This is a genomic window from Streptomyces sp. NPDC096339, from assembly GCF_044762985.1.
Classification (GTDB): Bacteria; Actinomycetota; Actinomycetes; order Streptomycetales; family Streptomycetaceae; genus Streptomyces.
Map to the genome: position 1 here is coordinate 1 of NZ_JBIWFI010000011.1, position 113644 is coordinate 113644.

Annotated in this window: 103 protein-coding genes, 1 tRNA gene and 2 pseudogenes (1 of these 106 cut by a window edge); 66 read left to right on the top strand and 40 right to left on the bottom strand. The window is 71.3% G+C overall.

The window, feature by feature from the left end; all coding sequences use genetic code 11:
- Window positions 1-140 precede the first annotated feature (140 nt).
- Window positions 141-914, bottom strand: coding sequence for a hypothetical protein (locus ACIQ5Y_RS16655; RefSeq protein WP_403880336.1), 774 nt, complete (start codon window positions 912-914; stop codon window positions 141-143).
- 378 nt (window positions 915-1292) lie between these two features.
- Here ACIQ5Y_RS16655 and ACIQ5Y_RS16660 point away from each other — a divergent pair, with 378 nt between their 5' ends.
- From ACIQ5Y_RS16660 to ACIQ5Y_RS16680, 5 genes are read left to right on the top strand one after another with little or no spacing between them, the layout of a single operon-like run.
- Complete coding sequence (locus ACIQ5Y_RS16660; protein WP_403880338.1) at window positions 1293-4547, top strand: nitrate- and nitrite sensing domain-containing protein; 3255 nt, start codon at window positions 1293-1295, stop codon at window positions 4545-4547.
- A complete protein-coding gene (locus ACIQ5Y_RS16665; protein ID WP_403880340.1) occupies window positions 4544-5035 on the top strand; it encodes a roadblock/LC7 domain-containing protein in 492 nt (163 codons plus the stop codon). The genes ACIQ5Y_RS16660 and ACIQ5Y_RS16665 overlap by 4 nt, the downstream gene beginning before the upstream one ends.
- A complete protein-coding gene (locus ACIQ5Y_RS16670; RefSeq protein ID WP_384592907.1) occupies window positions 5032-5421 on the top strand; it encodes a DUF742 domain-containing protein in 390 nt (129 codons plus the stop codon). The genes ACIQ5Y_RS16665 and ACIQ5Y_RS16670 overlap by 4 nt, the downstream gene beginning before the upstream one ends.
- Entirely contained in the window at window positions 5402-6040 is a 639-nt protein-coding gene (locus ACIQ5Y_RS16675) for a GTP-binding protein (protein WP_403880342.1), read from the top strand. The genes ACIQ5Y_RS16670 and ACIQ5Y_RS16675 overlap by 20 nt, the downstream gene beginning before the upstream one ends.
- A gap of 12 nt (window positions 6041-6052) precedes the next feature.
- On the top strand, window positions 6053-7363 hold the full coding sequence (locus ACIQ5Y_RS16680) for a styrene monooxygenase/indole monooxygenase family protein (protein ID WP_403880344.1): 1311 nt from the start codon (window positions 6053-6055) through the stop codon (window positions 7361-7363).
- On the opposite strand, the gene ACIQ5Y_RS16685 is transcribed toward ACIQ5Y_RS16680, so the two are convergent.
- The 4 genes from ACIQ5Y_RS16685 to ACIQ5Y_RS16700 all read right to left on the bottom strand — a co-directional run bounded on the left by ACIQ5Y_RS16685 (window position 7264) and on the right by ACIQ5Y_RS16700 (window position 11031).
- Window positions 7264-8517, bottom strand: a complete 1254-nt coding sequence (locus tag ACIQ5Y_RS16685; protein ID WP_403880346.1) for a C40 family peptidase — start codon at window positions 8515-8517, stop codon at window positions 7264-7266. The two genes, ACIQ5Y_RS16680 and ACIQ5Y_RS16685, sit on opposite strands and share 100 nt — an antisense overlap.
- A 975-nt stretch (window positions 8518-9492) precedes the next feature.
- Window positions 9493-9990, bottom strand: a complete 498-nt coding sequence (locus ACIQ5Y_RS16690) for a pyridoxamine 5'-phosphate oxidase family protein (RefSeq protein ID WP_403880348.1) — start codon at window positions 9988-9990, stop codon at window positions 9493-9495.
- A gap of 85 nt (window positions 9991-10075) precedes the next feature.
- Window positions 10076-10528 carry an iron chaperone gene (locus ACIQ5Y_RS16695; RefSeq protein WP_403880350.1) on the bottom strand — a complete coding sequence of 151 codons (453 nt, stop codon included), beginning with the start codon at window positions 10526-10528 and terminating at the stop codon, window positions 10076-10078.
- A 47-nt stretch (window positions 10529-10575) separates the two neighbouring features.
- Complete coding sequence (locus ACIQ5Y_RS16700; RefSeq protein ID WP_403880351.1) at window positions 10576-11031, bottom strand: carboxymuconolactone decarboxylase family protein; 456 nt, start codon at window positions 11029-11031, stop codon at window positions 10576-10578.
- A gap of 165 nt (window positions 11032-11196) precedes the next feature.
- On the opposite strand from ACIQ5Y_RS16700, the gene ACIQ5Y_RS16705 reads away from it, so the two are divergent.
- Window positions 11197-13575, top strand: coding sequence for a tetratricopeptide repeat protein (locus ACIQ5Y_RS16705; protein ID WP_403880353.1), 2379 nt, complete (start codon window positions 11197-11199; stop codon window positions 13573-13575).
- Between the two features lie 95 nt (window positions 13576-13670).
- Here the strand turns inward: ACIQ5Y_RS16705 and ACIQ5Y_RS16710 are convergent, their stop codons facing one another.
- Together ACIQ5Y_RS16710 and ACIQ5Y_RS16715 are read right to left on the bottom strand one after the other, a co-directional pair.
- Window positions 13671-14072, bottom strand: a complete 402-nt coding sequence (locus ACIQ5Y_RS16710) for a hypothetical protein (protein ID WP_403880354.1) — start codon at window positions 14070-14072, stop codon at window positions 13671-13673.
- Window positions 14072-14479 (bottom strand): DUF6325 family protein, encoded by a 408-nt coding sequence (locus ACIQ5Y_RS16715; RefSeq protein WP_403880356.1) that lies wholly within the window; start codon window positions 14477-14479, stop codon window positions 14072-14074. Before ACIQ5Y_RS16715 ends, ACIQ5Y_RS16710 begins: the two co-directional genes overlap by 1 nt.
- 114 nt (window positions 14480-14593) lie before the next feature.
- Here ACIQ5Y_RS16715 and ACIQ5Y_RS16720 point away from each other — a divergent pair, with 114 nt between their 5' ends.
- The 3 genes from ACIQ5Y_RS16720 to nadE all read left to right on the top strand — a co-directional run bounded on the left by ACIQ5Y_RS16720 (window position 14594) and on the right by nadE (window position 18434).
- Window positions 14594-16000: an FtsW/RodA/SpoVE family cell cycle protein gene (locus ACIQ5Y_RS16720; protein WP_403880358.1), complete on the top strand. Its 1407-nt coding sequence runs from the start codon at window positions 14594-14596 to the stop codon at window positions 15998-16000.
- Window positions 15997-17454 carry a penicillin-binding transpeptidase domain-containing protein gene (locus ACIQ5Y_RS16725; RefSeq protein ID WP_403880360.1) on the top strand — a complete coding sequence of 486 codons (1458 nt, stop codon included), beginning with the start codon at window positions 15997-15999 and terminating at the stop codon, window positions 17452-17454. Before ACIQ5Y_RS16720 ends, ACIQ5Y_RS16725 begins: the two co-directional genes overlap by 4 nt.
- 149 nt (window positions 17455-17603) lie before the next feature.
- On the top strand, window positions 17604-18434 hold the full coding sequence (nadE, locus tag ACIQ5Y_RS16730) for an ammonia-dependent NAD(+) synthetase (protein ID WP_403880362.1): 831 nt from the start codon (window positions 17604-17606) through the stop codon (window positions 18432-18434).
- Between the two features lie 594 nt (window positions 18435-19028).
- Here the strand turns inward: nadE and ACIQ5Y_RS16735 are convergent.
- On the bottom strand, window positions 19029-20138 hold the full coding sequence (locus ACIQ5Y_RS16735) for a ferritin-like domain-containing protein (protein WP_403880364.1): 1110 nt from the start codon (window positions 20136-20138) through the stop codon (window positions 19029-19031).
- 185 nt (window positions 20139-20323) lie between these two features.
- On the opposite strand from ACIQ5Y_RS16735, the gene ACIQ5Y_RS16740 reads away from it, so the two are divergent.
- From ACIQ5Y_RS16740 to ACIQ5Y_RS16750, 3 genes are read left to right on the top strand one after another with little or no spacing between them, the layout of a single operon-like run.
- Window positions 20324-21253 (top strand): diiron oxygenase, encoded by a 930-nt coding sequence (locus ACIQ5Y_RS16740; protein WP_403880366.1) that lies wholly within the window; start codon window positions 20324-20326, stop codon window positions 21251-21253.
- A gap of 40 nt (window positions 21254-21293) precedes the next feature.
- Window positions 21294-22010 carry a TetR/AcrR family transcriptional regulator gene (locus ACIQ5Y_RS16745; RefSeq protein WP_403880368.1) on the top strand — a complete coding sequence of 239 codons (717 nt, stop codon included), beginning with the start codon at window positions 21294-21296 and terminating at the stop codon, window positions 22008-22010.
- Window positions 22011-22020: 10 nt separating this feature from the next.
- Window positions 22021-22278: a hypothetical protein gene (locus ACIQ5Y_RS16750; RefSeq protein ID WP_403880370.1), complete on the top strand. Its 258-nt coding sequence runs from the start codon at window positions 22021-22023 to the stop codon at window positions 22276-22278.
- A 449-nt stretch (window positions 22279-22727) separates the two neighbouring features.
- On the opposite strand, the gene ACIQ5Y_RS16755 is transcribed toward ACIQ5Y_RS16750, so the two are convergent.
- The 3 genes from ACIQ5Y_RS16755 to ACIQ5Y_RS16765 form a co-directional block, all read right to left on the bottom strand.
- Window positions 22728-23993, bottom strand: coding sequence for a histidine kinase dimerization/phospho-acceptor domain-containing protein (locus tag ACIQ5Y_RS16755; protein WP_403880372.1), 1266 nt, complete (start codon window positions 23991-23993; stop codon window positions 22728-22730).
- Window positions 23990-24865 (bottom strand): hypothetical protein, encoded by an 876-nt coding sequence (locus ACIQ5Y_RS16760; protein WP_403880374.1) that lies wholly within the window; start codon window positions 24863-24865, stop codon window positions 23990-23992. The genes ACIQ5Y_RS16755 and ACIQ5Y_RS16760 overlap by 4 nt, the downstream gene beginning before the upstream one ends.
- 168 nt (window positions 24866-25033) lie before the next feature.
- Window positions 25034-25612 (bottom strand): hypothetical protein, encoded by a 579-nt coding sequence (locus ACIQ5Y_RS16765; protein WP_403880376.1) that lies wholly within the window; start codon window positions 25610-25612, stop codon window positions 25034-25036.
- Between the two features lie 186 nt (window positions 25613-25798).
- Here ACIQ5Y_RS16765 and ACIQ5Y_RS16770 point away from each other — a divergent pair, with 186 nt between their 5' ends.
- Complete coding sequence (locus ACIQ5Y_RS16770) at window positions 25799-26608, top strand: nuclease-related domain-containing protein (RefSeq protein WP_403880378.1); 810 nt, start codon at window positions 25799-25801, stop codon at window positions 26606-26608.
- Between the two features lie 349 nt (window positions 26609-26957).
- On the opposite strand, the gene ACIQ5Y_RS16775 is transcribed toward ACIQ5Y_RS16770, so the two are convergent.
- Complete coding sequence (locus tag ACIQ5Y_RS16775) at window positions 26958-28046, bottom strand: Ku protein (protein WP_403880380.1); 1089 nt, start codon at window positions 28044-28046, stop codon at window positions 26958-26960.
- A gap of 40 nt (window positions 28047-28086) precedes the next feature.
- Here ACIQ5Y_RS16775 and ligD point away from each other — a divergent pair, with 40 nt between their 5' ends.
- Together ligD and ACIQ5Y_RS16785 are read left to right on the top strand one after the other, a co-directional pair.
- On the top strand, window positions 28087-28971 hold the full coding sequence (gene ligD / locus ACIQ5Y_RS16780) for a non-homologous end-joining DNA ligase (RefSeq protein ID WP_403880382.1): 885 nt from the start codon (window positions 28087-28089) through the stop codon (window positions 28969-28971).
- The gene (locus ACIQ5Y_RS16785; protein WP_403880632.1) at window positions 28971-29867 is read left to right on the top strand and encodes an ATP-dependent DNA ligase; all 897 of its coding nucleotides are present in this window, start codon (window positions 28971-28973) and stop codon (window positions 29865-29867) included. The genes ligD and ACIQ5Y_RS16785 overlap by 1 nt, the downstream gene beginning before the upstream one ends.
- Before the next feature lie 37 nt (window positions 29868-29904).
- On the opposite strand, the gene ACIQ5Y_RS16790 is transcribed toward ACIQ5Y_RS16785, so the two are convergent.
- Window positions 29905-30300, bottom strand: coding sequence for a DUF6479 family protein (locus ACIQ5Y_RS16790; RefSeq protein WP_403880384.1), 396 nt, complete (start codon window positions 30298-30300; stop codon window positions 29905-29907).
- Window positions 30301-30356: 56 nt separating this feature from the next.
- Window positions 30357-31343, bottom strand: a complete 987-nt coding sequence (locus ACIQ5Y_RS16795) for an XdhC family protein (RefSeq protein ID WP_403880386.1) — start codon at window positions 31341-31343, stop codon at window positions 30357-30359.
- A 311-nt stretch (window positions 31344-31654) separates the two neighbouring features.
- Here ACIQ5Y_RS16795 and ACIQ5Y_RS16800 point away from each other — a divergent pair, with 311 nt between their 5' ends.
- The 5 genes from ACIQ5Y_RS16800 (at window position 31655) to ACIQ5Y_RS16820 (ending at window position 37337) form a co-directional block, all read left to right on the top strand.
- Complete coding sequence (locus ACIQ5Y_RS16800) at window positions 31655-32089, top strand: hypothetical protein (protein WP_403880388.1); 435 nt, start codon at window positions 31655-31657, stop codon at window positions 32087-32089.
- Between the two features lie 113 nt (window positions 32090-32202).
- On the top strand, window positions 32203-32958 hold the full coding sequence (locus tag ACIQ5Y_RS16805) for an ABC transporter ATP-binding protein (RefSeq protein WP_403880390.1): 756 nt from the start codon (window positions 32203-32205) through the stop codon (window positions 32956-32958).
- Between the two features lie 67 nt (window positions 32959-33025).
- On the top strand, window positions 33026-34255 hold the full coding sequence (locus ACIQ5Y_RS16810; protein WP_403880392.1) for a hypothetical protein: 1230 nt from the start codon (window positions 33026-33028) through the stop codon (window positions 34253-34255).
- A gap of 139 nt (window positions 34256-34394) precedes the next feature.
- Window positions 34395-34823 carry a hypothetical protein gene (locus ACIQ5Y_RS16815; protein ID WP_403880394.1) on the top strand — a complete coding sequence of 143 codons (429 nt, stop codon included), beginning with the start codon at window positions 34395-34397 and terminating at the stop codon, window positions 34821-34823.
- Window positions 34824-34874: 51 nt separating this feature from the next.
- Window positions 34875-37337 (top strand): helicase-associated domain-containing protein, encoded by a 2463-nt coding sequence (locus tag ACIQ5Y_RS16820; protein ID WP_403880396.1) that lies wholly within the window; start codon window positions 34875-34877, stop codon window positions 37335-37337.
- A 90-nt stretch (window positions 37338-37427) separates the two neighbouring features.
- Here ACIQ5Y_RS16820 and ACIQ5Y_RS16825 read toward each other — a convergent pair.
- Window positions 37428-39562, bottom strand: a pseudogene (locus ACIQ5Y_RS16825) (DEAD/DEAH box helicase).
- Between the two features lie 206 nt (window positions 39563-39768).
- On the opposite strand from ACIQ5Y_RS16825, the gene ACIQ5Y_RS16830 reads away from it, so the two are divergent.
- Window positions 39769-41262 carry an HNH endonuclease gene (locus tag ACIQ5Y_RS16830; protein ID WP_403880398.1) on the top strand — a complete coding sequence of 498 codons (1494 nt, stop codon included), beginning with the start codon at window positions 39769-39771 and terminating at the stop codon, window positions 41260-41262.
- A gap of 312 nt (window positions 41263-41574) precedes the next feature.
- Window positions 41575-41784, top strand: a pseudogene (locus ACIQ5Y_RS16835) (site-specific integrase); the annotation flags it as partial.
- A 163-nt stretch (window positions 41785-41947) separates the two neighbouring features.
- Here ACIQ5Y_RS16835 and ACIQ5Y_RS16840 read toward each other — a convergent pair.
- Window positions 41948-42466: a hypothetical protein gene (locus ACIQ5Y_RS16840; protein WP_403880400.1), complete on the bottom strand. Its 519-nt coding sequence runs from the start codon at window positions 42464-42466 to the stop codon at window positions 41948-41950.
- A 344-nt stretch (window positions 42467-42810) separates the two neighbouring features.
- A tRNA-Arg gene (locus ACIQ5Y_RS16845) sits at window positions 42811-42882 on the bottom strand.
- Window positions 42883-42966: 84 nt separating this feature from the next.
- Between ACIQ5Y_RS16845 and ACIQ5Y_RS16850 the strand changes: the two genes are divergently transcribed.
- From ACIQ5Y_RS16850 to ACIQ5Y_RS16970, 25 genes are all read left to right on the top strand, one after another.
- Window positions 42967-43464: a response regulator gene (locus ACIQ5Y_RS16850; RefSeq protein ID WP_403880402.1), complete on the top strand. Its 498-nt coding sequence runs from the start codon at window positions 42967-42969 to the stop codon at window positions 43462-43464.
- A gap of 71 nt (window positions 43465-43535) precedes the next feature.
- A complete protein-coding gene (nrtL, locus tag ACIQ5Y_RS16855) occupies window positions 43536-44537 on the top strand; it encodes an ArgS-related anticodon-binding protein NrtL (RefSeq protein ID WP_403880404.1) in 1002 nt (333 codons plus the stop codon).
- 19 nt (window positions 44538-44556) lie between these two features.
- Entirely contained in the window at window positions 44557-45948 is a 1392-nt protein-coding gene (lysA, locus tag ACIQ5Y_RS16860) for a diaminopimelate decarboxylase (protein ID WP_403880406.1), read from the top strand.
- A gap of 191 nt (window positions 45949-46139) precedes the next feature.
- The gene (locus tag ACIQ5Y_RS16865) at window positions 46140-47432 is read left to right on the top strand and encodes a homoserine dehydrogenase (RefSeq protein ID WP_403880408.1); all 1293 of its coding nucleotides are present in this window, start codon (window positions 46140-46142) and stop codon (window positions 47430-47432) included.
- A gap of 6 nt (window positions 47433-47438) precedes the next feature.
- Window positions 47439-48509, top strand: coding sequence for a threonine synthase (gene thrC, locus ACIQ5Y_RS16870; protein ID WP_384586217.1), 1071 nt, complete (start codon window positions 47439-47441; stop codon window positions 48507-48509).
- 317 nt (window positions 48510-48826) lie between these two features.
- Window positions 48827-49753, top strand: a complete 927-nt coding sequence (gene thrB / locus ACIQ5Y_RS16875) for a homoserine kinase (RefSeq protein WP_069921954.1) — start codon at window positions 48827-48829, stop codon at window positions 49751-49753.
- Window positions 49754-50175: 422 nt separating this feature from the next.
- Window positions 50176-52266 carry a transcription termination factor Rho gene (gene rho, locus ACIQ5Y_RS16880; RefSeq protein ID WP_403880411.1) on the top strand — a complete coding sequence of 697 codons (2091 nt, stop codon included), beginning with the start codon at window positions 50176-50178 and terminating at the stop codon, window positions 52264-52266.
- 279 nt (window positions 52267-52545) lie between these two features.
- Window positions 52546-53661, top strand: a complete 1116-nt coding sequence (locus ACIQ5Y_RS16885) for an LCP family protein (RefSeq protein ID WP_403880413.1) — start codon at window positions 52546-52548, stop codon at window positions 53659-53661.
- A gap of 218 nt (window positions 53662-53879) precedes the next feature.
- Window positions 53880-54098, top strand: a complete 219-nt coding sequence (gene rpmE, locus ACIQ5Y_RS16890) for a 50S ribosomal protein L31 (RefSeq protein ID WP_007266580.1) — start codon at window positions 53880-53882, stop codon at window positions 54096-54098.
- A gap of 127 nt (window positions 54099-54225) precedes the next feature.
- On the top strand, window positions 54226-55305 hold the full coding sequence (gene prfA, locus ACIQ5Y_RS16895; RefSeq protein ID WP_384746981.1) for a peptide chain release factor 1: 1080 nt from the start codon (window positions 54226-54228) through the stop codon (window positions 55303-55305).
- A 67-nt stretch (window positions 55306-55372) separates the two neighbouring features.
- A complete protein-coding gene (gene prmC / locus ACIQ5Y_RS16900; protein WP_403880416.1) occupies window positions 55373-56218 on the top strand; it encodes a peptide chain release factor N(5)-glutamine methyltransferase in 846 nt (281 codons plus the stop codon).
- A 49-nt stretch (window positions 56219-56267) separates the two neighbouring features.
- A complete protein-coding gene (locus tag ACIQ5Y_RS16905) occupies window positions 56268-56915 on the top strand; it encodes an L-threonylcarbamoyladenylate synthase (RefSeq protein WP_403880418.1) in 648 nt (215 codons plus the stop codon).
- Window positions 56912-57541 carry a protein-tyrosine-phosphatase gene (locus ACIQ5Y_RS16910; RefSeq protein WP_384586231.1) on the top strand — a complete coding sequence of 210 codons (630 nt, stop codon included), beginning with the start codon at window positions 56912-56914 and terminating at the stop codon, window positions 57539-57541. Before ACIQ5Y_RS16905 ends, ACIQ5Y_RS16910 begins: the two co-directional genes overlap by 4 nt.
- A 218-nt stretch (window positions 57542-57759) precedes the next feature.
- Window positions 57760-58989 (top strand): serine hydroxymethyltransferase, encoded by a 1230-nt coding sequence (gene glyA, locus ACIQ5Y_RS16915; protein ID WP_403880420.1) that lies wholly within the window; start codon window positions 57760-57762, stop codon window positions 58987-58989.
- A 116-nt stretch (window positions 58990-59105) separates the two neighbouring features.
- Complete coding sequence (locus ACIQ5Y_RS16920) at window positions 59106-60440, top strand: MraY family glycosyltransferase (RefSeq protein ID WP_403880422.1); 1335 nt, start codon at window positions 59106-59108, stop codon at window positions 60438-60440.
- A 275-nt stretch (window positions 60441-60715) separates the two neighbouring features.
- On the top strand, window positions 60716-61153 hold the full coding sequence (locus ACIQ5Y_RS16925; protein ID WP_403880424.1) for a hypothetical protein: 438 nt from the start codon (window positions 60716-60718) through the stop codon (window positions 61151-61153).
- A 210-nt stretch (window positions 61154-61363) separates the two neighbouring features.
- Window positions 61364-62203: a F0F1 ATP synthase subunit A gene (gene atpB, locus ACIQ5Y_RS16930; RefSeq protein ID WP_403880634.1), complete on the top strand. Its 840-nt coding sequence runs from the start codon at window positions 61364-61366 to the stop codon at window positions 62201-62203.
- Between the two features lie 76 nt (window positions 62204-62279).
- Entirely contained in the window at window positions 62280-62513 is a 234-nt protein-coding gene (gene atpE / locus ACIQ5Y_RS16935) for an ATP synthase F0 subunit C (RefSeq protein ID WP_030857147.1), read from the top strand.
- A 43-nt stretch (window positions 62514-62556) separates the two neighbouring features.
- On the top strand, window positions 62557-63096 hold the full coding sequence (locus ACIQ5Y_RS16940) for a F0F1 ATP synthase subunit B (protein WP_403880426.1): 540 nt from the start codon (window positions 62557-62559) through the stop codon (window positions 63094-63096).
- Complete coding sequence (locus tag ACIQ5Y_RS16945) at window positions 63093-63908, top strand: F0F1 ATP synthase subunit delta (protein WP_403880428.1); 816 nt, start codon at window positions 63093-63095, stop codon at window positions 63906-63908. The genes ACIQ5Y_RS16940 and ACIQ5Y_RS16945 overlap by 4 nt, the downstream gene beginning before the upstream one ends.
- A gap of 130 nt (window positions 63909-64038) precedes the next feature.
- Entirely contained in the window at window positions 64039-65634 is a 1596-nt protein-coding gene (gene atpA, locus ACIQ5Y_RS16950; protein ID WP_403880429.1) for a F0F1 ATP synthase subunit alpha, read from the top strand.
- 20 nt (window positions 65635-65654) lie between these two features.
- On the top strand, window positions 65655-66572 hold the full coding sequence (locus ACIQ5Y_RS16955; protein WP_403880431.1) for a F0F1 ATP synthase subunit gamma: 918 nt from the start codon (window positions 65655-65657) through the stop codon (window positions 66570-66572).
- Window positions 66572-68014, top strand: coding sequence for a F0F1 ATP synthase subunit beta (gene atpD / locus ACIQ5Y_RS16960; protein ID WP_054224704.1), 1443 nt, complete (start codon window positions 66572-66574; stop codon window positions 68012-68014). Before ACIQ5Y_RS16955 ends, atpD begins: the two co-directional genes overlap by 1 nt.
- Window positions 68015-68155: 141 nt before the next feature.
- Window positions 68156-68530 carry a F0F1 ATP synthase subunit epsilon gene (locus ACIQ5Y_RS16965; protein ID WP_329379191.1) on the top strand — a complete coding sequence of 125 codons (375 nt, stop codon included), beginning with the start codon at window positions 68156-68158 and terminating at the stop codon, window positions 68528-68530.
- A gap of 123 nt (window positions 68531-68653) precedes the next feature.
- Entirely contained in the window at window positions 68654-69100 is a 447-nt protein-coding gene (locus tag ACIQ5Y_RS16970; protein WP_365165849.1) for a DUF2550 domain-containing protein, read from the top strand.
- A 132-nt stretch (window positions 69101-69232) separates the two neighbouring features.
- Here ACIQ5Y_RS16970 and ACIQ5Y_RS16975 read toward each other — a convergent pair whose 3' ends face one another.
- The 3 genes from ACIQ5Y_RS16975 to ACIQ5Y_RS16985 form a co-directional block, all read right to left on the bottom strand.
- Window positions 69233-71137: a glycosyl hydrolase family 18 protein gene (locus ACIQ5Y_RS16975; RefSeq protein ID WP_403880434.1), complete on the bottom strand. Its 1905-nt coding sequence runs from the start codon at window positions 71135-71137 to the stop codon at window positions 69233-69235.
- Between the two features lie 125 nt (window positions 71138-71262).
- Window positions 71263-71907 carry a response regulator gene (locus tag ACIQ5Y_RS16980; RefSeq protein ID WP_403880436.1) on the bottom strand — a complete coding sequence of 215 codons (645 nt, stop codon included), beginning with the start codon at window positions 71905-71907 and terminating at the stop codon, window positions 71263-71265.
- Complete coding sequence (locus ACIQ5Y_RS16985) at window positions 71904-73088, bottom strand: sensor histidine kinase (protein ID WP_403880438.1); 1185 nt, start codon at window positions 73086-73088, stop codon at window positions 71904-71906. The genes ACIQ5Y_RS16980 and ACIQ5Y_RS16985 overlap by 4 nt, the downstream gene beginning before the upstream one ends.
- A 162-nt stretch (window positions 73089-73250) precedes the next feature.
- Between ACIQ5Y_RS16985 and ACIQ5Y_RS16990 the strand changes: the two genes are divergently transcribed.
- The gene (locus tag ACIQ5Y_RS16990) at window positions 73251-73826 is read left to right on the top strand and encodes a hypothetical protein (RefSeq protein WP_403880440.1); all 576 of its coding nucleotides are present in this window, start codon (window positions 73251-73253) and stop codon (window positions 73824-73826) included.
- Between the two features lie 12 nt (window positions 73827-73838).
- Here ACIQ5Y_RS16990 and ACIQ5Y_RS16995 read toward each other — a convergent pair whose 3' ends face one another.
- A complete protein-coding gene (locus ACIQ5Y_RS16995; RefSeq protein WP_384747005.1) occupies window positions 73839-74411 on the bottom strand; it encodes a cob(I)yrinic acid a,c-diamide adenosyltransferase in 573 nt (190 codons plus the stop codon).
- 327 nt (window positions 74412-74738) lie between these two features.
- Between ACIQ5Y_RS16995 and ACIQ5Y_RS17000 the strand changes: the two genes are divergently transcribed.
- From ACIQ5Y_RS17000 to ACIQ5Y_RS17010, 3 genes are all read left to right on the top strand, one after another.
- On the top strand, window positions 74739-75587 hold the full coding sequence (locus ACIQ5Y_RS17000) for a 3-hydroxyacyl-CoA dehydrogenase family protein (RefSeq protein WP_384588930.1): 849 nt from the start codon (window positions 74739-74741) through the stop codon (window positions 75585-75587).
- 195 nt (window positions 75588-75782) lie between these two features.
- Complete coding sequence (locus ACIQ5Y_RS17005) at window positions 75783-76106, top strand: STAS domain-containing protein (protein WP_030153791.1); 324 nt, start codon at window positions 75783-75785, stop codon at window positions 76104-76106.
- 210 nt (window positions 76107-76316) lie between these two features.
- On the top strand, window positions 76317-79247 hold the full coding sequence (locus tag ACIQ5Y_RS17010) for an ATP-binding protein (RefSeq protein WP_403880443.1): 2931 nt from the start codon (window positions 76317-76319) through the stop codon (window positions 79245-79247).
- Between the two features lie 122 nt (window positions 79248-79369).
- Here the strand turns inward: ACIQ5Y_RS17010 and nucS are convergent, their stop codons facing one another.
- A complete protein-coding gene (gene nucS, locus ACIQ5Y_RS17015) occupies window positions 79370-80041 on the bottom strand; it encodes an endonuclease NucS (RefSeq protein ID WP_403880445.1) in 672 nt (223 codons plus the stop codon).
- Window positions 80042-80261: 220 nt separating this feature from the next.
- Between nucS and ACIQ5Y_RS17020 the strand changes: the two genes are divergently transcribed.
- A complete protein-coding gene (locus ACIQ5Y_RS17020; RefSeq protein ID WP_226724241.1) occupies window positions 80262-80654 on the top strand; it encodes an SCO5389 family protein in 393 nt (130 codons plus the stop codon).
- A 35-nt stretch (window positions 80655-80689) separates the two neighbouring features.
- Here the strand turns inward: ACIQ5Y_RS17020 and ACIQ5Y_RS17025 are convergent, their stop codons facing one another.
- Complete coding sequence (locus tag ACIQ5Y_RS17025; protein WP_403880447.1) at window positions 80690-81721, bottom strand: LLM class flavin-dependent oxidoreductase; 1032 nt, start codon at window positions 81719-81721, stop codon at window positions 80690-80692.
- A gap of 229 nt (window positions 81722-81950) precedes the next feature.
- Here ACIQ5Y_RS17025 and ACIQ5Y_RS17030 point away from each other — a divergent pair, with 229 nt between their 5' ends.
- Window positions 81951-82277 carry an ATP/GTP-binding protein gene (locus tag ACIQ5Y_RS17030; protein ID WP_384747016.1) on the top strand — a complete coding sequence of 109 codons (327 nt, stop codon included), beginning with the start codon at window positions 81951-81953 and terminating at the stop codon, window positions 82275-82277.
- A 6-nt stretch (window positions 82278-82283) separates the two neighbouring features.
- On the opposite strand, the gene ACIQ5Y_RS17035 is transcribed toward ACIQ5Y_RS17030, so the two are convergent.
- The 7 genes from ACIQ5Y_RS17035 to mce all read right to left on the bottom strand — a co-directional run bounded on the left by ACIQ5Y_RS17035 (window position 82284) and on the right by mce (window position 92827).
- Complete coding sequence (locus tag ACIQ5Y_RS17035) at window positions 82284-83099, bottom strand: ABC transporter permease (protein WP_403880449.1); 816 nt, start codon at window positions 83097-83099, stop codon at window positions 82284-82286.
- Window positions 83096-84211, bottom strand: a complete 1116-nt coding sequence (locus tag ACIQ5Y_RS17040; protein WP_403880451.1) for an ABC transporter ATP-binding protein — start codon at window positions 84209-84211, stop codon at window positions 83096-83098. The genes ACIQ5Y_RS17035 and ACIQ5Y_RS17040 overlap by 4 nt, the downstream gene beginning before the upstream one ends.
- Window positions 84212-84364: 153 nt before the next feature.
- Window positions 84365-85147: an ABC transporter permease gene (locus ACIQ5Y_RS17045; protein ID WP_403880453.1), complete on the bottom strand. Its 783-nt coding sequence runs from the start codon at window positions 85145-85147 to the stop codon at window positions 84365-84367.
- A complete protein-coding gene (locus tag ACIQ5Y_RS17050; RefSeq protein ID WP_403880455.1) occupies window positions 85144-86166 on the bottom strand; it encodes an ABC transporter ATP-binding protein in 1023 nt (340 codons plus the stop codon). Before ACIQ5Y_RS17050 ends, ACIQ5Y_RS17045 begins: the two co-directional genes overlap by 4 nt.
- A gap of 138 nt (window positions 86167-86304) precedes the next feature.
- Window positions 86305-87243: a cellulose-binding protein gene (locus ACIQ5Y_RS17055; protein WP_376658837.1), complete on the bottom strand. Its 939-nt coding sequence runs from the start codon at window positions 87241-87243 to the stop codon at window positions 86305-86307.
- Window positions 87244-87436: 193 nt separating this feature from the next.
- On the bottom strand, window positions 87437-91993 hold the full coding sequence (scy, locus tag ACIQ5Y_RS17060; RefSeq protein ID WP_403880457.1) for a polarized growth protein Scy: 4557 nt from the start codon (window positions 91991-91993) through the stop codon (window positions 87437-87439).
- A 390-nt stretch (window positions 91994-92383) separates the two neighbouring features.
- Window positions 92384-92827, bottom strand: coding sequence for a methylmalonyl-CoA epimerase (mce, locus tag ACIQ5Y_RS17065; RefSeq protein WP_376658839.1), 444 nt, complete (start codon window positions 92825-92827; stop codon window positions 92384-92386).
- Window positions 92828-92964: 137 nt separating this feature from the next.
- On the opposite strand from mce, the gene ACIQ5Y_RS17070 reads away from it, so the two are divergent.
- The gene (locus tag ACIQ5Y_RS17070) at window positions 92965-94167 is read left to right on the top strand and encodes an acetyl-CoA C-acetyltransferase (protein WP_403880459.1); all 1203 of its coding nucleotides are present in this window, start codon (window positions 92965-92967) and stop codon (window positions 94165-94167) included.
- 55 nt (window positions 94168-94222) lie between these two features.
- Entirely contained in the window at window positions 94223-95185 is a 963-nt protein-coding gene (gene meaB, locus ACIQ5Y_RS17075; RefSeq protein ID WP_365165893.1) for a methylmalonyl Co-A mutase-associated GTPase MeaB, read from the top strand.
- Window positions 95186-95359: 174 nt separating this feature from the next.
- Here the strand turns inward: meaB and ACIQ5Y_RS17080 are convergent, their stop codons facing one another.
- The 5 genes from ACIQ5Y_RS17080 to ACIQ5Y_RS17100 all read right to left on the bottom strand — a co-directional run bounded on the left by ACIQ5Y_RS17080 (window position 95360) and on the right by ACIQ5Y_RS17100 (window position 98728).
- Window positions 95360-95905, bottom strand: coding sequence for a PepSY domain-containing protein (locus ACIQ5Y_RS17080; protein WP_403880462.1), 546 nt, complete (start codon window positions 95903-95905; stop codon window positions 95360-95362).
- Window positions 95906-96017: 112 nt separating this feature from the next.
- Complete coding sequence (locus ACIQ5Y_RS17085; RefSeq protein WP_403880636.1) at window positions 96018-96494, bottom strand: MarR family winged helix-turn-helix transcriptional regulator; 477 nt, start codon at window positions 96492-96494, stop codon at window positions 96018-96020.
- Between the two features lie 70 nt (window positions 96495-96564).
- The gene (locus ACIQ5Y_RS17090) at window positions 96565-97323 is read right to left on the bottom strand and encodes an AIM24 family protein (RefSeq protein WP_403880638.1); all 759 of its coding nucleotides are present in this window, start codon (window positions 97321-97323) and stop codon (window positions 96565-96567) included.
- A gap of 116 nt (window positions 97324-97439) precedes the next feature.
- Window positions 97440-98090: an AIM24 family protein gene (locus ACIQ5Y_RS17095; protein ID WP_403880463.1), complete on the bottom strand. Its 651-nt coding sequence runs from the start codon at window positions 98088-98090 to the stop codon at window positions 97440-97442.
- On the bottom strand, window positions 98090-98728 hold the full coding sequence (locus tag ACIQ5Y_RS17100) for an AIM24 family protein (RefSeq protein WP_403880465.1): 639 nt from the start codon (window positions 98726-98728) through the stop codon (window positions 98090-98092). Before ACIQ5Y_RS17100 ends, ACIQ5Y_RS17095 begins: the two co-directional genes overlap by 1 nt.
- A 180-nt stretch (window positions 98729-98908) precedes the next feature.
- Here ACIQ5Y_RS17100 and ACIQ5Y_RS17105 point away from each other — a divergent pair, with 180 nt between their 5' ends.
- Together ACIQ5Y_RS17105 and ACIQ5Y_RS17110 are read left to right on the top strand one after the other, a co-directional pair.
- Window positions 98909-99253: a DUF3817 domain-containing protein gene (locus tag ACIQ5Y_RS17105; protein ID WP_403880467.1), complete on the top strand. Its 345-nt coding sequence runs from the start codon at window positions 98909-98911 to the stop codon at window positions 99251-99253.
- Window positions 99250-99546 (top strand): MTH1187 family thiamine-binding protein, encoded by a 297-nt coding sequence (locus tag ACIQ5Y_RS17110; protein ID WP_403880469.1) that lies wholly within the window; start codon window positions 99250-99252, stop codon window positions 99544-99546. Before ACIQ5Y_RS17105 ends, ACIQ5Y_RS17110 begins: the two co-directional genes overlap by 4 nt.
- A gap of 116 nt (window positions 99547-99662) precedes the next feature.
- Here ACIQ5Y_RS17110 and ACIQ5Y_RS17115 read toward each other — a convergent pair whose 3' ends face one another.
- Window positions 99663-100673, bottom strand: coding sequence for a glycoside hydrolase family 6 protein (locus ACIQ5Y_RS17115; protein ID WP_403880471.1), 1011 nt, complete (start codon window positions 100671-100673; stop codon window positions 99663-99665).
- 65 nt (window positions 100674-100738) lie between these two features.
- Window positions 100739-101740 (bottom strand): DUF5937 family protein, encoded by a 1002-nt coding sequence (locus ACIQ5Y_RS17120; protein ID WP_403880473.1) that lies wholly within the window; start codon window positions 101738-101740, stop codon window positions 100739-100741.
- Between the two features lie 593 nt (window positions 101741-102333).
- Between ACIQ5Y_RS17120 and ACIQ5Y_RS17125 the strand changes: the two genes are divergently transcribed.
- The 5 genes from ACIQ5Y_RS17125 to ACIQ5Y_RS17145 all read left to right on the top strand — a co-directional run bounded on the left by ACIQ5Y_RS17125 (window position 102334) and on the right by ACIQ5Y_RS17145 (window position 106815).
- Window positions 102334-103578: an MFS transporter gene (locus ACIQ5Y_RS17125; RefSeq protein ID WP_403880475.1), complete on the top strand. Its 1245-nt coding sequence runs from the start codon at window positions 102334-102336 to the stop codon at window positions 103576-103578.
- A gap of 21 nt (window positions 103579-103599) precedes the next feature.
- Window positions 103600-104109, top strand: a complete 510-nt coding sequence (locus ACIQ5Y_RS17130) for a MarR family winged helix-turn-helix transcriptional regulator (protein WP_403880477.1) — start codon at window positions 103600-103602, stop codon at window positions 104107-104109.
- 43 nt (window positions 104110-104152) lie between these two features.
- Window positions 104153-104482: a DUF3817 domain-containing protein gene (locus ACIQ5Y_RS17135; RefSeq protein WP_403880479.1), complete on the top strand. Its 330-nt coding sequence runs from the start codon at window positions 104153-104155 to the stop codon at window positions 104480-104482.
- Window positions 104483-104580: 98 nt separating this feature from the next.
- Complete coding sequence (locus ACIQ5Y_RS17140; protein ID WP_403880481.1) at window positions 104581-106281, top strand: methylmalonyl-CoA mutase; 1701 nt, start codon at window positions 104581-104583, stop codon at window positions 106279-106281.
- Window positions 106282-106344: 63 nt separating this feature from the next.
- The gene (locus ACIQ5Y_RS17145; RefSeq protein WP_403880483.1) at window positions 106345-106815 is read left to right on the top strand and encodes a hypothetical protein; all 471 of its coding nucleotides are present in this window, start codon (window positions 106345-106347) and stop codon (window positions 106813-106815) included.
- A gap of 19 nt (window positions 106816-106834) precedes the next feature.
- Here ACIQ5Y_RS17145 and ACIQ5Y_RS17150 read toward each other — a convergent pair whose 3' ends face one another.
- A complete protein-coding gene (locus ACIQ5Y_RS17150; protein WP_403880485.1) occupies window positions 106835-107449 on the bottom strand; it encodes a TetR/AcrR family transcriptional regulator in 615 nt (204 codons plus the stop codon).
- Between the two features lie 259 nt (window positions 107450-107708).
- On the opposite strand from ACIQ5Y_RS17150, the gene ACIQ5Y_RS17155 reads away from it, so the two are divergent.
- The 4 genes from ACIQ5Y_RS17155 (at window position 107709) to ACIQ5Y_RS17170 (ending at window position 111904) form a co-directional block, all read left to right on the top strand.
- On the top strand, window positions 107709-108716 hold the full coding sequence (locus tag ACIQ5Y_RS17155) for a tetratricopeptide repeat protein (RefSeq protein ID WP_403880487.1): 1008 nt from the start codon (window positions 107709-107711) through the stop codon (window positions 108714-108716).
- Between the two features lie 593 nt (window positions 108717-109309).
- On the top strand, window positions 109310-109948 hold the full coding sequence (locus ACIQ5Y_RS17160) for a DUF6230 family protein (protein ID WP_403880489.1): 639 nt from the start codon (window positions 109310-109312) through the stop codon (window positions 109946-109948).
- 113 nt (window positions 109949-110061) lie between these two features.
- Window positions 110062-110637 carry a DUF6114 domain-containing protein gene (locus ACIQ5Y_RS17165; RefSeq protein ID WP_403880491.1) on the top strand — a complete coding sequence of 192 codons (576 nt, stop codon included), beginning with the start codon at window positions 110062-110064 and terminating at the stop codon, window positions 110635-110637.
- Complete coding sequence (locus tag ACIQ5Y_RS17170) at window positions 110627-111904, top strand: hypothetical protein (protein WP_403880493.1); 1278 nt, start codon at window positions 110627-110629, stop codon at window positions 111902-111904. The genes ACIQ5Y_RS17165 and ACIQ5Y_RS17170 overlap by 11 nt, the downstream gene beginning before the upstream one ends.
- Window positions 111905-112014: 110 nt before the next feature.
- Here the strand turns inward: ACIQ5Y_RS17170 and pyk are convergent, their stop codons facing one another.
- Window positions 112015-113445, bottom strand: a complete 1431-nt coding sequence (pyk, locus tag ACIQ5Y_RS17175; protein ID WP_376659541.1) for a pyruvate kinase — start codon at window positions 113443-113445, stop codon at window positions 112015-112017.
- Between the two features lie 62 nt (window positions 113446-113507).
- Window positions 113508-113644, bottom strand: the 3' portion of a protein-coding gene (locus ACIQ5Y_RS17180; RefSeq protein WP_403880495.1) for an acetate/propionate family kinase. 1078 nt of this gene lie beyond the right edge of the window; the window shows 137 of its 1215 coding nt (coding positions 1079-1215); the start codon falls outside the window, past its right edge — the gene reads right to left on this strand; its stop codon occupies window positions 113508-113510.

Below are 113644 nucleotides of genomic sequence, written 5' to 3' on the forward strand. Positions count from 1 at the left end.
CCGTTCCCCGGGGCTCCGCCCCGGACCCCGCGCCTCAAACGCCGGCGAGGCTGGAATTGCCCGGACCCCGCGCCTCAAACGCCGGCGAGGCTGGAATTGCCCGGACCCGCGCCTCGAACGGCGGCGGGGCTGGAGGGGGGCTACAGCTCCGCGTAGGCCGCCGACGCGTCGTCGTGTCGTTTGCCGCGCGGCACCGCACGGGCCGGGTCCGATTCGATCGCGCGGACCCGCCCGATCAGGGCCTCCGCACCCTCCTCGCGGAGCACGCCCAGGCACTCCGCCCAGTCGCCCTCCCCGAACGTGTCCGTCCACCGGCTCGCCCCGTCCGTCAGCGCGGCCACCGCCCGCACCCGGTCGCGCGGGGTCCGCCCCGTCACCGCCCGACCCGCCACCGCGGGATCCGCGGCCGCCGTGAAGAAGCCGCCCTCCGCGTTGCGCAGGGCGTCCGTCGCGGCCACCGACCGCAGTACCTCCCGCGGCACCCGGTCCAGCCGGTCGTCGCGTACCGCCGTCACCTCGCCCCCGGGAGCCTGGAGGAGCAGTACGGAGTCCGAGAGCACGAGGTGCTCCACGCACTCCTCGTCCCAGCGGACCATCACCACCGTCGCCTGCGGCGTGCGGACGTGAGAAAGGTCACACGTCCCCCGATGGGCATCGGCGGTACCGCGGATGGCCTCCGCCAGGATCCGGTCCAGCGGCATGTCCCGCCGCGATCCGGACAGTTCGGTCAATCGGCCGCCGAGTCGCGCCGCGAACCACGGCACCCCGTGCCCGCACCCGTCCTCGCCGGCCGGCGGAGTGACCCCGTCCAGGGCGACCAGGACCCCGCCGCCCGAGGCGGGGATCACCGCCGACACCCAGTCCTCATTGGGGCGTTCCGGTCTGCCGGGGGCGGAAGCGAGGTCGATGCGCATGCGGACATACTGCCCCGCGGACCCCGCCGCACACGGGCAGGTCCGTACCAAGTCGCGTGCCGAGTTCCGTACCAAAGGGGCAATGGGTGAACGGCGCCCCGTGCCGGTGTGGGCGGGCATATTGCCAAAGCCCCCATCGATCTTTCAACCGCCCGTCCATGGCGGCGCTCTGGAGCCACCTGTCCGAGTTGGAAGCCAACTCATCCGTGATGTTCACTCGTTCGAGTGGCCGGGTGGGCGATGTGCGGCTCTCTCCCCAACACGCTGCAAAGGTCTGAAGCGGTACGAGGGAGCAGGGGGCGTTTACTTGTTGACCGGCCGTTACCTCGGCCACACGAGTAGACGAGCAAGAGCACACGTACAGGATTGCGAGCACCGGTGCAGAAGAAGCGGTCTCGGAAGAACGGCACCGCCATCGACGGCCCGGCCCCCGCAGGACGACGCGTCCGCGTGCGCCGCAGGCTGGTCGTCGGAGTGGCGGTCACCGGCCTCACCGTCCTCGCGGCGGGCGCACCCGCCGTCGTCTCCGCCACGAGGGAACTGAACGACTCCCAGCACCTCGTCACCCTCGCGGAGCAGGCCGGGCAGGCACTCACCCTCGCCCACCTCCTCGGCGACGAGCGCGACGCCGTCGTCGAGTACGCCGCCAAGGGCCGCCCCGGCAACGCCAAGGGCGCCGTCCAGGAGCGCGTCGCCCGCACCGACCGGCAGCTCTCCGAGGTCCAGGCCGACGCCGACGAGGCGACCGCCCGCTCCCTCGCCCGGATCCGGGCCGTCCGCACCGAGGCCGTCGAAGGCAAGGGCAGCGCCCTCGCCGCCCACCAGGCCTACGCGGGCGTCATCGCCGAACTCCTCGCCCCCGGCGACCGCCTCGCCGAACTGACCCCGCCGCGCGCCACCACCGCCCTCGCCACCACCCGCCCCCTGGCCCCGCTCGGCCAGGCCGTGGACCAGGCCTCCGCCACGCGTGGACTGCTGCTCGCCGCACTGGCCGTCCCCCGAGGTGAGCAGCCCCCCAACTCGGCCGTGGTCGACGAACTCACCACCGCCGCGCAGCGGGCGCGCGTACGCGAGCAGGCCGCCCTGGACGACTTCGCACGGGCCGCGCGTCCCGACGTACGGCAGACCCTCGCCGCCACCGTCACCGGCCCCGAGGTCAAGGCGGCCGACGACTTCCTCAAGAAGCTCACCGACCGGCCCACCCTGAACCCCGCCGACCGCAAGACCGACGCCGGCGCGGTCGGCTCCGCCCTCACCGCCCGCCTCGACCGCATGCGGTCCGTTGAGTCGACGCTCGCCGGCCAGCGCTCCTCCGCGCTCGCCGCCCAGCGCGACGACGACGTGACCCGGCTCGAACTGGTCATCGCGGCGATGGGCGTGCTCTTCCTCTTCGCCGTCGGCTTCGCGACCGCCGTGGCGCGCTCGCTCACCCGGCCGCTGTCCGTCCTGCGCCGAGGCGCGGAGCGGCTGGCGACGCCGGAGGGCTCGGTGGAGCCGGTCCGGTTCACCGGCCGCAACGACGAGTTCGCCGAGGTCGTACGCCACCTGAACGCCGTCCGCGAGCAGACCGTCTCCCTGCACACCAAGATCGCCGGACTCGACGCCGACAAGCGCCGGATCAACGGCCGCAACGAGGCGCTGACGGCAGGCCGGGAGGTGCTGGAGGAGGAGCTCACGAAGCTGCGTGCGGGCCTGGAGGAACACCGCCGCATCATGTCGACGACCTCCGTCTCGCTGTCGCTGCGGACCCTGGGCCTGGTGGAACGCCAGCTCGCCGTCATCGAGGAGCTGGAGTCCAAGGAGCAGGACCCGGACCGCCTCGCGACCCTGTTCAAGCTGGACCACCTGGCGACGGTGATGCGCCGCCACAACGAGAACCTGCTGGTCCTCGCCGGCCAGGAACACGGCCACGCGCAGGGCCTGCCGGTCCCGCTCGTCGACGTCATGCGGGCCGCCGTCAGCGAGATCGAGCGCTACGAGCGGGTCGACCTCGCGGTGCTGCCCGCGTACACCCAGGTCGCGGGGCACGCTGCCGACGACATCTCGCACGTACTGGCCGAGCTGCTGGAGAACGCGACGACGTTCTCGCCGCCGGACGCCAAGGTGAAGGTGTCCGGGTGGCTGCTGGACTCCGGTGACGTGGTGCTGTCCGTCGTGGACGAGGGCATCGGCGTCACCGAGGACCGCCTGGAGTCGCTGAACGCCCGCCTGTCCGCCCCCGACGCGTACGACGAGGAGCCCGAGGAGGAACACGGCCTCGGCCTCGGCCTGTACGTGGCCGGCCGGCTCGCGGCCCGGCACGGCGTGACGGCGGAGCTCCGCGCCCCCCGGCACGGCGGCACCGAGGCCCTGGTCGTCGTCCCGGTCTCCCTCCTCCCGACCACCCCGCCGGCCTCCCCGATCCACACCCTGTCCACCCCGGGCGCGCCCGCGCTGCACCTGCCGGGCGTGATAGCGGAGGCGAACGAGAACACCCTCCTGGCCCGCCCCCGAGGCGCGGACGCGGTATCCGTTCACACGGAGCCGACGGAGCCGACGGAGCCGACCCGGGACGCCGCCTTCGGTGCGGCGGACGACGTGGACGCCGCCTTCGGCGTGGCCGCCGGAGCGGAGCCCGGCCTTGGCGCGGGCGCTGACGTGGACGCCGTCTTCGGAGCGGCCGCCGACGCGGAGACCTCGCGTGGCGCGGCGGACGACGTGGACGCCGCCTTCGGCGTGACCGCCGACGCGGAGCCTGTCCGTGGCGCGGCCGCTGAGGTGGATGCCGCCTTCGACGTGGCCGCAGACTCGGGCGCCGACTCGGGCGCCGACCTTGGCGTGGACGCCAGCCCTGAGCCCGTTCCCGGTGCGGACGTCGCCACCGGTGAGGACTTGACGGCCGGCCCGGACCTCGCCGCCCCGGCGGAGCCGCGCCCGGACGGTGTCCTCGGCGTGGGCGCCGACGCGGCTGCCGACCTGCCGGGTGAGACCCGAGCGGGCGCTCCTGACCTCGCCGCCCCGGCGGCCCCGGCCGGGCTGCCCCCGGCCGACCAGGTGTTCACCGTCTCCGCCCCGGCGGGAGTCGGCTCCGAGCGGGACGGTGACCAGGCCCCCGCGGGGGAGGCGCAGCCGCCGTCGGCCGACGAGGTGTTCACCGCGCCCGGCCCGGAGGACGCCGGGCTGCCCCCGGCGGACCAGGTGTTCACGGCCGGGGCCGCTCCCGACGCGGTCGCCGCCGCCGTGCGGGACCCCGAGCCGGGGGACCCGGCCGCCGCGGACGACGCCGACCGGGGGGCCGGCGTACCGCGGAACCCGGCGGAGCCGGACCCGCACAGCCACACCCCCGCCGAGGGGAACTGGCTGCCCCGCCAGGGCAGTCACCCCGACGGGGAGGACGTCACCGACAAGGGCCTGCCCAAGCGCACCCCGCGCTCCGTGGCGGCACCGGCCGTCGGCCGCGCCCACGACGTACGACCCGCCCCGCCCCGGCGCGTCGACGCCGACGAACTGCGGCGCCGGCTGGGCGGTTTCTACCAGGGGGCCCAGGACGGGCGCAGGGTCTTCGCCGCCGAGGTGGCGGAGGCGGCCGGAGCGCAGGGACAGGGCGAGGGGCACACCGACCAGGGGGACACCGCACAGGAGGCACGCACATGACCGCGCCCAGTACGTACGGACTGAGCACCCAGGCCCGCAACCTGCAATGGCTGCTGACCGACCTGGTCGAGGAGGTACCCGGCGTCAATTCCGTAGCCGTGGTCTCCTCGGACGGGTTCCTGCTCCTGTCCTCCGACCCGGGTGCGGGCGAGACGCAGGCCCAGAACGCGGGCGCCGGCAGGAGCAAGGGCCCGCGCGGCGCCTCCGCCGACCTCGCCACCATCGTGTCGGGGCTCGGCAGCCTCACCACCGGCGCCGCCGCCCTCATGGACTGCGGATCCGTCAAGCAGACCATGGTGGCCATGGAGCACGGCTCCGTGTTCGTCATGGCCATCAGCGACGGCTCGCTGCTGGGCGTGCACGCCACCCCCGACTGCGACATGAGCGTCGTCGCCTACCACATGGCCCTGTTCGTCGGCCGCGCCGGCCACGTCCTGACCCCCGAAGTCCGCAGTGAGCTGCGCCAGTCGATGGAGAAAACCCCGTGAGGAGTCCGGCCTCCGACCGGCTGCCGATACGCGGCGCCGACCGCCGCCCCGCCCGAGTCCGCCCGTACTCCCTCACGGGCGGCCGGACCCGGTTCACGCAGGTACTGCTCGTCGAGACCTTCGTCGCCGCCCTGGAGACGAAGGCCTCGCAGCCGCAGAAGCCCGACCGCATGCCCGAGATGCGCGCCATCGTCGAGGTGACCCGACGCATGCGCACGATCGCCGAGATCGCCGCGCTGCTGAAGCTGCCGCTCGGCGTGGTCCGCGTGCTCGTCAGCGACCTCGCCGACCAAGGACGGATCCGCGTCTACGGGACGGGCCACGGCACGGGCCGTCCCGACCGCGCGCTGCTGGAAAGGGTGCTCAGTGGTCTTCGCCGTCTCTGACGAACCGGTGTCCCCGCCGGAGTCGGACGACGAGCCCGTCCAGCCCTGGCAGTACGACCGCTCCCGCGCCCCCGTCGCCGTGAAGGTGCTGGTCGCGGGCGGCTTCGGCGTGGGTAAGACCACGTTCGTCTCCTCCGTCTCCGAGATCACCCCGCTGCGCACCGAGGCGGTGATGACCCAGGCCGGCGCCCCGACGGACGACCTGTCCGGCACCCCGGACAAGAACACCACCACCGTCGCCATGGACTTCGGCCGGACCACCCTCGATGATGATCTTGTTCTGTACGTGTACGGGACCCCGGGCCAGGAGCGCTTCTGGTTCATGTGGGACGACCTCGCGCGCGGTGCCATCGGCGGCATCGTGCTGGCCGACACCCGACGGCTGCGCGACTGCTTCCCCGCGCTCGACTACTTCGAGAGCTGCGGGCTGCCGTACGCCGTCGCCGTGAACCACTTCGAGGGCTCCGACTCCTACGAGCCCGAGGACGTGCGCGAGGCGCTGACCGTGCCGCCGCACGTACCCGTCGTGATCATGGACGCGAGGAACCGCCCTTCGGTCGTCGAATCCCTGCTGACGCTGGTCGGGCACGCCCTCGACACCACTCCCGATTCCGAATAGAGAACGTGAGAGATGCGCAAGATACTCGTCGTGGGAGCCGGCCAGGCCGGTCTCCAGCTGGCTCTCGGACTCCAGGCGAAGGGGTACGACGTCACCCTCATGTCCAACCGGACGGCGGACGAGATCCGCACCGGGCGGGTCATGTCGACGCAGTGCATGTTCGACACGGCGCTCCAGCACGAGCGTGATCTCCAGATCAACTTCTGGGAGCAGCAGGCGCCGAAGATCGAGGGCCTGGGAGTCTCGGTCGCCGGCCCCGACACCGGCCGCGCCGTCGACTGGATGGGCAGGCTCAAGGGGTACGCGCAGTCCGTCGACCAGCGCGTGAAGATGGCCGGCTGGCTGGACACCTTCACGCAGCGCGGCGGGCAGTTGGTCATCCACGGCGCGTCCGTCGCCGACCTGGACTACTTCTCGCGTGCGTACGACCTGGTGCTGGTCGCCGCCGGCAAGGGCGAGCTGGTGTCGATGTTCGAGCGGAACGCGGTGCGTTCCCCGTACGACGCCCCGCAGCGCGCACTGGCCGTCTCCTACGTCCACGGGCTCGGCCCGCGCCCGGAGCACCCGGAGACCGAGGCGGTCCGCTGCAACCTGGTGCCGGGCGTCGGCGAACTGTTCGTCATGCCGACCCTGACGACTTCGGGGCGCGCGGACATCCTGTTCTGGGAGGGCATCCCGGGCGGCCCGCTGGACGTCTTCAACGGCGTGCGGGACCCGAAGGACCACCTGGCGCTCACGCTGGAGCTGATGGAGAAGTTCACGCCCTGGGAGCACGCGCGGGCGACGAAGGTGGAGCTGACGGACGCGGGCGCCACGCTGGCGGGCCGTTACGCGCCGGTGGTCCGCAACCCCGTCGGGCGGCTGCCGGGCGGCGGGCTGGTGCTGGGCGTGGCGGACGTGGTCGTGGCGAACGACCCGATCACGGGTCAGGGCTCGAACTCGGCCGCCAAGTGCGCGGCCTCGTACCTGTCGTCCATCCTGATGCACGGCGACAAGCCGTTCGACGAGTCGTGGATGAAGGGCACCTTCGACAAGTACTGGTTCACCACCGGCAAGCCGGTGACCCAGTGGACGAACGCCATGCTGGGAGTCCCGCCGGAGCACGTACTGAACCTGATCGGCGCGGCCGGGCAGCTGCAGCCGGTGGCGAATCGATTCGCCAATGGCTTCGACAACCCGGCCGACTTCGACGCGTACTTCTACGACCCGGAGGACGCGGCGGATTACCTGGCGGAGGTCTCGGCGGCTGTTTCTGCTGCTTCTGATGGGTCTGATGCCTCTGATGCTCCTGATGCCTCTGTGGGGGACTCCTCCGAGGAGTAGCCCGTGTCGTCCCCCTCCGCCGTGGCCGAATCGGGCAGCGGCGGAGGGGTGAACTCCGGCAGCGGAGCACCGTCCGGGTCCGGCCGCACCGCCCCGAGCAGCGGGTTCGCGGCGATCGGGGAGACCTTGACGCGGGTGCCCGGGCGCGGGGCCTGGATCACCTTGCCACCGCCGATGTACAGGCCCACGTGCGTGGCCTTGGGGAAGTACACCACCAGGTCCCCGGGCCGCAGCCGGTCCAACGGCACCTTCGGCAGCTGGGCCCACTGCTCCTGACTGGTCCGCGGGATGGTGCGCCCTGCGTGCGCCCAGGCCTGCGAGGTCAGCCCCGAGCAGTCGAACGAAGCCGGGCCCTCGGCCCCCCACACGTACGGCTTGCCGATCTGCGCCGCCGCGTACCTGAGGGCCGCGCCGCCCGCTGCGGTGGGCGTTCCGGTACGGGCGGGGAGCCGGCCGGAGTCCAGCAGCTTCCGCTGGGCCGCGTCGGTGTTCTCGGTCTCCCGCGCGCCGAGCTGGGTGAGTTGCTCCGGGGTCAGGGCGGCCAGCATCCGCTCGACCTCCTTCAGCTGCGCCCCGACCGCCTCCTTCTGGGTCTGCTGCCGGGCCGCCAGGGTCTGCTGGGTCTCCAGGGCCTTCCGGGCCCGGGCGGCGAGCGCGTCGGCCGCGGTCTTGTTCCGGGTGAGCTTGTCCAGTACGCCGGCCCGCCGGGCCCCCTCGCGGGCGGCGAGCCGCCGCTCGTCGAGGGCGGCCTGCGGGTCCTTGGCCAGCAGCATCCGGGCGTACGGGGAGAGCGAGCTGCGGGTGCCCTGGTACTGCTCCCGCGCCATTCGCCCGGCGAGGGCCTTCTCGGCGTCGAGGGCGCTGCGGGCCTTTCCGAGCTCGTCGGTCCGCAACCGCTCCTCCTCCTGACCGGCCTTGAGGGCCACCTCGGTGGCGTTGTACGCCTCGGTGGCCTCCTCCGCCTTCTGGTACAGGCCCTGGAGGCGGGCGAGCAGTGCGGGGACGGACTCGGCGGGGGCCGCGGGGGCCGCGGGGGCCGGGGCCGGGGCCGGGGCGGCGGGGTTGGCGGGCTCGGCGCCGGCCTGCGGGACGGGGCCCGCGACGAGGAAGGCTGCGGCTACGCAGCAGGCAGCACGAAGCGGCCGCTGTGACATGGGATCACCTCCGAGGCGCCCGATGCTGCCACGCCCGGTATGACAAATCGCCCAGGCGAGTCGGCGGGGTGAGGCGGCGTCACCCGGTTGGGCCTGTTGCGGGGGCTTTCCCCCTCGGGCCGGGCTCCGTGTCCGTGGCTGGAAGCCCCCCCGCCCCTTGGGCGAGGGGGCTTCCTCTTTCTCGGGTGCCTGGTGAGAGGGCGTGCTTCCCGCCTCGGGCCCGGCCCTGGGGCGGTGCCCCGGATTTCAGCCCGTCCGGCGTTTGAGGACCGGGGTCCGGGGCGGGGTCCCGAGCGGGGTCCGGGGCGGAGTCCCGAGCGGGGTCCGGGGCGGAGTCCCGGGAAACGGAGAAAGGGTGGGGCGGGGACCGGCTCCGCGCAGCGGCAGCCCCCCGGCAGCGACGGCCCCGGCCCGGTGGGGCCTCGGCCGGTCGGGGGCGGAGAGGGCTTGGGGGGTTCCCGGCTGCCCCATCGTCCTTCCGTGTCGGGCCGGCCTGTCAAGGGCGCTCCTCCTTCGTCGTCGCGTCGCTGCGCGATCGCCTTCGGCGACCCTTGACAGACCGTCCCGCCACGGAAAGACAAAGGACAGCCGGGAACCCCCCAAAAGGACGGGCCGGCTCGGGGCTCCAAGGGCGGGCCGGGCGGCGATGTCAGACCCCGTTGAGGTGGGGCACACCCTGCCTCGGCCCCTCCAGAGCACCGCCCGGGCCGGGCAGGCGGCCACCCTCCCCGAAACCCCCACCACAAGCCCCTCGGCGGGAGGAAGGACGCCCCAGATCGCTACGCGCTCCTCACGTCTCGGCGTCTGCGACCCGTCCGGGGCTGGTCACGCCCCAGATCGCTACGCGCTCCTCGACAACGGCGTCCGCGGCCCGTCTGGGGTTGGTCTACCGCGCCGCAGATCGCTGCGCGCTTCTCGTCGACGGCGTCCGCGAGCCGTCTCGGGAGGATCCGGACGGATCGAAGCGCCGCGGGGTCAGGAGGGTTCGCGGGACTCCCGCTCCCGGAGCAGTTCCTCGACCGCGCTGGGGAGGGTGGTCTCGAAGTCGATCAGCTTCGCCCAGGTCGGGGTCACGACGATCCGCACCATCTCGCGGTAGAGCGAGCGGACCTCGGCTTCCCATTCGGCCCGCTGCTCGGGAGTCATCACGTACGTCGAGTTCGCCTGGAGGTACTCGTCCGGGATGCCCTCGACGACGTCGAGCTCGGCCCGGCCGCGGACGAGCAGGATCCGTGGCGGGTGCACCTCGGTGTCGATGGTCAGGGCGACCGCGGGGTTGTGGCGCAGGGCCGTCAGCTTCGGGGCGTTCGGCGGTGTGCACATGACGATCTGTGAGCCGTTCCAGACGAAGGCGATCGGGATGGCCCGGGGTGTGCCGTCCTTGGCCACGTAGGCCAGGCGGGCCACGTCGCGGGCCAGGAGTTCCCGGCTGAGCGGGCGGTTCAGGATCTCGGTGATCTCGCTCGGCTGCACGGTCCGATCCTCCCGGATCGGGGGCCGGAGCGCAGGTCGAGGGGCGGGGCGGTCCCCCCGGAGGGGGACCCGACCCCGATTCCGGTCAGCTCGCGGACTGCTTCACGAGGGCGGCGATGGCGGCCTCGGTGGCGGGGGTGATCTCCGCCAGGGCGTAGCAGGTCGGCCACATGGTGCCCTCGTCGAGGTTCGCCTGGTCGCTGAAGCCGAGGGTCGCGTACCGGGCCTTGAACTTCTCCGCGCTCTGGAAGTAACAGACGATCTTGCCGTTCAGCGCGTAGGAGGGCATCCCGTACCAGAGCTTCGGTGCGAGCCCCGGGGCGACGGTCTTGACCATCGCGTGGACGCGCTCGGCCATGACGCGGTCGGAGTCCTGCATTTCGGCGATCTTCGCGACCACGGCGGCTTCGTCCTCCGCCGCCTTGTCGGCCTTCGTGCCGCGGCGCGCGGTCGCCTTCAGCTCCTTGGCGCGCTCCTTCATCGCGCTCCGCTCCTCGTCGGTGAAGGCGTCGGCCGTGGTGTCGGTGGTCTTGTTCATCGCTGGATTCCTCCTGTTGTGTGATGTTCGGGTGGTGGGGGCGGCTGTCAGCCCCAGGCGCCGGCGATCTGACGGGTCGTGGCGTTCAGGCGGTTGAACATGTTGGTCACGCCGATCATCAGGATGATCGCGGCGAGCTGCTTCTCGTCGAAGTACGTGGCGGCGGTGTCCCAGACCTCGTCGCTCACCGCATCGGGACGGTCGGCCAGCCGGGTCGCCGCCTCGGCGAGCGAGAGGGCGGCGCGCTCCTCGTCGGTGAAGTACGGGGTCTCCCGCCACACGGCGACCGTGGCGAGGCGCTCGTCGCTCACTCCGGCCTTGCGGGCCGTCTTGGCGCCGCCGTCGACGCAGGCGCTGCAACCGTTGATCTGGCTGACCCGCAGGTGGACCAGCTCCAGGATCTGGCCGTCCACCCCACCGGAGTGCACGGCCTTGAAGATGTCCTGGATGGGCTGCATCGCGCCGGAGAGGACCATGGCCGGGTTCTGCATACGAGACTGCATTTCTTCTCCTTGTTGTCGTCGCTTGCGGTGTGACTCCATGACAGCCGTTCCGGGCCGATCGGGGCAGGGCGATGGGACGGCGTGGGACAGGCGGAACAGCCTTGACCAGCGCGGATTCGGGCCGAAATACTGCTGGCCGGGCGGGACAACGGACGAGGGGGAACCGTGGAACAGGACGAGCTGGCCGGTCGGTTGCGCGCACTGCAGGAGCTGTCCGGATTAGGCGTACGGGCCCTCGCGCGGGACACCGGTCTCAGCTCTTCGTCGCTCTCGCGCTACCTCAGCGGCCAGACCGTGCCGCCCTGGCCCGCGGTGGTGGCCCTGTGCCGCCTGGTCAAGCGCGACCCCCGGCCGCTGCGCCCCCTGTGGGAGCGGTCCTCGAACCCGCTGCCGGCGCCCCCGAAGGCCAGTCGCCAGGTCCAGCCGAGGCCCCGCAACGATCTGCCGCGCGACGTACCGGACTTCACCGGGCGAGAGGACCGACTCGCCGATCTGTTCGCGGCGGTGGAAAGCCATCGGGTGGTCGCGGTCGACGGCATGGCCGGTGTCGGCAAGACCTGCCTGACCGTGCACGCCGCGCACCGGCTCGCCGCCGACTACCCGGACGCCCAGCTCTACGCGGACCTGCACGGATTCACCGAGGGCCGGGAGCCGATGAGCCCCGACTCCGTACTGCGCATGCTGCTCGGCGCGCTCGACGTCCCCTCCGAGCGGGTCCCGCAGGAAGGTCTGGAGCAGCTGTCCGCCTGCTGGCGCGCGGAACTGGCCGGCCGCAGGGCCGTCGTGGTCCTCGACAACGCCGCAGACGCCGAGCAGGTACGCCCGCTGCTGCCCGGAGCCGGTCCCTCCGTCGTCCTGATCACGAGCCGCAACCGGTTGCTGGGCCTGGACGAGGTCCCCCCGGTGTCACTGGACGTACTGAGTGCCCAGGAGAGCGCGGAGCTGCTGACCCGGGCCAGTGGCGCCGACGCCCGGCTCTCCAAGGACCCGGACTCCGCCGCCGAGGTGCTCCGCCTGTGCGGCCACCTCCCGCTCGCCCTGCGCCTGGCCGCGGCCCGGCTGCGGCACCGGCCGGGCTGGACCGTGGGCATCCTCGCCGAGCGGCTCTCGCAGGGCACGGGCGAGTTCGACGCCGCCTTCGCCATGTCCGTCAGACAGCTGGACCGCTCCCAGGCCCGCCTGTTCCGACTGCTGGGCCTGCTGCCCGGCGGAACCTTCGACGAGTACGTCGTGGCGGCCCTCGCGGACCTCCCGCTGGGCAGCGCCCGCGTGATGCTGGAGGACCTCCTCGACGCCCACCTGGTCCAGCAGCCGACGGCGGGCCGCTACCGACTGCACGACCTGGTGCACCAGCACGCGCGCCGGGCCTGCGCGGAAGAGGACTCGCAGACCGACCGCGAGCGCGCGCTTTCGCGCTTCCTCGACTACTACGTCCACGCCGCGGCCGCAGCCGACGCCGCGATGCCCGTTCTGGCACCGGGCCGGTCCGCTTCCGCCGGCCGCCCGCCGGCCGAGCTCCCGCGGTTCGCCGACAAGAACCACGCCATCGGCTGGCTGACCGCGGAGTACGAGAACATGATCGCCGCCTTCGAGACGGCGGACGCCGTCGGCGCCGACCTCCACGTGTGCGAGCTGCCGCGCTTCCTGCGTGCGTACTTCGCCCGCCGGTGCGGCACCACGCACCTCAACTACCTCTTCGAACGCTCGCTCGCCGCCGCCCAGCGCCTCGGTGACCCGCTCCAGCTGGCCGAGGCCCACAGCGACCTGGGCTTCGCCCGCTACAACGCGGGCCGGATGGCGGAGGCCGCCGCCGCGTACGAGGCGGCCGAACTCCACGGCGACACGGCCGAGCTGGCCATGCGCCGCGGCTACCTCAGCTGGGACGAGGGCCACGCCGAAGAGCCGCTCGAACTCTTCCGGCTGGCCGCGAAGCTCTACGAGGAAGCGGACTGTCCCGCCGGCGCGGCCCACGCCGCCGCCTCCGAGGCCTGGTCACTCCTCCAACTGGGCCACCGCGACCAGGCCGCCCGGCGCGCCCGAGAGGTCCTGGACACGCCCCACCCGGACCCCGCATGGCCCCCCACCCTGACGGCCCGGATCACGCTCGGGGTGGCCATCGCCTCAGAAGCCCCCGACGAGTCCATGGAACACCTGCACCGTGCCCTCGCACTGGCCCGCGAGGACGGACACATGAACAACGAGGCCTGGTGCCTCAACTGCCAGGGCGTCGCCCTGCGCGAAATGGGCCGGTACGAAGAGGCGCTGGCCAGCCACCGAGAGGCCTTCGCCCTCCTGGACGAGCTCTTCGAGGACCACTGGAAGATCCGTTTCCTCAACGCCTACGCCGAGACCTGCCGCCTCGCCGGCCTCCCCGACGAGGCCCTCCGCCTGCACCGCCAGGCACTGGAGCTGGCCCCGAAACTGGGATACCGCCACGAGGAAGCACTGGCCCACGAGGGCATCGCGACCCTCCTCCACGACGCCGATCCGACCACCGCCGCCCAACACCGCACGGTGGCCGAATCCCTGCTCGTGCGGGTCTGACCGGCCCGGCTGCCCCGTCGCCCTTCCGGGCCGTCCCGCCCGAAGGGCGATGGGGGAGTCGGGACCCCCAAGACCTCTTTGGCTCCGCCCAGCCGTCACTCCCGCAGCAAGCGCCCCTTGGCCGTCGTGAATTCCTGCGGGGTCAGCAGCCCCTCCCGGGCCAGGTCGGCCAGCTGTGTCAGCTCCGCCACGAGCGAGCCCACCGGGCCGGCCTCGGTGTGGCCGCCGGGCTCCGGCTCCGGTTCCAGCTCCCGTTCCCGTTCCCGTTCCGACTCCGGTCCGACGGCCTCCGGTTCCGCCACCTCCGCGGCTTCCTCCACCTCCACCGGCTCCGGCTCGATCGGCCCGGTGGTCGTCCTCCACCGCACCCCCTGACGCGGCCCGTCCACATCCACCGACCCCGTCCCCGTGGCCTGCGCCAGCAGCCCCCGCAGCAGCGGATGCCCCGAGGGCCGGTCCGCCGATCGCACCGTCACTCCCACCGGACGGATGAACATCAGGAAACCTCCACCTGGGGGTCGGACGCCACCCGGTCCGCCGGAATCCGCACCGAGCCCGCGATCCGCCCGCCCGCAGCCCGCACGGCGATGGCGGCGTCCTGCGCCCACACGTGCTCGACCAGCAGCAGCAACGCACAGCTCCCGCGTTCGAGCAGCTCAGCCGCCTCCCGCACGTCCTCCGGGCCGATCAGCCGGGCGGCCTCCCGCCCCGTCAGCAGGCCCCGCAGCTCGACGAACTCGTCGAACTCCGCCGCGAGCACTTCGCCCGCGGCCGTCCTCGTGGCCACCAGCCCGTCGATCAGCCGGACCACACCCGTCTTGCGCAGCCCCATGACGGCCTCGACCGCAGGCACCCGCAGCTGTTCTTCCGGGAACGCGAGAACGATGAATTCCACAGGTCCCATGAGCTACCCCGCCTCCCGCTCCCACCGACAACAGACCTGACCGTTTCTGACGACTCTTCGGCACACTATGACATAAGCGGACATAGCATCCATCTGCTTGCTACGTTTCGCTGTATGACCGCTCTGACGGCACAGGTGGCGGAGCCCGCCCCGCCCCCGCCCCCCGACGCCCACGCCCCCAAGCGTCGCGGCGTCGAGCTGGCGCTCCTCGCCGGAGCCGTCCTGATCTCCGTGCTCGGTTACCTCTACGTCGGCCTCGCGACCACCGGACGGATCCCCGGCCCGGCCGCCCGGTACGCCGGCGGCCTCGCCGCGGCCGCCCTCCTGGCGCACCTCGCCGTCCGCCTGGGAGCCCCGTACGCCGATCCCCTCGTGCTCCCCATCGCCGTACTCCTCAACGGCCTCGGCCTCGTCCTCATCCAGCGGCTCGACGCGACCACCCCCGCCCACCTCACCGCCGGGGACCAACTCCTCTGGTCCGCCCTCGGGATGGTGCTCTTCATCCTCGTCGTCTCGCTGCTCCGCGATCACCGCGTGCTCCAGCGCTACGCGTACCTCTCGGTCGCGGCGGCCCTCGTCCTCATGCTCGTCCCGGTCTTCTTCCCGGCCGTCAACGGCGCCCACATCTGGATCCGCTTCGCCGGACTCTCCTTCCAGCCGGGGGAGTTCGCCAAGATCCTGCTCGCCGTCTTCTTCGCCGCCTACCTCGCCGCGAACCGCACCGCCCTCGCCCTCACCGGCCGCCGCCTCTTCTGGAAGCTGCGCCTGCTCCCCGGTCGAGTCCTCGGCCCCATCCTCGCGATCTGGCTGCTCAGCGTCGCCGTACTCGTCCTGGAACGCGACCTCGGCACCTCCCTCCTCTTCTTCGGCCTCTTCGTGATCATGCTGTTCACCGCCACCGGCCGGATCGGATGGATCGCGATCGGCCTGCTCCTCGCGGGACTCGGCGCGTACGCCGTCGGGACCTTGGAGCCGCACGTGCACAGTCGCGTCGACGACTGGCTGAATCCTTTCGCCTCCATCGACCGGGGCGAGGGCCCCGGCCAGCTCGCCCAATCCCTCTTCGCCTTCGGAGCCGGCGGCCTCCTCGGGGCGGGCCTCGGCCACGGGCAGTCCTTCCTCATCGGCTTCGCCGCCAAATCGGACTTCGTCCTCGCCACCGCCGGCGAGGAACTCGGCCTCGTCGGCCTCGCCGCGATCCTGCTCCTCTACGGACTCCTCGTCGCCCGCGGCTTCCGCGCCGGGCTCGCGCTGCGCGACCCCTTCGGCCGACTGCTCGCCACCGGCCTCTCCTCCATCGTCGCGCTCCAGGTGTTCGTCATCGCGGGCGGCGTCACCGGACTCATCCCGCTGACCGGCATGGCCATGCCCTTCCTGGCCCAAGGCGGCTCTTCGGTGGTCACCAACTGGATCATCGTGGCGCTCCTGATCCGCCTGAGCGACAGCGCGCGCCGCCCCCGCCCCACGGCGACCGCACCCCCGACGGCAATCGAAACGGCGACCCAGGAGCCCGACGCGTGATCCGCTACATCCGCTGGTGCGCCTACTTCTGCGCGGCCCTCCTCGTCGCCCTGCTGGTCAACGTCACCAGGGTCCAGGTCTGGGAATCCGCCGCCTACGGTGCGAACCCGGCGAACAAGCGCCCCGTCATCGAGCGCTACGCCGAACCCCGCGGCGACATCCTCGTCGACGGCCGCCCGGTCACCGGCTCCCGCGACAGCGGACAGCTCCTCCGCTACGAGCGCACGTACAAGAACGGCCCGCTCTACGCCCCCGTCACCGGCTTCTCCTCCCAGACGTACGGGACGAGCTTCGTGGAGCGCGCCGAGGACGGCATCCTCTCGGGCAGCGACCCCGGCCTCTCCGCCTTCCCGCTCTGGTACGAGCTCTCGCGCGGCCGACCCGCCGGCGGGAACGCGGTCACCACCATCCGCGCCGCCGTGCAGCAGGCCGCGTACAAGGGGCTCGCGGGCAAGCGCGGCGCGGTCGCGGCGGTCGAGCCGGCCACCGGGAGGATCCTCGCGCTGGTCAGCAGTCCCTCGTACGACCCCGCCCTGCTCTCCGGTACGGGTACGCGCGTCAAGGAGGCCTGGACGCGGCTGAACGCGGACCCGGCCAAGCCGATGCTCAACCGGGCGCTGCGCGAGACTTACCCTCCCGGCTCCACCTTCAAGATCGTGACGGCGGCCGCCGCCCTCGACGCGGGCGTTGTCACCGACGTGGACGCCCCGACGGAGACCCCCGACCCGTACCCGCTGCCCGGAACGAGCACCCTCCTGCCGAACGCGGGCGCGGGCTGCCAGGACGCCTCGATGGCGGATGCCGTGCAGTGGTCGTGCAACACGGTGATGGCGAAGATCGGCGTACAGGTGGGCTTGCGCGGGATGGTGGAAGCGGCCGGGCGGTTCGGCTTCAACGACGACGGGCTGCGCGTGCCGTCCTGGGTCTCGCGCTCGAACTTCGACACCGACATGAGCCAGGACCAGCTGGCCCTCTCCTCCATCGGGCAGTTCAACACCAAGGCCACGCCGCTGCAGATGGCGATGGTGGCCGCGGCGGTCGCGAACGGCGGCGAGCTGTACTCGCCCTACCTGGTGGAACGCACCACCCAGAACGACGGGGACCAGGTCCGCCGCGGGAACCAGCGCAGCATGGGCCGGGCCATGAACCCGGCGACGGCGCTGCGGCTGCAGCAGCTGATGGTCAAGGTGGTGGAGAACGGGACGGGCCGGAACGCGGCGATCCCGGGTGCGGTCGTCGGCGGCAAGACCGGTACGGCGCAGCACGGCGTCGGCAACGTGGGAACGCCGTACGCGTGGTTCATCTCCTGGGCCAAGGCGGAGGGCGCGCCGATGCCTGCGGTCGCGGTGGCGGTGGTGGTCGAGGACGCGTCGGCGGACCGCGGCGAGGTCAGCGGAAACCTGGCGGCCGCCCCGATCGCACGGGCGGTCATGGAGGCGGCCCTCAAACACTGACCGGCCCGCCTCCGCCGCACGGTGGGCGGCGGGTCCGCCGCCCCGGGGCGTCGACTAGGGTTTCGGAGCCAGAACAGCGTGGCCACGTACGACCGGGTACGGCCGGGTACGACCACGCACGACCGCACGCACGACCCCGAGGAGCAGCCGTGAGCGAGCCCGCGTCCACCGCCCTGCAGCAGGAGATCGCCCGCGACCTCCTGGTGAGCGAGACCTTCGACGCGGAGCGCGAGATCGAGCGCCGGGTGGCCTTCCTCACCGAGCGGCTCACCTCGACCGGCCTGCGCTCCCTGGTCCTCGGCATCAGCGGTGGCGTCGACTCCACCACCGCCGGGCGCCTGTGCCAGCTCGCCGTGGAGCGGGCCCGCGCCGCCGGGCACGAGGCCGCCTTCTACGCCATGCGCCTGCCCTACGGGGTCCAGGCCGACGAGAAGGACGCCCAGCTCGCCCTCTCGTTCATCCGCGCCGACCAGGTCCTCACCGTCGACGTGAAGCCGGCCAGCGACGCCGCCCTCGCGGCCTCGCTCGCCGCCGGGGTCTCCTTCCGCGACGCCCACCACCAGGACTTCGTCCAGGGCAACATCAAGGCCCGCCAGCGCATGATCGCGCAGTACGCGGTCGCCGGCGCGCACGACGGTCTGGTCGTCGGCACCGACCACGCCGCCGAGGCGGTCTCCGGCTTCTTCACCAAGTTCGGCGACGGCGCCGCCGACCTCGTCCCGCTGACCGGCCTGACCAAGCGCCGGGTGCGCGCCGTCGCGGACGCCCTGGGCGCCCCCGCCGAGCTGGTGTGGAAGGTTCCGACGGCCGACCTGGAGACGCTCGACCCGGGCAAGGCCGACGAGGACGCGCTGGGCGTCACGTACGACGACATCGACGACTTCCTGGAGGGCAAGCCGGTGGACGAGCGCGCCTTCGAGATCATCGCCCGCCGCTACCGGCTCACGGAGCACAAGCGGCAGCTCCCGATCGCGCCGTAACGCTCGCCGCTGGGCCGGCCGGGACGGGGCGCCGTCGCGCCGACGGGCTCCGCCGCACCGTTCGGCCCGTCCCGGCGCCCGTAGCCTCGCCGGCATTTGAGTCCCGGGTCCCCTCCAGCCTCCCCGGCGTTCGAGGCCCGGGTCCGGGCAATTCCAGCCTCACCGGCGTCCGAGGCCCGGGGTCCGGGGCGGAGTCCCCGGGTCTTTCAGCCCGTCCGGCGTTTGAGCCCCGGGCACATCCAGCCTCGCCGGCGTTTGAGGCGCGGGTCCGGGGCGGAGTCCCGGGGAACGGTGGAAGGGCGGGTAGGGGACTGCTCCGCGCAGCGGTACCCCGGGGGCGGCCCGCGCGCGAGGGGCCGTCGGGGCCGGGCGCGCGCCGGGGCACCTCCTCGGGCGTCGAACCTTTCCAGGCAGCGGACATGTGTGGCGTGGTTGCGTTCGACGCCCTGCGGGGGCGCCCCACCGCACACCCGACCCCGACGGCGCGGGGTTATGCGAGCGGGCCCGACCCCGCCGGCGCGGGAGTGCGGGGGTTGCCGGGGACACCCCGGCGGGACGGCATGGGGCCGAGGGGACACCCGGGCCCGGCGGAGCCTAGCCGGCGTCGGCCCCCTCCGAGACGGCCGCCCGTACCTCCGCCACCCGCTCCGCCTCCTCCGCCGCGAACCGTTCGCGGTCGAGGGCCTCGGCGATCTCCTCGTCCTGGCTCATCAGCAGGTCGAGGTTCGAGTCGCCCATCTCGAAGACGCCCATGTCCAGGTACGCCTTCTGCAGCCGCTCGCCCCACAGACCGATGTCCTTCACGCACGGCACGATCCGGCTGAAGAGCAGCTTCCGGAACAGGTGCAGGAACTCCGACTGCTCGCTGTACTCCTCCGCCTCCCGCCGCGGGACGCCGAAGTTCTCCAGCACCTCCACACCGCGCAGCCGGTCCCGCATCAGGTGGCAGCCCTCGATCACGAACTCCTCGCGCTCCTTCAGTTCCGCGTCCGTCAGCTGCCGGTAGTAGTCCCGCAGCGCCATCCGCCCGAAGGCGACGTGCCGGGCCTCGTCCTGCATCACGTACGCCAGGATCTGCTTGGGCAGCGGCTTGTCCGTCGTGTCGCGGATCATGCCGAAGGCGGCCAGCGCCAGCCCCTCGATCAGCACCTGCATCCCCAGGTACGGCATGTCCCAGCGGGAGTCGCGCAGGGTGTCGCCGAGCAGCTCCTGAAGGCTGTCGTTGATCGGGTAGAGCATCCCGACCTTGTCGTGGAGGAACCGTCCGAAGATCTCCGCGTGCCGGGCCTCGTCCATGGTCTGGGTGGCGGAGTAGAACTTCGCGTCCAGGTCCGGCACCGACTCCACGATCCGTGCCGCGCACACCATCGCGCCCTGCTCGCCGTGCAGGAACTGGCTGAACTGCCAGGCGCTGTAGTGCCGGCGCAGCTCGCCCTTGTCCTTCTCGGTGAGCTTGGCCCAGTGCCGGGTCCCGTACAGCGTCAGCACCTCGTCCGGGGTGCCCAGCGGATCGTACGGGTCCACCTCGATGCCCCAGTCGATGCGCTTGGCGCCGTCCCACTGCTTGTCCTTGCCCTTCTGGTACAGGGCCAGCAGCCGTTCGCGGCCCTCGTCGTACTCCCAGTTGAAGCGGGCCGAGCCGGTGGAGGGGATCTGCCAGACGCCCTCGCCCGGGTCCTTGGTGTAGAGCTCGTGCGTCGACACTGACGCCCCCTTGTCACGCGATCCACGCGTAGCCGCGTACTGCCGTGCAGGACTGGACAGTTGGCAGCGTCACACGTTGGTAGACGCGCGGTCAACAAGTCGTGCGCGAGGGATTGACGACCTTGCTGACAAGCAGTCTCATAAGCAGTGACCGCCGGTAACCCAACCACGAGGTGTCCGAAGCCATGACGACGGTGACCGACCGAGCCGAGCTGAGGGACGCCCTCGGCCTGCTCAAGGACCGCGAACAGATCGCCGAGCGGCTGCTCGAATCCTCGGCGAAGCACTCCTTCGACCCCGACAAGGAACTCGACTGGGACACCCCGCCCATCGACGGCAAGTACTACTGGCCGCCCGAGCTGCTCTCCCTCTACGACACCCCGCTGTGGAGGAAGATGGGGGAGGAGCAGCGCATCGACCTCTCCCGCCACGAGGCGGCGGCGCTCGGCTCGCTCGGCATCTGGTTCGAGATCATCCTGATGCAGCTGCTGGTCCGGCACATCTACGACAAGTCCCTGACCAGCAACCACGTCCGCTACGCGCTCACCGAGATCGCCGACGAGTGCCGCCACTCGATGATGTTCGCCCGCCTGATCAAGCAGTCCGGCGCCCCCGACTACCCGGTCTCCCGCCTCAACCACAACCTCGCCCGGATCCTGAAGACCGTCTCCACCACCCCCGGCTCCTTCGCCTGCACCCTCCTCGGCGAGGAGATCCTCGACTGGATGCAGCGCCTCACCTTCCCGGACGAGCGCGTCCAGCCCCTCGTCCGCGGAGTGACCCGGATCCACGTCATCGAGGAAGCCCGGCACGTCCGTTACGCCCGCGAGGAACTGCGCCGCCAGATGCTCACCGCCCCGCGCTGGGAGCAGGAACTCACCCGGATCAGCTGCGGCGAGGCCGCCCGCGTCTTCTCGGTCGCCTTCGTCAACCCGGCCGTCTACGACAACATCGGCCTCGACCGCCGCGAAGCCGTGGCCCAGGTCAAGGCGAGCGGCCACCGCCGCGAGGTCATGCAGACCGGCGCCAAGCGGCTCACCGACTTCCTCGACGACATCGGCGTCCTGCGCGGCCCCGGCCGCCGCCTCTGGAAGAGCTCGGGCCTCCTCGCGTAAGCGCGGACGACGCGCGACGACGGTCGTCTACCCTGCGGACATGAGAGCCGTACGCGCCTACCGCAGGCTGAGCGTCGAGGAGCGGCGAGCCCAACTCCTCGACGCCGCCCTCTCGCTGTTCGCGCACCGCGCGCCGGAGGAGGTCTCGCTCGACGACGTCGCCGAGGCCGCCGGGGTCTCGCGCCCGCTCGTCTACCGCTACTTCCCGGGCGGCAAGCAGCAGCTCTACGAAGCCGCACTGCGCTCCGCCGCGGACATCCTCGAACTCTGCTTCGCCGAACCCCAGCAGGGCCCCCTCACCCAGCGGCTGAGCCGCGCCCTGGACCGCTACCTCGCCTTCGTCGACGAACACGACGCCGGCTTCGCGGCGCTCCTCCAGGGCGGCAGCGTCGTCTCCACCTCCCGTACGACGGCCACGGTGGACGGCATCCGCCGCGCCGCGGCCGACCAGATCCTCGTCCACCTCGCCGTCCCCGCCCCCGGGCCGCGCCTGCGCATGATGGTCCGTACGTGGATCACGGCGGTCGAGGCGGCCTCCCTCATCTGGATCGACGAGGGCAAGCAGCCCGAGGTCGAATCCCTCCGGGACTGGCTCGTGGACCAGTTCGTCGCCCTCCTGACGGCCACGGCGGCCACCGACCCCGAAACGGCGGCCGCCGCCCGCGCGGCCCTGGCCCTCGAATCCGCGGACGGCCCGGTCGGCGTCCTGGCCCGGCGGGTCATCCCGGTGGTCTCCGAGGCCGCCCACCTCCTGTGACACTGGTGGCGTGAGAAGCCAACCCACCCCCTTCGAGGGCGGCCCGATGGACGGCCGCGTCCTCCCGATCCTGCTGGGCCCGACCGGCCACCCGCCGAAGTGGTACGAGATCCCGGTCCCGACACCGGACGGCCCGCCGACGGTACTGCTGTACGAGCGCGTCCCGGCCGGCTACTCCAAGCGGCTGGGGCTCCAGAAGGGCTGGAAGTACCAGCACCGCCCGGGCGGCGTGAAGCCGAAGCCCCGCTGGCCGTGGACCAAGCCGTAGCGCGAGCCCTGCCGATGGCTCCGCCGTAAGCCCAGCCCCGCCGGCGTTTGAGGCCCCGGATCTTTCAGCCTCGCCGGCGTTTGAGGCGCGGGGTCCGGGGCGGAGCCCCGGGGAACGGTGGAAGGGCGGGTAGGGGACCGGCTCCGCGCAGCGGCACCCGCCCACGGGGCGGCCCGCACGCGAGGGGCCGTCGGGGCTGGGCGCGCGGCGGGGCACCTCCTCGGGCGTCGAACGTGACGGGGCAGCGGACATGTACGGCGTGGTTGTGTTCGACGCCCTGCGGGGGCGCCCCACCGCACACCCGGCCCCGACGGCGCGGGGGTGTCACTCGGCGGGCCCGCAGCGCACCCGCGTTCGACGCCCTGCGGGGGCGCCCCACCGCACGCTCGGCCCCGACGGCGCGGGGGTGGCACCGGGGCCGGTTCGACGTCCGGAGGCCCGGCAGTCGGCTACGCCGGAGGGGGTGCCTGCGGCGGGGACTCCGGGAGGTTCAGGACCGCCAGCCCCCCGCCCCCCTCCGCCCGCCGGAACGACAGCTCCGCGCCGATCGCCTCCGCCTGCCCCACCGCGATCGTCAGCCCCAGCCCGTGCCCCTTGCCCCCGCCGCTGCGGAACCGCTGCGGCCCGTGCTCCATCAGGTAGTCGGGGAACCCGTCCCCGTGGTCCCGTACGGTCACCACCGGCCCGTCCACCGTCAGCACCACCGGTGGCCGCCCGTGCTTGTGGGCGTTGGCCACCAGATTCCCCAGCACCCGCTCCAGTCGTCGCCGGTCCGTCTCCACGTGCGCGTCCCGGACCACCACCAGCTCCGTGTGCGTGTCCGTCCCCGACGCCCGCACCACCCGCCCGGCCAGCCTCCCCAACTGGTGCAGGTCGGTCTCCACCACCTCGCTGCCCGAATCCAGCCGCGAGATCTCCAGCAGGTCCTCCGTCAGCTGCCGCATCGTGCGCACGCGCTCCCGCACCAGCTCCGTCGGCCGGCCCTCCGGCAGCAGCTCGCTCGCCGCCTGCAGTCCCGTCAGCGGAGTCCGCAGCTCGTGCGCCACGTCCGCGGTGAACCGTCGCTCGCTCTCCAGCTTCGTCTGCAGACTCCCCGCCATCGTGTCCAGCGCCCCGGCGACCGTCGACACCTCGTCCTGGTGCCGCGAGGGATCCTTGGTACGCGGGTCGCCCACCCGGGCATCGAGGTCGCCCTGGGTGATCCGCCGCGCCACGGACGCCGTCTGGTGCAGCCGCCGCGTCACGCGGGTCACCGCGAAGGCGCCCACCAGCAGCGTCCCGCCGATCGCGAGCACCGACGACCCGATGATCGCGTTGTCCAGCCCGTTGATGGTGCGCGCGCTCTGCTCGTAGTCGATGGCGGTGGCCAGCGCCCGCCCGTCCGCCGGAGCCGCCGCCCACATCATCGGGCGGCCGTCGAGGTCCGCCACCATCGTGCCCCGGTGCCCTCCGACGGCCAGCGCCCGCAGCTTCACCGGCAGCCCCACGGGGTCCAGCCCCGAACCGGGCGGCAGGGCCTCGCCCGCCTCGTAGGCGCGCGAGACCTCGTGCAGTCTGCCGAGCGCCTTGTCCCGTGCCGTGGCCACGGTCTGCCGGGTCACCTCCACGTGCACGAGCGCACCCAGCAGCGCCGCCAGGGTGCAGCACATCACCACGATGAAACACGCCGACTTCCAGGTCAGCGTGGCCGTCCAGGCGGGCAGCCGGACCTTCACGGCGACCCGGTCCCGATGCCGGGGCGGAGCCCGCCCCCGTTGCCGCCGCCGCCCCCGTTTCCGCGCCCGCTGCCCGTACCGGGCCCTCCGCCGGGAGCCCTGGTGTGCGAGGGAGGCCTGGTGCCCGAGGGCTTCGCCGGTGCCTGCGGATTCGCGGGCACCCGTACGATCTGCTCGCGCGTCGGCAGCATGGTGAGCTGCTTCTCGTCCCAGGACCAGGCGGTGATCAACTCGTAGCCGTTGTTGCCGCTGGGCGCCCGCAGGATCACGTCCTGTCCGGCCACTTCCACGGTGATCACGCTCTGCGTGGTCGCCATGATCCGGTTGAGCCGCCCGTCGGGGTCCGCCGTGTACACCCGTACGGACATCTCCTTCTCGGGGACGTCCGGGCCGGTGCCGAACTCGATGCCGATGATCAGCTCGTCCTTGCCGTTGCCGGTGAGGTCCCGGTAGTACGGCTTCAGGACCGGGCACCCCGCCCCGCCCGAGGAGTCCTCCGCGTCCTCGCCCTCCGCCGGGCACGCGAGGATCGCGGCGGCGGTCTTCGGCGGCATCCCGTCGGGGCCGACGTCCGTGTCCGGGTGGGCGCGCAGCTCCGCCTGGACCAGCGCCACCGGGTCGACGGCGTGCACGTCCTGGTCCTTGACGGGCGGGATCCCCTTGACGTACTCGGGCGGAGCCCCGCCGGGATCGGCGGGTGGCACGGTCGCACCCTTCCGCTCCGGCCACAGGTGTACGGGCCCGCGCGCGGTCGGCGTGGCACCGGCACCGGCCAGCCCGCCCGTGTCGCCGCAGCCGGTCAGCAGCGGGAGCAGCGCGACGGAGCCCACGACGAGGACGGCGGCGGCCGCACGCAACGGAAACCTGCTCACAGAACTCCGCGCCCTCCTGCCCGCGCCACGACAGCCGGTCGCGTCAACCTTATGCGGAGCTCAACCCTGTTTGCCCACGCGGTTGACGCGCGTCAATGATCCGTAGCCCGTCCGTATCCACTCCGTATCCGGTCCGCGCCCGCCGGGCCGGACACCGCAGGCCGGTCCTCAGCCGTTGGTCCGGCCGCGCCGCAGCATGGCGAAGCCGAGCCCGGCCGCGCCGACGGCCGCGATGCCGCCACCCGCGGCGAGCAGCAGCACGCCCTCGCCCGGTCCGTCGGCCAGGTTGACGATCCGGTACACGGTGCCCGCCCTCCCGGACGACGCCACGGGGACGGCGTGCCCGCTGCGGGTGCCCGTCTTGTGGCCGTCGCCCGTGAGGACGTGGCCGCCCCGCGGGTCGGCGACGTCCCCGGTCCAGGAGGTGAGCCGGCCGTCGGAGGCCAGCGCGGCGTGGAGCGCCCCGGTACCGCCGGTGGCGCCGTCATCACTGGTCAGGGTGGCGGTGCGGTGCCCGTCGGCGCCCAGGATCTCGGCCTGGTAGACGCCCTTCGAGACCCGGTAGACGTGCGCCGTGGACACCCCGTCCGCGAGGGCGAGCGTCTTGACCAGGGTCCGCTGCGGGGCGGCGGAGGCCGCCGGCACCCCCTCGGCGAGCGCGGCGGCGGTGGGCAGGGCCAGCAGACTTCCGGCGCAGGCGGTCACGGCGGCGGCGCGAACGAGGGTGCGGCGGCGGACGGTGCTCACGGGGAGTCCTCCGGTGCTGGTCAGGGCCTGGCGGGTCCAGGTGGGACAAACCTAGGGGCCCGCCGTTGCGGCCGAGCCCCGTTCGTGTAACAGCGGAGCCGCAACGTCCCGTCGGAGTCGTTACACATCCGGGGGATTGCCGTGCGGGGCCGGGGCTGCTCCCATGGACGGTGGGGGGTGAGCTCGATGTCGGCTCTCAAAGTACTGCCGTCGGCCGGTCGCGCCGGCCGTGGCCGGTTGTACGTCAACCGGCCGGACGGTCAGGCGGTGGCCTGGTACGACCGCCAGGCAAACCGCATCAGCGTCCTGGCGGACGACCACCGGGAAGCGATCCTCGCGGCCCTCCGCCCCTATCTGAGCGGGACGGTCTCCATAGGCCCGCCCCCGGTCCCCACGGCCGCCGACCTACGACGCCTGGCCCTCCCGCCGGACGCGGACCTGGCGCCGAACCGGCCGGGGGAGACCCTGCTCGGCGAACTGGAACACGGCCCGGCGGGCACCCGGGCCCGCCACCGCCTGCGCCAGGACCTGGCGGCCCAGCAGCGGATGGGCGACGTACTCGACGCCTTGGAGCCGGACGGCTGGCACACCCTGCACTGCGTCCCTCTCCCGGGCCTGGGCCGCATAGACCACCTGCTCATCGGCCCGGCGGGGATCTTCTGCGTCCGCGCGGCCCCGGGCCGCCGCCAGCGCGCCGCCGTCGGCGACCTCCTGCTCACGGTGGGCCGCGCGGCACCCACCCCGGACCCCCGCCGGCTCCGCCGCGCGGCCGCCCGGGCGAGCCGAGTCCTGGAGGCCGAGGTCACCCCGGCCCTGGCGGTGGTGGACGCCTCCCGGCTGGAGGTGGCCCCCACGGTCCGCGACATCCGCGTCCTCCAACCCCTGACCGCCCTCGCCACCCTCACGACGGCCCCGACGACCCTCAAACCCGCCGACGTGGAGGCCCTGTTCGCCCTGTCCCGAGACACGAGAACCTGGCTACCCACCCACCCCTGACAGGGCCTCCCCCCTGACACGGCCCACCCACCCCTGACACGGCCCGGCCACGCCTGACACGGCCCGGCCACGCCTGACACGGCCCGGCCGCCGGTGGCGCGGCCCGCCCGCCTGTGCTCGGCCCGTTCGCTCGTGGCTCGGCCTGCCTGCCCGTTGCGGCTTCCCCGCCCCAGCTGCGGCCCGCCCGCAGCGCGTGCGGCAAAACCCAGCCCCTCCGGCGTTTGAGGAGCGGGGTCCGGGGCGGAGCCCCCCACGCGGCGGAGCCGCACATCGGCACTGCGGGAAGGGGCGGGGTGGGGAAAGCGCCGCAGGCCAACGCCCGCCCAGCTCCCCAACCCCCGCCCCAATCTCAGGCCGAGGTCCGCTTCCGCGGCGTGGCAGTCTTCTTCGCACCCGCCGCCGTCTTCTTCGCCGAGGCCGAAGTGGACTTCGTGGCAGCCGACTTGCCCCCGGTCGTCGATTTGGCCGTCGTGGTCTTCTTCGAAGCAGCCGCCGTCCTCTTGGCCGAAGCCGCCGTCGACTTCTTCCCCCCGACCGCCTTCGGCGCAGCCGAACCCGCCCGCCCCGCACCCGCACCCGCAGCCGCCCGCTTCCGCCGGATCGGAGTCACATCGGCCTCCGCCGCACCCTCGGCGGGAGCGGAACCCCCGCCCTCCCCCCGAGAGGCCTTCGCCGCCCGCACGCTCTTCTCCAGCGCCGCCATCAGGTCGATCACCTGCCCACCCGCCGGCTCCACGGCCGCCTCCGACGGCGGCTCGAACGCCCCGCCCGCCTTCGCCGCGATCAGCTCCTCCACGGCCTCCCGGTACTCGTCCTTCAGCGAGCCCAGCTCCACGTCCCCCAACGTGGCCATCAACGCGTCCGCCAAGTCCAGTTCGGCCTCCCGCACCGAGACGGACGCCTCCGGAGCAACCCCCTCCGGCTCCCGGATCTCGTCCGGCCACAACAGCCCGTGCATGGCGATCACATCCCCCACCACCCGCAGCATCCCCAGCCGCTCCCGCCCCCGCAGCGCGTACTTGGCGATCGCGACCTTCCGGCTCCGCTTCAACGCCTCCCGCAGCAGCGTGTACGGCTTCGCCGCCGTGGCCCCGTTCGCCGCCAGGTAGTACGCCGCGTCCATCTGCAGCGGATCGATCTCCTCCGCCGGAACGAACGACATGATCTCGATGGTCCGGGCGGTGGCGAGCGGCAGCTGCGCGAGATCCTCCTCCGTGATCGGGACGATCGACCCGTCGGCCTCCTCGTACCCCTTGCCGATCTCGGCGGCCGGCACTTCCTCCCCGTCCAGTTCGCACACCTTGCGGTAGCGCACGCGCCCGCCATCGCTCAGATGGATCTGACGGAAGGAGATCGAGTGGCTCTCGGTGGCGTTCACGAGCTTGATCGGAATGCTGACCAAGCCGAAGGAGATCGCCCCGTTCCATATGGATCGCATCGCTCGCCCGCTTCCTCCCGTTTCGTGGCAGTCTCATCGTATGACGCCGATCACATTGGTGGAGGGCCGTCGCATCGCGCTCAGCAATCTCGACAAGGTCATCTACCCCGAGACCGGCTTCACCAAGGGCGAGGTGCTGCACTACTACGCCACCATCGCGGACCCCTTCCTCGCCCACGTCCACAACCGCCCGGTGTCCTTCCTGCGCTATCCGGACGGCCCGGACGGGCAGCTCTTCTTCACCAAGAACCCGCCGCCCGGCACGCCCGACTGGGTGAGGACCGCCCCCGTGCCCCGCTCCGACGAGCCGTCCGCCGAACAGGTCGTCGTCGCCGACATGCCCTCCCTCATGTGGGCCGCGAACCTGGTCGTCGAGTTCCACACCCCCCAGTGGCCCGCCGGCAGTCCGGCCGTCGCCGATCGCCTGATCCTGGACCTCGACCCCGGCCCGCCCGCCTCCGTCGTCGAGTGCTGCGCCGCCGCCCTGTGGCTGCGCGACCGGCTCGCCGCCGACGGTCTGCACGCCTACGCCAAGACCTCGGGTTCCAAGGGCCTGCACCTCTCCACGCCCCTGGAGCCGACCCCCTCCGCGCAGGTCTCCTCGTACGCCAGGCTCCTCGCCCAGGAGGCCGAGCGCGCCCTCCCCGACCTCGTCGTGCACCGCATGGCCAAGGCCCTGCGCCCGGGGAAGGTCTTCGTAGACCACAGCCAGAACGCCGCCGCCAAGACCACCGCGGCCCCCTACACCCTGCGCGCCAGGGTCCTGCCGACCGTCTCCGCACCCGTCTCCTGGGAGGAGGTCGCGGCCTGCCGCACCCCCGCGGACCTGCTCTTCCTCGCCGACGACATCCCGCCGCGCCTGGCCCGCGACGGAGACCTCTTCGCGCCCCTGCTCAACCCCGACCTGGCGGGGCGACTGCCGTGATCCGCGTCGCGCTGGCCGCAGCCGTACGGACACTGCCGCGCGGGGCCGGACTGGCGTACGAGCCGAAGTTCGACGGCCACCGCCTCCTGGTCCTGCGCACGGAGGACGCCGTCACGCTCCAGGCCCGCTCGGGCCGCATCGTGACCAGCGCCTTCCCGGACCTGGCCGCAGCCGCCCGCCGACTGCCCGCCGGGACGATCCTGGACGGCGAGGTGGTGGTCTGGCACGAGGGCCGTACGGACTTCGCCCTGGTCCAGCGGCGCGCGGCGGCCACCGCGGCCCGCGCGGCCGTGCTCGCGCAGAGCCTGCCGGCCTCGTACGCCGCCTTCGACGTCCTCGAACTGGCCGGCCTCGACCTGCGCACCCGCCCCTACGAGCGCCGCCGTGCGCTCCTGGTGGACCTGCTCCTGCCGCTCGGCCCGCCCCTCCAGCCGGTCCCCATGACCACGGACCCGGAACTGGCCGCCACCTGGTACGAAACCCTCCCCGCCAGCGGTATCGAGGGCCTGGTCGTCAAACGCCTGGACCAGCCCTACCCGGCCGGCCGGCGCGGCTGGCAGAAGCTGAGGCACACGGACGTCCGCGACGCGGCGGTCGTCGGCTACACGGGAACCCCCCGGCGCCCGCAGGCCCTCGTCCTCGTCCTCCCCATGGGCGACGAGACCCCCCTGGTCTCCAGCCCCCTGACCGCGCCCCTCCGCACCGAACTGGCGCAGACCCTGACCACGCGTACCCCACCGGCCGGCAGGGCGCCCACCATCACGGCGATCGGTCTGGGCGAGGTCCCCTTCCACCCCCTGGACCCGCCCCTCGCAGCCGAGGTCCGGGCCACCTCCGCCCGCCATCCGCCCCCGGAGGTACTCCGCCTCCGAACAGACCTCCGAACAGACCTCTGACCCGCACCGACGGGCGCGGGTCAGAGGCATTGGCCGATCAGGCGTGGGCGCCGCGCCCGGCATCCGGGGGAGACCCCGGCTGCGGGTGGGGGCCGGGGCCCTCGACGTGCTTGTAACCGGACTCGCGCTCCTTGCGGACATCGTCCGGATGGCTGGAGGTGGTGGAGCCGAAGTTCCCGTACCCCTGCATCTCATGGGGCCTGAGCCCACCATTGGGGATCTCCACGGGGTCCCGCTCCTCGCGGACCTCGTAGACGGCCCCGCCGTTGGGCAGGTGCGGCTGCTCCTCGGGAGCCGGGGGCGGAGGCTCCTTGGCCCGTACCCGCTGCCCCAGCTTGAACCCGCCGAGCAGCATCGCGACGACGAAGAGCCCGACGACCGCGAACCACGCGATGTTGGTGAGAACCGCGTCCACGCTCAGGATCATGTCCATACGACCCATTTTCCCGCATATCCCACCAACATGCGCACTTCGTTACGCGCTCCGGGTCAGGGGTTGATGGGTCCCTCGGTGTCCCGCAGCGCCCCGGCCCCGATCCGGGCCCCGAGCACCCCGAGGATCTCCGCGCAGATCGCCAGGGCCGTCTCGGCCGGCGTCCGCGCACCCAGATCGAGCCCGATCGGCCCGTGCACCAGCCCCAGCTGATCCTCGCTCACCCCGGCGGCGATCAAACCCTCCCGCCGCCGCGTCGCCGTACGCCGAGACCCGAGCGCCCCGATGTACGGAACCCCCTCGTCCAGCGCGAACCGCAGCGTCGGCACGTCGAACGCCTCGTCGTGGCTCAGCATGACCACGCACGCGGCATCCCGCCGCGCCGCGATCACCTTCTTGGCCTCCGCGGCCCCCTCCACCAGTACGGCTTCCCAGCCCAGCAGCAGCGCCTGGCGCTCGATGATCCCGGCCAGCTCACCCCCGCCGCCGATGACCACGTACGGAGCCGACGGGTACGCCTCCACCAGCACCAGCCCGGACTCCCCGTACAGCGCGTCCCGCCCGGCGCGCCGAGTGGCGAGCAGTTCCCCGGCCCGCCGCCCCGCATCATCCGGCGCGCCCGCGTCCGCCCGGACGACCTCACTCACGGCCTGATCGGCGTCCTCGTTCAGCCGGGTCACGAGAGCGACCCCCACTCCCTCGCCGAGCAGCTCCCACCACTCGCCCGGAATGGCGCTCAACGGCTGCAGCAACACCTCGGCCTGCCCGCCGCACGTCAGCTTCGCCTCCTCGGCCTCGGCCCGGCGTACGGACACCTCGCACACCCGCGCCGTGACCCCGCCCCCCATGGCCCCGGCCTCGGCAACGAGCTCGGCATCGAAAACACCGTGGTAGAGACCGCCGACACACTCCCCCCGAGCATCGACGAGCACGGCCCCACCCGGATCCCGCGGCCCGAACCCCTGCTCGGTCACGGGCCGCGCCAAAAACGCCACGCGCCCCTCAGCCGCCCACTGCCGCGCCGTGTCCACCAGCTCACGCATCCGCCTCGCCCCATCCTCATTGTCAGAGCACGCCACAAAGTGCCTGGTCAGCAGCACAAGGTGGCCTCACCACCCAACCTACGCAGCCGCCCTACCCCCACCCACCCCCCAATCCCACAGACCCCACCCCACCTCCCTCGTACAGACCACCGGAATCTGCCGGGCCTATGCCGGAAGGGGTCGCCCTCTCGTTGACGCCGACATCACCCGTTCGGGGGTGATCGGGGCTCCAGCCTCCCGTACGGGGCAAACGGCGACATACCGCATGGCATGCTCGGGCCTCCCAACACCCCTCCCTGAAAGGTGCGTTCATGCCCAACACCCCTCGAGCGACGGTCTTGGCCGCCGGCGGGGTTCTGCTCGTCACGGCCATGGCGGGTTCGGCCTCAGCTGTGGGCTGGGGGAGCGTCGCCGTGTCCTATGACGGCAAGCTCCGTGCGACCGCGCACGGCGACTTCCGCAACGATCGGAACATCAACGCGACGAACAAGGTCATGTCGAAGGACCTGGCTGCGGACGGCAACACGATCTACACCGAGGGCAACTGGTATTTCGACAACGGTGCCGAGCTTCACTCGTTCCACACTCCCGAGCACAACCACACGTACTACGTCACCCACCACCTGAAGTACCACCTTGAAGCCACGGCGAAATCTGTCCGAGCAGCCACCCAGGCATGCGTGCAGCTCGGCTGGCCGGTTCCCGATACCTGTTCCCCAGCGGCACTCGCCACGTTCGACTACTGAGATCCGAGGGCATCACGATGATCAATTCTCCTCGGCGATTGAGCGGGGCGCCGGATGAACCCGGTTCCATCCCTCACTCTGGCCGCGCTTCCCGGCTCGAAGTCCGCGACATTGTGGTCCGCTACGGGGCCAGGACGGCCCTCGACATCCCGATCCTCTCCTTCCGCCAAGGAATCACAGCCCTCACCGGCTCCAACGGGTCGGGCAAGACGACCCTGCTCAAGTCCTGCGCCCTCCTCCTGCGGCCCACTGCCGGCTCCGTCTCGCTCGGCAGCCAGGAGCCGGAGCACCGGACGAGTCTCCGCCGCTACCGCGAGGCCATCGGCTATCTCCCCCAAGCTCCCGACTTCCCCGGCCACTTCACCGTCCGAGAAGCAGTCGCCTACTCGGCATGGCTGCGCGGCGTACCCCGCAGCCGGCGCGCGACGTCCATCGAGCGCGTGCTCGACGACCTGAACCTTTCCGACATGGCCGACGCCCGGCTGCGCAGCCTCTCCGGAGGCAACCGCCAGCGTGCCCACATCGCCCAGGCCGTGGTCCACGAGCCCGAGGTCCTCCTCCTGGACGAGCCGACGACCGGCATCGACGTGGAACACCGCATCGAGCTGCGCACTTACCTGGCCCGCACGGGCCTCACCCGCTGCATCGTCCTGAGCACGCATCACACCGAGGACATCGAGCTGCTGGCCGACCGGGTCGTCTCACTGCGCGAGGGCCGCATCGTTTTCGACGGCACACCCGCGGAACTCATGGCTCGAGCCAACGTCGGCGACGCCACCGCAGTGACGGCCCGCTCAGTAGAACAGGCCCTCCAGGACCTGAGCGGTGGCGGAAGCTCCGCCCAGGGAACCCTGGGCGGTGGCCATTGAACAGCGCAGCCGCAAGGGAACTTCTCGTAGAACAGCCAGCACTCGACCACACCGACGGCGGTGACCGATGACCACCAATGTTCCCCTCCTCCACATGCGCCGGTCCCTCGGCCGCACCGCCTTCCCCTTCTTCCTACTCCTCGTGGTCCTCAACACCCTCCTGCGCCCGATGTCCTGGCGGCACGAGCCCATGTGGGCGGTATACCAGTACAACTTCACCGTGATGCTGCTCGGCCCACTCCTTGCGGGTGTGGCCGCCTGGGAAGGTCACCGCCTCTCCCGTGCCGATGCCTTCCTTTCCGCCCATCACCGCCCCGTCACGATGCTGGCGGCAGCCTGGGCCGCGCTCCTGGCTTGGTCATCCGCCGCCTTCCTTCTCGGGTTGTCCCTGGTCCTCGGCCTGGTGGCATCAGCAGGCACCCCACCCACCCTCGGCCTCCCCGAACTACTCACCCCCTTGCCTGCGCTCGCACTCCTCGGGCTCGCATGCGCGGTCGGCCTCACAGCCGGCTGGCTCGGTGGCGACGGTGGCAAGCTCGCAGCTCCGATGACGGCGATCGCCGTTTTCCTGGCCTTCCTCCTCCTCTACGCAGGCGACCTCTCCGAGTTCGTGATGGTCGGCGGAGCCACCAGCTCACTCGTCGGGCTGCGTCCCAAGGCCGGCACTCAGACCTCCCAGATCGCGTTCTACGTGGTGGCCACCCTCCTGGCGCTCCTCGCCGGAGCCTGGAGCGCCGCCCTCCACAGCCTGCGTCCGCGACACTTCGTCGCCGCAGCCGCCACCGCCGTGCTCTGCGCCCTCTCGGCCGGTCACCTCGCCGCAGCCGACCCGCTCTACCTCGAAGCCCGCCCCGGCGACGTCCGCTGTCACGGCACCCAGCCCCAGATCTGCCTCGGCCGCGGCTACACCTCGTACGAGCCCGAACTACGCGCGAGCCTCAGCCCCCTGGTGCAGGCCGTGGAGCGACTGAGCCTTCCCGCCCCGGCGTCCTTCCGCCAGGACGCCATGCGCAGCACCACGAACATCGGTCAGCTATCCCCGGACACCGTCACGGGCGACCGCGAAATGCTGCTCGACATGTTCCTGGGCACCTACTACGGCTCCGACTGCACCATCGAGCCCGGCAGCGTCATGGAACGCAACCACGTCAACGCCCGCTACTGGCTCGCCGAAGCCGTGGGCGTCCAGCCATACGACGACCCGGACCTGGACCCCCGACTCACCACCGGCACCAGGACCGAGCGGATCTCCGTAGCCCGCGCGGCTTTCCAAGGCCTGGCCGCCTGTGATGCATAGCGGCCTCCTCTACGTCCGCCGCTGGCGCCTCGGCCGCCAAGCGCTCGCGGCCCTATTCTGTGCGCTCCTCTGGGTAGCGACCCCCCTGCGCTTGTACGACGTACCCGCCCGCGACGGTGTACAAGGCGCCCTCTGGCCCATGGTCCCCGCCCTCTTCGCGGCCTTCCTGCCCTCGGTCCTCGCCACGGCGGCCGAGGTCCAGGAACGCATCACCCCCACGGCCGCCCGCATCAGGGCCACGACCACAGCGCTGGTCCTCACCCTCGCAGCGGCCCTCGCCCTCACGGGTGCCACCAACGACCCGGCCGTCGCCTTCCGCAACACCCTGCTCCTGACAGGGCTGGCCTTCTTGGGCTCCTGCCTCCTCCCCCCGGCGGCAGCCTGGGCCCCACCGGTCGCCACCCCGATGATCATGTGGCTGATCGGCACCAAACCCCAGGCGCAGGTGGAACCATGGTCCCTCCTCCTGCTCCCGGGCGACGTCCGCTACGCCTGGGCCACCACGGCCCTCATCACGACAACGACCCTGACGACCTACCTCCTCCGCGGCCCCCGTCGGCTCGGGTGAACATGGCCGACAGCCCTTCGGTAGCCGACCGGGCGCCAATACGCTGGCCGGGTGAACTCATGCACCGCCCTGGCGAAATGGCTCAGTCGGTTGCCCGAGGACCAGCTGGTCACGCTGCTGCAGCAGCGTGACCTCCCCCTCGCAGCCGGCTACACGCGCATCACCACCTTTCGTCAGCTGGCCGAATACCTCCTGACCGACGAGTCGGTGGCGCGCGGACTGACCGCTGTGACCGCCGGAGAGCTGGAGCTGCTGGCCTCGGTCGCGGCCCTGGCCCTGGAGCGATACGGCCCCGTCGCCGCCGAGACCGCGCACCGTCCCTCGTACGCGTGGCGCCCCGTACCACAGACCGCGCCCGCGGAGCCGTCGGAGCGGCTGGTGCCCGAACAGGACGTGCTGGCCTGGTTCGAAGCCGGCGATACACGAGGACCGGCGACCGAAGCGCTGGGGCGGCTGCGGGACCGCGCGCTGCTTCTGCCCGCCCCGAAGTACTGGCTGGCACTCCCACCCCTCCTGCATGCCCGAGGAACCGATTTCGACGGCTACGGCCGTCCGGCGGACCGGCTGCTGACCGCCGCGTACAACGCCCCAGAGGTCAAGCGGATCGCCACCGTGCTCTTCGGCGAGTCCGTACCGCGCACCCGCACCGAATCGCAGGACCGCATCACGGCCCTGCTCGCCGATCCCCTTCAGGTCCGAGCACTGGTATCCGAGGCCCCACCCCGGGCGGTCGAACTCCTGGACCACCTCGTCCTCGGCCCGCCAATCATCCGCACCCACTGCTTCGTCAGCCGGTACGGCGAGTACGCCGGCCCCGACGCCAAGTACACCTTCCGGGACGGTGGCAGCGGCGACGAGGGCACCGACTGGCTCGCCGCCCGCGCCCTGCTCCTCCCCGCCGGACACGACCTCGCCGAGCTTCCGTACGAGGTGGCGCGCGCCCTCCGGGACGGCGAGGGCGTGCCCTGCCCCCGCCTGGACCCGGACCCCCTCACCCACACCACTTCACTCCCGCGCGGCTGGGACGGTCAGGGGAGCGCCGCCGCCGGAGCGGCCGCCTGGCGTGCGGAGCTGGTCCTACGGGCGCTCGCCGCGCAGCCGGTCGCGGTGCGCAAGGCGGGCGGCATCGCCGTCCGGGAGACCCGACGCCTGGCCAAGTCGGCCGGAGCCACCGAAGCGGACACCCGCCTGTGGCTGGATCTCGCCGTCAACGCCGGCCTCGCCGCCCCGCAGGACGACGAGCCGGCGGTGGCCCCGCGTGGACGCCGCCCCGCGCCCAAACCCGCGGCCCGCCTCCTCCCCACCGATCGCTACGACCCGTGGTCGGCGGCCCCGCCGGCAGGCAAGCTCCTGCCCCTCCTGACGGCCTGGGCGGTCGTACCGGAAGTCCTGACCCACTGGCCGGACGACGGCGAGACCCCGGTGGCGCTGATCAGCCCGCAGGACGGGTACGCCGTACCGCTGCGCCGCGGTGTGCTGCGCGCGCTCGCCGCACTCCCCCCAGGCCACGGCCTGTCGGGCACCCCAGGCTCGTACACCGAACTCCTCGACCGGGCCGCCTGGTACCAGCCACTCCTGCGCGCCCTGCTCGCGGCCGACGGCCTCGGCCGGCTGCTGGGCACCGAAGACCTCTCGGGCCGTCTCTCGGCCACCCTTTCCGAAGCCGAACTCCTGGGCCTGGTGTCCCATGGGGCCCTCACCCCGGCCGGCCACGCGATCAGCGCCCTCCTGGAGGCGGACGCGGCCCACCACTACCCCGCCGTACCGGGCGCGGGCGCGGACCCGACAGCCCAGACAACGGACACCCTGGGCGAAGACCTCACCACTCGCCCGGCATTGGCACGGGCGGTCGCGACGCTCCGCACCACCCTGTACGAAACGCTCCCCGCGCCCAGCACCACGGCCCGTTTTCAGTCCGACCTGACGGCCACGGTCACCGGCACCCCGGCCCCGGACCTCGCCGAACTCCTCTCTGCGGTCGGCGACATCGAGTCGGAGGGCCACGCGGTGGTCTGGCGCATCACCTCTTCCACCCTCCGCCGCGCGTTGGACGCCGGCTGGAGCGCGGACGACCTCCTGGACCGCCTTGAGGCCGTCAGCGAAGGAAGACTTCCCCAGCCCCTCACCTACACGATCAAGGACACGGCCCGTACCCACGGCCAACTGCGCGTCGTCCGCTCGGCCTGCTGCATCCGCTCCGACGACACCGCCCTGATCGCGGAGGTAGCCCAGTCCCGCGCCCTGGCGAAACTGGCCCTGCGCCGCATCGCCCCCACGGTCCTGATCTCCACGGCCCCACCGGAGGACACCCTGTCCGCCCTCCGCGCAGCCGGCTACGCCCCCACCCAGGAGGCCGCCACCGGCACCACGGTCCTGGAGCGCGCCCCGACCGAACGCGCCCGCAGCCTCCTCCGCACCCTGGACCAGGCCCACCCCCAGTACGGCGAACCCACCCGCGGAATCCCCTCCAGCGCCCGCGAACTGGCCACCCAGCTACTCAACGCACGTAGGTGACGAACCGGGAGGGAGGGCAGCGTGCCACAGCCTTCGTGGTCCGTGTGACGCATCCTCGACGCGCCCGAGCACGCCCTTTCCAGCCGACTGTTAGGCGTCGAACCGAGTGAACCGTGCGGGCTCGCGCAGCGTTGCGAGCGCTCCCTCCACGTCGGCCAGACGGGCTGCAAGAGTCGACTGGGCAAGCCGTTCGGGCAGAGCGGCACTGAATTTCAGGCCTGACAGGGCGCGAGGGTCCACGGAGGGAAGACACAGGTGCTCAGCAGCTTCGGCCGCCACCTTCCGCCATTCCTCTACCGTGACATTTTCGCGTAGACGGAGGTACGTCCCGGTGGGCCTCTGGAGAGGATCTGCGACAGAGGACAACGTTGCAGCCAGCGTGACGTTTGCGCGGTAGCCGGCCCAGGTCCACCAACGCACGCTGGTGTCCTTGCCGCCGCGTAGGATCACAGTCCGGTCGGCGTGAACCAGCTCAGCCCCATCCTCCCGGGCCTGCGCCAATGCGCTCTCGGCCCGCCGAGTGAGCGCGACAGGGGGCGTCGCCCCGAGTACGACCTCACGGGCAGCGCGCGTCAGTTCGTACGAGCTCGCCCGTACGAGCCCCACGCCACCCCAACGAGCTCGCCCGCCGCTCTCCGTAGGTTCGACGAAACACCGGCGTCGCGCCCAGTCGATGTAGGTGACCTGCCAGCTGCGCCCGGCCAGCAGGAGCCTTCGGGGTCCCACGACCTCCTCGGTCAGGAGTGCGGGGTCCGTCGTACCGATCTCCGTGCGGCCGGACAGCACGGTGAACTCGGGAGCCGCAGTGAAAACGGCAGTGAGATCCATGAAGTGCCGGTATCCGAAACGCCTTTCCGCCTCTGGGCCGATGAAGAGCATGCCCCCGTCTTGGTCGAGGTATCCCTCGGACACCAGATGACGCACGATCGGTTCGGCAGCAGGGCCGAAGGGGCCGAGACCGCCCCACCATTCCGGCCAAAGCCGGTCACCGACGCGGTGCTTCTGCAAGCACAGGGCGAGCATCTGCTGCGCGGCGATGTGCCGGGGCTCAGGAGGTGCGGTGACCGGCTCCACCCAGCTGCGGCTCCACAGGAGCAGCAGGGCGGCTGCGGACAGCAGGCCGCTGCCGTCGGTGGCGAGGAACAGGCAGTTGCGTGACGATCCGGGCCGACGGCCCGTACGGCCGATACGCTGCAGGAAGGAGGCCACTGAACTTGGCGCATCGATCTGGATGACCCGGTCGAGATCTCAATGCCGAGCTCCAGCGTGCTGGTCGAGACGATCACGTAGTCGCGTGCTTCGGCGAAAGCCTCCTCGGCACGATGTCGTTCGTCCGCCGAAAGGGACGCATGGGAGAGGAAGGTGGTTACTCCCTTGGCCCGCAAGCTGGAGCCGAGTTCCTCGACCTGGCGTCGGGATTCGCAGAACACGAGCCGTTTCTCACCCCGGTGCAATGCTGTGATGACCGTGGCCGCATTGGCGAGAGAGCCCACGTAGTCCAGCTGTACGTCGCCCGGCGGCGGCAGCGTCGGCGCCTTCTCCCGAAGGTGCGGGGCAACCACGCGAGCAGGCCGCTTCCCGGACGCCGATCCCTGGAGCCAGCTCAGCAGTTCCTCGGGGTTGCCCACGGTGGCGGAAAGACCGATGCGTTGGATCGGTCGCTCGACCACCCGCTCCAGTCGTTCCAGCACGGCCACCAGATGCCAACCGCGATCGTCGCCGGCGAAGGCGTGCACCTCGTCGACAACGATCGCCTGAAGGCCCGAGAAGAATGCACGGTGGTCGACGTTCGCGCTGACCAGCATTCCCTCCAGCGACTCCGGGGTCGTCAGCAGCACGTCCGGCCCTTCCCGCAGGATACGTTGGCGTCGCGACTGCGCCACGTCACCGTGCCAGAGGGCGGCGCTTCGTCCCAGCCAGGAGGTGTAGGTCTCCAGTCGAGGCAGCAGATTGTTCAGGAGTGCTTTGAGGGGGCACACGTACAGCACCGAAGTACCGGTCCACCCTTCCGACTCCATCCGGGACAGCAGCGGGAAGGACGCTGCCTACGTCTTTCCCCCTGCCGTGGGCGCGAGCAGCACGGCGTCCGCGCCCTCCATCAGCGGTGCGATCGACTCTTCCTGGAGAGGATGCAGTCCCGGCCAGCCGAGTGAGTTGACGATGTGATGGACGAGCCCGGAGTGCAACCGTTCCAGGGGGTCGTCGCCGAGGCTGCCGTCGGTCATGGCAGGTCCAGCTCCACATCGTCGGCGCCGGCGGCTGCGGCATTGCGTTCCACGGGGCTCATCACCATCAACGCATCGGAGAATCGCTGTTCGGGGGAGTAAACCGCAGCTCAAATCGTAACGGGTGCGGTTCCGGAGGGGGCCCGGTCGGCGGGAATTGATCAAGAGTGCCCCGCATGTGAGATGCGCCAAATAATCTGATCACCATGACGGTTCATGGGGTGGGGCGGTCCGAAGGCGAAGCGGCCGAGGAGATTGGGGTGCAGTGGCTCCTGCAGCCCCGTGGCACGGCGCGGGTGCGGGGACCGCAACACTTCCGGCACTCGGTCCAGAACGGGATTCGGCTGTCGGAGTACGAGGACGTTCTCGGGGAGGACGCGGCTGAACTCCGCCGGATCTTTCCCGACGGTGTGGCCCGCCTATGGGGCGCGACACCACCCAAGGCTGCCAACAACGACAAGGCGAAAGCGCTGCGAGGTCGTAGGGTCGGCGACGAAGTGCTGTTCTACGCAGAGAAGAGCTTCATCGCCAGGGCCACCGTCCAGGGGATCTTCCGGAACCGAGCCCTGGCGCGGAAGGTCTGGGGCGAGGATGACGACGAGGCTACCTGGGAGCACATCGTCGCCCTCGGCGATGTCGTCGAGTTCAGGTCGGACGCCATGCCTCTTCTGGCCGAGCTGAATACGCCGACAAAGCTGTGGGGCCTCATGCTGGTCTCGGCATCCGATCGACTCCGCCTGCTCGACCGAGTCGACATTCCATCCGGGTGGCAGCCGCAAGCCGTCACGTTCCCCACTCCCAGGTCGCCCAGGCTCGGCCGGCGGGAGCTGCTGAGTGCACTGCGTACATTGCGCACCTCCACGCAGCCGCAGGGCCCTTCCCGGCACAAGCCTCTGGCACTGCTCTGGGCCATCGGTCGGGTGGCCGCCAAGGAGGACCGGCTCGCGCCCTGGGAGGTCTTCGAACGCGAGGTCGGACCCCTTCTGGGCGAGTTCGGACGTTCCGGCTCCCAGGTCACCCCTCACTACCCCTTCTGTCGATTGCGCAGTAGTGGGGTGTGGGAGGTCGAAGGTGTCGCGGACGGCGTGGATGCTGCCCCGAGGGCTCTGCGGGAGGCCGGGGCCAAGGCCGGATTCGTGGCCGAGGCCGCGCGACTGCTGCGTGGAGCCCGGATACGCGCCGAGGCGATCAACGTGCTGTGCGCCACATACTTCGGTGATGTGGACCGTGCCCGCCTCCTCGCCGGTACCGGACTCGGCGGATATCTGAGCGCGAGTGGCGCCACGGACGAAAACGAGGTCGACGGAGGCTCGGCGGGGCCGGTGAGGCGACGTCCCACCCGCGGAATGCGCCCGGAGCGGGACCAGGAACTGGTCCGGAGGGTCAAGAACCTGCACGATGCCACCTGCCAGGTGTGTTCCGAGCCGCTGGAGGTCCTGGCCGGCTACCACAGCGAAGCCGCGCACATCCAAGGGATCGGCGCCCCGCACGACGGCCCTGACAAGCTGTCGAACCTGCTCTGCCTCTGTCCCAATCACCATGCCCAGTTCGACAGGCTGGCCATCTACATCGACGCCGACTGGACCGTGAAGCGCACCAGGGACGGCAAGGTCCTCTTCGAGCTGCGGCGTCATTCCCAGCACGTGATAGGCGAGGAGTACATCGAGTACCACCGACTGCTGGCCCAACAGGGTCTGTAGCGATTCGGCATCGAATGTCTGGAGGCGCCGCGTGCCTGCCGCAGGCTCCACCAAGATCGATCTCGGAGGATGTTGCTCAGTTAAAGACCAGGATCAGGAGCGCCACGTATGGCGGGTACCCGGCGTCGCGCGATCATCGCGCGCGAGCAGGAGAACGTAGACCTCGCATACAACAGTCTCGAGGCGCGCCGGGCTGCGGATATTGCCGACGACGTCACCTACCGCGTGCAGAACGAGATGCCAGCGCCGGGTACGACGCACGTGGGTGCGGGAGCCGCCTACGGCGACGAGCCGTTGGTGATCATGCGGCTGGCTGTCGCGGCCACTCCGCTCGCCAGTCGGCCGTACGACCTCCGGCACTCGGCGCTCTCTACGTGGGTCAACGCGGGCGTCGACCCGACCGAGGTTGCCGAGCGGGCGGGCAACAGCGTGGAGGTGCTGCTCAGCCGGTATGCGAAGTGCCTTGACGGTCGCCAGGAGGTGGCTAACCGGCGGATCGAAGATCTGCTGCGCGAGTACGAGAAAGGCCATGTGACCGTGTCCGGGGCCCCTGGCGTGTTGTCCAGGGGCCTCGTCACATTTGGGCTCGCATCTTGGCTAAGCCGTTGGGCTGGTTTGGTGGCATGGGTAGCCCTCAGTTGGCCTGGGACCGCTCGGCGGTGAGTGCGTGAGCCAGACTGTCGCGTTAACGGTTGAGTGCCGCGAGCATTTGCATTCTGGTCTGCTCGAAATGAGGCTCGACCTCGACGCCGAGGTCATGCCGCAGCATGATCCGCAGGAGGTACACGCCATCGGACAGAGGGCCGTTGAACCACGTCCTGGCCCGCTGGTATGCCTCGTCGAGCCGGGGACTGCTTGGCAGCTGTTTTACGGCTGAGTAGCCGACTCCTAGCGACCTGTTGAGAGCCGAGGCTATCTGCAGCACATCCTGCGCCAGGGCCATCTGTGCCTGGGAGTACTGTTCGGCCCAGGCTTCCTTGGCAGCATCAAGGAGCGCCGGGTCGATGTTCTCCCCTCGTGCTGCGGCTTCGACAGCATCTCTGGCGGCGACCCGGTAGGCGCGAGCAGAAGTGTTCAGATGCGCGTAAAGGTCGCGTTTGGCTTGCAGCGCTTGCTCCGCGCGCACTTCCTGTCGTTCAAGGTCGGCACGGCGGTTCTGTTCCGCGGCTTGTGCTCGGCTGGCGCTGGCTGAGGACTGCCCCACCCAGAGTCCCGCCCAGTGCCCCTCCGACACTGATGAGGGCGACGGCAAGTGTGTTCACATCCACGAGATCCCCCGAGTCGTCCATCGTTTCATCCGCAGGCGGCGGTTTGGACCTGCCTCACCCCTTGGGTGCATCTTCCAAGACCAGGACGCGGGAATGACAAGCGGCGTTGCTCGCCCCTGCCAAGCCTCTTCACCTACGGAAATCCCCCAAGATCCTGTCCACGGATAGTCCACAGGGTCTGACATACGGGTGCACAGCACAGCAGTTGGCTGCGCATACGCGAAGACCCCGTCCTCAGCGTTCTCGCTGGTGGCGGGGTCTTGGGCACACTTGCACAGTGTGCCCCCGGCAGGATTCGAACCTGCGCACACGGCTCCGGAGGCCGTTGCTCTATCCCCTGAGCTACGGGGGCGCTGTCGCCGGTGTTGCTGCGACGGGTTGAACACTACCAGCTTCCGTGGGGTGATCAGGAACCCGTTTACGGGGGAGTAGGGGGGTGGGTCGCTCGGACGGGGTGGAAGTGGCGAAAACCCGGACGCGGGTGGCCCGGTCGACCTACTCTCGAGTTGTGCCAGGCGTCTCAGGCCGGGTCCTTGTCGTCGACGACAACAAGGTCATCCGGCAGCTGATCAAGGTCAATCTCGAGCTGGAGGGCTTCGAGGTCGTGACCGCGAATGATGGTGCCGAGTGTCTGGATGTGGTGCATCGGGTGTGCCCTGATGCGATCACCCTTGATGTGGTCATGCCCCGGCTGGACGGGTTCGGGACCGCCGCGCAGTTGCGGGCCGATCCGCGGACCAGGGACGTTCCCGTCGCGATCGTGAGTGCCTGTACGCAGCAGGAGGTCGAGGACGGGATCGCCGCCGGGGTCGACGCGTTCGTCGCCAAGCCCTTCGAGCCGGCCGAGCTGGTACGGGTCGTGCGGCGGATGATCGAGCGCAAGGACCGGCGCGACGGGAGGAAAGGGGCTCCTGCCGGGAGGGGGAGGGGGTGAGGGGCATGGGCTTCTGTTCACATGCCGAAACCCTTCGCGGGATGACGGGGCGTCTCGCCTAGGCTGGTCCCGTGACCCCCGCTGACCTCTCCCGTTGCGTCGTACGTGCCGTGCGCCGCGCCGTCGAGGACGGGGAGCTGCCGGCCGAGGCCGTCGTGCCCGAGCGGGTCGTCGTCGAGCGGACCCGGCCCGGCGGGGTGGGGGACTACGCCACACCCGTCGCCTTTCAGGTCGCCAAGGGTGCCGGTCGCCCGCCACGAGGTGTGGCGGACGTGCTGGCGCGGCGGCTCGGTGATGAGCCGGGGATCGGGTCCGTCGAGGTCACCGGGGCCGGGTTTCTGAACTTCGTACTGCCTGCGGTTTCCGCTTCTTCCGTGATTCGGGACGTGCGGGGACGGGCGGCCCTTCTCGCCGACGGTGAGGGGGAGGGCGAGGGTGAGGGAGAGGGCCGGGGCGGGCTGCGTCAGACGGCCGTGCGGCGCAGTGTGCTGCGGCTCCTGCGGGCCCAGGGTGACCGCGGGTGCGAGCTGCCCGGGCTCGGTGACCTTTCCGTTGCGCCGCTCGCGAAGCGGGACTCCGACGTCGTCGCCCGGTACGGGGCCGATGCCGCCGCCTGGGGCATGCTCGCCGTGCCCGCCCGGGAGACCCCCCAGTTCGACGATCGTCTGCTCGCTCAGGGCGAAGACAGCGAGCTCTTCCGCGTGCGGTACGCGTACGCCAGGTGCCGCGCGCTGCGGCGCAATGCCGAGCAGCTCGGGTTCCGGGGCGAGGCCGGGGATGTTGGCGATGTTCGTGATGTTCGTGAGGTTGACGCCTCCGCGCTGATTCGGGTCCTCGCCGACTTCCCCCTCGTACTCGAAGCCGCCGCGCACCACCGTGCGCCCGAGCGGCTCGCCAGATACCTCGTCGAGACGGCCGACGCGCTGCTCGACTTCCAGCACTGCGTACTGCCCAAGGGCGACGAGAAACCCTTGGCCGCCCACCGCGCCCGGCTGGCTCTTGCCGAAGCCGCCGGGACGGTGCTGGCCGGCGGCCTGGCCCTGCTTGGCATCGACGCACCCGAACGCCTGTGATCCGTGAAATGAGAGACCGATGAGCCGTTCCGCGCACCCCGCCGGACCCCGTCACGCCGATGTGCTGCCCGAGGGGCACTACTCCCCCCCGCCGTCCGATCTCAATGCCCTCGACGAGAAGGTCTGGGCCCGGACCGTCACGCGTAACAGTGATGGTGTGGTCAGTGTTGGGGGTATTGAAGTCACCAAGCTCGCCGAGGAGTTCGGGACTCCCGCGTATTTCCTTGACGAAGAGGACTTCCGGGCCCGCTGCCGGGCGTGGGCGCACGCCTTCGGCAAGGACGCCGACGTGTTCTACGCCGGGAAGGCGTTCCTCTCCAAGGCCATCGTGAAGTGGCTGCGGGAGGAGGGGCTGAACGTCGATGTGTGTTCCGGTGGGGAGCTGGCCACTGCGCTGGCCGCCGGGATGCCCGGACAGCAGATCGCGTTCCACGGGAACAACAAGTCGGAGAGCGAGATCCGCCGGGCCGTCGAGGCCGGCGTCGGGCGCATCGTGCTCGACTCCTTCCAGGAGATCGCCCGCGTCGCGCACATCGCCCGTGAGATGGGCGTGCGCCAGCCCGTGCAGATCCGCGTGACGGTGGGTGTGGAAGCGCATACCCACGAGTTCATCGCGACCGCGCACGAGGACCAGAAGTTCGGGATCGCGGTGGCCGACGGGAGCGCCGCCGAGGCGGTGCGGCGGGCGCTCGGCCACGAGTCGCTGGAGCTGCTCGGTGTGCACTCGCACATCGGCTCGCAGATCTTCGACATGGCCGGCTTCGAGGTGTCGGCGAAGCGCGTGGTGCAGCTGCTGGCCGCCGTGCGGGACGAGCACGGCGTGGAGCTGCCGGAGATCGACCTCGGGGGCGGGCTGGGGATCGCCTACACGTCCGAGGACGACCCGCGCGAGCCCCACGAGATCGCCAAGGCGCTGACCGAGATCGTCGCCCGGGAGTGCGAGAGCGCCGGGCTGAAGGCGCCGAGGATCTCCGTCGAGCCCGGACGGGCGATCGTTGGGCCGACCGCCTTCACCCTGTACGAGGTCGGGACGATCAAGCCGTTGGAGGGGCTCCGGACCTATGTGAGTGTCGATGGAGGGATGTCCGACAACATCCGGACGGCCCTCTACGACGCCGAGTACTCCATCGCACTCGTGTCCCGCACCTCGGACGCCGAGCCCATGCTCGTCCGCGTCGTCGGCAAGCACTGCGAGAGCGGCGACATCGTCGTGAAGGACGCCTTCCTGCCCGCCGATCTCGCCCCCGGTGACCTCCTCGCGGTGCCGGCCACCGGCGCCTACTGCAGGTCCATGGCCAGCAATTACAACCACGCGCTGCGGCCGCCCGTCGTCGCCGTGCGCGACGGTCAGGCCCGGGTGATCGTCCGGCGCGAGACGGAGGAAGATCTCCTGCGACTCGACCTCGGGTGATTCCGTTATTTCTGGGGGAGGGCCTCCGAACCCCGAAATAATGGCCTCAGGAGTCTCAAGGGGTGTCTCACTCATTGGACCGAGGGTGGAAACTGCTGTCCATTGCGTGAGACTTGTTCTCACCCCGCGTTCTCACCCCGCGCGCAAGCCGCGCGCGGGGTACTGATGGAAGATCGAAAGGCGTAGGTCGAATGATGCGTACGCGTCCGCTGAAGGTGGCGCTGCTGGGCTGTGGAGTGGTCGGCTCGGAAGTTGCCCGCATCATGACGACGCACGCCGACGATCTGACGGCCAGGATCGGCGCGCCCGTCGAGCTCGCCGGCGTCGCGGTGCGTCGTCCGTCCAAGGTGCGCGAGGGCATCGACCCGGCGCTCGTCACCACCGATGCGACCGCGCTGCTCAAACGCGGCGACATCGACGTGGCCATCGAGGTCATCGGCGGCATCGAGCCGGCCCGGACGCTGATCACCACCGCGTTCGAGAACGGCATCTCCGTCGTCTCCGCCAACAAGGCGCTGCTCGCGCAGGACGGTGCCGCGCTGCACGCCGCCGCCGAGACCGCCGGGCTGGACCTGTACTACGAGGCCGCCGTCGCCGGCGCGATCCCGCTGGTCCGGCCGATGCGCGAGTCCCTCGCGGGCGACAAGATCAACCGCGTGATGGGCATCGTCAACGGGACGACGAACTTCATCCTCGACAAGATGGACTCGACCGGCGCCGGCTACCAGGAGGCGCTCGACGAGGCCACGGCCCTCGGGTACGCCGAGGCCGACCCCACCGCCGACGTCGAGGGCTACGACGCCGCCGCCAAGGCCGCGATCCTGGCCGGCATCGCCTTCCACACCCGCGTCCGTCTCGACGACGTCTACCGTGAGGGCATGACCGAGGTCAGCGCCGCCGACTTCGCCTCCGCGAAGCGGATGGGCTGCACGATCAAACTGCTGGCCATCCTGGAGCGGGCCGCCGACGGCGAGTCCGTCACCGCGCGCGTGCACCCCGCGATGATCCCGCTCACCCACCCGCTCGCCTCCGTCCGCGAGGCGTACAACGCGGTCTTCGTCGAGGCGGAGGCCGCCGGGCGGCTCATGTTCTACGGGCCCGGCGCGGGCGGTGCTCCGACCGCGTCCGCGGTCCTCGGCGACCTCGTCGCCGTCTGCCGCAACAAGCTCGCCGAGGCAACGGGGCCGGGCGAGTCGGCGTACACCCAGCTGCCGGTCAGCCCCATGGGGGATGTCGTCACCCGCTACCACATCAGCCTCGATGTGGCGGACAAGCCGGGCGTGCTCGCCCAGGTGGCGACCACCTTCGCGGAGCACGGGGTCTCCATCGACACCGTGCGGCAGCAGGGCAAGGACGGCGAGGCCTCCCTCGTCGTCGTCACTCACCGCGCGCCCGACGCCGCCCTTTCCGGGACCGTCGAGGCGCTGCGGAAGCTGGACACCGTCCGCGGTGTCGCCAGCATCATGCGTGTTGAAGGGGAGTAAGGACCCATGAGCAGCAATCGCACCCACCAGTGGCGCGGCATCATCGAGGAGTACCGGGACCGCCTGCCGGTGACGGACACGACTCCCGTGGTCACGCTCCGCGAGGGTGGCACTCCTCTCGTCCCCGCTCAGGTGCTCTCCGAGCGCACCGGCTGCGAGGTGCACCTCAAGGTCGAGGGCGCGAACCCGACCGGGTCCTTCAAGGACCGCGGTATGACGATGGCCATCACCAAGGCCAAGGAGGACGGCGCGAAGGCCGTCATCTGCGCCTCCACCGGCAACACCTCGGCCTCCGCCGCCGCGTACGCGGTGCGTGCCGGGATGGTCTCCGCGGTGCTCGTGCCCCGCGGCAAGATCGCGCTGGGCAAGATGGGCCAGGCCCTCGTGCACGGCGCGAAGATCCTCCAGGTGGACGGCAATTTCGACGACTGCCTCGACCTGGCCCGCTCGCTGTCCGACAACTACCCGGTGGCGCTGGTCAATTCGGTCAACCCGGTGCGTATCGAGGGCCAGAAGACCGCCGCGTTCGAGATCGTCGACGCGCTCGGTGACGCGCCCGACATCCACGTGCTGCCCGTCGGCAACGCCGGCAACATCACCGCGTACTGGAAGGGCTTCAAGGAGTACAAGGCCGATGGCCTGGCCTCCCGTACGCCCCGTGTGTGGGGTTTCCAGGCTTCCGGTTCCGCGCCGATCGTGCGCGGCGAGGTCGTCAAGGAGCCGCACACCATCGCCACCGCGATCCGCATCGGCAACCCGGCCTCGTGGGACTACGCGCTGGCCGCGCGCGACGAGTCGGGCGGCTTCATCGACGAGGTGACGGACCGCCAGATCCTGGCCGCCTACCGGCTGTTGGCCGCCCAGGAGGGCGTCTTCGTCGAGCCCGCCTCGGCCGCCTCCGTGGCGGGTCTGCTCAAGGCCGCCGAGCTGGGTCTGGTCGACCCGGGCCAGAAGATCGTGTGCACCGTCACCGGCAACGGCCTGAAGGACCCCGACTGGGCGATCGCCGGCGCTCCGCAGCCGGTCACCGTTCCGGTTGATGCCGAGGCCGCCGCGATCAGGCTCGGCCTGATCTGACGTCGGAGCCGGTTCCGGAGGGCCGTGAAGGCCCTCCGGAACTCGGCAACTCACCCCGCACGGCCGTAAAACGGCCGTCGAGGCCGGTCCTGGACCGGTCAGAGCGGTCGAAGGGTGCGACACGCATCGTGCGCCTCCTGTGCGCCCTATGTCGCGAGGGAACCTTCCTTCGATACGCTGTACTTACATCCGCCACCGCGCATATGACCGTGGTGCTGCCCCGAGGGCCTTCGGGTGTCGTACGTTCTCAAGTACATTTCGCAGCGAGCCAGCGAAGAGCGAAGTTCTCGCACAGTCACAAGGAGTGTCATCGGACGATGGCCGGTCCAGCGTTCCGCGCCGCCGCCGTACGGGTGCGCGTCCCCGCCAGCAGTGCCAATCTCGGCCCGGGCTTCGATGCCCTCGGCCTGGCCCTGGGGCTCTACGACGACGTAGTCGTCCGGGTGGCCGACTCCGGCCTGAACATCGACATCGCGGGTGAGGGTGCCGACACCCTCCCGCGGGACGAGAGCCACCTGCTCGTACGCTCCATGCGCACCGCCTTCGACCTGCTGGGCGGACAGCCGCGCGGCCTCGAGGTCGTCTGCGCCAACCGCATCCCGCACGGCCGCGGCCTCGGCTCCTCCTCCGCCGCCATCTGCGCCGGCATCGTCGCCGCCCGCGCCGTGACCATAGGCGGCGAGGCCAAGCTCGACGACGCGGCTCTGCTCGAGCTCGCCACCGAGATCGAGGGCCACCCCGACAACGTCGCCGCCTGTCTGCTCGGCGGCTTCACCCTGGCGTGGATGGACGGGGGCAGCGCCAAGGCGATCCGGATGGACCCCGCCGATTCCATCGTTCCGGTGGTCTTCGTACCTTCCAAGCCGGTCCTCACGGAGACCGCGCGCGGCCTGCTGCCGCGCACCGTCCCGCACGTGGACGCGGCCGTCAACGCGGGCCGCGCGGGTCTGCTCGTGGAAGCCCTGACCAGGCGTCCCGAGTTCCTGCTGCCGGCCACCGAAGACCGGCTCCACCAGGAGTACCGGTCCCCGGCGATGCCCGAGAGCGTGGCACTCGTCAACCGACTGCGGGCGGACGGCATCCCCGCGGTCATCTCCGGCGCGGGCCCCACGGTCCTCGCGCTGGTCGACAACGACGCGGCCGACAAGGTCGCGCAGCTCGCGGGCGAGGGGTGGGCCGCGAACCGGCTCGCGCTCGACGCCGCGGGTGCGAGCGTGCTTCCGCTGGGTACCCAGGGCGGCTAGGACAGATCAGAGCCGGCCAGGGGCGGGCGGTCAGGGCAGGCCGCCCGCGCGGAAGCAGCGCGATTGCCGGTGATCGAGAGGGGGAATATCTGTTGGATCCGGTAGTGTTAGTCTCAAGTGCGCATCGGAAGCCGCCATGGCTCGGTGCTCAGTGTCCCCATCCGGGACCACCTTTCTTCCGGGAGCCTCCCCGACTGCTTTGATCACTTCCAGCAGTTTCGAGCACGCTCCGGAATCGGCGTGACATTCCCACGCTTTCAGCTCGGGGGCTTCTCGCCGGTACCACGCACCCACGTTTCTCTCCGCCGTATCTCTACCGGCGGACCACCGCCCCGGCACGGTCCACACCTAGACCGTTGTCGGACAGCACAACCGGTCGCCGAGCCAGACAGGCCGACGTCCGCTCCAGGGAAGGACCCTTCGTGAGCGACACCACCGATCTGATGGGCGCTGCCGACACCTCTGTCGACACCAGTGCTCCCGCCGCGGGCGCCGCGCCCAAGCGTCGCCGCACCGGCACCGGCCTTGACGGCATGGTCCTCGCAGAGCTCCAGCAGGTCGCGTCCGGCCTCGGTATCAGGGGCACCGCGCGGATGCGCAAGAGCCAGCTGATCGAGGTCATCAAGGAGGCGCAGGCGGGTGGCGGCGCCCCCAAGGCCGCGGCCTCCGCCGCCGCCGGCGACACCGCCGAGGCCAAGCCGAAGCGCCGCGCCACCAGCAAGGCCCGCACGGGCGAGGCCGCCGCCGAGGCGCCCGCCGAGAAGCCCGCCGCCGCTCCGGCGCAGATCGAGATCCCGGGTCAGCCCGCCAGCGATGACGCGCCGGCCGGTGAGCGTCGCCGCCGTCGGGCCACCGCCCCGTCCGGCAGCCCGGAAGGCTCGGCTCCCGCCACCGTCGTACAGGTCGAGCAGAAGACCGAGACGGCTCCGGCTCCGCAGACGGACGTCAAGGCCGAGACCGCCACCGCGGTCTCCGCCCCGGCCCAGGACGGCGAGGGCCGCGGCCGTCGCGACCGTCGGGACCGCGGGGACCGCGCCGAGCGCGGCGACCGTCAGAGCCGCCGCGAGCGCGGTGCCAAGGCCGACGAGCAGGGCCAGGGCGGTCAGGGTCAGGGTCAGGGCGCGCAGGGCGGCCAGGGTGGCCGTCAGGACCGCGCCGAGCGCGGCGACCGCCAGCAGCAGGGCGGCCGCGGCCAGGGCCAGGGCCAGGGCCAGCAGGGCCGTCAGGACCGCCAGGGTCCGCAGGACAACGGGCCGCAGGACGACTTCGACGACGAGGGCGGCCGTCGTGGCCGTCGCGGCCGCTACCGCGACCGCCGTGGCCGTCGTGGCCGCGACGAGTTCGCGCCGAACGAGCCGCAGGTCGCCGACGACGACGTGCTGATCCCCGTCGCGGGCATCCTCGACATCCTCGACAACTACGCGTTCATCCGGACCTCGGGCTACCTGCCCGGCCCCAACGACGTGTACGTCTCCCTCGCCCAGGTCCGCAAGGCGGGCCTGCGCAAGGGCGACCACACCACCGGTGCCGTGCGTCAGCCCAAGGACGGCGAGCGCCGCGAGAAGTTCAACGCCCTCGTGCGCCTGGACTCCGTCAACGGCATGGCTCCCGAATCCGGGCGCGGCCGGCCGGAGTTCCAGAAGCTGACCCCGCTCTACCCGCAGGACCGGCTCCGTCTGGAGACCGACCCGGGCGTGCTGACGACCCGCATCATCGACCTCGTGTCGCCGATCGGTAAGGGCCAGCGCGGTCTGATCGTGGCCCCGCCGAAGACCGGCAAGACCATGATCATGCAGGCGATCGCCAACGCGATCACCACGAACAACCCCGAGTGCCACCTGATGGTCGTCCTGGTCGACGAGCGTCCGGAAGAGGTCACCGACATGCAGCGGTCGGTCAAGGGCGAGGTCATCTCCTCGACCTTCGACCGCCCGGCCGAGGACCACACCACCGTCGCCGAGCTGGCCATCGAGCGCGCCAAGCGTCTCGTCGAGCTGGGTCACGACGTGGTCGTCCTGCTGGACTCGATCACCCGTCTGGGCCGCGCGTACAACCTCGCGGCGCCCGCCTCCGGCCGCATCCTGTCCGGTGGTGTCGACTCGACCGCGCTGTACCCGCCGAAGCGCTTCTTCGGTGCCGCGCGCAACATCGAGGACGGCGGCTCGCTGACCATCCTGGCCACCGCGCTGGTCGACACCGGCTCGCGCATGGACGAGGTGATCTTCGAGGAGTTCAAGGGCACCGGCAACATGGAGCTCAAGCTCGACCGGAAGCTCGCCGACAAGCGCATCTTCCCGGCCGTCGACGTCGACCCGTCGGGCACCCGCAAGGAGGAGATCCTCCTCAACGCGGAGGAGCTCGCCATCGTCTGGAAGCTGCGCCGGGTGCTGCACGCGCTCGACTCGCAGCAGGCGATCGAACTGCTCCTCGACAAGATGAAGCAGACGAAGTCGAACGCCGAGTTCCTGATGCAGATCGCGAAGACGACCCCGTCGGGCAAGAACGACGACTGAGTCGCCTCCACCTGAACACGGCCGCCCCCGTCGCACGCGCGACGGGGGCGGCCGTGTTCGTACGGTGCGACCTTCGCCACACGGCGGCCCCGGCTGAAGTCGGGGCCGCCGTGCCGCGTCCGGGCGCGAAACCGCAGGTGAGGGTGGGGTTACGGACTGTTTGTCGTGGCACGTGCCCTGAGGCTGCCGGTCCGGGGCCCGGGCGGCCGTGGAACCCTGCCGGACGCTCGTCCGTCTGTGTCAAGGGACGGGGGACCGCGATTCAGGACTGAGGAGAGCATGAGCCAGGACAGCAACGGCGTCGCCGGCCACCGTGCCGCGGGCCGGGGACGCCGCCGCAAACCCGCGACGCGCCGCAGGGGCCTGGTCATAGCCGCCTGGAGTGCGGCCGGTGTGGTCCTGCTGGGCGGGGCGGGCCTCGGCTGGTTCTACTTCAAGCTGAACGGCAACCTGAAGACCGTCGACATCGACCAGGCGCTGGGCACCGACCGCCCGCAGAACATCGACAACGGCTCGATGGACATCCTCGTCCTCGGCTCCGACTCCCGCGGCGGAGCGAACTCCGAGTACGGCCAGGACGACGGCGGCTCCGCCCGCTCCGACACCGCGATGATCGTCCACCTGTACGAGGGCCACAAGAAGGCCAGCGTCGTCTCCATACCCCGCGACACGATGGTCGCCCGCCCCTCCTGCGTCACGCCCAAGGGCAAGACCATCGCCGCCAGCCAGCGCACGCAGTTCAACGAGGTGTACACGCTCGGCGGGGCGGCCTGCGTGGTCAAGACCGTCGAGACGATGTCGGGGATCCGCATGGACCACTACATCGAGGTCGACTTCACGGGCTTCAAGAACATCATCGACAACCTCGGTGGCGTCGAGATCACCACGAACAAGCCGATCAAGGACCACGGGAGCCATCTCGACCTCCCGGCCGGCCCCAACAAGCTGAACGGGGAGCAGGCCCTCGGCCTCGTCCGTACCCGCAAGACCGTGGGCGACGGCAGTGACCTCGGCCGAATACAGCTCCAGCAGGCGTTCATGAAGGCCTTGATCAAGCAGGTCAAGGGCATCGGCCTGTTCGACAACCCCAAGCGGCTGATGGACCTGGCCGACACCGCCACGAAGGCGCTCACCACCGACAAGTCCCTCGGCGACGTGAAGTCCCTCATGGGTTTCGCCCAGAGCCTTCAGGGCATCGACGCCCGCGATCTCCAGATGATCACCCTGCCGGTGACGGCGGACTCCCGCGACCCCGACCGCGTGGCCCCGCTCACCAAGGAGTCCAAGATGCTCTGGGACGCGCTCCGCGCCGAGCAGCCCATCCCCGCAGAGGCCACCGCGAACTCGATGGGCGACAAGGGCACGGCCGGCGGGATCGTCCAGCAGAGCCCGTGAGCCCGCGCCGGCCACCGGGCCGGCCGGGCCAGCGAAAGCCCTGGCCGGAGGGGATCCGGGGCCCCGCGGAATAGATGCCGGCCCCCCTCCGTTGAGGGATGCGTCCTCAGAATTTTGACAGGCAGCCCGGTCCTGGCAGACTGGTCTGTCGGCCCCGGTTCACGCAGTGCGCAATTCGGCTCCTGCGACCCGGCGCCCTCCCGAATCTAGGAGACACCTTGAAGCGCGATGTTCACCCCGAGTACGTCGAGACCCAGGTCAGCTGCACCTGTGGCGCGTCGTTCACCACCCGTAGCACCCTGACCGAGGGCACCATCCGTGCCGAGGTCTGCTCCGAGTGCCACCCGTTCTACACGGGCAAGCAGAAGATCCTCGACACCGGTGGCCGTGTGGCCCGCTTCGAGGCCCGCTTCGGCAAGGGTGCGGCCAAGAAGTAGCGCGACCCAGGCGCCGGTACCCGGTCGCTCCCTGTCCATGCGGGGGCGGCTGGACCGGCGCCTTTGTCGTCGTCCCGGTCCGTAATCACCTGCACCCCTTTCGTACTTTTACCCCAGGAGTCTCCCGATGTTCGAGGCGGTCGAGGAACTGGTCGGCGAACACGCCGACCTCGAGAAGAAGCTCGCCGACCCTTCGGTGCACTCGGATCAGGCCAACGCGCGCAAGCTGAACAAGCGCTACGCGGAGCTGACCCCGATCATCGCGACCTTCCGGGCCTGGAAGCAGTCGGCCGAGGACATCGAGACGGCCAAGGAGTTCGCGGCCGACGACCCGGACTTCGCCGCCGAGGTCAAGGAGCTGAGCGCGCAGCGCGAGGAGCTCACCGAGAAGCTCCGCCTCCTGCTGGTCCCGCGCGACCCCAGCGACGACAAGGACGTGCTCCTCGAGGTCAAGGCGGGCGCGGGCGGCGACGAGTCGGCGCTGTTCGCCGGCGACCTGCTGCGCATGTACCTGCGCTACGCCGAGCGCGTGGGCTGGAAGACCGAGATCATCGACGCCACCGAGTCCGAGCTCGGCGGCTACAAGGACGTCCAGGTCTCCGTCCGCACCAAGGGCGGCAACGGCGCCACCGAGCCCGGCCAGGGCGTGTGGGCCCGCCTGAAGTACGAGGGCGGCGTGCACCGCGTCCAGCGCGTTCCGGCCACCGAGTCCCAGGGCCGCATCCACACCTCCGCCGCCGGCGTGCTCGTCACCCCGGAGGCCGAGGAGGTCGAGGTCGAGATCAACGCGAACGACCTGCGCATCGACGTGTACCGCTCCTCCGGCCCCGGCGGCCAGTCCGTCAACACCACCGACTCGGCCGTGCGCATCACGCACATCCCGACCGGTGTGGTCGCCTCCTGCCAGAACGAGAAGAGCCAGCTCCAGAACAAGGAGCAGGCCATGCGCATCCTGCGTTCGCGCCTGCTGGCCGCCGCCCAGGAGGCCGCCGAGCAGGAGGCCTCCGACGTGCGCCGCAGCCAGGTGCGCTCCGTGGACCGTTCCGAGAAGATCCGTACGTACAACTTCCCGGAGAACCGGATCTCGGACCACCGCACCGGATTCAAGGCGTACAACTTGGACCAGGTGCTCGACGGCGACCTCGACTCGGTCATCCAGGCCTGCGTCGACGCCGACTCCGCCGCCAAGCTCGCAGCCGCCCAGTAAGCGGCAGCGCAGTACCGCGGTAACCACCCGTACCACCCCCCGTACGACAGCAGCCCGGAGGACCAGCGTGAACTTGCTGCTTGCCGAGGTGGCCCAGGCCACCCAGCGGCTGGCCGCCGCCGGCGTGCCCTCACCGCGTTTCGACGCGGAGGAGCTCGCGGCCTTCGTGCACGGCGTCAAACGGGGGGAACTGCACCTGGTCAAGGACGCGGACTTCGACGCCCGCTACTGGGAGGCCGTCGCCCGCCGCGAGGCGCGCGAGCCGCTCCAGCACATCACCGGCCGGGCCTTCTTCCGGTACCTGGAGCTCCAGGTCGGACCCGGGGTCTTCGTGCCCCGGCCCGAGACCGAGTCGGTCGTGGACTGGGCCATACACGCCGTCCGCGCGATGGACGTCGTCGAGCCGATGATCGTCGACCTGTGCACCGGCTCGGGCGCGATCGCGCTGGCCATGGCGCAGGAGGTGCCCCGCTCGCGGGTGCACGCGGTCGAGCTGTCCGAGGACGCGCTGCGGTGGACCCGCAAGAACGCCGAGGGCTCCCGGGTCACCGTCCACCAGGGCGACGCGCTCAGCGCGCTGCCCGAGCTGGACGGGCAGGTGGACCTGGTCATCTCCAACCCGCCGTACATCCCGCTCACCGAGTGGGAGTACGTCGCCCCCGAGGCCCGCGACCACGACCCCGAGATGGCCCTCTTCTCCGGCGAGGACGGGCTCGACACCATCCGCGGCATCGAGCGCACCGCGCACCGGCTGCTGCGGCCCGGCGGCATCGTCGTCATCGAACACGCCGACACCCAGGGCGGCCAGGTCCCCTGGATCTTCGCCGACGAGCGGGGCTGGGCCGACGCCGCGGACCACCCCGACCTGAACAACCGCCCGCGTTTCGCGACCGCCCGCAAGGCCATGCCGTGATGGGCGCGATCCTTCCTGTCACCCCCCTGCTGCTTGAGGAGGCCCGCTGATGGCCCGGCGATACGACTGCAACGACGCGACGGACCGCAAGACGGGCCTGCGTGAAGCCGCATCCGCCGTGCGCCGCGGCGAGCTCGTCGTGCTGCCCACCGACACCCTGTACGGGATCGGCGCGGATGCCTTCAGCCCGGAGGCCGTCCACGACCTCCTCGCCGCCAAGGGCCGCGGCCGCGGCATGCCCACCCCGGTGCTCATCGGCTCCCCGAACACCCTCCACGGCCTGGTCACGGACTTCTCCGAGCAGGCGTGGGAGCTCGTCGACGCCTTCTGGCCGGGCGCGCTGACGCTCGTCGCCAAGCACCAGCCGTCGCTGGCGTGGGACCTGGGGGACACCCACGGAACCGTCGCCGTGCGCATGCCGCTGCACCCCGTCGCGATCGAGCTGCTGACCGAGGTCGGCCCGATGGCCGTCTCCTCGGCGAACATCTCCGGCCAGCCGGCGCCCGAGGACTGCGACGCCGCGCGCGCGATGCTCGGGGACTCCGTGTCCGTGTACCTGGACGGCGGTCCGACGCCCGGCATCGAGCCGTCGTCGATCGTCGACGTCACGGGGAAGGTTCCCGTGCTGCTGCGGGCCGGTGCGCTCACCGCCGAGCAGCTGCGGGAGGTCGTACCCGACCTCGAGGTCGCCCCGTGAGCCCTGAGGGGCGTGGCATAGCGAAGGACTCGTTCCGCATACTCCACGTCAGCACCGGCAACGTGTGCCGCTCGCCGATCACCGAGCGGCTGACGCGGCACGCCCTGTCGCACCGGCTGGGCGGGCTCGTCACAGGGGACCTCATCGTGGAGAGCGCCGGTACGTGGGGCCACGAGGGCGCCCCGATGGAGGCGAACGCGGCCGCGGTGCTGGCCGACTTCGGGGCGGACGCGTCCGGTTTCACCGGGCGGGAGCTGCTGGACGAGCACGTGATCCGGGCCGACCTGGTGCTGACCGCCACGCGGGACCACCGGGCTCAGGTCATCTCGATGGGGCACTCGGCGGGGCTGCGGACCTTCACGCTGAAGGAGTTCACCCGCCTGGTGCGCGCCATAGACCCGGCCACGCTGCCGCCGCTGGACGACGGGATGGCGGAGCGGGCGCGGGCCCTCGTACGGGCCGCGGCCGCGCTGCGGGGGTGGCTGCTGGCCCCCTCCCCGGACGCGGACGAGGTGTACGACCCGTACGGGGCGCCGATCACCTTCTTCCGGTCGATCGGCGATGAGATCAACCAGGCGTTGGAGCCGGTCGTCACCGCCCTGACGGGTGTGCCGGCTTCTCGCTGAACGTCGGCGTCGTGGGCGCGGGTGGGCCGCTGCGCGGAGCCGTCCCCGCCCCGCCCTTTCTCCGTTTCCCGGGGCGCCGCCCCGGACCCCGCGCCTCAAACGCCGGCGGGGCTGAAGGTGGGGCTCCGCCCCGGTGAAGCTGATTCGGGGTCAAAGGGGGCATATCGTTACTCGTGGGCCTACAGTGGCTGGTACCCGGTAGCCCCTGGAGTCGCGCCATGAGCGTCATCACCCAGCCCACTGACCTCCTGCGGCAGCAGGATCCGCAGATGGCGGACGTACTCGCGGGGGAGCGGCAGCGGCAGGGCACCACCTTGCAGATGATCGCCGCCGAGAACTTCACCTCCGGTGCGGTGCTCGCCGCACTCGGGTCCGCCCTGGCCAACAAGTACGCCGAGGGATATCCCGGCGCCCGGCACCACGGTGGGTGCGAGTACGCCGATCTGGCCGAGCGGGTCGCCATCGAGCGGGCCACCGCGCTGTTCGGGGCCGAGCACGCCAACGTACAGCCGCATTCGGGCTCTTCCGCCGTGCTGGCCGCCTACGCGGCGCTGCTGCGGCCCGGGGACACCGTGCTGGCGATGGGGCTCCCGTACGGGGGGCACCTCACCCACGGCTCGCCCGCGAACTTCTCGGGCCGCTGGTTCGACTTCGTCGGCTACGGGGTCGACGCCGAGACGGGGCTCATCGACTACCGGCAGGTCCAGGAACTGGCCCGTGCGCACCGGCCCAAGGCCATCGTGTGCGGTTCCATCTCCTATCCCCGGCATCCGGAGTACTCGGCGTTCCGGGAGATCGCCGACGAGGTGGGGGCGTATCTGATCGCGGACGCGGCGCATCCGATCGGGCTGGTGGCCGGCGGGGCCGCGCCCAGCCCCGTCCCGTACGCCGACATCGTGTGCGCGACCACGCACAAGGTGCTGCGCGGCCCGCGGGGCGGGATGATCCTGTGCGGCTCCGAGTTCGCCGAGCGCGTCGACCGCGCGGTGTTCCCCTTCACGCAGGGCGGCGCCCAGATGCACACCATCGCCGCGAAGGCCGTCGCGTTCGGGGAGGCGGCCACGCCCGCCTTCACCACCTACGCCCACCGGGTCGTCGCCAACGCCCGGGTGCTCGCGCAGGCGCTGGAGGAGCGCGGGTTGGCGATCACCACCGGCGGCACCGACACGCACCTGATCACCGCCGACCCGGCCCCGCTGGGTCTGGACGGCCCGACCGCCCGGGGCCTGCTGGCCGCCGCGGGGATCGTGCTCGACACCTGCGCCCTCCCGTACGGGGACCAGCGCGGGATCCGGCTCGGCACGGCGGCCGTCACCACCCAGGGGATGGGGGAGGCCCAGATGGTCGAGATCGCAGGTCTCTTCGCCCGCGCACTGCGCGGGGACGGAGCGAAGACCCGTACGGAGGTCGGCGATCTCACGGGGGAATTTCCTCCTTACGGGGAGTAATAGGGGCAAGCGGGGCGTACTGCAACCGGGATACGGGCCCCTCGCGTCCTCGGTGGAGGGGACATCGCAGCTAATGTGTGGGGCTGAGATGGCCGGCGATACATCTGGGGCAGCCAGTGCGTGAATATCTGCTGACGCTTTGCGTCACGGTCGCGGTGACCTACCTGCTGACCGGGCCCGTGCGGAAGTTCGCGATCGCGGCCGGGGCCATGCCGGAGATCCGCGCCCGCGACGTGCACCGCGAGCCCACCCCGCGGCTGGGCGGCATCGCCATGTTCGGCGGACTGTGCGCGGGGCTGCTCGTCGCCGACCACCTGCGCAACCTCAACGGCGTCTTCGAGCTGTCGAACGAACCGCGCGCACTGCTCTCCGGAGCGGCCCTGATCTGGCTGGTCGGCGTCCTCGACGACAAGTTCGAGCTCGACGCCCTGATCAAGCTCGGCGCGCAGATGATCTCCGCCGGCGTGATGGTCATGCAGGGTCTGACCATCCTGTGGATCCCCGTCCCGGGCATCGGCACGGTCCCGCTCACGCAGTGGCAGGGCAACCTGCTCACCGTCGCGCTCGTCGTGATCACCATCAACGCCGTGAACTTCGTGGACGGCCTCGACGGCCTGGCCGCGGGCATGGTCTGCATCGCGGCCGCCGCGCTGTTCCTCTACGCCTACCGGATCTGGTTCGGCTACGGCATCGAGTCGGCCGCCCCCGCGACCCTCTTCGCCGCCATCCTGATGGGCATGTGCCTGGGCTTCCTGCCGCACAACATGCACCCCGCGCGCATCTTCATGGGCGACTCCGGCTCGATGCTCATCGGCCTGGTGCTGGCCGCCTCGGCGATCTCCCTGACCGGCCAGGTGGACCCGGACGCGCTCGCCCTCTTCGCGGGTGGTGAGCGCAACGCGACGCACGCGATGCTCCCCGCCTACATCCCGCTGATCCTGCCGCTGACCGTCATCGCCATCCCGATGGCCGACCTGGTCCTGGCCATCGTGCGGCGCACCTGGAAGGGCCAGTCGCCCTTCGCCGCCGACCGCGGACACCTGCACCACCGGCTGCTGGAACTCGGGCATTCGCACAGCCGCGCTGTGCTCATCATGTACTTCTGGTCAGGGCTCATCGCCTTCGGCGCGGTGGCCTATTCGGTGCATTCCACGTCGATGTGGATCGTGCTCGCCATCGCCGCGTTGAGCGCCGTCGGCCTGATCCTGCTGCTCCTGCCGCGCTTCACCCCGCGCGCCCCGCGCTGGGCGGAGGGTCTTGTTCCGCCGCGTTACCGGCATGCCGCGCGGGCCGCCGAAGCGGCGGCGGAGGCGGCCCTCCAGGACGTCTCGGGCGCCGAGCCGGCGCCCGTCCGACCGGTCGCGGCGGGTGTGTCCGGCGTCAACGGGGCGACCGCCGTGGGCCCCCGTTCGCGCTTCCCCGACCGGCGTAAGGCTGAATCGGCGCGCTGACGACGGCAGGTACATGTCCGACATGAACGCCCTTTAGCACACAAGACGGTTGCCTGTCGCGCACACACGCGCAGGGTCCCTCTCATGTGTGACAGTCAGCACACCCACCAGGTAAAGCTCTCATCAAATAGTTTGTGATACCGTTCACTAAACCCGGCGACAGAGCCGAAGGACCGTAGTGCGACGGTCCATTGGCCCGAGGACATCACTCGGACCGGGCTTACGCTCGTCCCGTACGAGTCCCGTGCCCCCACCACCACGCGGAGCAAACCGCCATGCGGTCAAATGACGTCCGATCCCTCCTGCAAGCCGCTGTACCCACGGCTGTCGCCGGCGCTGTTGCCGCCGCGATCAGTGCCGTCGTGGTCGGCGGCAAGGGGGCGCTCGGCGCTGTCATCGCGACGCTGCTGGTGATCCTGTTCATGGGCATCGGATTCGTCGTTCTGCAGCGCACGGCGAAATCACTTCCGCATCTCTTCCAGGCCATGGGGCTCATGCTCTACGCGGCCCAGATCCTGCTGCTCTTCGTCTTTCTCGCCGCGTTCAAGAACACCACTCTGTTCAATCCCAAGGCGTTCGCGATCACGCTCGTGGCCACCACCCTCGTGTGGATCGGCGCACAGACCCGTGCTCACATGAAGGCCAAGATCCTTTACGTGGAACCGGACTCGACGCCGGGCGACAAGCCCGGAAATTCGGGGCCGAAGACGTGAAGGGTAGGGCCGGGATAAGTGCGCGTTCGAGATCCTGCTATCGTCCGGTGCCATATGCGGCACTGCGGGCGCGGGCACCTGAGCTGACGCCTGTTCCATCGCGAGGCTCGATGCCTGACTGCCGCCCCACCATCCGTAACACCAGTCCAGTGCCGAACCGCGGCTGCTCGCCGCGCCGACACAACGAGGTTGCCGTACCTATGCGCCACGCTGAAGGAGCCCGCGGTGAGTGCTGACCCGACGCAGGTTCTCGCCTTCGAGACCGACTGTCACATCTTCGACGGATGTGGCTTCCCCGGCCCGGGCCTGCACTCGTTCATCTTCGAACCGCTGTGGGGCGAACGCGGCCTGACGAGCCCGTACTTCAACAAGCCGATGCTGCTGGCCCTCCTGGGCTCCATCATCATCGTGGGCTTCTTCTGGGCCGCCTTCGGCAAGCCGAAGGTCGTCCCCGGCAAGCTCCAGATGATCGGTGAGGCCGGCTACGACTTCGTGCGCCGCGGCATCGTCTACGAGACGCTGGGCAAGAAGGAGGGCGAGAAGTACGTCCCCTTCATGGTCTCGCTGTTCTTCTTCGTGTGGATCCTGAACGTCTGGTCGATCGTCCCCGTGGCCCAGTTCCCGGTGACCGCGATCATCGCGTACCCGGCCATCCTCGCCGCGATCGTGTACTTCATCTGGATGTCGGTGACGTTCAAGCGCCACGGCTTCGTCGGCGGCTTCAAGAACCTGACCGGCTACGACAAGTCGCTCGGCCCGGTCCTCCCGCTGGTCATGGTCATCGAGTTCTTCTCGAACGTCCTGGTGCGCCCGTTCACCCACGCGGTCCGACTCTTCGCGAACATGTTCGCCGGTCACACCCTGCTGCTGCTCTTCACGATCGCCAGCTGGTACCTGCTGAACGGCATCGGCATCGCCTACGCGGGTGTCTCGTTCGTGATGGTGATCGTGATGACCGCCTTCGAGCTCTTCATCCAGGCTGTCCAGGCGTACGTCTTCGTCCTCCTGGCCTGCAGCTTCATCCAGGGCGCGCTCGCCGAGCACCACTGAGTCGGCCCCACTCCCAACCCCCTGTCGTCCGGTGGCCAACCCCCACCGGATCCGTGAAAGAGAAGGAAGAACTGGCATGTCCCAGATCCTCGCCGCCGCCGAAGGCGTCACCGGTTCCCTCAGCTCCGTTGGTTACGGCCTCGCGGCCATCGGCCCCGGCGTCGGCGTCGGCATCATCTTCGGTAACGGCACCCAGGCCCTCGCCCGCCAGCCCGAGGCCGCCGGTCTGATCCGCGCCAACCAGATCCTCGGCTTCGCCTTCTGTGAGGCGCTCGCCCTCATCGGTCTGGTCATGCCGTTCGTCTACTAAGACGAGCTGCACCCACTAGTCCGATTAGACGAAAGGCATTGATGTGAACCTCCTGGTTCTCGCGGCCGAGACGGAAAACCCTCTCTACCCGCCGATCCCCGAGCTCGTCATCGGTCTGATCGCCTTCGTCATCGTCTTCGGTTTCCTCGCGAAGAAGCTCCTCCCGAACATCAACAAGGTTCTGGACGAGCGCCACGCGGCGATCGAGGGCGGTATCGAGAAGGCGGAAGCCGCTCAGACCGAGGCCCAGAGCGTTCTGGAGCAGTACAAGGCCCAGCTCGCCGAAGCCCGGCACGAGGCCGCGCGCCTGCGCCAGGAAGCGCTGGAGCAGGGCACTGCGCTCAAGGAAGAACTGCGCGCAGAGGGCCAGCGGCAGCGTGAGGAGATCATCGCTGCCGGCCACGCCCAGATCGCGGCCGACCGCAAGGCCGCCGCTCAGGCGCTGCGTCAGGACGTCGGCAAGCTTGCCACCGACCTGGCCGGAAAGCTCGTCGGCGAGTCCCTTGAGGACCACGCCCGGCAGAGCCGTACGATCGACCGCTTCCTCAGCGAGCTTGAGGAGAAGGCCGAGGCGGCCCGATGAACGGAGCGAGCCGCGAGGCGCTGGCCTCCGCGCGCGAGCGTCTTGACGCGCTGACGGACAACTCGTCCGTCGACGCGGCGAAGCTCGCCGGTGAGCTGGCAGCCGTCACCGCGCTGCTCGACCGTGAGGTCTCGCTGCGTCGGGTCATCACGGACCCGGCGCAGCCCGGTGAGGCCAAGGCCGAGCTGGTGGGCCGACTGCTGTCCGGCCAGGTGGGCGGGGAAACCCTCGACCTGGTGTCCGGCATGGCGCGGTCCCGCTGGTCGCAGTCGCGTGACCTGGTGGACTCGCTGGAGGAGCTGGCGGCCACCGCCGACCTCACGGCGGCCCAGCAGACCGGCGCGCTCGACGACGTCGAGGACGAGGTGTTCCGCTTCGGGCGGATCGTCTCCTCGAACACCGAGCTGCGTGCCGCGCTGACCGACCGGGCGGCCACCGCCTCCGCCAAGAGCGAGCTGCTGCGCAGCCTGCTCGGCGGCAAGGCGAACGCCGTCACCGAGCGCCTGGTGACGCGTCTCGTCACGCACCCGCGTGGACGTAGCCTGGAAGCGGGACTCGAGTCCCTTTCCACGCTCGCCGCCGAGCGCCGCAACCGCATGGTCGCCACCGTGACCACCGCGGTTCCGCTCAGCGACGTGCAGAAGCAGCGTCTCGGCGCGGTGCTGGCGAAGCTGTACGGCCGCCAGATGCACCTGAACCTCGACGTGGACCCCGCGGTCCTCGGCGGAATCCAGGTGCGAGTCGGTGACGAGGTCATCGACGGCACCATCGCGGAGCGCCTCACCGAGGCGACCCGTCGCATGGCCGGCTGACCAGCCACCAACTAGTACAACGCATTCCTAGCGGCCCGGTTGGGCCGTGCAGAACTTGCAGAAGATTCCTGGGGGTCGCCCCCAGACCCCTAAGAAGCTTCAGGCCCAACAAGGAGAGCAGGGAACCCAGATGGCGGAGCTCACGATCCGGCCGGAGGAGATCCGGGACGCACTGGAGAACTTTGTCCAGTCGTACCAGCCGGACGCGGCCTCGCGCGAGGAGGTCGGAACGGTCAGCGTTGCCGGCGACGGCATCGCGAAGGTGGAGGGCCTGCCCTCCGCCATGGCGAACGAGCTGCTGAAGTTCGAGGACGGCACCCTCGGTCTCGCCCTCAACCTCGAGGAGCGCGAGATCGGTGCGATCGTCCTCGGCGAGTTCAGCGGTATCGAGGAGGGCCAGCCGGTGCAGCGCACCGGTGAGGTTCTCTCCGTAGGTGTCGGCGAGGGCTACCTCGGCCGCGTTGTCGACCCGCTCGGCAACCCGATCGACGGCCTCGGCGAGATCGCGACCGAAGGCCGCCGCGCCCTCGAGCTGCAGGCCCCGGGCGTAATGGTCCGTAAGTCGGTGCACGAGCCCATGCAGACCGGCTACAAGGCCGTCGACGCGATGGTGCCGATCGGCCGTGGCCAGCGTCAGCTGATCATCGGCGACCGTCAGACGGGTAAGACCGCTCTGGCCGTCGACACGATCATCAACCAGCGCGACAACTGGCGCTCGGGCGACGTGAACAAGCAGGTCCGCTGCATCTACGTCGCCATCGGCCAGAAGGGCTCGACCATCGCGTCCGTTCGCGGCGCCCTGGAAGAGGCCGGCGCGCTCGAGTACACGACGATCGTCGCCGCCCCGGCGTCCGACCCGGCCGGCTTCAAGTACCTGGCGCCGTACACCGGTTCCGCCATCGGCCAGCACTGGATGTACGCCGGCAAGCACGTCCTGATCATCTTCGACGACCTGTCGAAGCAGGCCGACGCCTACCGCGCCGTGTCGCTGCTGCTGCGCCGCCCGCCGGGCCGTGAGGCCTACCCGGGTGACGTCTTCTACCTGCACTCCCGTCTGCTGGAGCGCTGCGCGAAGCTGTCCGACGAGATGGGTGCCGGTTCGATGACCGGTCTGCCGATCGTCGAGACCAAGGCGAACGACGTGTCGGCGTTCATCCCGACCAACGTCATCTCCATCACCGACGGCCAGTGCTTCCTGGAGTCCGACCTGTTCAACGCGGGCCAGCGCCCGGCGCTGAACGTCGGTATCTCGGTCTCCCGCGTCGGTGGCTCCGCCCAGCACAAGGCCATGAAGCAGGTTTCGGGTCGTCTCCGCGTCGACCTGGCCCAGTACCGCGAGCTGGAGGCGTTCGCCGCCTTCGGTTCCGACCTGGACGCCGCGTCGAAGGCCTCGCTGGAGCGCGGCAAGCGCATGGTCGAGCTGCTGAAGCAGGGCCAGTACCAGCCGATGCCCGTCGAGGAGCAGGTCGTCTCCGTCTGGGCCGGCACCACCGGCAAGATGGACGACGTCCCGGTGGGCGACATCCGTCGCTTCGAGTCGGAGCTGCTGGAGCACCTGCGCCGCGAGCGCAAGGACCTCCTGACCTCCATCGCCGACGGCGGCAAGATGTCGGACGACACGCTGGGCTCGATCGCCGACGCGATCGCCGCCTTCAAGCGCCAGTTCGAGACCTCGGACGGAAAGCTCCTGGGCGAGGACGTTCCGGCCGTCAACGTCTCCAAGTGACGACGGAAGGGACCTGACTCATGGGAGCGCAGCTCCGGGTCTACAAGCGTCGCATCCGTGCCATCACGGCGACCAAGAAGATCACCAAGGCGATGGAGATGATCGCCGCCTCGCGCATCGTCAAGGCGCAGCGCAAGGTGGCGGCGTCGATGCCGTACGCGACCGAGCTCACCCGTGCGGTGACCGCGGTGGCGACCGGTTCGAACACCAAGCACGCCCTGACCACCGAGGTCGAGGCGCCGACCCGCGCCGCGATCGTGCTCATCACGAGCGACCGCGGTCTGGCCGGCGGCTACTCCTCGAACGCCATCAAGCAGGCCGACCGGCTCACCGAGCGGCTGCGCGCTGAGGGCAAGGAGGTCGACAGCTACATCGTCGGCCGCAAGGGTGTCGCCTACTACGGCTTCCGTGAGCGCAAGGTCACGGACTCGTGGACCGGCTTCACCGACAGCCCGACCTACGCCGACGCCAAGCGCGTCGCGGCGCCGCTGATCGAGGCCATCCAGCTGGACACGGCCGAGGGTGGCGTCGACGAGCTGCACATCGTCTTCACGGAATTCGTGTCGATGATGACGCAGAACGCGGTGGACGGCCGGATGCTGCCGCTCAGCCTCGACAAGGCTGTGGAGGAGGACGGTGCGAAGGGCGAGATCCTTCCGCTGTTCGAGTTCGAGCCGTCGGCGGAGGACGTCCTCGACGCCCTTCTGCCGCGCTACGTCGAGAGCCGCATCTACAACGCACTGCTGCAGTCGGCCGCTTCCGAGCACGCCGCCCGCCGCCGCGCGATGAAGTCGGCGACCGACAACGCCGGAGACCTCATCAAGAGCCTCTCCCGGCTTGCCAACGCGGCCCGCCAGGCCGAAATCACCCAGGAAATCAGCGAGATCGTCGGTGGCGCCAGCGCCATGGCCGACGCGACCGCGGGGAGTGACAAGTAATGACGACCTCTGTTGAGACGGCCGCCGCCACGGGCCGCGTCGCCCGGGTCATCGGCCCGGTCGTCGACGTGGAGTTCCCCGTCGACGCGATGCCCGACATCTACAACGCGCTGAAGGTCCAGGTCGCCGACCCGGCCGAGGACGGCGCGCTCAAGACGCTGACCCTTGAGGTCGCCCAGCACCTGGGTGACGGCCTGGTCCGCACCATCTCCATGCAGCCCACCGACGGTCTGGTCCGCCAGGCCCCGGTGACCGACACGGGCGAGGGCATCACCGTCCCCGTCGGTGACTTCACCAAGGGCAAGGTGTTCAACACCCTGGGTGAGGTGCTCAACTACCCCGAGGCGAACGCCGAGGTCACCGAGCGCTGGCCCATCCACCGCAAGGCCCCGAGCTTCGACGAGCTCGAGTCCAAGACGGAGATGTTCGAGACCGGCGTCAAGGTCATCGACCTTCTCACCCCGTACGTCAAGGGTGGAAAGATCGGTCTGTTCGGTGGTGCCGGTGTCGGCAAGACCGTTCTGATCCAGGAAATGATCTACCGCGTCGCCAACAACCACGACGGTGTGTCGGTGTTCGCGGGCGTCGGTGAGCGTACCCGTGAGGGCAACGACCTCATCGAGGAAATGGGCGACTCGGGCGTCATCGACAAGACCGCCCTTGTCTTCGGCCAGATGGACGAGCCCCCGGGCACCCGTCTGCGCGTCGCGCTCGCCGGTCTGACCATGGCGGAGTACTTCCGCGATGTTCAGAAGCAGGACGTGCTGTTCTTCATCGACAACATCTTCCGGTACACCCAGGCCGGTTCCGAGGTGTCGACCCTGCTCGGCCGCATGCCCTCCGCGGTGGGTTACCAGCCGAACCTGGCCGACGAGATGGGTCTCCTCCAGGAGCGCATCACCTCGACCCGTGGTCACTCGATCACCTCCATGCAGGCGATCTACGTCCCCGCGGACGACCTGACCGACCCGGCGCCGGCGACCACCTTCGCCCACCTCGACGCGACGACGGTTCTTTCCCGTCCGATCTCCGAGAAGGGCATCTACCCGGCCGTGGACCCGCTGGACTCGACGTCCCGCATCCTCGACCCGCGGTACATCGCGGCGGACCACTACGCGGCCGCCATGCGTGTCAAGGGGATCCTGCAGAAGTACAAGGACCTCCAGGACATCATCGCGATCCTCGGTATCGACGAGCTGGGCGAGGAGGACAAGCTCGTTGTCCACCGTGCCCGTCGTGTCGAGCGCTTCCTGTCGCAGAACACCCACGTGGCGAAGCAGTTCACCGGTGTGGACGGTTCGGACGTTCCGCTCGACGAGTCGATCACCGCGTTCAACGCGATCTGCGACGGTGACTACGACCACTTCCCCGAGCAGGCGTTCTTCATGTGCGGTGGCATCGAGGACCTGAAGGCCAACGCCAAGGAGCTGGGCGTCTCCTGATCCGGCGCGCTCCGCGAGGAGCGCATCCGGTTCGCAGGTTTCGAAGGAGAGGGGCGGGTGTGTCCCGTCCCTCTCCCCACGCCCATTAGAATTTGACCCAACACCCGGCTGACCCGCCGGGTGGTGACCCGAGGAGCCACCTTGGCTGCTGAGCTGCACGTCGAGCTGGTCGCGGCGGACCGCAATGTCTGGTCCGGCGAGGCCACCCTTGTTGTCGCCCGCACCACGTCCGGCGACATCGGCGTCATGCCCGGTCACCAGCCGCTTCTCGGTGTGCTGGAATCGGGCCCGGTGACCATCCGTACCAGCGAGGGCGGCACCGTCGTCGCCGCGGTGCACGGCGGATTCATCTCGTTCGCGGACAACAAGCTGTCCCTGCTGGCCGAGATCGCCGAGCTCGCGGACGAGATTGACGTCCAGCGCGCGGAGCGGGCACTGGAGCGCGCCAAGTCGGACGCCGATGCGGCATCCGAGCGACGCGCCGAAGTCCGGCTGCGCGCCGTCGCGGGGCACTGAGCCCCGTACCAAAGTGTGAAACCTCAGCCGCGGTCCGTTCCGGAATTTTCCGGAGCGGGTCGCGGCTGAGGCGATGCAGGTCTGTTTTTCGTCTGTATTCGATGAGCGAGGAGGTCGGTGAAGATGCTCCTCGCTCTGCTTGTGAGCGGCCTGGTCGTAGCCCTGGTGGTGATCGGGCTGTTTGTGTTCGGGCTGCGCCGCAGGCTCATCCAGCGTTCGGGCGGGACCTTCGACTGCAGCCTGCGCTGGGGCGTGGCCGAGGAGCCCGACGTCTCCGGCAAGGGCTGGGTGTACGGGGTCGCCCGCTACGGCGGTGACCGCATCGAGTGGTTCCGCGTCTTCAGCTATTCGCACCGGCCGCGCCGGGTTCTGGAGCGGGCCTCCATCGAGGTGATCGCGCGCCGCGCGCCCGAGGGCGAGGAAGAGCTGGCCCTGCTGTCCGACGCCGTCGTGCTCGGCTGTCTCCACAAGGGGACCCGCCTGGAGCTGGCGATGAGCGAGGACGCCCTGACCGGTTTCCTGGCGTGGCTGGAGGCCGCGCCGCCCGGGCAACGGGTGAATGTCGCCTAAAAATTCCTTGGCCCGTTGGCTGGGGGTCCCCCCGGACGAAGTCTGGGGGAGGGTGAACGTGGCCTGATCGACCGCAGGCGTCGAAAGCCGGGAGGACGAGGGGGCGGACCCCGTCCTCCCGGCTTTTCGTTCCTACTGGAGACCGGTGTGGATCGCGTTCGCGAGCTCGCCGTTCGTGGTGTCGCCGCTGAATTCCCAGAAGAAGGCGCCCTTCAGGCCCTGCTGCTTGGCCCAGGTCATCTTCCCGGCGATGGTGGCGGGGGTGTCGTAGCTCCACCAGTTGCCGCCGCACTTGGCGTAGGCCGTGCCGGCGACGGTGCCGGTGGCCGGGCAGCTGTTCTTGAGCACCTTGTAGTCCTCGATGCCCTGCTCGTAGGTGCCCGGAGCGGGCCCGGTGGCGGTGCCGCCCGGGGCGGCCTGGGTGACGCCGGTCCAGCCGCGGCCGTAGAAGCCGATGCCGAGGTTGAGCTTGGAGCCGGGGATGCCCTTGCCCTTGAGCTTGGTGATGGCCGCCTCGGAGTTGAAGCCGGCGATCGGGATGCCCGCGTACGAGGTGAGCGGGGAGTGCGGGGCGGTCGGGCCCTTCGCGTCCCAGGCGCCGAAGAAGTCGTACGTCATGACGTTGTAGAAGTCCGCGTACTGCGCGGCGCCCGCGTAGTCGGCCAGGTCGAGCTTGCCGCCGTTGGAGCCGTCCGCGGAGATCGCGGCGGTGACCAGGTTGGAGCCGCCGAACTTGGTGCGCAGCGCCGACATCAGGTTCTTGAACGCGGCGGCTCCGCTGGTGTCGCAGGACAGACCGCAGGCGTTCGGGTACTCCCAGTCGATGTCGATGCCGTCGAAGACGTCGGCCCAGCGCGGGTCCTCGACCAGGTTGTAGCAGGACTGGGCGAAGGCGGCCGGGTTGGCGGCGGCCTGACCGAAGCCGCCGGACCAGGTCCAGCCGCCGAAGGACCACAGGACCTTGATGTTCGGGTACTGCTTCTTCAACTTGCGCAGCTGGTTGAAGTTGCCGCGCAGCGGCTGGTCCCAGTTGTCGGCGACGCCGTCGACGCTCTGGTCGGCGGTGTAGGCCTTGTCGTAGTCGGCGTAGGCGTCACCGATGGTGCACGCGCCGTTCTGGACGTTGCCGAAGGCGTAGTTGATGTGGGTGATCTTCGCGGCGGAGCCGGAGGTGACCAGGTTCTTCACGTGGTAGTTGCGGCCGTAGACGCCCCACTCGGTGAAGTAGCCGAGCTTGACCGGGCCGCCGGGCTGCGGGGGCTCGGTGGTGCCGCCGGTGGTGGTGACCGAGAGGCTGCCGGAGGAGGGGCCGGTCTGGTCGATGGTGTCCCGGGCGGTGACGGAGTAGGTGTAGGTGGTGGCCTTGGTCAGGCCGGAGTCGGCGTAGGTGGTGCCGGTGACCGTCGCGATCTTGGCGCCGCCGCGGTAGACGTCGTAGTTCTTGACGCCCTTGTCGTCGGTGGCCGCGCCCCAGCTCAGGGTCAGCGAGGTCTCGGTGACCCCGGTCGCGGTGGGGGTGCCCGGTGCGGTGGGGGGAGCGTCACCGGGCTGGGTGGTGCCGTCGCAGGAGCCGCCGTTGACCTTGCAGCCGCTGGGGGAGCCGGCGCCGGTGCCGTTGAAGCCGAAGCTGGCGGTGGCGCCGGGGGCGAGGGTGCCGTTCCAGCCGACGTTCTTGCCGGTCCAGTGGGTGCCGGAGCTGGTGACGGTGCCGTCCCAGGCGGAGGTGACCGCGGTGCCGGCGGGGAAGTCCCACTCGACGGTCCACGAGGTGATCGTCGTGGTGCCGGTGTTCTTCACCGTCCACTTGCCCTCGAAGCCGGTGCCCCAGTCGGAGACCTTGGTGTACGTCGCGGTCGCGGAAGCGGCGGCCTGGGCCGGTCCGGCGAGCGCGACGAGCCCGGTGACGGGCACGGCGAGGGCGGCGATGACGGCCGCGACTCTGGTGAAGAACCGGGTGCGCCTGGTGCGGGGTGGGGATGCTGTGCTCAAGGGTGCTCCTCCGTAGGTCCGTCTCCGTCGTGGGGCCGACGTCGACATGGGGGTGGGACCTGCGCCGCCCGTGAGCACGCTTTGTCATGGCACGCTCACCACAGTGTTGCGGTGAGAGTAGAAAGGTCTGGACCAACCGTCAAGAGGTCCAGACCGGTGTCCCCGGAGGTTCGCTAGAGCCCCAACTCCTGTGCCAGCACGGCCGCTTGGAGGCGGCTGCGGAGCTCCAGCTTGCCCAGGAGGCGACTCACGTGCGTCTTCGCCGTCGCCTCCGCCATGTCCAGCCGTATGGCGATCTCCGCGTTCGACAGCCCCTCGCCCAGACAGGACAGCACCTCGCGCTCCCGCCGGGTCAGCGTCTCCAGCGCCGGAGGGGCGGCGGGCCGGGCGGGGCGCGCCGGGGCCGCGAACTCCGCGATCAGCCGTCGTGTCACCGCCGGGGAGATCAGGCCCTCCCCGCGCGCCACGGTCCGTACCGCCCCGATCAGCTCCGCCGCCTCCGCGTTCTTCAGCAGGAAGCCCGCCGCGCCCGCGCGCAGCGCCCCGAACACGTACTCGTCGAGGTCGAAGGTGGTCAGCACGAGTACGTCCGCCAGCCCGTCCGCGACCACCTGGCGGGTCGCCGACACCCCGTCCAGCCTCGGCATCTGCACGTCCATGAGGACCAGGTCCGGCCGCAGCTCCCGGGCCAGGCGCACCGCCTCCTCCCCGTCGGCGGCCTCGCCCACCACCTCGATGTCGCCCGCGCTGCGCAGGATGAGCACCAGCCCGGCCCGTACCGCGCTCTGGTCCTCCGCCACCACCACCCGGATGGTCATGCCTCCACCGCCTCCAGTTCCGTGGGCAAGGTCGCCCGTACCTGCCAGGCCGCTCCGCTGCGGCCCGCCGCGAACTCCCCGCCGAGTAGTTCCGCCCGCTCCCGCATGCCGACCAGCCCGGCCCCGGAGCCCGGGGCGCGGGGGCCGCGGCGGTCCCCGTACGGGGAGTCCACGGCCACCGTCAGGGCGGCGTCGGTGCGGGCCACGCGGACCGTGACCGTGCCCGGGCCGGCGTGCTTGAGGGCGTTGGTCAGCGACTCCTGGACGATCCTGTACGCCGCCAGCTCCACCGGCGCCGGCAGGGCCCGGGCGGGGGGCCGCTCGTCCGCGAGCACGAAGTCCAGGCCGCTCGCCGACCCGTTCGTCCGGGCCTTCTCCAAGAGGGCCTCCAGTCCGTCCAGAGAGGGCACGGCGGCCGCTTCCTGCTCCGCCCCGGCGTCGCGCAGCAGCCCGATGAGCCGACGCATTTCGGCCAGTCCCTGCACGCTGTTCTCCCGGATCACCCCGAGCGCCTCCCGGCTGGTCTCCGCCCGGTCGATGGACAGCGCGGCGGTGGAGTGGATGGCGATGGCGGAGAGGTGGTTGGCCACCATGTCGTGCAGTTCCCGCGCCATCCGGGCCCGCTCGGCGGCCACGGCCTGGCTGCGGTCCATCTCGGCCAGCAGCGCGGTCTGCTCGGCGCGCAACCGGGCGGCCTCGGCGGCCTCGCGGTGGTTGCGCAGCGTGGCGCCGGTCAGCGCCGGGGCGAAGCTCACGATGCCGGTGATCACGCCGATCAGGAGGGCCTGCGGGGTGCGCAGCCAGGCGACCGAGGCGATGGTGACGATGACGGTGATCAGCCCGGTGGAGACCGGGAGGCGACGGGCCATGGACGGCTTGCCGTACACGACGGCGGCGTACATCAGATCGGTGAAGATCACGACGGTGGCGAGGCTGCCGACCGTGAACTGGTCGGCGATCACCCCGACGGTGCCGACGGCAAGGGTCAGCGACGGCATGGTGCGGCGCAGCAGCTCCATGGAACCGACGGCCACGAGGGGGACCAGGGCGGCCCACGCGGGCAGGAAGTGCCGGCTGCCGTTGCTGTAGATCCCGAGCGACCAGAACACGAGGCCGACCAGCACGCTGAACACCGCCAGCAGGACGTCGTCGCGGTGGGGGCGCAGGCTCTTCGTGGTCACGGTCCCATCCAACAGGGTGTGCGGGCCGCGCACGTCGGCGCAGGGGCCGAGGTGCGGCTACATCGAAGGGTGCAGGCACAGCTCGTCAGCGACGACGACGCGACCGGCCCGGCGGGACGGGAGTCTGGGAGGGAATCGGAAACCCGGTGGATGGAGAGTCCCGTGATCGTCACGCTGATCATCGCCTGCGAGGTCGGCTTCTGGGTGTTGTTGGCCGCCGGCCTGGCCCTGCGCTACCTGGCGGGCATGCCCCGGCTGGGCGCGGCCGTGCTGCTGTGTGAGCCGCTGATGGAGCTGGTCCTGCTCGTGGTGACCACGGTGGACCTGAAGAACGGGGCCGAGCCGGACTGGAAGCACGGCCTCGCCGCCCTGTACATCGGCTACACCGTCGCCTACGGCCACTACACGGTGAAGTGGCTCGACGGCCACGCCGCGCACCGGCTGGCCGGGGGACCGAAGCCGCCCGGCCCCGGATACGGCAAGGCCCGCGCCGTCCACGAGTGGAAGCTGTGGCTGCGTACGGTCGTCGCCGCGGCCGTGGCCCTCGGCCTGCTGCAGGCCGCGATCGCGTACGTCGGCGACGCGGGCGACGTCAGCTCGCTGAAGGCGTGGCAGTACGGCGCCCTGCGGGCGGTCGGGATCCACGCCCTGATCGCCGCCACGTACACGATCTGGCCGAAAAAGGCCCCCGCCGCCGCCGAGGAGCGGCCCGCGCCCCTCGCGGGGAGCGGGCGCTGAGGCGCCGTGAGGCTACCGCTCGCCGCCCGGGACCCACAGCACATCGCCGACCTCCTTGTTGGCCACGCGGGCCAGGATGAACAGCAGGTCGGAGAGGCGGTTCAGGTAGGTGGCGGTCAGCGGGTTCATCACCTCGCCGTGCACCTCCAGCGCCGCCCAGGTGGACCGCTCGGCGCGCCGGACCACCGTGCAGGCCTGGTGCAGCAGGGCCGCGCCGGGGGTGCCGCCGGGGAGGATGAAGCTGCGCAGCTTCTCCACCTGCTCCAGGAAGGTGTCGCAGTCCGCCTCCAGCTTGTCGACGTAGAACTGCTCGACGCGCAGCGGCGGGTACTCCGGGTTCTCGACCACCGGGGTGCACAGGTCCGCGCCGACGTCGAACAGGTCGTTCTGCACGCGGACCAGGACCTTGACGACCTCCGGGGACAGGCCGCCGAGCGCGATCGCCGTCCCGATGGCCGCGTTGGCCTCGTTGGCGTCGGCGTACGCGGAGATCCGCAGGTCGGTCTTGGCCGTACGGCTCATGTCGCCGAGGGCGGTCGTGCCCTTGTCGCCGGTACGGGTGTAGATGCGCGTGAGGTTCACCATGCGGCCAGGGTAGACGGGGCCGGCGGGGAAATTCCGGGCGCGGTGGCGCCCGCCCGCCGTACCGTCGGGTGGGGACCGAGGCGCTCCGGCGGATCGACCTCCTGGCGGGCCTCCTCGCCACCTGACGACGGCGACGACACCGGCTGGGGGTGAACTGTGAGGCAGCGCACGGCTGCTGGGCCGGACCGGTGTGATGTCCGTCATCTGAGACGTGACGCGTGTTACTTCGCGGTCACTCCGCGCCGCCCGGGCGCTAGTCTCCGCCGGAGTGGCTACGAGACCGGGCCCTGACGGGGCCGGGGTCCAATCGAGAACTTGGGGTGTGCAGTGGCTGGGAAGCTCGCCGTCATCGGTGCCGGGCTGATGGGTTCCGGAATCGCTCAGGTCTCCGCTCAGGCCGGTTGGGACGTCGTCCTGCGCGACGTCACCGACGCGGCGCTGACCCGGGGCACGGACGGGATCAAGGCCTCGTACGACAAGTTCGTCTCCAAGGGCAAGCTCACCGCCGAGGACGCCGAGGCCGCGCTCGCCCGCATCACGACCACCACCGACCTCGACGCCGCCGCCGACGTGGACATCGTCGTCGAGGCCGCCTTCGAGAAGATCGAGATCAAGCACGAGATCTTCCGCGCCCTCGACAAGATCGTCCGCGAGGACACGATCCTCGCCTCCAACACCTCCGCCATCCCGATCACCAAGATCGCGGCCGTGACGGAGCGTCCGGAGCGGGTCGTCGGCGCGCACTTCTTCTCGCCCGTCCCGATGATGCAGCTCTGCGAGCTCGTACGCGGCTACAAGACGAGCGACGAAACCCTCGCCGCCACCCGCGCGTTCGCCGAGTCCGTCGGCAAGACCTGCATCGTCGTCAACCGCGACGTCGCCGGCTTCGTGACGACCCGTCTGATCTCGGCGCTCGTCGTGGAAGCCGCGAAGCTCTACGAATCGGGCGTGGCCTCCGCCGAGGACATCGACATCGCGTGCAAGCTGGGCTTCGGTCACGCGATGGGCCCGCTGGCCACCGCCGACCTCACCGGTGTCGACATCCTGCTCCACGCCACCAGCAACATCTACACCGAGTCGCAGGACGAGAAGTTCGCGCCGCCGGAGCTGATGCGCCGGATGGTGGACGCCGGCGACATCGGACGCAAGAGCGGCCAGGGCTTCTACAAGCACTGAGCCGCCGGCCCGTGGCCGGGCCGAACGGGCCCGGCCATTGAGCACCAGTTCGAATGCCATCACCCCTCGGGGTGAATTAGGTATCGGTTCGCTCACGGTCGGCAACTTCCCTGCCCGTGAGGCAGTCAGTTGCAGTGAGAGTTGCCGACCACGGACCAATCGGACCATACGTACGCGGTACTGCCGGGAGCACACATGCACATCAGGGGCGACCACGCCGAACTCGCTGTCGGGGGCCGCCTCGACGTGCGCAGCGCGGCGGACGCCCGTACGGCCCTCCACACCGCCCTCGACGACGGACACGGCGACCTCGTGCTCGACCTCACCGGACTCGACTCGTGGGACGCCACGGGACTCGGCGTGATCATGGGTGCGCACCGGCGGGCCGGCCGGACCGGACGGCGTCTCGTCCTGCGAGGGGTGCCGCCCCAGATGCAGCGGCTGCTCGTCGCGACCCGACTGCACCGGATCCTCGCGATCGAGGGCGGCCTGGAGGCCGAGTCCCTTCCCCGGGTGTGACCCGCCCCCACGGCACCGACCCCAGGCCCGCCACCTGCACATTTCCTGCGGAAACGTAACGGTCCGGTGGTGATGGCACCCCTGCGGTTCCCCGCACGACCGGCCACCGTCTAGGGTTCGGGCGGAAACCGGACCAGTAGCGAGAGCGGCGTGTGCGAAGGCCGGGCGGGAAGACGGCGACGGCGCGCAGCGCGATCGGGGGACTTGGTCATGGACCTCAAGCAGGGGCAGACCGATCCGGAGGAGCGTTCCGGGGCGGCGGCCGCGCGGCCCGCCCGGACACCCGCGCCCGCGCCCGCCGCGCGGCTGGTCAGCCTGATCGCGGGCGAATTTACCCTCGCGGTCAACCCCGTCGACGGCAGCGAGATCGAAGTGCTGCGCCCCGGCACCGACACGAGCCGCCCCGCCAAGCGCGACGAGGCCTCCCGCGCCGCCAGGGACACCGCCGCGCGCCCGCCCGTGCTACCCGGGCCGCCGATACCCGTCCGCCCCCTCATAGGCCGCGAGGAGGAGCGCGAGCGGCTCGTCCGGCTGCTCGGTCGCGGCCGCTCCGTACGGCTGACCGGCCCCGCCGGATCCGGCCGCACCGCGCTGCTCGACGCGGTCGCCTCCCGCTGCGCCGACCTCGCGCCCGACGGTGTCGTACGGCTCTCCGGCCACGGGCACCAGCAGCCCGGAGAGCTCCTCCAGGCGCTGTACTCGGCCGTGTACGAGGCCCCGCGCGAGCGGCCCGACCGGATCACGCTCCTCGCCCGCGTCCGGGACATCGGCGCCATCGTCCTCCTCGACGACCTGGACCTGGGTGCGGGCGCCCTCGACGAGCTGCTGCGCGCCACCCCCGAGTGCGCCTACCTGCTGGCGTCGACCCCCGAGACGAAGGCGCCCGGCGACGACGCGCACCTCGACGAGGTCTTCCTCGACGGCCTGGGCAAGGCCGAATGCGCGGCACTCCTGGAGGCGGGCATCGGACGGCCGCTGACCGATCCGGAGACTGCCTGGGCGGCCGACCTGCGGTTCGCCTCCGAAGGGCTGCCGCTGCGCTTCGTACAGGCCGCCGCCCTGCTGCGGCAGCGCGACGAGCTCAACCACGGCGACGAGGACGACGACGGGGAAGAGCCCGGCGTCTTCGAGGAACGCCCCCGCGGCAGTGCGCACGTCCCGCTGCCCACGCTCGCCGAGGGCGCGGCCCCGGCGGAGCTGCTGGCCTCGCGGGTCAGCGAATCGGCGCGCGCGGCCCTGCGGATCGCGTGCGCGCTGGGCGGGGAGATGCCGCACCACACGCACCTGCCGGCTCTGGTGGGGGACACCCACGCGGACTCGGCGGTGGCGGAGCTGCTCGCCTGCGGACTGCTGACCCCGGTCGGCGCCCGCTACCGGCTCGCCGAGGGCGTCGTACGCCAGCTGGAGGAGGCCGGATACGGGGACACCGCCGCCGAGGAGGCCCGTACGGCCGCCCGGCACTACGCCTGGTGGACCGGGCACGCCTCGGTGACCCCCGAGCGGGTCGCGGTGGAGGCCGAGGCGGTACTGGCCGCACTGGGCGGCGCGGACGTGGTGGCGGCGGTGCTGCTCGCGCGGACGGCGGCCCCCGCGTTCGCGGCCTCACTGCACTGGGAGGCCTGGGAGCGGGTGCTGCGCGCGGGCGCGGAGGCCGCGCGCAAGGCGGGGGAGGTAGCCGAACAGGCGTACTTCCACCACGAACTCGGCGTGCTCGCCCTGTGCGAGGGGCGCCTCGACCGGGCGCGGGCCGAACTGGAGACCTCGATCGGGCTGCGCGGCGCGCTGGCCGACAAGCGGGGCACGGTGGCCGGGCGGCGGGCACTGGCGCTGGTCGTGGACCGCGAGGCGGCCGGGGTGACGTCGTCCCCGCCCCTGCGCCTGGAGCCCCCGGCGGTCACGAGTGGTTCCGCGGGCCGCCCCGGATCCGGCGGCGCGGCCCGCTGGGCGGGCTCGGCTGCCCTGCCGGCGGGCCGGGCGGTCACGGGTGGCCCCGCGGGCGAGGCGGGTACCGCTGCCCTCGCCGGGCCGGGTGGCGCGGCCGGTGCCCCGGGTGGGCCCGGCGGCGCGGCAGGTGCGGCAGGTGCGGCAGGTCTTCCGGCGGGTCCGGCGGGTCCGGCGGGTCCGGCGGGCGCGGGTGGTGCCGCGAATGCCGCCGCCGCTGCCCGAGCCGCGGCGGGCGGTGCGGCCGGGGCCGTCGGCGGGCTCGCGCTGCGCGGGCCGGGGGCGGCGGGCGGCGAAGCCGCGGCCGGGCCGGCCGGTAACGGGGGCGCGGCCGCGTTCTCGGGAGGCTGGGCGGGCACCGGTGGCACGGCCGGTGGCCCGGGTGGCGCCGCCGGTGGTGCAGGTGCCGCTGCTCTCGGCGGACAGGGTGGTGCGGCAGGCCTCCCGGGCGGCTGGGCCGGTGCGGGCGGGCCCGTGGAAGAGGCCGGCGCCGGTGCGCCGGGCGGGGTCACGCTGCGCGGGCCCGGTGTCGGTGGCCCCGGTGTCGGCGGTGCCAAGGACGCGGGGCGTACCGGGGCGGTGGCTTCGCCGCCGGCCGTGCCGGTCTCGCCGGAGGCGGTGACGCGGGTGACCCCCGTGGTGCCGGTGCCGCCGCGTACGGACACGCCCACCACGCTGTCGGCGGTGTTCGAGGACGCGTTCCCGCTGGACACGAAGCCCGCCGCCGTCTTCGAAGCGGCGCCCGCCGCGGGGTCGGACGCGGGCCACGGCCGTCGCCGCAAGGTGCTGCTGGCCGCGGCCGGTGCGCTGACGGTGGTGGCGCTGGGCACCGTGGTGAGCCTGGCCATGAGCTCCGAGGACACCGAGCCGCCGGCGAAGGGTCCCGCGGTGTCGGTGAACCCGACGCGGGTCGCTCCGTCCTCGGCACCCGGCACCACCGACCCCGCCGCGCAGCCGCCGGTGGCGCCCGCGACCTCGCAGTCCCCGACCCCGGGCGAGAGCACCGCCCCGACCACCCCGGGCAAGACCCCGTCCCGGAAGCCGTCCTCGACCCCGCCGAAGTCCCAGTCCTCGTCCTCGTCCTCGTCGCCGACGAAGTCCGCGGACCCGTCGCCCTCGCCGTCGAGCGAGTCCCCGTCGGTCTCGCCGTCCCCGTCGCAGTCGGCGCCGGAGACCGTCGCGCCGCCCGCCACCCAGTAGGCCCGGGCGACGACGGGAACGTGACGACGGGCCCCGAGGCGCCGGGCGACCGGAGCCTCAGGGCCCGTCGGAACGAGCTCGGAACGAGCTCGGAACAGGCTGGGGACAGACTCGGAACGGGCTCAGAACAGGCGGAGCTTGTCGTCCTCGATGCCGCGCAGGGCGTCGTAGTCCAGCACCACGCAGTCCATGCCGCGGTCCGTCGCCAGCACCTTCGCCTGCGGCTTGATCTCCTGCGCCGCGAACACGCCCCGGACCGGGGCCAGGTGCGGGTCGCGGTTCAGCAGCTCCAGGTAGCGGGTCAGCTGCTCGACACCGTCGATCTCGCCGCGCCGCTTGATCTCCACGGCCACGGTCCCGCCGGAGGCGTCCCGGCACAGGATGTCCACCGGGCCGATGGCCGTCATGTACTCGCGCCGGATCAGCGTGTAGCCCTCGCCCAGCGTTTCGATGCGGTCCGCGAGGAGCTCCTGGAGGTGCGCCTCCACGCCGTCCTTGATCAGGCCGGGGTCGACGCCGAGCTCGTGGGAGGAGTCGTGGAGGACTTCCTCCATGGTGATGATGAGCTTCTCGCCCGCCTTGTTGACGACCGTCCAGACACCGGCCTCGTCGCCGCTCCCCTCCTTGAGGGTGCACGGGGGCGACATCCAGTTGAGCGGTTTGTACGCCCGGTCGTCCGCGTGGATCGAGACACTGCCGTCAGCCTTCACGAGGATCAGACGGGGTGCCGAGGGCAGATGGGCGGTGAGCCGGCCCGCGTAGTCGACGGAGCAGCGGGCAATGACGAGACGCATGGTCGGCAACGCTACTCGACGAGAAGGCCTCCACGCGATTCGCCCCTGAAAGCCCCCTTCGCGGATGGCGCGTTGTATGCGCATTCTCCTGGTGCGTCACCCATGGGGCGCCTACCGTGGTGAGCGGGAGGTTGCGGAGCGTGCACGCTGCGTCGCGATCTCCTTCCCTGCCCGTAAGGCCCCGGCAACCCGATCCGCCGGGGCCGCGAGAGGAGAACCCATGTCGCTCGACGTCTCACCGGCCCTACTCGAACAGGCCGAGCGAGGCGAGGTCGACGAAGCCGCCTTCGTCGACTGCGTCCGGACCTCCCTGCCCTACGCATGGGAGATGATCAGCTCGCTGGTGGCCCAGCTGAAAGTGGACGGCGGAGAGTTCGCCGACAACCAGACGCCGCCGCCGGACGAGCAGGCGCGTGGGCAGCTGCTGCGCGCTCTTGCGAGTGACGCGATACGAGGTGCCCTGCAGCGCCACTTCGGAGTGCGCCTGGCATTCCAGAACTGCCACCGGGTAGCGGTGTTCCCGCTTGATCCCTCGGTGGACGACCGGCTGGCCAAGTTCACTTCGATCCGCGGTCAGCTGCTCAACCAGTCGCCGGAACTGCGCGACTGTTAGCGGGCCCGTTCCACCAGTACCGCCTCCGGCGGATCTCAGCCGAGACGGGGCAGGACCTCGGCGCCCAGGCGCCGTACGTTCTCCTCCGTCGCGGCGAGATCCCCGGAGCCCTCCGTCAGGAGGGCGAAGCGCGTGATGCCGGTCCGGGCGGACGTGGCCGCCAGACGGTCCGCCGCCAGGGCCGGGGTTCCCACCGGGTGCAGATCGCAGAGGAGTTCCGTGTACGCGACGGGATCCCGCATCGAGCGGATCCGGTCGTCCACCGTCACGTGCGCGTCCAGGCCCTGCTTCAGCCAGCCCGGCATCGACTTCATCAGTGTCTCGCGGGCGTCGGCCGTGCTGTCCGCCAGCTGGCACACCCCGGCGGACACGTGCCCCGCGTCGGCCACGAACGCGGGGGAGTGGCCCGCCGCCAGGGCGGTACGCCGCCACAGCGCGACCATCTCCGCCTTCTCCTCGTCCCCGCAGTGCATGCCGAGCAGCATCGGCAGCCCCCGCTGCGCGGCGAGCCGGACCGAGGCCGGCGAGGTGCAGGCCACGATGACCTCCGGGCCCGTCCCGTCCCCGTCGAGGGCTTCCGACGGACGCGGTACGACGGCCACCTCGCGGAAGCCGTACCGCTCGCCCGACGCTCCCACACGGGGCTCGGCCAGCCAGCGCCGCAGCAGGTCCAGCGCTTCCGGGAAGCCGTTCTCGTACGAGTCCAGGCCGCCCCCGAAGACCTCCAGGTCCACCCACGGCCCGCCGCGGCCGACCCCGAGCGTGAACCGGCCGCCGGAGGTCAGGTGCAGCAGGGCGGCCTGCTCGCCGAGGGCCACCGGGTGCGCGTTCGGCAGTACGCTCACCGCCGTGCCCACCCGCAGCCGCCGGGTCCGGCCCAGCAGCAGGGCGGCCAGGGTCACGGCCGAGGGGCACACCCCGTACGGGACGAAGTGGTGCTCGGCGAGCCAGACCGCGTCGAGTCCGGCCTCCTCGGCCACCTCCGCGGTCCGCACCGCCCGGTGCAGTGCCTCGCCCTGTCCCTGGCCCGGGAACTGGGCAGCCAGTACAAACGCTCCTACGCGCATCGCCTTTAGCCTCCTCGCGGCTGACGCGGCCTCCCCCAGGTGGACCGGTTCTTCCTATGGCAACAACGTCTGACACGTGCCAAAGGCACGGGCTGACAGGAAAGTTATTGGGATTGTCGGGCCATCTCCCGTCGTGCGGCCGCCTTCCTCGACCACCCTGCGGGTAGCGGGGCTCGCTGCGCGTAGTCTGGAAGAAAGTCCCTGCCGTCCGCTCATCCGTGAGGTATACGTGTCACCGCGCCACAACCGCCCCCGAGGCGGCGAGACCCCGGAGGAACGCACCGGCACCGGCTTCGACCGGTACGGGCTGGAGCGCACCGAGGAGTACCTGGGCGAGGACTGGAAGGTGCGGCACGTCGCGGGCGCGAGTGCGGCGGGCAAGCGCTACCGCTGCCCCGGCTGCGACCAGGAGATCCCCTCCGGCACCCCGCACCTCGTGGCCTGGCCCGAGTACGGCGGCGTGGACGACCGGCGCCACTGGCACAAGGCCTGCTGGAACGCGAAGGACCGCCGCACCTCGAAGGTGCAGCGGTCCCGCAACGCGCCCCGGTACTGACGCCGGCTAGACGTCCCGGCGGGCGACCACCACATAGGAGGCGGCCACCGCGGCGCCGGTGATCAGCAGGATCAGCGCCATGTGGGAGAAATCGCTGGTCGGCACGCCCATGTCGCTCCCGGTCGACATCCCGAACAGCTTCATCAGCGCCACCGGCGCGTTGTTCCGCAGGATCGTCGCCCCGACCGGCTGGAGCGCCTCCCAACTGCTGAGCATCCCGCCTATCACCGGCGGCAGCGTGACCACGCCCAGCATCACGGCGATCGCCCCGGCCGAGTGCCGCAGCAGTGCGCCGACCGCCAGTGCGAGCACGCCCAGCAGGGTCACGTACAGGGCGCCCGCCATCGCACCGAGCCACTCGGCCGTCGCGTGCGGTCCGGCCGCTGAACCGTTGTGGACGAAGGCGGCGGCGACGCCGACCAGGAAGACGGAGCCCGCGGTGGTGAGGAAGGCCGTGATGCCGAAGACGAGGTACTTCGCGGTGAGCACGCGGTGCCGGTCGGGGGCGGCCGTGAACGTGGTCCGGGCGAGACCGGTGGCGTGCTCCGAGGTGATCGTCAGTACGCCGAGGACCATCACCGCGAGCTGCCCCACCAGCAGGCCGAAGAGGGCCGGGGTGGTGAAGGAGATGTCCGCGTAGTCCCGGTCCACGGTCTGTGCGACGAAGAGCAGCCCGATGCCGACGACGGTCGCCACGAGCGCCCCGAGCGTCCACAGGGTGGAGCGCACCGAGACCATCTTGGTCCACTCCGAGGCCAGGGCGTGCCCCAGGTGCGGCCGCGGCGTCGGCAGCGGGGAGCTGTAGGTGGCCGGGGCGGTCATCGTGCGTCCTCGGGGTCGTTCTTGACGGCGCCGGCGAGTTCGCCGGGGTCGCTGGGCATCAGGAAGGGCCGCCCGCCCGCTCCGGGCGGCGGCGGGGCGAAGAACCCGGCCTGCGGGACCTCCGGCGCGGCCGCCTCCTCCTCCCACGCCGGGACCGTGAGCGGCTCCGGCTCCCACAGCTCGGCCCGGGGGTCTTCGGTGGAGGTGTACTCGACGGAGGACTGGGTCATCCGCATGTACGCCTCCTCCAACGAGGCCCGGTGCGGTGACAGCTCCCACAGCCGTACGCCGGCACCGTGCGCGAGGTCGGAGATCCGCGGCAGCTCCAGACCGGTCACGCGCAGTGCCCCGTCGGCCTCCTGGAGGACCCGGCCGCCCGCCTCGCGCAGGGCCGCACCCAGTGCGTCCCGGCCATCGGGGTCGGTGTCGGCCGTGCGGACCCGAGCGAATCCGGCCGAATTGTGCGTGATGAATTCCTGCGTGCCCATGTCCGCCAGCAGCCGGCCCCGGCCGATCACGATCAGGTGGTCAGCGGTCAGGGCCATCTCGCTCATCAGGTGCGAGGAGACGAAGACGGTACGGCCCTCGGAGGCGAGCCGCTTCATGAGGTTGCGCACCCAGAGGATGCCCTCGGGGTCGAGGCCGTTGACCGGCTCGTCGAACAGCAGTACCCGGGGGTCGCCGAGCAGGGCGGTGGCGATGCCGAGCCGCTGGCCCATGCCGAGCGAGAAGCCCTTCGTGCGCACGCCCGCCACGTCCTGGAGGCCGACGACGGCCAGCACCTCGTCCACCCGCTTCTCGGGGATCCCGGAGAGCTGGGCGATCGACAGCAGGTGCTTGCGCGCCCGGCGGCCGCCGTGCACGGCCTTGGCGTCGAGCAGGGCCCCGACGTGCCGCTGGGCGTTCGGCAGCTCCCGGAACGGGTGGCCGTTGATGGTGACCCGGCCGGACGTGGGCCGGTCCAGGCCGAGGATCATGCGCATGGTGGTGGACTTCCCGGAGCCGTTGGGCCCCAGGAATCCGGTGACGTGACCCGGCTTGACCTGGAAGGAAAGCTGGTCGACGGCGGTCTTCGCGCCGTAGCGCTTGGTCAGGCCGACTGCCTCGATCATCTTTACTGCCCCTTACCAGGCCGGGACGACTTTCGCCCGCGTAAGGCTTAAGAGGATAACGAGCTTCCTGTGGTTCCGTCCCGGGCCGATCCCCGAGCCCGACCCTGAGGCCGACCCGGGGATCACCCGTAGTCCTTCAGACGGAGGCGGGGCTCAGGCGTCCCTCTTCTTGAGGAGGAGGTAGCCCCCGAGTACGGCGGCCAGCGTCCACAGGGCCATGATCCCGAAGCCGCCCCAGGGGCCGTAGGGCGGGACTTCGCTGCCCATCGCACCCGGGACCACCTGCATGATCTTGGAGCCGGCCTGGTCCGGGAAGTACTGGGCGACCTTCCGGGTCGCCGGGACGATGCCGAGGATGTTCGACACCAGGAAGAAGAACGGCATCAGGATGCCGAGGGACATCACCGAACTGCGCAGCATGGTCGCCACGCCCATGGAGAACAGGGCGAGCATGGCCATGTAGAGGCCCGCGCCGATCACCGCGCGCAAGACGTTCGGCTCGGTGATGGCGATGGAGCGCTCGCCCAGGATGGCCTGTCCGAGGAAGAAGGACAGGAAGCTGGTGACCAGGCCCACGACGAGCGCCAGCGAGGTGGCCACGAGGAGCTTGGCGGCGAGGAAGGTCTCGCGCCGGGGCACGGCCGCCAGTGAGGTGCGGATCATTCCCGAGCTGTACTCGGTGCTGACGACCAGGACCCCGAAGACGATCACGGCGAGCTGGCCGAGGTTCATGCCGGCGAAGCTGGTCAGGGTCGGGTCGAAGGTGGCCTTCTCCTCGGGCTTCATGCCCTCGAAGCTGTTGTTGATGAAGACGCACAGCAGGGCACTGATCCCGGCGGTGACCACCACGGCGCAGGCCAGGCTCCAGGTGGTGGAGGCGACGGTGCGGATCTTGGTCCACTCGGACCGGAGGGCGGCGGAGAAGGACACGGTCACTCGCCGCCCTTGCGCGTCGTCTCGAAACCGGCACCCCACGCGGGGACATCGGCGGGCCTGGCGGGATTGAAGTCGGGGCCTCCCGGGGCACCGGGCTGTCCGGGCTCGCCCGGAGCGTGGGCGTGGTACTCGACGGAGTCCGCCGTCATGCGCATGAACGCTTCCTCAAGTGAAGCCCGCTGCGGGCTGAGTTCGTGCAGCACGATCTGGTGCCGGGCCGCCAGTTCGCCGAGCCGCTCCGATTCCACTCCGTCGATCTCCAGTGCGCCGGTGGCCGGAACGCTGATGGAACTGATTCCGGCCTCGTGGAGGACGTCCTTCAGCCGCTCCTGCTGCGGAGAGCGCAGGCGGACGAAACTTCGTGCGTTCTGCTGAATGAAATCGGCCATCGACAGGTCCGCCAACAGCTTTCCCTGTCCGATGACGATCAAATGATCCGCGGTCAGGGCCATTTCGCTCATCAGGTGGGAGGAAACGAAGATCGTCCGCCCCTCTGCCGCCAGACCCTTCATCAGATTGCGGATCCAGAGAATTCCCTCCGGGTCCAGACCATTGACGGGTTCGTCGAACATCAGGATTTCCGGATCACCCAGCAGTGCGGAGGCGATTCCGAGGCGCTGGCCCATGCCCAGCGAAAATCCTTTGGACTTCTTCTTCGCCACGGCCGTCAGGCCGACCAGGTCCAGGACCTCGGCGACCCGCCGCTCCGGGATGCGGTTCGACTGGGCAAGGCAGAGCAGGTTGTTGTACGCGGTGCGCGCGCCGTTCATGGCCTTCGCGTCCAGCAGTGCCCCGATGTACTTCAGCGGCTCCGTCAGATCCCGGTAGTGCTTCCCGTCGATCCGGACCGTGCCGCTGGTCGGGTTGTCGAGGTCGAGCATCATGCGCATGGTCGTGGACTTGCCCGCCCCGTTGGGGCCGAGGAAGCCGGTGACCACCCCCGGTCTGACCTGGAAGCTGAGGTTGTCCACGGCTGTCTTCGCGCCGAATCGTTTGGTAAGGCCCTCAAGCTCGATCATGCAGGCCACGCTAGAACGCCGAAGGGCCGTACGCCACCTACGAAAGGTGACGCACGGCCCTGCTTTGGTCGCGAAGCGGGCGAACCGTACCGACAGGTAACCGCGGACGGGACGTCAGCGGGTCAACGGGCCAGAGGGTCAGCGGGTCTGCTGCGCCGGGACGCCGCGGGTGACGGGCTCGTCGTCCACGATCGGGTTGGCCGCCGCGACGGCCGCACCGGTCAGCGTCGCCAGCATCTCGCGGACGTTGGTCAGCTGGGCGTTGATCGAGTCGCGGCGGTTGGTGAGCGCCGCCAGCTCGCGCTCGGACTCGCTGCGGATGCGGTCCGCCTTGGCGTTGGCGTCGGCCACGATGTCCTCGGCCTGGCGCTGCGCGGTCTCCACCGTCTGGCGGGCCCGGCGCTCGGCGTCCGTACGGAGCTTCTCGGCCTCCAGGCGCAGCTGCTCGGCGCGGTGCTCGATCTCGGCGAGACGCTTCTCCGCCTTCGCCTGACGCGAGGCCAGGTCGCGCTCGGACTGCTCGCGACGCTTGGCGAGGTTGGTCTCGAAGTCCGCGGCGGCCTGGGCGGCCTTGGCGCGGGTCTCCTCGAACAGGGCGTCGGCCTCCTCGCGCTTGGAGGCCGCGTCCTTCTGGGCCTCGGCGCGCAGGGTGGCGGCGTCGCCCTTGGCCTTCTCGACGATGCGGACGCCCTCGTCCTCGGCCTTCGACTTGCGGTCGGCCGCGAACGACTCGGCGTCGTTGCGCACCTGCTGCGCGGCCGACTCGGCGAGCTCACGGTGCTGCTCGGCCGCGCGACGGGCCTCCTCGCGCAGGTCCTTCGCCTCCTCCTCGGCCAGGCGCAGGATCTTCTCGACCCGGGCACCGAGGCCGGCGTACGACGGCTCGGCGTCGCTCACCTGGGCCTGGGCGTTCTGCGTCTCGAGGTGCAGTTCCTCGATCCGCTTTTCCAGAGAGTTGATACGTCCAAGGGCGCTGTCGCGGTCGGAGACCAGCTTGGTAATGCGGTCGTCCACCTGACCGCGGTCGTAACCGCGCCGCACGAGCTCGAAGCCGAAGGGGGAGGAAGGGTCGCTCATGGGGTTCCTGTCGAATGAGACCGATGAGGTGCTACGTGAGGTGTTAGGGGAATCCTAGGCGCCAGGGCGGCGTGTCTTCGAGTCAATCCGCGATTGATCTGGACAATGACACCCCTTTTGAGTGGCAAGGCGACAGAAGACTTGTCACTCGTTCGCCTGAACCACCGTCAGGAGCACACTCATTGCGCGCGGACTAGCCCTCCGACGACTTCCCACCCGAACGAGTGGAACCCGCGCTGGCGCCGGCCTTCGCTCCCCCCGCGCCCTGGCTGCCGACCGAGGGCTTCGCGCCGCCCGAAGGCGCCTCGAATGATTCCAACGCCTCAAGAACGTCCTGGACACGGGAGATCTCGCCCTGAATGTCCTGCCGCCTGCGCACCAGGACCTCCAGCTCGCGGCGGCCCTCCTCGACGAGCCGCTCGGCCTCCGCCTTGGCCTCCGCCAGGGCGTTCTCCGCCTCCCGGGCCAGGTCCGCCTTCTTCTGCTCGGCCTCCTTGAGCAGCGCCTCGGCCTTGCGCACCGCGGCGATGCGCACCTTGCTCGCCTCACTGCTCGCGTCCGACACCAGCGCCTTGGCCTTCGCCTCGGCCTCCACGCTCTGCTCGGTCGCCGCGCGCACCAGCTTGTCCACGCGCTCCCCGGCCGACTTCATCTGCTCGGCCGACTCCCGGCGGGCCCGCTCGTGCAGCTCCTCGACCTCCGACTCGACGCGGCCGCGCAGCTCCTCCGCCCGTTCCCTTATGGCGGCGGCGTCCGTGCGGGCGCCGACCAGCAGCTCGTCCGCGTCCGTACGGGCCTTCTCCACCACGGAGTTGCCCTCGACGGTCGACTCCGAGGTGATCCGTGCGGCCTCCTTGCGGGCCGCGTCGACCATCGCGTCGGCCTGCTCCTCGGCCCCCGTGGTGGCGGCCAGGGCCTGCTTCGCCGCCTCCGCGGTGAGCTTGTCGGCCTCCGCCGAGGCCTCGGTGATGAGCCGGTCGACCTGCTCGGCGGCCTCGCTGCGGCGCTTGTTGGCCGCCTCGCGCGCCTCGTCGAGCAGCCGTTCGGAGTCGTCACGGGCCTCGCCGCGGATCCGCTCGGCCTCGGTCGCCGCCTCCGCCTTGACCCGCTCGGCCTCCGACCGGGTACGGGTGGCGTGCTCCTGGGCCGAGGACAGGGACTCCGACGCCTCCGCGCGCAGCCGTTCGGCCTCGTTCGCGGCCTCGCCGACCGTCCGCTCGTTCGCCTTGCGGGTCTCGGCGGTGAGCCGGTCCGCTTCCGCGGCGGTCTCGGCGGTGAGCTTGTCGGCCTCCGACGCGGCTTCGGTGATGAGCCGGTCCGCCTGCTCGGCGGCCTCGGTGCGCAGTCGGTTGCCCTCGGCGCGGGCCTCGTCGAGGGTCCGCTCGGACTCCCGCTCGGCGCTCGCCAGGGTCTCGTTCGCCGCGGCCGTGACGCGCTCCGCCTCCGCGGTGGCCTCGCCGATGATCCGGCCGCCCTCCGCCCGCGCGTCCTCCAGGACCTTCGCGGCCTCGGCGACGGTGGCCTCGTTGGCCGCGCGGGTCTCGTCGACCAGCCGGTCGCCCTCGGTACGGGCGTCGACCAGCACGCGCGCGGCGTCCCGCTCGGCCGCGACCAGGCTCTCGGCCGCCTGGGCCGTGAGCCGCTCCGCCTTCGTGCGCAGCACCTCCGCGGCGGCCTCGGCCTCGGCGACGGTGGCCTCGTTGGCCGCGCGGGTCTCCTCGGTGAGGCGCTCGGCCTCGGCCGTGGCCTCCGTGATGAGCCGGTCCGCCTGCTCGGCGGCCTCGGTGCGCAGCCGGTTGCCCTCGGCGCGGGCCTCGTCCAGGGTGCCCGCCGCCTCGGCGCGGGTCGCCTCCGCGGCCTCGGCGGCCTCGCGGGTGAGCCGCTCGGCCTCCGCCTCCGCCTCGCCGACGGTCGCCGCGTTCGCGGCGCGGGTCTCCTCGGTGTGCCGCTCCGCCTCCGCGGTGGCCTCGGCGGTGATCCGGGCCCCCTCGGCGCGGGACGCCTCCAGGGACTCCGCCGCCTCGCCGCGGATGCGGTTCGCGTCCTCGCGGGCGTCCGCCCGGGTACGGGCCGCGTCCCGCTCGGACGAGGCCAGCGCGTCCGTGGCCTCCGTGCGCACCCGCTGTGCGTACTCCGCCGTGTCGCTGCGCAGCTGCTCCGCCTCGGCGATCGCGTCGCCGACGGTGCGCTCGGCCAGCGCCTTCGCCGCGTCCGTCTCGGTGCGGGCCTCGCTGCGGATCCGGTTGGCGTCCTCGGTGGCCCGCTCCCGCTCCGCGTACGCGTCGGCGCGTACCCGTCCGGCCTCTTCCTCGGCCTCCGTCCGCGTACGCTCCGCCGCGTGCTCGGCGGCGCTGCGCAGCCCGGTGATCTCCTCCTCGGCCTGCTCGTGCAGACCGGCCACGGCTTCCCGTACCTGCTGGGCGGTGGTCTCGGCCGCCGAGACGACCTCCGACGCGCGCCGCTCGGCCTCCTCGGTCAGCCAGATCGCCTCGGCCTGCGCCTCCTCGGAGCGCTTGCGGGCCTGCGCCAGCAGTTCCTCGCTCTGCTCGCGGGCCTGGGCCCGCTCGCTGTCCGCGTCGGTCCGCGCCGACGCCAGGGTCTCCTCGGACTCCCGGCGGCGCCGGGCGGCCTCCTCCTGCGCGGCGGCCAGTGCCTCCGCGGCCTCCTCGGCGACCCGCTCGGCCGCCGCCTTCGCCTCGGCGCGCAGCCGGTCCGCGGTCTCCTGAGCCTCGGTGCGCACCCGCTCGGCCTCGGTCTCGGCCTCGCTGCGCAGCCGTACGGCCACCTGCTCGGCCTCGGCTCGCACCCGGCCCGCGTCGTCCGCGGCGTCGATGCGCAGCTGGTCGGCCTCGGACTCCGACTGCGTCTGGAGCGCGCGGATCCGCTCCGCGGACTCGGCGCGGAGCCGCTCGGACTCCTCGGCCGTCTCCCGGCGGATGTTCTCCGCCGCCGCGCGGGCGTCGCGCAGCGTCTGCTCGGCCGTGGCCAGCCGGGACTCGGCGTCCGTGTGCAGCCGTACGAGCTCCTCGTCGGCCTCCGCCCGCTTCGCGGCCAGCGCCTGCTCGGTCTCCTCGCGCCGTGCGAGGGCCGCCGCCTCCGCCTCGGCGACCGCGGCCAGCGCCTGCTCCTCGGCCTCGGCGCGCAGCCGCTCCGCCTCGGCGCGGGTCCGCTCCAGGGTCTCCTCGGCCTGCTTGCGCAGCGTGCCGGCCCGCTCCACGGCCTCGGCGCGGACCCGCTCGCTCTCGGCGCTCGCCCCGCCGCGCAGCTCGTCCGCGTCCGCCTTGGCCTTGCCGAGCAGCTCCTCGGCGGTCCGGGCCGCCTCCTCGATCTGCTGGACCGCCTCGCGGCGGGCCTCGCCGCGGATCCGCTCGCCCTCGGCGACGGCCTCCGCGCGCAGCTGTTCGGCCTCGCCGCGCAGCCGGCGGGCCTCCTCCTGGAGCTCGACCGTGCGGGCCCGGTACTCCTCGGTGTCGTCCTTCGCGGCGCCCTTGAGTTCATCGGCGGTCGCCGCCGCCTGGAGGCGCAGCCGGTCGGCCTCCGCCTCGGCCTCGCGGCGGATCCGCTCGGCCTCCTCGGACGCGGCGCGGGTGGTGGCCCGGGCGTCCTCCGAGGCCTTGTTCAACACGTCCTCGGCGGTGCGGGCCGCCTTCGCCAGCTGCGCCGCCATGTCCTCGGCGGCGGCGGTACGGGCGTGCTCCCCGGCCTCGGTGCGCAGCCGCTCGGCCTCCGCGCGGGCGTCGGCGAGGGTGTGCTCGGCCTCCGCCTTGAGGGTCTCGGCCTCCTTGGTGGCCTCGCCGACCAGCCGGGCGACCTGCTCCTTGGCGGTACGGGTGCGCTGCTCGTTGACGGATTCCGCCGACGAGAGCTGGCGGGCCGCGCTCTCCTTGGCCTCGGCGAGGAGCTTCTCGGCCTCGGCCCGGGCCCCGCGCAGCGCGGCATCGGCCTCCTGCGCCCGTGCCTCGGCCACCCGGCCGAGGTCCAGGGTCTGCTGCCGGGTCTGCTCGGCCTCGGCGGAGGTGGTGGAGCGCAGCCGCTCCGCGTGCTCGGTGGCCTCCTGGGCCTGCGTGGAGGCGGCGGTCAGCAGCCGCTCGGCCTCCTTGCGGGCACGCAGCAGCGTGGCCTCGGTCTCCGTGCGCGCGGCTTCCGCGTCGGCGGCGATCCGGCGCCGGGTCTCCTCGGCGACGCGGGCGGCCTCGGCGCGGGCGGCGTTCAGGGACTGATCGGCCTCGGCGCGGGACTCCTCCATGAGCCGGCGCGCCTGGGACTCCGTACGGGCGCGGAGCTGCTCGGCCCAGGCCACGTTCTCGTTGACGTGCGCCTCGACGGTCTGGCGGCGCTCGTTGAGCTCCTGGTCCAGCCGCTGGCGGCGGCTGACCGCCTCGGCGTGCAGCTCGGCCTGGAGCCGGGCCTGGTGTTCGGCGTGCTCCTGCAGGATGCGCTGGGTCTGCGCCCGGGCGTCGCGGAGCTCGCGCTCGGCGTCGGAGCGCATCTGGTCGGCCTGGATCTGGGCGTTGCGGAGCAGTTGCTCCGCCTGGTAGCCCATGTCCGCGCCGTCGTAGGCGGGTCGGGACGCCAGGGCCCGTCGCACCTCGTGGAGCTTGGCGCGCAGCACCTCGACCTGGTAGCCCAGGTCCTCAGCGTGCTGGACGGCCTTCCCGCGCTCCTTCTTCAGCCGCTCCATCTCGGCCTCGAAGCGCGAGAGATGGTCGGCCTCGGCCTGATGGCTCTCCTGGCTTTCGTAGCCCCGCACAGCGCGGTCCCATCCGTCCCCTGGTCGCAAGCTCACTCCCAAATGAGCATCGCTCGCCCGCTGAACGACGCCCCCGGGGGAATGGTGTCAGATACCGGGGCAGAGCTCACAGGCCCCGACCCCGTCTCCGCACCGAACCCCGGCCGAGCCATGGCCACTCTACCGGCCGGGGATACGGGACATCAGTGCGCTCTCGCGGCTGCTCCGGAAGCCGGGCTCGCGGCAATTCCCCCGCCGGGTCCGCGGAGGGGTGATTTGCGGCGTTAGGCCACCGATGCGGAGCGTTCGGGTCCGGAAGAGCGGGCCGCCCGGCATGTGATCAAGAAAACGTGCGGTGTCCGCAAGGCGGACGGCACACCACGGCCGATGGTGTGCCGCGACGCGGGACCGTCAGTGGTGGTCGGCGGACTGCTCGGGGTTGGAGGTGACGAGCTCGGTCAGGACGCCGTGGCAGTCCTTGGGGTGCAGGAAGGTGATCGAGGAGCCCATGGAACCGGTGCGGGGCTGGTCGTAGAGGACGCGGACGCCCTTGCCGCGGATGGCCTCCGAGTCACCGAGGACGTCCTCGGTGCCGAAGGCGATGTGGTGGACGCCCTCGCCGTTCTTCGCCAGCCACTTGCCCACCGCGGAGTCCTCGCGGGTGGGCTCCAGGAGCTGGAGGTAGGAGGCGCCGCCGTCCGAGGTCTCGTTGATCTTGAGCATGGCCTCGCGGACGCCCTGCTCCTCGTTGACCTCGGAGTGGAACACCTCGAAGCCGTACGTGGCACGGTAGAACTCGACGGTCTTGTCCAGGTCGAAGCAGGCGATCCCGATGTGGTCGATTCTTGTCAGCATGGGACCAGTGCACCGCCCGCGGGGGTGGTCACGCAACGTGCCAGCGATCACACCGACAGGCCGGTGACGACGCGGGTACCGCTCAGTACATTCGGGTAAACCCTCGTTCACTCCTCATCTTCAAGGGGCTGTGCCTCATGTCCGGAACGAACAACACCACGTCAGTGATCGTCGCCGGGGCCCGCACGCCCATGGGGCGGCTGCTCGGCTCGCTGAAGTCCTTCTCGGGTGCCGACCTCGGCGGTTTCGCCATCAAGTCCGCGCTGGAGCGGGCCGGGATCTCCGGCGACCAGGTCCAGTACGTGATCATGGGCCAGGTCCTCCAGGCCGGCGCGGGCCAGATCCCGGCCCGCCAGGCCGCCGTCAAGGCCGGCATCCCGATGAACGTCCCGGCGCTCACCATCAACAAGGTGTGCCTCTCGGGCCTCGACGCGATCGCGCTGGCCGACCAGCTCATCCGCGCGGGCGAGTTCGACATCGTCGTCGCGGGCGGCCAGGAGTCCATGACCAACGCCCCGCACCTGCTGCCGAAGTCCCGCGAGGGCTTCAAGTACGGCGCCATCGAGATGCTGGACGCGATGGCCTACGACGGCCTCACCGACGCCTTCGAGAACATCGCGATGGGCGAGTCCACCGAGAAGCACAACACCCGCCTCGGCATCGAGCGCGCCCCGCAGGACGAGTTCGCCGCGGCCTCCCACCAGCGGGCCGCCGCCGCGCAGAAGAACGGCGTCTTCGACGCCGAGATCACCCCGGTCCACATCCCGCAGCGCAAGGGCGACCCGGTCGTCTTCGCGCACGACGAGGGCATCCGCCCCGAGACCACCGTCGAGTCCCTCGGCAAGCTGCGCCCGGCCTTCGCGAAGGACGGCACCATCACCGCCGGCACCTCCTCGCAGATCAGCGACGGCGCGGCCGCCGTCGTCGTGATGAGCAAGGCCAAGGCGCAGGAGCTGGGCCTGGAGTGGATCGCCGAGATCGGTGCCCACGGCAACGTGGCCGGTCCCGACAACTCCCTGCAGTCGCAGCCGTCCAACGCGATCCTGCACGCCCTGAAGAAGGAGGGCCTGGAGGTCGGCGACCTGGACCTCATCGAGATCAACGAGGCCTTCGCGGCCGTCGCCGTGCAGTCAATGAAGGACCTCGGCGTGGACCCGGAAAAGGTGAACGTCAACGGCGGCGCCATCGCCCTGGGTCACCCGATCGGCATGTCCGGCGCCCGCGTGGTGCTGCACCTGGCGCTGGAGCTGAAGCGCCGCGGCGGCGGCGTCGGCGCGGCCGCGCTGTGCGGTGGCGGCGGGCAGGGCGACGCGCTGATCGTGCGCGTGCCGCAGGCCTGACGGCCGTAGTCCCATCCGGTCCGTACCCCAGAAGCACCCGAGGAGCGCAGCACGTATGACGGCGGTGGACGTCCCCCAGCTGGTGGCCCAGGCCCGTGAAGGCAGGCCGAGAGCGGTGGCCCGGCTGATCTCGCTGGTCGAGGGGGCGTCCCCGCAGCTGCGGGAGGTGATGGCCGCCCTGGCCCCGCTGACGGGCGGGGCGTACGTGGTGGGGCTGACGGGGTCGCCGGGCGTCGGCAAGTCGACCTCGACCTCGGCGCTGGTATCCGCGTACCGCAAGGCCGGGAAGCGGGTCGGCGTCCTCGCCGTCGACCCGTCCTCGCCCTTCTCGGGCGGGGCGCTGCTCGGCGACCGGGTGCGGATGTCGGACCACGCCTCGGACCCGGGCGTCTACATCCGGTCCATGGCCACCCGGGGGCACCTGGGTGGTCTGGCATGGGCGGCGCCGCAGGCGATCCGGGTGCTGGACGCGGCCGGCTGCGAGGTGATCCTGGTCGAGACGGTCGGGGTCGGGCAGTCGGAGGTGGAGATCGCCTCGCAGGCGGACACCTCGGTGGTGCTGCTGGCCCCCGGGATGGGCGACGGGATCCAGGCCGCGAAGGCGGGCATCCTGGAGATCGGCGACGTGTACGTGGTGAACAAGGCCGACCGGGACGGCGCGGACGCCACGGCGCGGGAGCTGAACCACATGCTGGGTCTGGGGGAGGCGCGCGGCCGGGAGGACTGGCGGCCGCCGATCGTGAAGACGGTCGCGGCGCGGGGCGAGGGCGTCGACGAGCTCGTCGAGGCGCTGGAGAAGCACCGCGCGTGGATGGACGAGCGCGGGGTGCTGGGGCAGCGGCGCGCCGCTCGTGCCGCGCGCGAGGTGGAGACCATCGCCGTCACCGCGCTGCGGGCGCGGATGGCCGATCTGCACGGGGACGCGCACCTGGACGCGCTGGCGGGGCGGGTCGCGGCGGGCGAGCTGGATCCGTACGCGGCCGCCGATGCGCTGCTGGCGACGCTGACGGAGGGCTGAGGCCGGCCGCTTGGGCGCGGGGCCGCGGTGCGGGGCGCGTGCGGCGCCGTGGCCGGGGCTCCGCCCCGGACCCCGCGCCTCAAACGCCGGCGGGGCTGGATTCTGCCGGCGGGGCTGGATTTGTCGGCCGCGCCGGATGTGCCGGCGCAGCCGGATTCAGGCGTCCGAGCGACCTCAGTTGTCGTCGTCCGAGTCGGAGCCCGATGCGGTGACCTTGCCCGTCGTCGGGTCCACGTGGGCGTTCCAGGTCTTGCCGCCGGAGTCCTTGACCTCGACGTGCCAGTAGGTCGCGCCGTCGTCGTCGTCCCATTCGACGGCCCAGGCCTTGCCGGGGTGCGCGGCCGTGGCCGCCTTCATCGCCTGCTGGGCGGTGACCTTGGCGGCCAGCAGGGCCTTGTACTCGCCGGGGTCGTCGTTCGTGTCCTTGCTGATCTGGCTGATGGTGCCGTTCGAGGCCACCTCCAGCTCGGCGTGGCCCTTGCCGTCCTTGGTGATCACGTCCAGGTGCCAGGAGCTGCCGTCCTTGTCGAGGGACTCGACGACGCCGGGGTACTTCTTCAGGGCCGCTTCCGCGGCCCCCTGGGCGTCCACGTCGGCCCGGGCCACCGCCGCGGGGACGGTTCTCGCCGTGTCGGCGGTCGCCGCTGCCGCGGCCGCCACCGGGCCTCCTGCGATCAGGACCACGGACGCGGCCGCGGAGATGTACACGTTGCGCTTCATGGCTTGGACCTCCTCAGGCCGGCCATGGCGCTTACGGTTGCTCGGCGGTCGGCCGGCAGCGGGCGGATAGTGCCCATTGTCCGGCCGACCGCGCGGCGGCGCTCGGCGGGCCTCAGGCCTTGCCGCGGTTGGTGCGCAGGTGCTCGGCCACCGGGGTCAGGGAGGCGCGGATGGCCGCGAGGTCCTCCGGTGCCAGCAGGTCGATGAAGTGCCGGCGGACCGATGCCACGTGGTGCGGGGCGACCTTGCGCATGGTCTCCATGCCCTGGTCAGTGAGGACCGCGTACAGGCCCCGGCGGTCGGATTCGCAGTTCACGCGGACGACCAGGCCGGCCGCCTCCATGCGCGTGATCTGGTGGGACAGCCGGCTCTTGGACTGCAGGGTGGCGGTCGCGAGATCGCTCATCCGCATCCGGTGGTCGTCCGACTCCGAGAGGTTCACGAGGATCTCGTAGTCGTTGTTGGTGAGCCCGAAGGGCTGGAGATCCTTTTCCAGCTGGTGCATCAGCAGCCTGCTGACGTCCAGGTGGGTGCGCCAGAGGCACTGCTCGGCGTCCGTCAGCCAGCGTGTGGCGGTCTCGGTCTCCATGGTCTCCATGAGTGAACTCTACCTAAGAAGTTGAATTACGTACAAAAATCGGACGGGATGGTCGCGCGGATCACAGTCCGAGACGGCGCTGCAGATCACCCAGCTGCCCCGGCATCCGCGGCACGCCCAGCTGGCCCAGCGGCCCCTGGCCGGCTCCCGGAACGCCCTGCGCGTTGCCCGTGGCCGCGCCGGCGCCGACCGCTCCCACGTTCTGCTCCGCCATCAGCATCTCCGAGGACTGCAGCAGCACCGTGCCCGCCCCCACGAACTCGAACTGGTGCTCCTCGCCCGAAGTTCCCCCGATGCCGGTGAGCGAACGCAGCCCGCCCATGACACCCGACATGTAGCCGTGGTCGTAGTGGTGGCACGGCGACGGGCAGTCCGCCCAGCCCACCAGCGCCTGCGGGTCCACGCGCAGCGGCGGCTCCATGAACACCACCGGCCCGTTGGACGCGGCCACGAACTTGCCCGTGCCGATCAGCGTCAGGAAGCCCGGGACGATCGACTGCTTGAGGGCGAGGGAGGGCTGGTAGGCGAGCAGGTTGCCCGACCGGATCGTCAGATTGCCCTTGTCCAGGTCGTACGAGTTCACGTCGAAGGCGCGGTCGGCCAGCAGCATCTTGCCCTGCCCCTCGGCCACCACCCAGTCACTGGCGTGCAGCGGCGAGTGGAAGCTGGTGCGCAGCAGGCGGTCGAAGCGGCCGTTGCCGATGCCGTTGAACTCGATGCTCCCGTAGTACGAGATCATCTTGCCCTTCTGCAGGAACCACTGGCTCCCCTTGAGCTCCACGCAGAAGGTGTACGCGTTCACGTTGTCGTCGGAAGGCAGTGAGTACGGGTCGAAGACCGTCGGGCCGCCGGGACCGCCGAAGCCCGCGGGCGCGGGGCCGAAGCCGCCCTGACCGGGGACCGGGGCCGAACCGTATCCGGATGCGGGTCCGTAGTTCACAGCTTTTCCTCCGAGGCCTGTACGTACACCGCGCCCTGACCGGACAGCTCCAGCTGGAACGCCTCACCCGAACCGCGCCCCACCATGTCCCGCCAGCCGAGCGCAGTGGAGAGCTTGTTGCGTACGTCGCCGTGGTGGGCGACGTACGCCTGCGGGTCCACGTGGACCGGCCGGTTCGGGTGGATCGGGAGCTCGATGACCCCGCCGTGGGCCATCACGGCAACCGAGCCGTGTCCCTTGAGGGTGGTGGTGAACAGCCCCTGGCCGGTCACCTGGCCGCGGACCATGCCCATGACCCCGCCCTGGGAGCCCATGAACATCGTGCCCTGCTGGAGGGTGCCGTCGAAGGCCAGCAGCCGGTCCGCCTCGACGTAGAGGGTCTCGCCGGTCAGGTTGATCACCTGGATGTGGTGGCCGCCGTGGCCGAACATCACGGTGCCGCTGCCCTCGACCGACATCAGCGGGGTCTGCTCGTTCGCCACGCGGCGCCCGATCATGCCCATCACCCCGCCCTGACCACCTGTCAGGCTCGGGGTGAAGGAGACCTCGCCGCGGTACGCGAGCATGGCGCCGCGCTGGCTGTACATCTTCTGGCCCGGGATCACCTGGGCCTCGACCATCTTCGAGTTGATCTCGCGGAACGGCATCAGATGTCGCCGCCGATCGTGTTGCGCTCGCTGGGCTGCACGTACACCAGGCCCTCGCCCTCGAAGCGGATCTGGAAGGACTCGCCGGAGCCCTCGCCGATCAGCGTGCGGAAGTTCACACCGGACTGGAACGACTGCGAGAGGTTGCCGGTGTGCGCGATGTACGCCCCCGGGTCGACGGACAGCGGGTACTGGGAGCTCACGCGGAGCACCACCGCCGGGCCGTCGGACATGATGGCCGCCTGCCCCGAACCCTCGACGGTCGTGGTGAACAGGCCGTTGCCCGTCGTCGCGCCGCGCAGGCCGGTGAAGGTCGTGCCGGTGCGCAGCCCCGCGTCGGTGCACAGCAGGTTGCTGGACTCGACGTAGAGCTTCTCGCCGCGCAGATTGACGAGATTGATCTCACTCGCGCGGTCCGCGAAGAAGCAGGTGCCGTGCCCCTGCACCTCCATCACGGTCATCTGTTCGCCGGTCAGCCGGCGCGTCACCATGCCGCGCAGGCCTTCGCCGCCGCCGGTCATCTTCTTGAAGGCCATCTGACCGTCGTACGCGACCATGGAGCCGTTCTTCGCTTTCACGGCATCCCCGGTCAGGTCGACGGCGAGCACCTTGCTGCCTTGGAGTCGGAACTGAGCCACGGGAAGACGTTATAGGCAGCGGGTGAACGCGAACAGGGCGCGGCGGCCGATATACGCCACACCCGCACGGTGCAACCGCGCCTGGGAACGCGCCCTCCGGGGGGCGGGTACCCGGGTCAAGATCCCGCAAAGCGGCTGAGACACTGGGACGGACCCTGGCCTCCACCCCGAAGGTTCCCCGTGGACATCAAGACCGCCTCCGCCCTCCACCGGCTGCGCCTCATCTCCGTCCCGGAGGCGCTGTCGTTCCCGGCCCTGCTGATCTTCGGCTCGCTGCTGAGCCGGATCTCGGACATCGACTACCTGATGATGCCTCTGGGCATCCTCCACGGGATCCTGTTCGTGATCTACGCGATCTTCCTGCTGGACGTCTGGAACAAGGCGAAGTGGCCGCTCAAGAAGGTCGCCCTGTTCTTCGGGCTCGCGCTGCTGCCCTTCGGAGGCCTGTACGGCGACAAGCTCCTCAAGCGCGACGAGGCCGACAGCGTCGTGGCGGCCCGTGCGCGTGAGGTGGCCGGCGCATGATCGTCGCGTTTTCCGTGACCCCGCTCGGGGTCGGCGAAGAGGTCGGCGAGTACGTGGCCGACGCGGTGCGGGTGGTCCGCGAGTCGGGCCTGCCGAACCGCACCGACGCCATGTTCACCACCGTCGAGGGCGAGTGGGAGGAAGTCATGGACGTGGTCCGGCGCGCGGTGGCGGCGGTCGAGGAGCGGGCTCCGCGGGTCTCGTTCATCCTCAAGGCCGACATCCGTCCCGGTGTCACGGACGGGATCACGTCGAAGGTCGAAACGGTGGAACGCCACCTCGCGGAGCACTAGGCGCCCCGCCGCGGTGTTTCCGGAGCGCCCCCGGCCGATCGCGGCCGGGGGCGCTCCTGCGTGCTCGGCAGCACGAGGCGGGCCCGGGGCCGCGCCGGGACTGTGGTCCGGGCTCGTCATTCCCGGGCCCGGCGGGCCAGTCCCAGGGCGTAGTCCGGCCACCAGGCGCCGGCCGCCGGGCCGCCGCGGCAGGTTCCGTCGGACTCGCCCGGCCGCTTCACCCACAGGTACGCGTCGACGAGCGGGTCGCCGGTGCGGTCGGCCGGCGCCCGCCCGAGGGAGCGGCCCGGAGGGTTGCACCGGGCCTCCGCCCGGTCGCCGGGCAGCGGGCCGTCGCCGTTGCGGCCGGTGTCGATGACGAAGTGCTTGCCCTTCGCGGCCTTCGAGATCTCGGCGCCGTAGGCGCGGGCGGCCGTGTCGCTCTGGAACCCGGAGACGTTCACGGCGAAGCCGTCGGCGTGCTCCAGACCCGCCTTGCGCAGGGGCGCGACGAGATCCGCCGGACTGCCGGTCCGGCCCGGACCGCCCGCATCGAGGTAGACCCTGGTGTGAGGGTTCCGCTTGAGACGGTCGACGGCCTCCGAGAGCAGCCGGTAGCGCTCGGCGTGGCGGCCGGAGGGCGTACAGCCGTCGACGGTGTGTGCGACGGCGTCCGGCTCCAGGACCACGACCGCCTTGCCGCCGCCGATGCCGGCGGCGAAGGCGCCGATCCAGCTGCGGTACGCGCGGGCGTCCTTGGCGCCGCCGGCCGGACGCTGCCCGCAGTCCCGGTACGGGATGTTGTACGCCGTCAGGACCATCGTCCGCCCGGCGGCCGCGGCCCCCGCAGCGGCCCGGCGGATCTCCGTGCCCGGGTCGTCACCCGTGGGCCACAGGGCCATCGGCCGGTCCGCGATCCTGCGCAGCACCTGGGCGTCACCGTTGCGGCCCGCCTCCTCCCAGGCGGCGACCTGCCGGGCGGCAGCGCTCTGCGGGTCGACCCAGAAGGGCGATTCGGCGGGAGGCGCGGCCGCCGGGCCGCCGGGCAGGGGCGGCGGGGGCTCTTCGGAGCAGCCCGGGACGGCCGCGAGGACCAGGAGCAGACCGAGGAGGGGCGACAGGCGGCGTCGTGGAGCGGCGGGGGGCATCCGGCTTCCTCGGGGCGAAGGGGCAGGACCGGGCGGATGAATCGGGAGCAATCGTTTCATGACGGTCAGTCATCGTCCGCCTGCGACACCGAACTCAGGGCGATGGCCAGCGGGGTGCGTTCGTACAGGACCTGGTGGCCGTGGCGGGCGGAGGTGAGCAGACCGGCCGCGTGCAGGACGCCGAGGTGCGCCGAGACGGTGGACGGGGCCAGGCCGAGCCGGTGGGCCAGCGCGGTGGTCGAAGCCGGTTCGCCGAGCGCGCAGAGCACCTCGGCCCGGGCCCGGCCGAGCAGGCGGGCCAGCGCGTCCGGGGCCGGCCCCGCCGAGGCCGTCCACAGCGCGCCGATGCCCCGCGCGGGGTAGACGAGCGTGGGCTGCCAGGGCGGGTCGTAGCCGCCGACCACCTCGGGCCAGCCGAACGCGCTCGGCATCAGCAGCAGGCCCTGGCCGCCGAGCGCCCGGTCGTGGCGGCCGGGACGGTCGATGGTGAGGGTGTCGGTGTCCCCGTGCCAGCGCAGGTCCGGATGGAGGCCGTCGAACAGAGCCTGGAGTCCGCCGGCCGCCAGCCGCCGGGAGTGGAACAGGACGTCGGCCTCCAGCAGGGCCCGCAGCCGCGGCCAGTCCGGGGCGACCAGCGTCTGCCAGGCCCGCTCCATCAGGTCGGCCAGCTCACGCACCGCCCGGGCGGGATCCGCGAGCAGACGCTGCCCGATGTCGCTCTCCAGGGCCCCCGGGGTGCAGACGAGGGAGCGCCGCAGATCCTCCCGGGCCGCGCCCGGATCGGCGGCCCGCACCCGGGCCAACTCCTCCTCGAAGGTGACGGAGGGCCCCAAGGGGGATGGGCTGAGGAAGTCCGGGTTGTGCCCGGTCAGCGGCATGAGCAGCCAGAGCGGCCGCAGGTCCAGTCCCTCGGCCGCGGTCCGGACCCGCCGCAGCCAGGGCAGGTGGTACGCCTGCCGGTGCGGGCGCAGCAGGGTCCGCACCGCCTCCTGCGTCTCCCAGCGGGGCGACACGGCGAACCGGCACCGCAGCAGGTCCCCCCGGCCGAACCGGTAATGGAACCCCATCCCCTCCGCCTCCCTCCTCACCCGCACTCCTCTCCGCCGGTACACCGCCCGCCCCTTGCCGGGCCTCCACCCCAAACCCCCGGAGCTCCGCCCAGCCCTCGGGGGCTTCGCCCGGCCCCCGGGGCTCCGCCCGGCTCACCTCCTGGGCTTCGCCCGGTCCCGCTCACGGGCTTCGCCCGGTCTGGCTCCCGGGCTTCGCCCGTTTCTTTCCGCCCCGCCGGGCGAATCCAGCCCCTCCGGCGTTTGAGGAGCGGGTCCGGGCGGAGCCCGGTGCCCGGCGGAGCCGGGTTTCCTGGGGCTCCGCCCCAGACCCCGCTCCTCAAACGCCGGAGGGGCTGGATTCGCCCTGGCGAGGCGCTGGATTGGTGCGGCAAAGCCGGGATTCGCGGCGCCGGCGCTCCCCGCAGGGCCGGGCGCTCCCCGCGGGGCCGCGCTCTCCCCGTGGGGCCGGGGGTTCCCGGACGGGCCGGGCGCTCCCCGGGGGGCCGGGGGTTCCCGGATGGGCCGGGGGTTCCCCGTGGGGTCTGGGTGGGGGAGATTCGGGCCAGGGCGAATGTCTACCCCGTCACCGTAGCCCCCGCCAGGCTGCCGGCATGGCAACCGTCACCCCCGCCGCCCCCGGCGGCTACCGCTCCGTGTTCCGGATACGGGAGTTCCGGGCCGTCTTCGCCGCGCACCTGATGTCCGTGCTCGGCGTCGTCGTCGCCGAGATCGCCCTCACCGTCCTCGTCTACCGTGCCACCGGCTCGCCCCTGATGAGCGCGCTCACCTTCGCCCTCGGGTTCCTCCCGCACGCCCTCGGCGGCACCCTGCTCGCGGGGATCGCCGACCGGCACCCCGCCCGGCGGGTGCTCGTCGGGTGCGACCTGCTCTGCGCGGCCTGCGCGGCGGCCATGGCCCTGCCCGGTACGCCCGTCGCGCTGCTCCTCGTACTGCGCTGCTCCATGGCCTTCGTGGCGCCGCTGTTCCAGGGCACCCGCAACGCCTCCCTCGCCGATGTCCTCGGCCCCGGCGACGCCTTCGTGCTCGGCCGCTCGCTGCTGCGCACGGTCGCCCAGAGCGCCCTGCTCATCGGCTTCGGCCTCGGCGGGCTGCTGCTCACCGTCCTCACGCCGCGCGGCGCCATCACGCTCACCGCCGTCGGATTCCTCGCCTCCGCCCTGCTGCTCCGGTTCGGCACGCTCCCGCGTCCCGCCCGCGGCGCCGGCGACCGTACGTCTCCGCTCGCCGGAGCCCGGGCCGTGCTCGGGGACCGCCGGCTGCGCGCGCTCACCCTGCTTTCCTGGCTGCCGCCGCTCTTCCTCGTCGTCCCCGAGGCGCTGCTCGCCCCGTACGCCGCCGGCATCGGCGCCGGCACCGCCGCCCTCGGCCTGCTGATGTGCGCGATGCCCGTCGGCACCATCGCGGGTGAACTCTGGGCCGGCTCCGCACTCACCGCCCGAACGCGTTCCCGGATCACGGCCCCGCTCGCCGCCGTCGGACTCCTCCCGCTGCTCCTGTACGCCACCCGGCCCGGCGTGCCCGGCGTCCTCTTCGCCCTGCTGTTCGCCGGCCTCGCGCACGCCCACACCCTCGGGCTCGATCAGTGGTACGTCGACGCCGTCCCCGAAGAGCTGCGCGGCCGCGCGATGACCCTGCTCAGCACCGGGCTGATGACCCTCCAGGGCGCCGGCATGGCCCTGGCCGGCCTCGCCGCCGAGTTCCTGCCCGTGCACGAGGTCGTCGCCGCGTCCGGAGCCCTCGGCACGGTGGTCGTCCTGCTGCTCCTCGCCGAGCTCCGCGCGAGCGCCCGGCCGCGGGGAGGGCCGAGGAATGAGACGGGGGTGGTCACCAAATGACCGCCCGGTAGGGTCGGGTGCGTGCCCAAGCCGCTCAGCCTTCCCTTCGACCCCATCGCCCGCGCCGACGAACTCTGGCAGCAGCGCTGGGGCCCGGTGCCCTCGATGGCCGCCATCACCTCGATCATGCGGGCGCACCAGATCCTGCTCGGCGAGGTCGACGCGGTGGTCAAGCCGTACGGACTGACGTTCGCGCGCTACGAGGCGCTGGTGCTGCTCACCTTCTCCAAGGCGGGCGAGCTGCCGATGTCGAAGATCGGCGAGCGGCTCATGGTCCACCCGACGTCGGTGACGAACACGGTGGACCGACTGGTCCGATCCGGGCTGGTCGACAAGCGGCCCAACCCCAACGACGGGCGCGGCACGCTCGCCTCCATCACCGACAAGGGCCGCGAGGTCGTCGAGGCGGCCACCCGGGACCTGATGGAGATCGACTTCGGTCTGGGCGTGTACGACGCGGAGGAGTGCGCGGAGATCTTCGCGCTGCTGCGCCCGCTGCGCGTGGCCGCCGCCGACTTCGACGAGAACTAGCCCGAGTCAAGATCGCTCAAAACGGACGGCTACGCTCGACGGCATGAAACGAAGCGTGCTGACCCGCTACCGCGTCATGGCCTACGTGACCGCGGTCATGCTCCTGATCCTCTGTGCCTGCATGGTGGCGAAGTACGGCTTCGACACCGGCGCCGACCTGACCTTCGCGGTCTCGCAGGCCCACGGTGTCCTCTTCATGATCTACCTGGTCTTCGCCTTCGACCTGGGCTCCAAGGCCAAGTGGCCGTTCGGCAAGCTGCTGTGGGTGCTCGCCTCCGGCACCATCCCGCTGGCCGCGTTCTTCGTCGAGCGCAAGGTCCGCGCCGAGGTCGAGCCGCTCGTGCTCGGCGCTCCCGCCGCCGCGAACGCCTAGTAGCCGGCCGGACCCGCTCCGCGACATCCGACCCCGGGGAGACACGCCCCGGGGTTGCCCATCGACATTTACTAGGACGTCCTAGTAAATTCATGGGTATGGACGCAGACGCCATCGAGGAGGGCCGCCGCCGCTGGCAGGCCCGTTACGACAAGGCCCGCAAGCGCGAGGCCGACTTCACGACGCTCTCCGGGGATGACGTCGATCCCGTCTACGGGCCCCGGCCCGGGGACTCGTACGAGGGGTTCGAGCGCATCGGGTGGCCGGGGGAGTACCCCTACACCCGTGGCCTGCACGCCACCGGCTACCGGGGGCGCACGTGGACGATCCGGCAGTTCGCCGGCTTCGGCAACGCGGAGCAGACCAACGAGCGCTACAAGATGATCCTGGCCGCCGGCGGCGGCGGGCTCTCCGTGGCCTTCGACATGCCGACCCTCATGGGTCGCGACTCCGACGACCCGCGCTCGCTGGGCGAGGTCGGGCACTGCGGGGTCGCCATCGACTCCGCCGCCGACATGGAGGTCCTGTTCAAGGACATCCCGCTCGGCGACGTCACCACCTCCATGACGATCTCGGGCCCGGCCGTGCCCGCCTTCTGCATGTACCTGGTCGCCGCCGAGCGGCAGGGCGTGGACCCGGCCGTGCTCAACGGCACGCTCCAGACCGACATCTTCAAGGAGTACATCGCCCAGAAGGAGTGGCTCTTCGAACCGGAGCCGCACCTGCGCCTCATCGGCGACCTCATGGAGTACTGCACCAAGGGCATCCCGGCCTACAAGCCGCTCTCCGTCTCCGGCTACCACATCCGCGAGGCCGGGGCCACGGCCGCGCAGGAGCTCGCTTACACCCTGGCGGACGGGTTCGGCTACGTGGAGCTCGGGCTCTCGCGCGGCATGGACGTGGACGACTTCGCGCCCGGCCTCTCCTTCTTCTTCGACGCGCACCTCGACTTCTTCGAGGAGATCGCCAAGTTCCGCGCCGCCCGCCGGATCTGGGCCCGCTGGATGAAGGAGGTTTACGGGGCCAAGAGCGACAAGTCCATGTGGCTGCGCTTCCACACCCAGACCGCCGGTGTCTCGCTGACCGCGCAGCAGCCGTACAACAACGTCGTGCGCACCGCCGTGGAGGCCCTCGCGGCCGTGCTCGGCGGCACCAACTCCCTGCACACCAACGCCCTCGACGAGACCCTCGCGCTGCCGAGCGAGCAGGCGGCCGAGATCGCCCTGCGCACGCAGCAGGTGCTCATGGAGGAGACCGGCGTCGCCAACGTGGCCGACCCGCTGGGCGGTTCGTGGTTCGTCGAGCAGCTCACCGACCGCATCGAGGCCGACGCCGAGAAGATCTTCGACCAGATCAAGGAGCGCGGCCTGCGCGCCCACCCGGACGGCCGGCACCCCATCGGACCGATCACCTCGGGCATCCTGCGCGGCATCGAGGACGGCTGGTTCACCGGGGAGATCGCCGAATCGGCCTTCCAGTACCAGCGTTCGCTGGAGAAGGGCGACAAGCGGGTCGTCGGCGTCAACGTCCACCACGGCTCGGTCACCGGCGACCTGGAGATCCTCCGCGTCAGCCACGAGGTGGAGTGGGAGCAGGTCCGCGCGCTCGGGGCGCGCAAGGAGCGCCGCGACGACGCGAAGGTGACGGCCTCCCTGGAGGCCATGCTGGCCGCCGCACGCGACGGGTCGAACATGATCCCGGCCATGCTGGACGCGGTGCGGGCCGAGGCGACGATGGGCGAGATCTGCAACGTGCTCCGCGAGGAGTGGGGCACCTACACGGAGCCGCCGGGCTTCTAGTGCTCTGACCGTCCTCGGACCGCCCCTGGAACGGCCGGTCATGACGCCCCGTACGGTGGCCGCATGACCGGCCTTCCTGTGCCCGTACGGGGCGTGAGCGCGCGCGTGGTGATGAACAAGGGCGGCTGCGGCGGCCACTACGCCCACGTCGTCGCCGACTTCGAACCGCCGGGCCCGGGAGGGACCGAGATCCTGAACCTGGCGCCGGAGGAGCGACTGCCCGCGGAGTTCCTCGATGCCGTGCGCGACGGCATCGTGCTGGGGCTGGACGGGGTCGAGGCCGCCGTGCTCATCACCGACGGCGGCGTCCACTGGCCCGACGCGCGGGACATCGGCTACCGGACGGCCGGCGCCCAGATGGCCCGGGGCGCCGTCGTCGCCGCCGGGCTGCGGCCCGAGGAGGACGCGGACGCGCTGCGCTGGGCGAACTGGCCGGGCCGCCGCCGGCCGTGGCCGGGGGACAATCCCCGGGCGGCCGCGTTGGCGGAGCAGGTCCGGGAATCCCGGCGCAGCTCGGGGGCCTGGACCTTCTGAGGGCGCGTCGCGGCCGGTTCTACGCCGGGCCGCGCAGGCCGTGCATCAGGAGGGTCGTGAACATGCCGACCCACAGTTCGTCCACCGGTTCCGAGCTGACCAGCGCACGATGCACCACGGTGCCCGCGATCACGTCGAAGATCAGGTCCGTGGTGTGGCCGGCGACGGCCTGGTCCTCCTCGTACGGGAGTTCGCCGCGGGCCTGCGCCCGTTCGCGACCCAGTACGACGAGACGTTTCTGCCGGTCCACGATGGCCGACCGGATCCGGTCACGCAGGGCCTCGTCCCGGGTGGACTCGGCGACGACCGCCATCAGGGCCGTACGGGCCTCCGGACGCCGGAGCAGTCCGGCGAACTGGAGCACCACGTCCTCGATGTCGGCTTCGAGGGAGCCGCGGTCCGGCAGTTCGAGGGAGTCGAAGAGCTCCGCCACCGCGTCCACGACCAGCTCGTTCTTGCCCGCCCAACGGCGGTAGAGGGTGGTCTTGGCGACGCCCGCCCGGGCCGAGACGTCGCCCATCGTCAGCTTCGACCAGCCCAGGTCGACCAGCGCGTCCCGCGTCGCGGCGAGGATCGCCGCGTCCGCCGCGGCGCTGCGAGGGCGGCCGGTGCGGCCGGGGCTGGCGTTGCGCATGGCCGAGACCATACCCGTCAGTAGCGGAACCGTCGGATCCCGAATCGCTGTGGTTCAAATCACGGGGCGCCGAGGACTCCGGAGGAGTTACGCTACGGCTCGTAGCGTAAGAGCGACAACCACGCGAAGAGCTACAGGCGCCAGGTGGGGACCCGGCGCCGACCGACAGCAGACAGTACGGCGATCGCGCCACGGCGGCACCACGGCCAATTCACGCGATCTTTTTCGTCGGCGCGCGCACACGGGGGAGGATGTACGCATGCAGCCCAGAAACATGTCCATGAGCGGCGTCGTCGACCTCGCCGCGGTGAAGGCGGCCGGCGAGGCCAAGGCCAAGGCCGAGCAGGCCCGCGCCGAAGCGGCACGCCAGGTCGGCCAGGGCGGCGGAAGCGGCCCGGCCGCCGGTGCCGTGCCGCCGTCCGCGCTCGTCATCGACGTAGACGAAGCCGGGTTCGAACGCGATGTGCTCCAGCTTTCCGCAGAGGTCCCGGTCGTCCTGGACTTCTGGGCCGAGTGGTGCGAGCCCTGCAAGCAGCTCAGCCCCCTCCTGGAGCGCCTGACCGTCCAGGCGAACGGCCGCCTCGTGCTGGCCAAGGTCGACGTCGACGCCAACCAGATGCTGATGCAGCAGTTCGGCATCCAGGGCATCCCGGCCGTCTTCGCCGTGGTCGCGGGCCAGGTGCTGCCGCTGTTCCAGGGCGTGGCCCCCGAGCAGCAGATCCGCGAGACCCTCGCCCAGCTGATCCAGGTCGCCGAGGAGCGCTTCGGGATCATCGGTATCGAGGTGGACCCGAACGCGGAGGGGGCCGCCGCGGGCGCCGCCGATGCCGATGTCGAGCCCCCGGCCGGTCCCCACGACGCGCTGCTGGAGGCGGCCGTCGTCGCGCTGGACGCGGGCGACCTGGGCGGCGCCGTGCAGGCGTACAAGAACGTGCTCGCCGACGACCCGGCCAACAGCGAGGCCAAGCTCGGCCTGGCGCAGGCCGAGCTCCTCGCCCGGGTCCAGCACATGAACCCGCAGGCGGTGCGCACCGCGGCCGCCGAGAATCCGAAGGACCCGGCGGCGCAGATCGCCGCGGCCGACCTCGACCTCGTCGGCGGTCACGTGGAGGACGCCTTCGGGCGCCTGGTGGACACGGTGCGCGTGACGTTCGGTGACGAGCGGGACTCCGTGCGGCTGCGGCTGCTGGAGCTGTTCGAGGTCATCGGCGCGGACGACCCGCGGGTCACGGCGGCGCGTACGGCGCTGGCCCGGGTGCTGTTCTAGTACGGCCCCGGTGCCCGCTCGGCACCGGGTCGAGAAGCCGACGATTTGTTGACACAGAGATAAACAGCGGCCGCGTTTTGCCAAAACTTGGCAATCGCGGCCGCTGTTACTCGTAGTAAGTCGAACCCCGTGAACTGTCCGGAGTGTTCGCTCTTCCACCGTTCTGTCGTGGCCCTCGGTGACACCCTGTGTCGCCACTCGGCGGCGGTGGGTCGTGTCCCGGTTATCTTGCCGTTACCCGCCAGTAACGAACCCCCTTGTGCCCCGGCCTGGAATGGACCACGATCGGCGACGCTCGGTCCTTCCCGCAGAGCCGCTCACTCGGAACGCGGTGGAGGGTCCCCACCGAGCCGGCCGGTGGCAGTGGCACCGGCCGTTGGACAGGGGGGTTCCTGCCACACGGTGGGGCCTGTCCTCCAGGTTGCGCGAACGCGTGGCCCAGTGGTTGTCGCTCGGGGGTGATCGCCGGTGTTTCGGACGTGGCACAGCCGCGGCCCGGCCGCCTGCGCTCCTTCCCGAGGACGTAGCACTTCTCCCATCCCAGGACGGGCAGGGCCCGGACCGGAGATGTACGTCCGAGAAGGAGGAACGAAATGAGTTCTCAGGTTCGTGGCGGGACCAGATGGAAGCGCTTCGCGCTCGTCATGGTGCCGAGCATCGCGGCCACGGCCGCGGTCGGTGTGGGTCTGGCGCAGGGTGCCCTCGCGGCGTCCTTCAGCGTCTCCGGCCAGGACTTCAAGGTCTCGGCCGACAAGCTCGACGGTGACAACCTCATCCAGTACGGCGGCATTGCCGAGGGTCACGACCTCAAGGGCAACGCGCAGCACCACCCGGTCACCATCTCCGGGTTCAGCCACGCCGAGATCACCAACATGTGCCAGTCGCTGGTGACCCCGACTCCGCTGGGCAACATCACGCTGCAGCTGCGCACCGGCCACAAGGGCAAGCCGGCCGTCGCCGACAACATCTACCTGGATGTTGCCGAGCTCGACACCGACGCCGAGTTCAAGAACCTGGACATCGGTGTCGCGGTCGGTGACCCGAGCCACAAGACGAAGCCGCAGGCCGGCACGGTCGCCAGCCCGTACGCGTTCTCGCAGCGCGCGGACAAGGCGGTCCTGACGAACGTGCGCCAGAAGGCGTGGGCGACCACGGCGGGCACGTTCAAGCTTCCCGACCTGAAGCTGCGTCTGCTCGGCGGCGACCAGCCGTGCTACCAGGACGAGAAGTAATCGGTCCCGGTTGAGCGACCGGAGGGGCGGCCGGCGGCGCGATTCGTCGCCGTCCGCCCCGTCCGGGCTCCACAGAGTTCTCCGTACCACCCGTTTCCAGGGAGCTGTTGTCCATGAACCCCCAGGCCCCGGTTTACGTTCGCGCCGAAGACGACGCCTGGCTCACCGTGGTGTACTACTACGTCCACGCCTGGACCGGTAGGCGTCCGTTCTGGGCCGGGCTGTTCACGCTCGTCAGCGGATTCCCCATCGCGTACTTCCCGTACGCCGACCTCCGCCTGGGCAACATCACGCTCGCGATGGCCACCACGGGTGGCGCGGGCGCGCTGATCATCGGCGTCCTGCTGATCACGCTGGGCCTGGCCCTGTGGTTCCAGCAGGCCATCCGCGTCTTCGCCGGTGTCGCCTCGATCCTGCTGGCCCTGGTCTCGATCCCGGTGTCCAACCTCGGCGGCTTCGGACTGGGCTTCATCCCCGCGATGATCGGCGGCGCCCTCGCGCTGTCGTGGGCCCCCGGGCAGCCGGCGGACGAGGAGCCCGCGGACCAGCTGCCGGCCGCCGGGATCGACATGGCCAAGGCGGAGCAGGTGGCGGACCCCCAGGGCGTGCCCGCGCCGCGCGGGGCGGAAACGGCATACGCGAGCGAGACGACTGCCCACGCCGATGGCGGGAGGAACAGTGCGGGGTGACGAGACGCAGCGGGGCTTGGCCCCCGGCGCAGAGTCCCGTGAGATCAAAGGGCCGCGACACGCGGCCCCCAGGAAGTCGCTGCTGACCAAGCTCCAGATACCCGTCGGCAAGACGATGGCGCTGGCGGCGATGCCGACGGCCGTGTTCGTCGGAATGGGCATGGCGCCGAAGCTGGCCGTGGCCGACGACAAGGACATCCCCTTCGCGCCCGGGCCGTGTGTGACGCGGTCCGACGAACCCGCGGAGACGAAGTCGCCGTCGCCTTCGAAGTCGCCGTCCCCGAGTGCGTCGGCCGCCGAGACCCCCTCGCCGTCCGCGTCGGCGGCGAAGCCGAAGCCGAGCGGGACGACGTCCCCGAACCCGACGGCCACCAAGCCCACGGCCGACAAGTCCCAGACGGAGAAGTCCGCCGCGGACAAGCAGGCGGCCCCCGCCCCGACGGCCACGTCGGCCAAGACCACCAGCCCGCTGGACCCGCTGGGTGTCGGAGACGCGCTCAAGGGCCTTGTCGACGGGATCACCAAGCCCCTGACGGACCCGAAGGCCACTCCCACCCCCACGCCGTCCACGACCCCGACGAAGACCCCGCCGAAGGACACCGCTCCGGACCCGGCCGCGGACGCGATCCGCGACGCCGCGAAGAAGGCGGGCGTCGACGTCCAGGAGCTGTCCGACGAGGTCAAGGACACCGTCACGAAGCCGAAGGACGAGACGGGCGAGAAGGCCGACGAGGACAAGGCCGAGGACGGGGCGACGAAGGACCCGGACGGGAAGGAACCCTTCCCCTGCCCGACCTACGACGCCAAGGCCCTGGCCGACGCCGAGCTGGAGCAGGGCATCCCGCTCCTGCCGGACGAGCCGTGGTACCTCGACAGCTCGCTGCTGACCCTCTACGGCCTGGACTACCACGGCATCGTCGAGGTGAAGACGGCCGGCGGCAAGACCAAGAAGGTCCTGAAGTTCACCGCGGACTCGCTGGACATCAAGGACCTGTACCAGACGGTCGGCAAGGACGGGAACGTCGCCCACCTGAAGTCGCGTCCGGGCTCCACGTCCAGGATCCGCGGCGGCACGGTGACGATGTACACGGAGAGCCTCAAGGGCAACCTCTTCGGTCTGATCCCGATCGAGTTCACCCCGAACAGCCCGCCGCCGCTGAACGTCCCCTTCGCGTTCTTCACGAACGTCAAGGTCGTCCAGGCCGGCCAGTTCGGCGGCACCCTGACGGTGCCCGGACTGAAGAACTACATCGGCCCGCCGGAGTAGTCCCGAGCGGTCCCGCCGCACGCACGGAGAAACGCCGAGGGCGGCACCCCGATCGATCGGGGTGCCGCCCTCGGCCTCTGTGCGGCAGAGTTCAGGCGGTCCGGCGACGATCAGTCGCGCTCGCCGCCGCCCAGGTGGTGGACCCGGACCATGTTGGTGGTGCCCGGGACCCCGGGGGGAGAGCCGGCCGTGATCACCACGGTGTCGCCCTCGTTGTTGCGGCCGAGCTTCAGCAGCTCGCCGTCCACCAGGTCGACCATCGCGTCGGTGGTGTCCACGTGCGGGACGATGTACGACTCGACGCCCCAGCTCAGCGTGAGCTGGTTGCGGGTGTGCGGGTCGGTGGTGAAGGCCAGGATCGGCTGCGTGGCGCGGTAGCGCGACAGGCGGCGGGCCGTGTCACCGGACTGGGTGAAGGCGATGAGCGCCTTGCCGTCGAGGAACTCCGCGATCTCGCAGGCCGCGCGGGCGACGGAGCCGCCCTGGGTGCGGGGCTTCTTGCCCGGGACCAGCGGCTGCAGGCCCTTGGACAGGAGCTCCTCCTCGGCCGCCGCGACGATCTTCGACATCGTCTTGACGGTCTCGATCGGGTAGGCGCCGACCGAGGACTCGGCGGACAGCATGACCGCGTCGGCACCGTCGAGGATCGCGTTGGCGACGTCGGAGGCCTCGGCGCGGGTCGGGCGGGAGTTGGTGATCATCGACTCCATCATCTGGGTCGCGACGATCACCGGCTTGGCGTTGCGGCGGCACATCTCGATGAGCCGCTTCTGGACCATCGGGACCTTCTCGAGCGGGTACTCGACGGCCAGGTCGCCACGGGCCACCATGACCGCGTCGAAGGCCGCGACCACGGCCTCCATGTTCTCGACGGCCTGGGGCTTCTCCACCTTGGCGATGACGGGGACCCGGCGGCCCTCCTCGTCCATGACCTTGTGGACGTCCTTGACGTCGTTGGCGTCGCGGACGAAGGACAGGGCGACCATGTCGCAGCCCATCCGCAGGGCGAAGCGGAGGTCGTCGACGTCCTTCTCCGACAGGGCGGGGACGTTGACCGCGGCACCCGGCAGGTTGATGCCCTTGTGGTCCGAGATGACACCGCCCTCGATGACGATGGTCCGCACCCGCGGGCCGTCGACCTCGGTCACCCGGAGCTCGACGTTGCCGTCGTTGATCAGGACCTGGTCACCCTTGGCGACATCGCCCGGGAGGCCCTTGTAGGTGGTACCGCAGATGGACTTGTCACCCGGGACGTCCTCGGTGGTGATGGTGAACTCGTCACCGCGCACCAGCTCGACGGGACCCTCGGCGAAGGTCTCCAGACGGATCTTCGGGCCCTGGAGGTCGGCGAGGACGCCGACGGCGCGCCCGGTGTCCTCGGAGACCTTCCGGACGCGGTCGTACCGCTCCTGGTGTTCTGCCTGGGACCCGTGGCTGAAGTTGAATCGGGCCACGTTCATACCTGCCTCGATGAGTGCTTTCAGCTGCTCATACGAGTCGACGGCGGGGCCCAGCGTGCAGACGATTTTGGAACGGCGCATGAAGCGGATCCTATCCGTTTGTTTCGTAGCGGAATATTCCGTCTGGCGGAAAGTCCAAGTGACTACTCGGTAACCAGCGCGTACGCCTGGGAGGCGATCTCCAGTTCCTCATCGGTCGGGACCACGGCCACGGCCACCCGCGCGTACTCCGCCGAGACCAGCCGGGGCTCGGGGGAGCGCACCGCGTTGGCCTCCAGGT

Bases quoted from the DNA above. Each gene is read 5' to 3' on its own strand.
- ACIQ5Y_RS16655 (WP_403880336.1), bottom strand. From the start codon at position 914: ATGCGCATCGACCTCGCTTCCGCCCCCGGCAGACCGGAACGCCCCAAT.
- ACIQ5Y_RS16665 (WP_403880340.1), top strand. From the start codon at position 4,544: ATGACCGCGCCCAGTACGTACGGACTGAGCACCCAGGCCCGCAACCTG.
- ACIQ5Y_RS16680 (WP_403880344.1), top strand. From the start codon at position 6,053: ATGCGCAAGATACTCGTCGTGGGAGCCGGCCAGGCCGGTCTCCAGCTG.
- ACIQ5Y_RS16685 (WP_403880346.1), bottom strand. From the start codon at position 8,517: ATGTCACAGCGGCCGCTTCGTGCTGCCTGCTGCGTAGCCGCAGCCTTC.
- ACIQ5Y_RS16695 (WP_403880350.1), bottom strand. From the start codon at position 10,528: ATGAACAAGACCACCGACACCACGGCCGACGCCTTCACCGACGAGGAG.
- ACIQ5Y_RS16700 (WP_403880351.1), bottom strand. From the start codon at position 11,031: ATGCAGTCTCGTATGCAGAACCCGGCCATGGTCCTCTCCGGCGCGATG.
- ACIQ5Y_RS16710 (WP_403880354.1), bottom strand. From the start codon at position 14,072: ATGTTCATCCGTCCGGTGGGAGTGACGGTGCGATCGGCGGACCGGCCC.
- ACIQ5Y_RS16715 (WP_403880356.1), bottom strand. From the start codon at position 14,479: ATGGGACCTGTGGAATTCATCGTTCTCGCGTTCCCGGAAGAACAGCTG.
- ACIQ5Y_RS16720 (WP_403880358.1), top strand. From the start codon at position 14,594: ATGACCGCTCTGACGGCACAGGTGGCGGAGCCCGCCCCGCCCCCGCCC.
- ACIQ5Y_RS16740 (WP_403880366.1), top strand. From the start codon at position 20,324: ATGACGACGGTGACCGACCGAGCCGAGCTGAGGGACGCCCTCGGCCTG.
- ACIQ5Y_RS16745 (WP_403880368.1), top strand. From the start codon at position 21,294: ATGAGAGCCGTACGCGCCTACCGCAGGCTGAGCGTCGAGGAGCGGCGA.
- ACIQ5Y_RS16770 (WP_403880378.1), top strand. From the start codon at position 25,799: ATGTCGGCTCTCAAAGTACTGCCGTCGGCCGGTCGCGCCGGCCGTGGC.
- ACIQ5Y_RS16775 (WP_403880380.1), bottom strand. From the start codon at position 28,046: ATGCGATCCATATGGAACGGGGCGATCTCCTTCGGCTTGGTCAGCATT.
- ligD (WP_403880382.1), top strand. From the start codon at position 28,087: ATGACGCCGATCACATTGGTGGAGGGCCGTCGCATCGCGCTCAGCAAT.
- ACIQ5Y_RS16790 (WP_403880384.1), bottom strand. From the start codon at position 30,300: ATGGACATGATCCTGAGCGTGGACGCGGTTCTCACCAACATCGCGTGG.
- ACIQ5Y_RS16795 (WP_403880386.1), bottom strand. From the start codon at position 31,343: ATGCGTGAGCTGGTGGACACGGCGCGGCAGTGGGCGGCTGAGGGGCGC.
- ACIQ5Y_RS16800 (WP_403880388.1), top strand. From the start codon at position 31,655: ATGCCCAACACCCCTCGAGCGACGGTCTTGGCCGCCGGCGGGGTTCTG.
- ACIQ5Y_RS16810 (WP_403880392.1), top strand. From the start codon at position 33,026: ATGACCACCAATGTTCCCCTCCTCCACATGCGCCGGTCCCTCGGCCGC.
- ACIQ5Y_RS16815 (WP_403880394.1), top strand. From the start codon at position 34,395: ATGGTCCCCGCCCTCTTCGCGGCCTTCCTGCCCTCGGTCCTCGCCACG.
- ACIQ5Y_RS16830 (WP_403880398.1), top strand. From the start codon at position 39,769: ATGACGGTTCATGGGGTGGGGCGGTCCGAAGGCGAAGCGGCCGAGGAG.
- lysA (WP_403880406.1), top strand. From the start codon at position 44,557: ATGAGCCGTTCCGCGCACCCCGCCGGACCCCGTCACGCCGATGTGCTG.
- ACIQ5Y_RS16865 (WP_403880408.1), top strand. From the start codon at position 46,140: ATGATGCGTACGCGTCCGCTGAAGGTGGCGCTGCTGGGCTGTGGAGTG.
- thrC (WP_384586217.1), top strand. From the start codon at position 47,439: ATGAGCAGCAATCGCACCCACCAGTGGCGCGGCATCATCGAGGAGTAC.
- thrB (WP_069921954.1), top strand. From the start codon at position 48,827: ATGGCCGGTCCAGCGTTCCGCGCCGCCGCCGTACGGGTGCGCGTCCCC.
- ACIQ5Y_RS16885 (WP_403880413.1), top strand. From the start codon at position 52,546: ATGAGCCAGGACAGCAACGGCGTCGCCGGCCACCGTGCCGCGGGCCGG.
- prfA (WP_384746981.1), top strand. From the start codon at position 54,226: ATGTTCGAGGCGGTCGAGGAACTGGTCGGCGAACACGCCGACCTCGAG.
- ACIQ5Y_RS16905 (WP_403880418.1), top strand. From the start codon at position 56,268: ATGGCCCGGCGATACGACTGCAACGACGCGACGGACCGCAAGACGGGC.
- glyA (WP_403880420.1), top strand. From the start codon at position 57,760: ATGAGCGTCATCACCCAGCCCACTGACCTCCTGCGGCAGCAGGATCCG.
- ACIQ5Y_RS16925 (WP_403880424.1), top strand. From the start codon at position 60,716: ATGCGGTCAAATGACGTCCGATCCCTCCTGCAAGCCGCTGTACCCACG.
- atpE (WP_030857147.1), top strand. From the start codon at position 62,280: ATGTCCCAGATCCTCGCCGCCGCCGAAGGCGTCACCGGTTCCCTCAGC.
- ACIQ5Y_RS16945 (WP_403880428.1), top strand. From the start codon at position 63,093: ATGAACGGAGCGAGCCGCGAGGCGCTGGCCTCCGCGCGCGAGCGTCTT.
- atpA (WP_403880429.1), top strand. From the start codon at position 64,039: ATGGCGGAGCTCACGATCCGGCCGGAGGAGATCCGGGACGCACTGGAG.
- ACIQ5Y_RS16955 (WP_403880431.1), top strand. From the start codon at position 65,655: ATGGGAGCGCAGCTCCGGGTCTACAAGCGTCGCATCCGTGCCATCACG.
- atpD (WP_054224704.1), top strand. From the start codon at position 66,572: ATGACGACCTCTGTTGAGACGGCCGCCGCCACGGGCCGCGTCGCCCGG.
- ACIQ5Y_RS16970 (WP_365165849.1), top strand. From the start codon at position 68,654: ATGCTCCTCGCTCTGCTTGTGAGCGGCCTGGTCGTAGCCCTGGTGGTG.
- ACIQ5Y_RS16975 (WP_403880434.1), bottom strand. From the start codon at position 71,137: ATGTCGACGTCGGCCCCACGACGGAGACGGACCTACGGAGGAGCACCC.
- ACIQ5Y_RS16980 (WP_403880436.1), bottom strand. From the start codon at position 71,907: ATGACCATCCGGGTGGTGGTGGCGGAGGACCAGAGCGCGGTACGGGCC.
- ACIQ5Y_RS16995 (WP_384747005.1), bottom strand. From the start codon at position 74,411: ATGGTGAACCTCACGCGCATCTACACCCGTACCGGCGACAAGGGCACG.
- ACIQ5Y_RS17005 (WP_030153791.1), top strand. From the start codon at position 75,783: ATGCACATCAGGGGCGACCACGCCGAACTCGCTGTCGGGGGCCGCCTC.
- ACIQ5Y_RS17010 (WP_403880443.1), top strand. From the start codon at position 76,317: ATGGACCTCAAGCAGGGGCAGACCGATCCGGAGGAGCGTTCCGGGGCG.
- nucS (WP_403880445.1), bottom strand. From the start codon at position 80,041: ATGCGTCTCGTCATTGCCCGCTGCTCCGTCGACTACGCGGGCCGGCTC.
- ACIQ5Y_RS17020 (WP_226724241.1), top strand. From the start codon at position 80,262: ATGTCGCTCGACGTCTCACCGGCCCTACTCGAACAGGCCGAGCGAGGC.
- ACIQ5Y_RS17025 (WP_403880447.1), bottom strand. From the start codon at position 81,721: ATGCGCGTAGGAGCGTTTGTACTGGCTGCCCAGTTCCCGGGCCAGGGA.
- ACIQ5Y_RS17035 (WP_403880449.1), bottom strand. From the start codon at position 83,099: ATGACCGCCCCGGCCACCTACAGCTCCCCGCTGCCGACGCCGCGGCCG.
- ACIQ5Y_RS17040 (WP_403880451.1), bottom strand. From the start codon at position 84,211: ATGATCGAGGCAGTCGGCCTGACCAAGCGCTACGGCGCGAAGACCGCC.
- ACIQ5Y_RS17050 (WP_403880455.1), bottom strand. From the start codon at position 86,166: ATGATCGAGCTTGAGGGCCTTACCAAACGATTCGGCGCGAAGACAGCC.
- ACIQ5Y_RS17055 (WP_376658837.1), bottom strand. From the start codon at position 87,243: ATGAGCGACCCTTCCTCCCCCTTCGGCTTCGAGCTCGTGCGGCGCGGT.
- mce (WP_376658839.1), bottom strand. From the start codon at position 92,827: ATGCTGACAAGAATCGACCACATCGGGATCGCCTGCTTCGACCTGGAC.
- ACIQ5Y_RS17070 (WP_403880459.1), top strand. From the start codon at position 92,965: ATGTCCGGAACGAACAACACCACGTCAGTGATCGTCGCCGGGGCCCGC.
- meaB (WP_365165893.1), top strand. From the start codon at position 94,223: ATGACGGCGGTGGACGTCCCCCAGCTGGTGGCCCAGGCCCGTGAAGGC.
- ACIQ5Y_RS17080 (WP_403880462.1), bottom strand. From the start codon at position 95,905: ATGAAGCGCAACGTGTACATCTCCGCGGCCGCGTCCGTGGTCCTGATC.
- ACIQ5Y_RS17085 (WP_403880636.1), bottom strand. From the start codon at position 96,494: ATGGAGACCGAGACCGCCACACGCTGGCTGACGGACGCCGAGCAGTGC.
- ACIQ5Y_RS17095 (WP_403880463.1), bottom strand. From the start codon at position 98,090: ATGCCGTTCCGCGAGATCAACTCGAAGATGGTCGAGGCCCAGGTGATC.
- ACIQ5Y_RS17110 (WP_403880469.1), top strand. From the start codon at position 99,250: ATGATCGTCGCGTTTTCCGTGACCCCGCTCGGGGTCGGCGAAGAGGTC.
- ACIQ5Y_RS17115 (WP_403880471.1), bottom strand. From the start codon at position 100,673: ATGCCCCCCGCCGCTCCACGACGCCGCCTGTCGCCCCTCCTCGGTCTG.
- ACIQ5Y_RS17120 (WP_403880473.1), bottom strand. From the start codon at position 101,740: ATGGGGTTCCATTACCGGTTCGGCCGGGGGGACCTGCTGCGGTGCCGG.
- ACIQ5Y_RS17125 (WP_403880475.1), top strand. From the start codon at position 102,334: ATGGCAACCGTCACCCCCGCCGCCCCCGGCGGCTACCGCTCCGTGTTC.
- ACIQ5Y_RS17135 (WP_403880479.1), top strand. From the start codon at position 104,153: ATGAAACGAAGCGTGCTGACCCGCTACCGCGTCATGGCCTACGTGACC.
- ACIQ5Y_RS17140 (WP_403880481.1), top strand. From the start codon at position 104,581: ATGGACGCAGACGCCATCGAGGAGGGCCGCCGCCGCTGGCAGGCCCGT.
- ACIQ5Y_RS17145 (WP_403880483.1), top strand. From the start codon at position 106,345: ATGACCGGCCTTCCTGTGCCCGTACGGGGCGTGAGCGCGCGCGTGGTG.
- ACIQ5Y_RS17150 (WP_403880485.1), bottom strand. From the start codon at position 107,449: ATGCGCAACGCCAGCCCCGGCCGCACCGGCCGCCCTCGCAGCGCCGCG.
- ACIQ5Y_RS17155 (WP_403880487.1), top strand. From the start codon at position 107,709: ATGCAGCCCAGAAACATGTCCATGAGCGGCGTCGTCGACCTCGCCGCG.
- ACIQ5Y_RS17160 (WP_403880489.1), top strand. From the start codon at position 109,310: ATGAGTTCTCAGGTTCGTGGCGGGACCAGATGGAAGCGCTTCGCGCTC.
- ACIQ5Y_RS17165 (WP_403880491.1), top strand. From the start codon at position 110,062: ATGAACCCCCAGGCCCCGGTTTACGTTCGCGCCGAAGACGACGCCTGG.
- pyk (WP_376659541.1), bottom strand. From the start codon at position 113,445: ATGCGCCGTTCCAAAATCGTCTGCACGCTGGGCCCCGCCGTCGACTCG.